Annotated in this window: 89 protein-coding genes and 2 pseudogenes (1 of these 91 running past the window's edge); 61 read left to right on the top strand and 30 right to left on the bottom strand. The window is 71.6% G+C overall.

Translation table 11 applies throughout. The features are described from left to right. The 4 genes in view from ACFC8N_RS04860 to ACFC8N_RS04845 are tightly spaced (at most 20 nt apart) and all read left to right on the top strand, a layout consistent with a single transcriptional unit that may run on beyond the window. A protein-coding gene (locus ACFC8N_RS04860) for a tetratricopeptide repeat protein (RefSeq protein WP_376286449.1) crosses the window boundary here: on the top strand, positions 1-310 show its end. 2,021 nt of this gene lie to the left of the window's left edge; only the last 310 of its 2,331 coding nucleotides appear in the window; its start codon lies beyond the left edge, outside the window; it ends in the stop codon at positions 308-310. A gap of 20 nt (positions 311-330) precedes the next feature. Further along, entirely contained in the window at positions 331-1,860 is a 1,530-nt protein-coding gene (locus ACFC8N_RS04855; RefSeq protein ID WP_362821212.1) for a VWA domain-containing protein, read from the top strand. Then, on the top strand, positions 1,857-2,822 hold the full coding sequence (locus tag ACFC8N_RS04850; RefSeq protein WP_376286445.1) for a hypothetical protein: 966 nt from the start codon (positions 1,857-1,859) through the stop codon (positions 2,820-2,822). Before ACFC8N_RS04855 ends, ACFC8N_RS04850 begins: the two co-directional genes overlap by 4 nt. Further along, positions 2,819-4,174 carry an extracellular solute-binding protein gene (locus ACFC8N_RS04845; protein ID WP_376286442.1) on the top strand — a complete coding sequence of 452 codons (1,356 nt, stop codon included), beginning with the start codon at positions 2,819-2,821 and terminating at the stop codon, positions 4,172-4,174. Before ACFC8N_RS04850 ends, ACFC8N_RS04845 begins: the two co-directional genes overlap by 4 nt. 192 nt (positions 4,175-4,366) lie before the next feature. Here the strand turns inward: ACFC8N_RS04845 and ACFC8N_RS04840 are convergent, their stop codons facing one another. The 3 genes from ACFC8N_RS04840 to ACFC8N_RS04830 form a co-directional block, all read right to left on the bottom strand. Beyond that, positions 4,367-5,158 (bottom strand): serine protease, encoded by a 792-nt coding sequence (locus ACFC8N_RS04840; protein ID WP_356035269.1) that lies wholly within the window; start codon positions 5,156-5,158, stop codon positions 4,367-4,369. Positions 5,159-5,359: 201 nt separating this feature from the next. Further along, a complete protein-coding gene (locus tag ACFC8N_RS04835) occupies positions 5,360-8,314 on the bottom strand; it encodes an AAA family ATPase (protein WP_376286439.1) in 2,955 nt (984 codons plus the stop codon). Positions 8,315-8,482: 168 nt separating this feature from the next. After that, entirely contained in the window at positions 8,483-9,313 is an 831-nt protein-coding gene (locus ACFC8N_RS04830) for a helix-turn-helix transcriptional regulator (protein WP_356035265.1), read from the bottom strand. A 117-nt stretch (positions 9,314-9,430) separates the two neighbouring features. Between ACFC8N_RS04830 and ACFC8N_RS04825 the strand changes: the two genes are divergently transcribed. Further along, positions 9,431-11,128 (top strand): AMP-binding protein, encoded by a 1,698-nt coding sequence (locus ACFC8N_RS04825; RefSeq protein WP_376286437.1) that lies wholly within the window; start codon positions 9,431-9,433, stop codon positions 11,126-11,128. After that, positions 11,125-12,744, top strand: coding sequence for an AMP-binding protein (locus ACFC8N_RS04820; protein ID WP_376286434.1), 1,620 nt, complete (start codon positions 11,125-11,127; stop codon positions 12,742-12,744). Before ACFC8N_RS04825 ends, ACFC8N_RS04820 begins: the two co-directional genes overlap by 4 nt. A gap of 17 nt (positions 12,745-12,761) precedes the next feature. On the opposite strand, the gene ACFC8N_RS04815 is transcribed toward ACFC8N_RS04820, so the two are convergent. After that, positions 12,762-13,418: a hypothetical protein gene (locus ACFC8N_RS04815; RefSeq protein ID WP_376287099.1), complete on the bottom strand. Its 657-nt coding sequence runs from the start codon at positions 13,416-13,418 to the stop codon at positions 12,762-12,764. A gap of 514 nt (positions 13,419-13,932) precedes the next feature. Between ACFC8N_RS04815 and ACFC8N_RS04810 the strand changes: the two genes are divergently transcribed. Then, positions 13,933-14,127, top strand: coding sequence for a hypothetical protein (locus ACFC8N_RS04810; protein WP_376286431.1), 195 nt, complete (start codon positions 13,933-13,935; stop codon positions 14,125-14,127). Between the two features lie 313 nt (positions 14,128-14,440). Next, the gene (gene gcl / locus ACFC8N_RS04805; protein WP_376286428.1) at positions 14,441-16,228 is read left to right on the top strand and encodes a glyoxylate carboligase; all 1,788 of its coding nucleotides are present in this window, start codon (positions 14,441-14,443) and stop codon (positions 16,226-16,228) included. A 91-nt stretch (positions 16,229-16,319) separates the two neighbouring features. Here gcl and ACFC8N_RS04800 read toward each other — a convergent pair whose 3' ends face one another. From ACFC8N_RS04800 to ACFC8N_RS04770, 7 genes are all read right to left on the bottom strand, one after another. Continuing rightward, positions 16,320-16,553, bottom strand: a complete 234-nt coding sequence (locus ACFC8N_RS04800) for a hypothetical protein (RefSeq protein ID WP_356035254.1) — start codon at positions 16,551-16,553, stop codon at positions 16,320-16,322. A 507-nt stretch (positions 16,554-17,060) separates the two neighbouring features. Continuing rightward, positions 17,061-18,539, bottom strand: a complete 1,479-nt coding sequence (locus ACFC8N_RS04795; RefSeq protein ID WP_362820707.1) for a catalase — start codon at positions 18,537-18,539, stop codon at positions 17,061-17,063. 184 nt (positions 18,540-18,723) lie between these two features. Continuing rightward, positions 18,724-19,641 (bottom strand): 2-hydroxy-3-oxopropionate reductase, encoded by a 918-nt coding sequence (locus ACFC8N_RS04790; RefSeq protein ID WP_356025137.1) that lies wholly within the window; start codon positions 19,639-19,641, stop codon positions 18,724-18,726. A gap of 43 nt (positions 19,642-19,684) precedes the next feature. Then, complete coding sequence (locus ACFC8N_RS04785) at positions 19,685-20,542, bottom strand: TIM barrel protein (protein ID WP_376286423.1); 858 nt, start codon at positions 20,540-20,542, stop codon at positions 19,685-19,687. A 197-nt stretch (positions 20,543-20,739) separates the two neighbouring features. Beyond that, complete coding sequence (locus ACFC8N_RS04780; protein WP_376286420.1) at positions 20,740-22,104, bottom strand: DHA2 family efflux MFS transporter permease subunit; 1,365 nt, start codon at positions 22,102-22,104, stop codon at positions 20,740-20,742. A gap of 16 nt (positions 22,105-22,120) precedes the next feature. Further along, positions 22,121-22,939, bottom strand: a complete 819-nt coding sequence (locus ACFC8N_RS04775) for an alpha/beta fold hydrolase (protein WP_376286417.1) — start codon at positions 22,937-22,939, stop codon at positions 22,121-22,123. Between the two features lie 59 nt (positions 22,940-22,998). Continuing rightward, a complete protein-coding gene (locus ACFC8N_RS04770) occupies positions 22,999-23,457 on the bottom strand; it encodes a cupin domain-containing protein (RefSeq protein WP_376286414.1) in 459 nt (152 codons plus the stop codon). Between the two features lie 156 nt (positions 23,458-23,613). Between ACFC8N_RS04770 and ACFC8N_RS04765 the strand changes: the two genes are divergently transcribed. The 9 genes from ACFC8N_RS04765 (at position 23,614) to ACFC8N_RS04725 (ending at position 31,650) form a co-directional block, all read left to right on the top strand. Further along, complete coding sequence (locus ACFC8N_RS04765; RefSeq protein WP_356025147.1) at positions 23,614-24,225, top strand: TetR/AcrR family transcriptional regulator; 612 nt, start codon at positions 23,614-23,616, stop codon at positions 24,223-24,225. A gap of 272 nt (positions 24,226-24,497) precedes the next feature. After that, entirely contained in the window at positions 24,498-24,761 is a 264-nt protein-coding gene (locus ACFC8N_RS04760) for a hypothetical protein (RefSeq protein WP_356025149.1), read from the top strand. Further along, the gene (locus tag ACFC8N_RS04755) at positions 24,758-25,120 is read left to right on the top strand and encodes a helix-turn-helix domain-containing protein (RefSeq protein ID WP_356025151.1); all 363 of its coding nucleotides are present in this window, start codon (positions 24,758-24,760) and stop codon (positions 25,118-25,120) included. The genes ACFC8N_RS04760 and ACFC8N_RS04755 overlap by 4 nt, the downstream gene beginning before the upstream one ends. Before the next feature lie 123 nt (positions 25,121-25,243). Then, positions 25,244-25,756 (top strand): 2-oxo-4-hydroxy-4-carboxy-5-ureidoimidazoline decarboxylase, encoded by a 513-nt coding sequence (uraD, locus tag ACFC8N_RS04750; RefSeq protein ID WP_356025153.1) that lies wholly within the window; start codon positions 25,244-25,246, stop codon positions 25,754-25,756. Positions 25,757-25,760: 4 nt separating this feature from the next. Further along, positions 25,761-26,168 carry a hydroxyisourate hydrolase gene (gene uraH, locus ACFC8N_RS04745; RefSeq protein ID WP_376286409.1) on the top strand — a complete coding sequence of 136 codons (408 nt, stop codon included), beginning with the start codon at positions 25,761-25,763 and terminating at the stop codon, positions 26,166-26,168. Between the two features lie 3 nt (positions 26,169-26,171). After that, positions 26,172-27,095: a factor-independent urate hydroxylase gene (gene pucL / locus ACFC8N_RS04740; protein ID WP_376286406.1), complete on the top strand. Its 924-nt coding sequence runs from the start codon at positions 26,172-26,174 to the stop codon at positions 27,093-27,095. 67 nt (positions 27,096-27,162) lie between these two features. Further along, the gene (locus tag ACFC8N_RS04735) at positions 27,163-28,575 is read left to right on the top strand and encodes a nucleobase:cation symporter-2 family protein (RefSeq protein WP_376286403.1); all 1,413 of its coding nucleotides are present in this window, start codon (positions 27,163-27,165) and stop codon (positions 28,573-28,575) included. Between the two features lie 78 nt (positions 28,576-28,653). Continuing rightward, positions 28,654-30,039 carry an 8-oxoguanine deaminase gene (locus tag ACFC8N_RS04730; RefSeq protein WP_362820714.1) on the top strand — a complete coding sequence of 462 codons (1,386 nt, stop codon included), beginning with the start codon at positions 28,654-28,656 and terminating at the stop codon, positions 30,037-30,039. 285 nt (positions 30,040-30,324) lie between these two features. Continuing rightward, the gene (locus ACFC8N_RS04725) at positions 30,325-31,650 is read left to right on the top strand and encodes a nucleobase:cation symporter-2 family protein (protein ID WP_376287096.1); all 1,326 of its coding nucleotides are present in this window, start codon (positions 30,325-30,327) and stop codon (positions 31,648-31,650) included. Positions 31,651-31,668: 18 nt separating this feature from the next. Here the strand turns inward: ACFC8N_RS04725 and ACFC8N_RS04720 are convergent, their stop codons facing one another. Beyond that, positions 31,669-32,466 (bottom strand): helix-turn-helix domain-containing protein, encoded by a 798-nt coding sequence (locus ACFC8N_RS04720; RefSeq protein ID WP_376286400.1) that lies wholly within the window; start codon positions 32,464-32,466, stop codon positions 31,669-31,671. A gap of 96 nt (positions 32,467-32,562) precedes the next feature. On the opposite strand from ACFC8N_RS04720, the gene ACFC8N_RS04715 reads away from it, so the two are divergent. After that, complete coding sequence (locus ACFC8N_RS04715) at positions 32,563-33,417, top strand: NAD(P)H-binding protein (protein WP_376286397.1); 855 nt, start codon at positions 32,563-32,565, stop codon at positions 33,415-33,417. An 18-nt stretch (positions 33,418-33,435) separates the two neighbouring features. Here ACFC8N_RS04715 and ACFC8N_RS04710 read toward each other — a convergent pair whose 3' ends face one another. From ACFC8N_RS04710 to ACFC8N_RS04690, 5 genes are all read right to left on the bottom strand, one after another. After that, entirely contained in the window at positions 33,436-33,858 is a 423-nt protein-coding gene (locus ACFC8N_RS04710) for an acyl-CoA thioesterase (protein WP_376286395.1), read from the bottom strand. Between the two features lie 53 nt (positions 33,859-33,911). Next, positions 33,912-34,562, bottom strand: coding sequence for a hypothetical protein (locus ACFC8N_RS04705; RefSeq protein ID WP_376286392.1), 651 nt, complete (start codon positions 34,560-34,562; stop codon positions 33,912-33,914). A 69-nt stretch (positions 34,563-34,631) separates the two neighbouring features. After that, complete coding sequence (locus ACFC8N_RS04700; protein WP_356025173.1) at positions 34,632-35,231, bottom strand: histidine phosphatase family protein; 600 nt, start codon at positions 35,229-35,231, stop codon at positions 34,632-34,634. Between the two features lie 90 nt (positions 35,232-35,321). After that, positions 35,322-37,136 carry an FG-GAP-like repeat-containing protein gene (locus tag ACFC8N_RS04695; protein WP_376286389.1) on the bottom strand — a complete coding sequence of 605 codons (1,815 nt, stop codon included), beginning with the start codon at positions 37,134-37,136 and terminating at the stop codon, positions 35,322-35,324. A gap of 196 nt (positions 37,137-37,332) precedes the next feature. Further along, positions 37,333-38,541 carry a pyridoxal phosphate-dependent aminotransferase gene (locus ACFC8N_RS04690; RefSeq protein WP_376286386.1) on the bottom strand — a complete coding sequence of 403 codons (1,209 nt, stop codon included), beginning with the start codon at positions 38,539-38,541 and terminating at the stop codon, positions 37,333-37,335. 81 nt (positions 38,542-38,622) lie between these two features. Here ACFC8N_RS04690 and ACFC8N_RS04685 point away from each other — a divergent pair, with 81 nt between their 5' ends. After that, on the top strand, positions 38,623-39,261 hold the full coding sequence (locus tag ACFC8N_RS04685; RefSeq protein WP_376286383.1) for a winged helix-turn-helix transcriptional regulator: 639 nt from the start codon (positions 38,623-38,625) through the stop codon (positions 39,259-39,261). Positions 39,262-39,319: 58 nt separating this feature from the next. Here the strand turns inward: ACFC8N_RS04685 and ACFC8N_RS04680 are convergent, their stop codons facing one another. From ACFC8N_RS04680 to ACFC8N_RS04670, 3 genes are read right to left on the bottom strand one after another with little or no spacing between them, the layout of a single operon-like run. After that, positions 39,320-40,126 carry a hypothetical protein gene (locus ACFC8N_RS04680; protein ID WP_376286380.1) on the bottom strand — a complete coding sequence of 269 codons (807 nt, stop codon included), beginning with the start codon at positions 40,124-40,126 and terminating at the stop codon, positions 39,320-39,322. After that, positions 40,126-41,388, bottom strand: a complete 1,263-nt coding sequence (locus tag ACFC8N_RS04675) for a VWA domain-containing protein (protein ID WP_356025181.1) — start codon at positions 41,386-41,388, stop codon at positions 40,126-40,128. The genes ACFC8N_RS04680 and ACFC8N_RS04675 overlap by 1 nt, the downstream gene beginning before the upstream one ends. 9 nt (positions 41,389-41,397) lie before the next feature. Next, entirely contained in the window at positions 41,398-42,915 is a 1,518-nt protein-coding gene (locus ACFC8N_RS04670) for an IucA/IucC family protein (protein WP_376286378.1), read from the bottom strand. Positions 42,916-43,113: 198 nt separating this feature from the next. On the opposite strand from ACFC8N_RS04670, the gene ACFC8N_RS04665 reads away from it, so the two are divergent. The 3 genes from ACFC8N_RS04665 (at position 43,114) to ACFC8N_RS04655 (ending at position 46,872) form a co-directional block, all read left to right on the top strand. Continuing rightward, positions 43,114-44,616 (top strand): IucA/IucC family protein, encoded by a 1,503-nt coding sequence (locus tag ACFC8N_RS04665; RefSeq protein WP_356025437.1) that lies wholly within the window; start codon positions 43,114-43,116, stop codon positions 44,614-44,616. A 232-nt stretch (positions 44,617-44,848) separates the two neighbouring features. Beyond that, entirely contained in the window at positions 44,849-45,892 is a 1,044-nt protein-coding gene (gene trpS / locus ACFC8N_RS04660) for a tryptophan--tRNA ligase (protein ID WP_376287093.1), read from the top strand. 65 nt (positions 45,893-45,957) lie between these two features. Then, positions 45,958-46,872, top strand: a complete 915-nt coding sequence (locus tag ACFC8N_RS04655; RefSeq protein WP_356025185.1) for a HipA family kinase — start codon at positions 45,958-45,960, stop codon at positions 46,870-46,872. Positions 46,873-46,927: 55 nt separating this feature from the next. On the opposite strand, the gene aceB is transcribed toward ACFC8N_RS04655, so the two are convergent. Both aceB and ACFC8N_RS04645 read right to left on the bottom strand, forming a co-directional pair. Next, a complete protein-coding gene (gene aceB / locus ACFC8N_RS04650) occupies positions 46,928-48,553 on the bottom strand; it encodes a malate synthase A (RefSeq protein WP_376286374.1) in 1,626 nt (541 codons plus the stop codon). A 184-nt stretch (positions 48,554-48,737) separates the two neighbouring features. Then, positions 48,738-49,349: a nucleotidyltransferase family protein gene (locus ACFC8N_RS04645; protein ID WP_356025189.1), complete on the bottom strand. Its 612-nt coding sequence runs from the start codon at positions 49,347-49,349 to the stop codon at positions 48,738-48,740. A gap of 129 nt (positions 49,350-49,478) precedes the next feature. On the opposite strand from ACFC8N_RS04645, the gene ACFC8N_RS04640 reads away from it, so the two are divergent. Continuing rightward, positions 49,479-49,796, top strand: a complete 318-nt coding sequence (locus tag ACFC8N_RS04640) for a DUF5955 family protein (protein ID WP_356025191.1) — start codon at positions 49,479-49,481, stop codon at positions 49,794-49,796. A 32-nt stretch (positions 49,797-49,828) separates the two neighbouring features. On the opposite strand, the gene ACFC8N_RS04635 is transcribed toward ACFC8N_RS04640, so the two are convergent. After that, positions 49,829-50,623, bottom strand: a complete 795-nt coding sequence (locus tag ACFC8N_RS04635; protein ID WP_356025193.1) for an IclR family transcriptional regulator — start codon at positions 50,621-50,623, stop codon at positions 49,829-49,831. Positions 50,624-50,897: 274 nt separating this feature from the next. On the opposite strand from ACFC8N_RS04635, the gene allB reads away from it, so the two are divergent. From allB to rsgA, 8 genes are all read left to right on the top strand, one after another. Further along, a complete protein-coding gene (gene allB / locus ACFC8N_RS04630; protein WP_362820727.1) occupies positions 50,898-52,235 on the top strand; it encodes an allantoinase AllB in 1,338 nt (445 codons plus the stop codon). 45 nt (positions 52,236-52,280) lie between these two features. Further along, entirely contained in the window at positions 52,281-53,396 is a 1,116-nt protein-coding gene (gene alc, locus ACFC8N_RS04625) for an allantoicase (RefSeq protein ID WP_376286369.1), read from the top strand. A 121-nt stretch (positions 53,397-53,517) separates the two neighbouring features. After that, positions 53,518-54,342, top strand: a complete 825-nt coding sequence (locus tag ACFC8N_RS04620) for an AIM24 family protein (RefSeq protein WP_376286366.1) — start codon at positions 53,518-53,520, stop codon at positions 54,340-54,342. Between the two features lie 74 nt (positions 54,343-54,416). After that, positions 54,417-55,043, top strand: coding sequence for a dihydrofolate reductase family protein (locus ACFC8N_RS04615; protein ID WP_362820730.1), 627 nt, complete (start codon positions 54,417-54,419; stop codon positions 55,041-55,043). Positions 55,044-55,167: 124 nt separating this feature from the next. Further along, complete coding sequence (locus ACFC8N_RS04610; protein ID WP_356025203.1) at positions 55,168-56,079, top strand: DMT family transporter; 912 nt, start codon at positions 55,168-55,170, stop codon at positions 56,077-56,079. 85 nt (positions 56,080-56,164) lie between these two features. Beyond that, positions 56,165-56,560: a ribonuclease gene (locus ACFC8N_RS04605; RefSeq protein ID WP_356025205.1), complete on the top strand. Its 396-nt coding sequence runs from the start codon at positions 56,165-56,167 to the stop codon at positions 56,558-56,560. A gap of 455 nt (positions 56,561-57,015) precedes the next feature. Further along, positions 57,016-57,612 (top strand): hypothetical protein, encoded by a 597-nt coding sequence (locus tag ACFC8N_RS04600; protein WP_376286362.1) that lies wholly within the window; start codon positions 57,016-57,018, stop codon positions 57,610-57,612. Positions 57,613-57,888: 276 nt separating this feature from the next. After that, positions 57,889-58,995: a ribosome small subunit-dependent GTPase A gene (rsgA, locus tag ACFC8N_RS04595; protein ID WP_376287089.1), complete on the top strand. Its 1,107-nt coding sequence runs from the start codon at positions 57,889-57,891 to the stop codon at positions 58,993-58,995. Between the two features lie 356 nt (positions 58,996-59,351). On the opposite strand, the gene gntD (ACFC8N_RS04590) is transcribed toward rsgA, so the two are convergent. Together gntD (ACFC8N_RS04590) and ACFC8N_RS04585 are read right to left on the bottom strand one after the other, a co-directional pair. Beyond that, positions 59,352-60,434: a guanitoxin biosynthesis L-enduracididine beta-hydroxylase GntD gene (gene gntD, locus ACFC8N_RS04590; RefSeq protein WP_362820733.1), complete on the bottom strand. Its 1,083-nt coding sequence runs from the start codon at positions 60,432-60,434 to the stop codon at positions 59,352-59,354. 12 nt (positions 60,435-60,446) lie between these two features. Continuing rightward, entirely contained in the window at positions 60,447-60,824 is a 378-nt protein-coding gene (locus tag ACFC8N_RS04585) for an ACT domain-containing protein (RefSeq protein ID WP_356025209.1), read from the bottom strand. Between the two features lie 566 nt (positions 60,825-61,390). Here ACFC8N_RS04585 and ACFC8N_RS04580 point away from each other — a divergent pair. Continuing rightward, positions 61,391-63,823 (top strand): amino acid adenylation domain-containing protein, encoded by a 2,433-nt coding sequence (locus ACFC8N_RS04580; protein ID WP_376286358.1) that lies wholly within the window; start codon positions 61,391-61,393, stop codon positions 63,821-63,823. Positions 63,824-63,892: 69 nt separating this feature from the next. Here the strand turns inward: ACFC8N_RS04580 and ACFC8N_RS04575 are convergent, their stop codons facing one another. The 4 genes from ACFC8N_RS04575 to ACFC8N_RS04560 form a co-directional block, all read right to left on the bottom strand. After that, the gene (locus ACFC8N_RS04575; protein ID WP_356025213.1) at positions 63,893-65,131 is read right to left on the bottom strand and encodes a cytochrome P450; all 1,239 of its coding nucleotides are present in this window, start codon (positions 65,129-65,131) and stop codon (positions 63,893-63,895) included. Next, positions 65,128-68,811 carry an amino acid adenylation domain-containing protein gene (locus ACFC8N_RS04570; protein ID WP_376286355.1) on the bottom strand — a complete coding sequence of 1,228 codons (3,684 nt, stop codon included), beginning with the start codon at positions 68,809-68,811 and terminating at the stop codon, positions 65,128-65,130. Before ACFC8N_RS04570 ends, ACFC8N_RS04575 begins: the two co-directional genes overlap by 4 nt. Positions 68,812-69,231: 420 nt before the next feature. Continuing rightward, positions 69,232-69,978: a thioesterase II family protein gene (locus ACFC8N_RS04565; protein ID WP_376286352.1), complete on the bottom strand. Its 747-nt coding sequence runs from the start codon at positions 69,976-69,978 to the stop codon at positions 69,232-69,234. Between the two features lie 115 nt (positions 69,979-70,093). After that, a complete protein-coding gene (locus tag ACFC8N_RS04560) occupies positions 70,094-71,485 on the bottom strand; it encodes an MFS transporter (RefSeq protein ID WP_356025219.1) in 1,392 nt (463 codons plus the stop codon). A gap of 420 nt (positions 71,486-71,905) precedes the next feature. On the opposite strand from ACFC8N_RS04560, the gene ACFC8N_RS04555 reads away from it, so the two are divergent. The 18 genes and pseudogenes from ACFC8N_RS04555 (at position 71,906) to ACFC8N_RS04470 (ending at position 98,533) form a co-directional block, all read left to right on the top strand. Continuing rightward, a complete protein-coding gene (locus tag ACFC8N_RS04555) occupies positions 71,906-75,721 on the top strand; it encodes an amino acid adenylation domain-containing protein (protein ID WP_376286349.1) in 3,816 nt (1,271 codons plus the stop codon). A gap of 175 nt (positions 75,722-75,896) precedes the next feature. Next, positions 75,897-76,676, top strand: coding sequence for a dimethylarginine dimethylaminohydrolase family protein (locus tag ACFC8N_RS04550; protein ID WP_376286346.1), 780 nt, complete (start codon positions 75,897-75,899; stop codon positions 76,674-76,676). 106 nt (positions 76,677-76,782) lie between these two features. Next, on the top strand, positions 76,783-77,817 hold the full coding sequence (gene gntD, locus ACFC8N_RS04545) for a guanitoxin biosynthesis L-enduracididine beta-hydroxylase GntD (RefSeq protein ID WP_376286343.1): 1,035 nt from the start codon (positions 76,783-76,785) through the stop codon (positions 77,815-77,817). 510 nt (positions 77,818-78,327) lie between these two features. Next, positions 78,328-79,902 (top strand): MBL fold metallo-hydrolase, encoded by a 1,575-nt coding sequence (locus tag ACFC8N_RS04540; RefSeq protein ID WP_376286340.1) that lies wholly within the window; start codon positions 78,328-78,330, stop codon positions 79,900-79,902. Positions 79,903-80,029: 127 nt separating this feature from the next. Continuing rightward, positions 80,030-80,788, top strand: a complete 759-nt coding sequence (locus ACFC8N_RS04535; protein WP_376286337.1) for a thioesterase II family protein — start codon at positions 80,030-80,032, stop codon at positions 80,786-80,788. 11 nt (positions 80,789-80,799) lie between these two features. Next, positions 80,800-84,537, top strand: a complete 3,738-nt coding sequence (locus tag ACFC8N_RS04530; protein ID WP_376286334.1) for an amino acid adenylation domain-containing protein — start codon at positions 80,800-80,802, stop codon at positions 84,535-84,537. 61 nt (positions 84,538-84,598) lie between these two features. Then, positions 84,599-86,410, top strand: a complete 1,812-nt coding sequence (locus ACFC8N_RS04525) for an amino acid adenylation domain-containing protein (RefSeq protein ID WP_376286331.1) — start codon at positions 84,599-84,601, stop codon at positions 86,408-86,410. Further along, positions 86,407-87,648 carry a cytochrome P450 gene (locus ACFC8N_RS04520; protein ID WP_376286328.1) on the top strand — a complete coding sequence of 414 codons (1,242 nt, stop codon included), beginning with the start codon at positions 86,407-86,409 and terminating at the stop codon, positions 87,646-87,648. The genes ACFC8N_RS04525 and ACFC8N_RS04520 overlap by 4 nt, the downstream gene beginning before the upstream one ends. Then, positions 87,645-88,442, top strand: coding sequence for a thioesterase II family protein (locus tag ACFC8N_RS04515; RefSeq protein ID WP_376286325.1), 798 nt, complete (start codon positions 87,645-87,647; stop codon positions 88,440-88,442). The genes ACFC8N_RS04520 and ACFC8N_RS04515 overlap by 4 nt, the downstream gene beginning before the upstream one ends. Beyond that, positions 88,439-89,722 carry a cation:proton antiporter gene (locus tag ACFC8N_RS04510; protein ID WP_376286322.1) on the top strand — a complete coding sequence of 428 codons (1,284 nt, stop codon included), beginning with the start codon at positions 88,439-88,441 and terminating at the stop codon, positions 89,720-89,722. The genes ACFC8N_RS04515 and ACFC8N_RS04510 overlap by 4 nt, the downstream gene beginning before the upstream one ends. Before the next feature lie 31 nt (positions 89,723-89,753). After that, complete coding sequence (locus tag ACFC8N_RS04505) at positions 89,754-90,578, top strand: thioesterase II family protein (protein ID WP_376286320.1); 825 nt, start codon at positions 89,754-89,756, stop codon at positions 90,576-90,578. Between the two features lie 101 nt (positions 90,579-90,679). Further along, a complete protein-coding gene (locus ACFC8N_RS04500; RefSeq protein WP_376286317.1) occupies positions 90,680-92,494 on the top strand; it encodes an amino acid adenylation domain-containing protein in 1,815 nt (604 codons plus the stop codon). 23 nt (positions 92,495-92,517) lie between these two features. Next, positions 92,518-94,245 carry an NAD(P)/FAD-dependent oxidoreductase gene (locus ACFC8N_RS04495; protein WP_376286314.1) on the top strand — a complete coding sequence of 576 codons (1,728 nt, stop codon included), beginning with the start codon at positions 92,518-92,520 and terminating at the stop codon, positions 94,243-94,245. A gap of 84 nt (positions 94,246-94,329) precedes the next feature. After that, a complete protein-coding gene (locus tag ACFC8N_RS04490; protein ID WP_376286311.1) occupies positions 94,330-94,662 on the top strand; it encodes a hypothetical protein in 333 nt (110 codons plus the stop codon). A gap of 213 nt (positions 94,663-94,875) precedes the next feature. Continuing rightward, positions 94,876-95,061 (top strand): annotated as a pseudogene (locus ACFC8N_RS04485) (ribonuclease domain-containing protein); the annotation flags it as partial. 203 nt (positions 95,062-95,264) lie between these two features. After that, a complete protein-coding gene (locus tag ACFC8N_RS04480) occupies positions 95,265-96,533 on the top strand; it encodes a histidine kinase (RefSeq protein WP_362820747.1) in 1,269 nt (422 codons plus the stop codon). 45 nt (positions 96,534-96,578) lie between these two features. After that, entirely contained in the window at positions 96,579-97,250 is a 672-nt protein-coding gene (locus ACFC8N_RS04475) for a response regulator (protein WP_376286308.1), read from the top strand. A gap of 98 nt (positions 97,251-97,348) precedes the next feature. Further along, a complete protein-coding gene (locus ACFC8N_RS04470; protein ID WP_362820749.1) occupies positions 97,349-98,533 on the top strand; it encodes a cytochrome P450 in 1,185 nt (394 codons plus the stop codon). Between the two features lie 80 nt (positions 98,534-98,613). On the opposite strand, the gene ACFC8N_RS04465 is transcribed toward ACFC8N_RS04470, so the two are convergent. Continuing rightward, the gene (locus tag ACFC8N_RS04465) at positions 98,614-99,636 is read right to left on the bottom strand and encodes a Gfo/Idh/MocA family oxidoreductase (RefSeq protein ID WP_356025252.1); all 1,023 of its coding nucleotides are present in this window, start codon (positions 99,634-99,636) and stop codon (positions 98,614-98,616) included. Positions 99,637-99,754: 118 nt separating this feature from the next. Here ACFC8N_RS04465 and ACFC8N_RS04460 point away from each other — a divergent pair, with 118 nt between their 5' ends. The 11 genes and pseudogenes from ACFC8N_RS04460 to ACFC8N_RS04410 all read left to right on the top strand — a co-directional run. Continuing rightward, positions 99,755-100,504 (top strand): GntR family transcriptional regulator, encoded by a 750-nt coding sequence (locus ACFC8N_RS04460; RefSeq protein WP_356025445.1) that lies wholly within the window; start codon positions 99,755-99,757, stop codon positions 100,502-100,504. Between the two features lie 166 nt (positions 100,505-100,670). Continuing rightward, positions 100,671-101,675: a sugar ABC transporter substrate-binding protein gene (locus tag ACFC8N_RS04455; RefSeq protein ID WP_376286304.1), complete on the top strand. Its 1,005-nt coding sequence runs from the start codon at positions 100,671-100,673 to the stop codon at positions 101,673-101,675. Then, positions 101,672-102,700: an ABC transporter permease gene (locus ACFC8N_RS04450; protein WP_356025256.1), complete on the top strand. Its 1,029-nt coding sequence runs from the start codon at positions 101,672-101,674 to the stop codon at positions 102,698-102,700. Before ACFC8N_RS04455 ends, ACFC8N_RS04450 begins: the two co-directional genes overlap by 4 nt. A gap of 20 nt (positions 102,701-102,720) precedes the next feature. Further along, on the top strand, positions 102,721-103,524 hold the full coding sequence (locus ACFC8N_RS04445) for an ATP-binding cassette domain-containing protein (RefSeq protein ID WP_376287085.1): 804 nt from the start codon (positions 102,721-102,723) through the stop codon (positions 103,522-103,524). Positions 103,525-103,667: 143 nt separating this feature from the next. Beyond that, positions 103,668-104,813 carry an ROK family glucokinase gene (locus ACFC8N_RS04440; protein WP_356025258.1) on the top strand — a complete coding sequence of 382 codons (1,146 nt, stop codon included), beginning with the start codon at positions 103,668-103,670 and terminating at the stop codon, positions 104,811-104,813. Then, positions 104,810-105,391 carry a sugar kinase gene (locus tag ACFC8N_RS04435; protein ID WP_376286301.1) on the top strand — a complete coding sequence of 194 codons (582 nt, stop codon included), beginning with the start codon at positions 104,810-104,812 and terminating at the stop codon, positions 105,389-105,391. The genes ACFC8N_RS04440 and ACFC8N_RS04435 overlap by 4 nt, the downstream gene beginning before the upstream one ends. 137 nt (positions 105,392-105,528) lie before the next feature. Continuing rightward, positions 105,529-108,381, top strand: a complete 2,853-nt coding sequence (locus ACFC8N_RS04430) for an SNF2-related protein (RefSeq protein ID WP_376286298.1) — start codon at positions 105,529-105,531, stop codon at positions 108,379-108,381. After that, positions 108,378-110,786, top strand: a complete 2,409-nt coding sequence (locus ACFC8N_RS04425) for an SWIM zinc finger family protein (RefSeq protein WP_376286295.1) — start codon at positions 108,378-108,380, stop codon at positions 110,784-110,786. The genes ACFC8N_RS04430 and ACFC8N_RS04425 overlap by 4 nt, the downstream gene beginning before the upstream one ends. Positions 110,787-111,039: 253 nt before the next feature. Further along, positions 111,040-111,579, top strand: coding sequence for a hypothetical protein (locus ACFC8N_RS04420; protein WP_376286292.1), 540 nt, complete (start codon positions 111,040-111,042; stop codon positions 111,577-111,579). Positions 111,580-111,867: 288 nt separating this feature from the next. Then, entirely contained in the window at positions 111,868-114,453 is a 2,586-nt protein-coding gene (locus ACFC8N_RS04415; protein WP_376286289.1) for an MFS transporter, read from the top strand. A gap of 430 nt (positions 114,454-114,883) precedes the next feature. Continuing rightward, a pseudogene (locus tag ACFC8N_RS04410) lies at positions 114,884-115,215 on the top strand (transposase); the annotation flags it as partial. Between the last annotated feature and the right edge of the window lie 128 nt (positions 115,216-115,343).

The following is a 115,343-nucleotide window of genomic DNA, read 5'->3' as shown; positions in this document are numbered from 1 at the left end:
GCCCTCACCGGCCGACCTGGCCGACGCCGCCCGGCGGCTGCCCGAGCTGCGCCTGGACGGCGGCGCCGCCGACGGCGAGTCCCGGGCCCGGCTGGCCGCCGAGGTCCGCGAGCACGCCCTGTACGGCCGGCCGGAGCCGGGCTGGGGCGAGACGTGCGCCGGGGACGTCCTCGGGCCCGGCGACGAGGACGGCCTGCGCGCCCTGCTGGAGCACTCCTTCCGGCAGCTGGCCGCGCAGGCCCGCACCGCCGCGCAGCACGGCCGGCTCCTCGACCTGGCCCACGCGGTCCGCCCGACGACCACCTTCTGACCACCACGTGGGGGACGACGATGACCGTGCCCGGACCGATCGAGGTGACGCTCGCGGTCGGCCAGCAGAAGGAACTGCCCGCTGCCCCGCCCACGGCCGGGAGCTCTGCCGGCCGGGAGATGCACGCGATCCTGGAGATCGGCGTCAGCAGCCACGGCGCGGCGGGGCTCGCCGCCGGCCCCGGGGCGGGGCCCGCGCTCGCCGAGGTGCTGATCGTCGACACCTCCCGCTCCATGCTCCACCCGGCCGCCAAGCTGCACGCCGCGAAGGACGCCACCGTCGCCGCGGTCCGGCTGCTGCCCGACGGCACGCCCTTCGCCGTGCTCTCCGGGCGGTTCCGGGCCGGGGTGGTCCATCCCGGGCCCGGCGGCCCGCCGATGGCGGTCGCCGGGCCCGCCGAACGCGACGCCGCCGAGCGGGCCGTACGGATCCTGGACGCGGACGGCGGCACCGCCATCGGCACCTGGCTCGACCTCGCCCGCCGGCTGCTGACGCGGCAGAGCGCCCCGGTCAAGCACGTCCTGCTGCTGACCGACGGGCGTAACGAGCACGACCACCGGGCCGCCATGACCCTGCAGACCGCGCTGGACGCGTGCGAGGGCCGGTTCGTCTGCGACGCCTGGGGCATCGGCGACGACTGGGACGCCGAGCTGCTGCTGCGCATCACCCGGCGGCTGCACGGCCGGGCCGGAGCGGTCCGCGACGCGTCCGAACTGACCGCGGCCTACGAGGAGTTGATGCGGGACCTGCTCGGCACGGCGGTACCCGAACTGCGCATCAGACTGACCCCCACCCCCGGCACGGTGATCCGCAGGGTCACCCAGGTGGTGCCGAACGAGCAGGAGCTGACCGCCGTCCCGGCCGCCGGCTCCGGCGGCCGCGGCACCGAGTACGTCACCCGGGCCTGGGGCGACGAAGTACGGCACTTCCAGGCCGTCCTGAGCGCCGACCCGACCGGCCGCGAGACCGGCGAGGACCTCCAGCTCGCCGCCGTGGAGGTCGTCGTGCCCGAGGCCGGGCGCCCGCTGCGGCTGCCCCCGCCGAGGCCCGTCCTGGTGCGCTGGACCGACAACCCGCTCGACGCCTCCCGGCAGCATCCCGGGGTGCGCCGGCGTGAGCTGTACCGGCAGGTGGAGGGCGCCGTGGCCGAGGCCTACCGGGCGTGGCTGCGCGGCAGCGAGGGCCGGGCGGCGGCGGACCGTGCGCTGGCGCGGGTGCTGGCGGTGGCCGGCGAGCTGGACGACGCCCAGCTGGTGGGCGCGCTGCGGCGCATCGAGGAGAGGGGAGAGGGCGGGGCCGGGCCGGGCACGGGCCGGGTCCGCAGTGGCCTGAAGGACGTGGACTGGCAGCACCTGATCCTCTCCAGCGCGCTGACGACCCCGCCCGAGCCGCACGCCCCCGGCCCGCCGCCCGGCGCCGGCCTCGCGCCGGAGGGCGGCCCCGGGCCCGGGGGCCTCGTCGAGTGCCCGGAGTGCGGGTGGCTCGGCCCGGCCGACTCCGCCTACTGCGGAGGCGACTGCGGCCGACCCCTGCGGGGATCCCCCTCATGACCCCGGCGTCCGTGCCCCTCACGCCCCCGCACGACACCGGCCGCCCCGGTGCGGCCGGCAGCGCCACGGCGCACGACCTCGCCGTACGCCATCGTCTGCTGCTGGCCCTGTCGGGACTGCTGACGCTGTGTCTGTTCCTGTCGTACGAAGGGGTGCACGGGGACGCGGATCCCCTGCGCACCGCCAGTGCGCCGGCCGTGCTGTCCCTCGACACGGCCCTGTACGCGCTCGACCAGGCCCAGCGGGACGCCGGTGCGGCGGCGCCGACCAGCGACTTCCAGAAGCAGATCTCGGTCGCCGCGCAGAGTCTCGCGGCCGCCGCCGGGGACGACGTCGGCGGGCCGGCGGGCCGGCAGGCCCTGCAGACCGTCGCCGGGCTGATCACCGTGTACGCAGTCAAGGTCCAGCAGGCCCAACTCCAGCCCGCCGACAGCGTGTTGCGCGAGGCCTACCTGAGCTACGCCACCAGCGTCCTGACGGACGAGGGCTCCGGCATCCGGGCCCGGCTGACGGCGCTGCGCGCCCAGCTGCGTGCCACGGTGCACCGCCAGACCGGCTTCGGGCCGCTGCTGTGGTGCGGCTGGACCATGACCCTGCTGCTGACCCTCGTGCTCGCCGCGGCCCTGCTGGAGACCCAGCTGTTCCTGCGCCGCCGCTTCCGCCGCCGGTTCAACCGCGGGCTCCTCGCGGCGGGCGGCCTGCTCGTGGCCTGGGTGGTCACCGCGCTGCTGTTCACCGCGTGGACGCACCGGGGCATGGCGCACACCCGCGCCCTGCTCGACCGCCCGCTGTCCGGACCGCTCATCACCGACGCGGGGCGGCACACCGCCTCGTACCTCGCCCACACCGGCTTCCGCGCGTCGGCGGCGGTGTGGATCCTGATCGGAGGCATCCTGCTCATGGCCCTCGCCGAGACGGGACTGCGGCGGCACATCGACGACTACCGGTTCAGGCCCCGGTGAGCGCCCCGCACACCGGCCCCGCGCCGGCCACCGCCCCCGCGCCCGCCGGCGCTCCCGGCGCCGCCCCGCGCCGCCGACGGGTGCGCACCCTCACCGTGCTGGCGGGCTGCCTCGTCCTGCTGGCGGCGGGCCTCGTCGCCGGCGTCCGCGCCCTCGGGCAGGAGCCGACCGTCACCCTGCTGGCGAACTGGACCGGCACGGACGAGCGCAACTTCCGCGAGACGGTCCTCGACCCGTTCGCGCGCACGCACCACATCCACGTCGACTACCAGGGCAGCTCCGCCGAGAGCCAGGTGCTCGGCGCCGACGTCGAGGCCGGCACCCCGCCCGACGTGGTGGTGCTGACCGGGCCCGGCGAACTGGCCGACTACGCCCGGCAGGGACAGCTGAAGCCGCTCGACGGCCTGCTGCCCCGGTCCGGCTTCGGCGCGTCCTGGACCACGCCGCTGGACGGGCACGTCTACTGGTTCCCGCTCAAGGCCGACCTGAAGAGCATCGTCTGGTATCCGGGCGGCCTGAGCGCGCAGCAACGCGCCGCGGCCGCGCGGCAGCCCGGGCAGTGGTGCCTCGGCATGGGCTCCGGGGCGACCAGCGGCTGGCCCGGCACCGACTGGATCGAGGACATCCTGCTCCAGCAGTACGGCCCGGACGCCTACCAGCGCTGGGCGCGCGGTGAACTGCCCTGGCGGTCCGCGCAGGTGCAGGGGGCCTGGACGGCCTGGGGCCGCCTCGTCGGCGCGGGCGGGGACCCGGCCCTGGTGCGCCGGGCGCTGAAGACGCCGTACCAGAACGCGGCCGGGCCGGTCACCCGCACCCCGCGCGGCTGCACGCTGGAGCACCAGGCGTCCTTCATCCGCAACCAGGACTTCTGGAACCGGGCCGACGGGCGGTACGAGCCCTCCGCCCGGCTGATCCCCGGGGCGCGGGCCGAGGACGCCTGGGAGGTCTCCGGCGACCTGGTCGCCCTGCTGCACGACACCTCACCGGCCCGCACCCTGATCGGCTACCTCGCCTCGGTCGACGCCCAACGCGCCTGGAACGCCCGGGAGTCGGGCTTCTCGGTCAGCCCCGACGCCCAGCCCGCCCCCGCAGCCCGGGGCGCCGACTGGCACCGGACCCTGGCCGCGACCCTCCTCGACGACCGTGCGGTGCACTGCTTCGACGCCTCCGACGCGATGCCGCCCTCGGTGCGCGACGCCTTCGCCGAGGCGACGATCGAGTACCTCGCCCACCCCGGCCACCTCGGCACCCTGCTGAAGGACCTGGACTCCCTGCGCCTGACCCACGGCCTGACCTGGCTCCAGTCGGTGTGCGACCACGCCGGTGCACCTGTCGGCCGGGAGACGCCCTGAAGACGGGCCGCGACCACTCGATCGAGGGATGTGTCCGGGATTCGGTTTACGGCCGTCGTACGGCGCTGAGCAGCCCCCCGGCGGCTCAACGCCGTACGGCAGTGGAGAGGGGGACGTTGCGGGCCGCTCGTGGTGGCTCGCAACGTCCCCCTGGCATCGACCTGAGGGAGGCTCAGGTGCCCGGTTTCCCGGTCACGAGGTGACCTGCGCGGTCACGAGGTCCGAGAAGGTGGCCAGCCGGGTGTAGACACCCGGGTAGCCGGCCTCCGCGCACCCCTCTCCCCAGGAAGTGATCCCTGCCAGGACGCCCCCGATGAGCAGGGGACCGCCGCTGTCGCCCTGGCAGGTGTCTGTGCCGCCGGACGCGTATCCGGCGCAAACCATGTCGGACTGGACGAAGTCCGAACCGTAGGAGCTCTTGCAGCTGGAGTCGGCCACGAGCGGGACGGTCGCGGTCCGCAGCTGGTTGGAGGAGCTGCCGTTCTCCGAGGTGGTGCCCCAGCCGAGGATGCGGGCCGAGGCACCGGCCCCGTACACCCCGGTGTCCGAGGCGGACACGTACTTCGCCGCGGTGTACGGCATCGACGTCGACAGGGTCAGCACGGACACGTCGTTGCCCTGCGTGGCGTCCGTGTAGTTCGGGTTGGTCCAGATCTTGCTGACGTTGCTGACCGTGCCGTCGGTGCCGTTCAGGAAGGTCCGGCCGCCGACCACCCGGACGCTGCTCGCCGACTCGCCGGCCATGCAGTGCGCGGCCGTGACGACCTTGTTGGCGGCCACCAGGGTGCCGCCGCAGAACTGGTTGCCGGAGGCGTCCGTGATCTGCATGACGAACGGGTACGCCGCCGTCGTGGTGGTCGTACCGCCGACGATGGGCTGCGGGGCCGCGCTCGCCGTGGGGGAGGCGAGCAGCGTGGTCGCCGCGGCGGCGGCACAGGCCACCGTGATCGCGGCGGTCTTTCTGGCACGTCTGAGCCCGAACATGAGTCTCCTCAGTGGGGGTTGCACCGGTGGGGGGTCGCACGGGCGGGGTGTACGGGGTTCGCGGGACCGGACCCCGTGTGCCCGGGCGAGCGGCACGCCCTTTACGCTAGGACCCGGATCCGTCGGCTCCCAATGAGGGAACCCCCTAGCGGGTGGGGTGAGGGAAAACCCTCGGTCGGCATCAGTTAACCGGCCACGCCGTCACTTCGCGCGGTGAGCCGCCGCCAATCGGACGATGTCGACCCGCGATCGGATCCCCAGTTTGCGGTAGACCCGGGTCAGGGTCGCCTCCACCGTCTTGACGCTGATGAACAGCCGGGCGGCGATCTCCCGGTTGGTGGCGCCCTCCATGACCAGCGCGGCGACCTGACGCTCCATCGCGGCCAGCACGCCGAGCGCGTCCAGGGCGTCCGCCGCGGCCGGCACCGGTTCCGGCTCGGGGGCGGTCATGGCCTCGTCCACCTGACGCAGCCAGGGCAGCGCCCGGCAGCGGCGGAACATCCGGGTGGCCTCGTCGAAGCCCGCCGGCTGGCGCCGCGCCGCGGCCCCCTCCGCGCCGCCGGCGCCCCCTGGGCCGCCCGTGCTCCGCGTCCCCGCCGGGCCGCCCGCCCCGCCCGCTCCCCGCGCCGTGCCTCCTGAGCCTCCTGTGGCGGCCGCGCCGCCCGCGGGGCGCCGCGGCCGCAGCCGGGCCAGGGCGAACGCGGCCCGCGCCTCCTCCAGTCCGTAGCCGAGCTTGCCGAGCCGGTCCTGAGCGGACGTCAGCTGGGCCGTCGCCGCCTCCAGGTCGCCCCGGGCGGCCCGCACCAGCGCCTCGGAGCGGTCCAGGACGGCGAGGACGCTCTCCCGGCCGAGCCTGAGGGCGTGCTCGCGGCTCACGTCGATGACGTCCTGCGCCTCCGCCGGCTCACCGGTTCGGACCAGTGCCTCGGCGAGGTCGCCCTGCCAGCGGCCGCGCGCCGGGTCGGTGATGCCGAGCCCCAGCTCCAGCCGGCGCACCCGGCGCAGCGAGCGCACCGTGCCGGCCGGGTCCCCGGCCACCAACTGGGCGTACCCGAGGGCGCCCAGCGCCCGGGAGAGATACATCTGGTCGCCGTCCTCCTCCGCGTGCTGCACCGCCTCCCGGGCGAGCGCGAGCGCCCGGTCCACGTCGCCGCCGGAGGCCTCCGCGAGCGAGGTCAGCATCGCCGAGGCGGTCTCGCCGATCCCGGAGTCCCGGGCCAGGCGCAGGCTGTCGCGGGCCAGCTCCAGGGCGCGCCCGCAGTGCCCGGCGCGCAGCTCGGTCTCGGCGAGGCCGCGCAGGAAGTGCACCTCGCTCTCCACCGAGCCGCGCCGGCGCACCTCGCGCAGCAGCGCGGTGACCGTCGCTCGCGCCTCCACCAGCTGGTCGCCCATGACCAGCCAGCGGAACCGGGCGCTGAGCGCCCCGTTGTGGTGCCAGGTCACCCGGGGGTCCTGCGGCTCCTTCAGGGCCCGCTGGATGGTGCGGGGGGCCTCCGGATGGCCCATCAGGGTCTCGGTCTGCGCCTGGAAGGCGAGCGCGAGCAGTTCGGTGCGCCGTTCCCGGCCGCGCGCGGCCAGCTCGGCGGCGTGCGCGGCGGCCTCGCGGGCCTCGGTGAAGTCGCCCGCCACGATCAGCGCCCGCCAGGCCAGCTGGTAGTGGACCAGGGCCAGCAGCCGGGGGTCGTCGCCGGCGTCGGCGAGGGCCTGCGGGAAGACGGCGTCCACCTCGGCCATGGTGTGCCCGGCGCTGTCGATGACGATCATCCAGGCCCGCACCCGGTCGGCGGGCACGGCCGCCCGGGCGAGCACCTCGCGGGCGATGTCCCGGGCCAGGTCGATCTCGCCCGCGGTGATGGCGTCCTCGGCGGCCTGGAGCCGGCGCTCCTCCTGGCGCGGCGCGCCGTCCGCCGGGGTGTGCCGGGCGGCGAGCAGTCCCAGCTGGGCCGCGACCGAGGGGGCGCCCCGGTCCCGGGCGAGGGCGGCGGCCTCGGCGAGCCGGGCGGCCACCTCCGGGTCGGCGCCCACGGTGGCCAGCGCCAGGTGCCGGGCCCGCTCGATCGGGTCGGAGGCGGCCGTGGACAGCGCCGCGTGCGCGGCGCGCCGCTCGGGGGCGGGCGCCTCGGCGTACAGCGCGGCGGAGATCAGCGGGTGTGCGAACCGTACGGCGGGGGCGTCGGGTTCGGTGGCCAGCAGCCCCAGCTCGGCGGCCTGGGCGCATTCGGCCTCGGCGTGGGGCCGGCCCGCCGCGTGCAGCAGGGCCGGGGTGGGTCTCGCACCGGCGCTGGCCACCAGCAGGGTGCGCCGGGCCTCCACGGAGAGCATGTCCAGGCGGCTGAGGACCAGGGCGCGCAGGCTGGTCGGCACCGGCAGCGGCTCGCCCGGCCGGGGCGGGGTGGGGCTCTCGGCGAGGGCGCGGCCGAGCTCCAGGGCGAACAGCGGGTTGCCGCCGGAGGTGCGGTGGATCTCGCGGACGGTGGAGCGGGGCAGGTGGCCGTGGCCCCGGTGGTCGAGCAGCTGGGCGACCTGGGCGCGGGTCAGCGCGCCCAGCCGGACGGCGAGGGTGTCCGGCGGGCAGGCCCGCAGATGCCGGTCGTACTCCTGGCTCCCGGTGCCCTCGGTGCGTACCGCGCACAGGAGTTGGACCGGGGTGCCCTCCAGGCGCCGCGCGGCGAAGCCGAGCAGTTCGGCGCTGGCCGGATCCAGCCACTGCAGGTCGTCGGCGACCACGAGGACCCCGCCGCGTGCGGCGAGCGCGCGCAGCGCGGAGAGCACGGCGAGGCGCAGGGCGAGGCCGTCGCGCTGGAGGCTGGACTCGCCGCGGCCGGTGAGGGCCGACTCCAGGGCGGTGCGCTGGGCGGCCGGCAGCCGCGGCGAGACGTCGTCGAGGACCAGCCCGAGGAGGTCGGCCAGGGCCAGGAAGGGAAGATGGGATTCGGACTCGGTGGCCGAGCAGCGCAGGACCGTGTGCGCGGTGGCGCCGTATTCCTCGACCAATGCCCGCAGGACGGTCGATTTCCCTATTCCCGCGGGACCGTGGAGCAGCACACTGCCGCCCGAGGCGAGCTGGTCCCGGGCGCCGGTGAACAGCTCCTCGCGGCCGATGACCAGGTCGGGACGGCACTTGGCAGGCTCCTGGAAGTCCCGTCGCACGGTCACCGCTCCCCTCGTGTGGCGTGTCCGGGCCAAATTCTAGGCAACGATCGCTGAAATTCGGCCGGAAGACGTCGTGAGGGAAATAACAGAAGGGCAAGCTCGGGGAAAATCAAGGCCGTTCCCATTGAATAGGAAGGTTTGTTTACTGCTGTCGCGGCCGCCCGTGCCGGGCTACGGCAGCAGCCCCGCCCTGCGGGCCGCGGTCACCGCCTCCCCTCGTGTGTGGGCGCCGAGCTTCCGCATCGCCGAACGCAGATAGCCCTTCACCGTCTCCGGACGCAGCCCCAGCCGCTCGGCCACGGCCGCGTTGGTGGCCCCCGCCGCCACCCAGGACAGCACGTCGAGTTCGCGCGGCGCCAGAGTCGCGCCGCCGGCCGGGCGCGATGCCGTCAACAGCCCGCAGGCGTCCAGCAGTTCCGCCCGCAGCCCGGGGTCCGGGATCCGGGGCGCGAGCGCGCGCAGCGCCGCGTGCGCCTCGCGCACCTGCTCCCAGGCCGCGCCCCGGCCGGCCACGGCCGGCTCCGCGCGTGCCGCCGCCAGCAGCTCCCGCGCCTCGTCCCGCACCACCAGCGCCTGCTCCACGTCCCGGGCGGCGGCCATGGCCGCGCCCAGCGTGCGGTCACCGAGCGGCTGGACCGAGCGCAGCGCGCCGTACAGCACCCCGCGCACCCGGCGCCGTACCACCACCGGCACGGCGACGACCGAGCGGATGCCCTCGGCGGCGACCTGGACGTCGTACTCGTGGCTGATCTGCCGGGAGCTGGAGTAGTCCGTCACCGCGCACGGCCGGGCCAGCGCCACCGCCTTGCCGCCGAGCCCGTTGCCGGACGTCACCGCGAGCGCGCGCAGGGCCGCCGTGTGCGTACCGCTCAGCTCGCTGATCCGGATCTGCGGCCGCCCCGACTCCAGCAGCCCGCCGAAGGCCACCGGGAGCCCCGTCGTCCGGCGCAGCCGGGCCAGCGCGCCACCGATCTCCACTGCCCCCGCCGCGTCCGCCGTCACCTGGTCCGTCCTTCCGGCCGTCCACACCCCCGTTCGGGGGTGGTGAGACCTGCATCACGGATTAGACGATGCCAGAGAGCCGCCCGGCAATGGTCCGGAACAGCAAGGAGTTATGTGATGAGCACGGTGACTGAGGTGTTCCGCGACGCCCGGGACTTCCTTCTGGCGCACCGCGAGGACTATGCCACCGCCTGCGAGGGCTTCGCCTGGCCGCGGCCCGCGCACTTCAACTGGGCGCTGGACTGGTTCGACGTGATCGCCGCCGGCAACGACCGGACCGCGCTGCACATCGTCGAGGAGGACGGCGGCGAGACGGAACTGTCCTTCGCCGAGATGGCCGAGCGCTCGAACCGGGTCGCGAACCACCTGCGCGCGCGGGGCGTCGCCGCCGAGGACCGCATCCTGGTCATGCTCGGCAACCAGGCCGAGCTGTGGGAGACGGCGCTGGCCGCGATGAAGCTGCGCGCGGTCGTCATCCCGGCCACCCCGCTGCTCGGCCCGGCCGACCTGCGTGACCGCGTGGACCGGGGCCGGGTCAGGCACGTGATCGCGCGGGCCGAGGACGCCGCCAAGTTCGCCGAGGTGCCCGGCGGTTACACGCGGATCGCGGTCGGCGGAGCCGTCGGGGAAACGGCCGGGGCGGACCGGGCGGCGGACTGGGCGGCGTACGAGGACGCGTACGACGCGCCCGCCGCGTTCGAGCCCGACGGCCCGACCCTGGCCGACGACCCGCTGATGCTGTACTTCACCTCCGGTACGACCGCCCGCCCCAAGCTGGTCGAGCACACCCACACCTCGTACCCGATCGGGCACCTGGCGACCATGTACTGGATCGGCCTGAAACCCGGTGACGTGCACCTGAACATCTCCTCGCCCGGCTGGGCCAAGCACGCCTGGTCCAACCTGTTCGCGCCGTGGAACGCCGAGGCGACCGTGTTCATCCACAACTACACGCGCTTCGACGCGACCCGGCTGATGGCCGAGATGGACCGGCACGGGGTGACCTCCTTCTGCGCCCCGCCGACGGTGTGGCGGATGCTGATCCAGGCCGACCTCGGCCGGCTGCGTACCCCGCCCCGCGAGGTGGTGGCCGCCGGGGAGCCGCTGAACCCCGAGGTGATCGAGCAGGTCCGGCGGGCCTGGGGCGTCACCGTCCGGGACGGCTTCGGGCAGACCGAGACCGCCGTGCAGGTCTCCAACAGCCCCGGACAGGCCCTCAAGACCGGCTCCATGGGCCGCCCGAGCCCCGGATACCGCGTCGAACTGCTCGACCCGGTCTCGGGCGCCCCCGGCGCCGCCGAGGGCGAGATCGCCCTCGACCTGTCCGAGCGCCCCGTCGGCCTGATGACCGGCTACCACGGCGACCCGGACCGTACGGCCGAGGCGATGGCGGGCGGCTACTACCGCACCGGCGACATCGCCGCCCGCGACGCGGACGGCTACCTCACCTACGTCGGCCGCGCGGACGACGTCTTCAAGGCCTCCGACTACAAGATCAGCCCGTTCGAGCTGGAGAGCGCGCTGCTGGAGCACGAGGCGGTGGCCGAGGCGGCCGTCGTGCCCGCCCCGGACGAGCTGCGGCTCGCCGTGCCGAAGGCGTACGTCGTCCTCGCCGAGGGCTACGAGGCGGGCCCGGACACCGCGAAGGTCGTCTTCGAGCACTCCCGCCAGGTGCTCGCCCCCTACAAGCGCATCCGCAGGCTGGAGTTCGGCGCCCTGCCCAAGACGGTCTCCGGCAAGATCCGCCGCATCGAGCTGCGCGAGGCGACGGCCGAGGGCTCCGCGAACGAGTACCGCGAGGAGGACTTCCGGTGACCGCCCAGCCGTCCCAGCCACCTCAGCCGTCTGCGCAGTCGTACACGCACGGCACGGGCACCACCGCCCTGCTCGGCGACACCGTCGGCGCCAACCTCGACCGGGCCGTGGCCGCCTGGCCGGACCGCGAGGCGCTGGTCGACGTGCCCTCGGGGCGGCGCTGGACGTACGCCCGGTTCGGCGCGGCCGTCGAGGAGCTGGCGCAGGCGCTGGTGGCCGCCGGGGTCGTCAAGGGCGACCGGGTGGGCATCTGGGCGGTCAACTGCCCGGAGTGGGTCCTGGTGCAGTACGCCACCGCCCGCATCGGCGCGGTCATGGTGAACATCAACCCGGCCTACCGCACCCACGAGGTCGAGTACGTCCTGCGCCAGGCCGGGGTCTGCCTGCTCTTCGCCTCCCTCGGCCACAAGACCAGCGACTACCGGGCGATGGTGGAGGAGGTCCGGGGCCGGTGCCCCGAGCTGCGCGAGACCGTGTACATCGGCGACCCGAGCTGGGAGGCGCTGCTCGCGCGGGGCACCGGCGACGCCCCGTACGCGGAGCTGTCCTGCGACGACCCCATCAACATCCAGTACACCTCGGGCACGACCGGCTTCCCGAAGGGCGCCACCCTCTCCCACCACAACATCCTCAACAACGGCTATTTCGTGGGCGAGTCGATCTCCTACACCGAGCAGGACCGGATCTGCATCCCCGTGCCCTTCTACCACTGCTTCGGCATGGTCATGGGCAACCTCGCGGCCACCTCGCACGGCGCCTGCATCGTCATCCCGGCGCCGTCCTTCGAACCGGGGGCCACGCTGGCGGCGGTGCAGCGGGAGCGCTGCACGTCCCTGTACGGCGTGCCGACCATGTTCATCGCGGAACTGAACCTCCCGAACTTCGCGTCGTACGACCTCTCCACCCTCCGCACCGGCATCATGGCGGGCTCGCCGTGCCCGGTGGAGGTGATGAAGCGGGTCGTCGCCGAGATGCACATGGCCGAGGTCTCCATCTGCTACGGCATGACCGAGACCTCTCCCGTCTCGCTCCAGACCCGCGTCGAGGACGACCTCGAACACCGCACCGCCACCGTCGGACGCGTCCTGCCCCACCTGGAGGTGAAGATCGTCGACCCGGCCACGGGGGTCACTCAACCCCGGGGCACGGCCGGTGAGCTGTGCACCCGCGGCTACAGCGTGATGCTCGGCTACTGGAACGAGCCCGAGAAGACCGCCGAGGCCGTCGACGCGGGCCGCTGGATGCACACCGGGGACCTGGCGACGATGCGCGAGGACGGGTACGTCGAGATCGTCGGCCGCATCAAGGACATGATCATCCGGGGCGGCGAGAACATCTACCCGCGCGAGATCGAGGAGTTCCTTTACGCCCATCCGCGGATCAAGGACGTCCAGGTCGTCGGGGTGCCGCACGCGAAGTACGGCGAGGAGGTGCTCGCCTGCGTCATCCCGCAGGACCCCGCGGACCCGCTCACCCTGGCGGACCTGCGCGCCTTCTGCGAGGGCCGGCTCGCCCACTACAAGGTCCCGAGCCGGCTCCGGCTCCTCGACTCCTTCCCGATGACGGTGTCCGGGAAGGTGCGCAAGATCGAACTGCGGGAGACCTACGGCGGCTGAGCCGGGGCCGGCCGGCCTCAGGTCCGTCCGTCCCGCGCCCGCGTCCCCCGCTCCGGTGCGCCCTCGGTGTGCAGGGCCTGCGCCGCGTCGTTCATCGGCTGGGGGACGCCCGCGAGGTCCAGCACGAACAGGGGGACGGCCAGGGCGGCCGCGCGCAGCCGGGCGTCGTCCGTGTAGCCGGCCAGCGAGAAGTACACGCAGCCCGCGTCCTCCGTCATCGCCGTCAGCCACAGGCACTCCACGTCCCGCGGCGCCGCCGGGCGGACGGTCGGATCCACCTGGGCGAGGAGCCCGTGGGCGGCGAGCCCGATGCCGCTCGGCGGCCGCTGGTCGGCCCGCCGGATGTCCCGGTAGCCGAGCCAGCGCAGATACAGGGCGGCGGTGGTCACGGCGTCCCGGGCGGTACGGATGACACGCGGCCGAAAGGCAGGCCGGGAACCGTCCTCCCCTCCCACGCCGCCCGCCCCCGGCATCACCCCTGGCGCCCCTCCGCTTCCGGCCACGGGCACCCCGCTTCCGGCCACGGTCACCTCGTCTCCGGCCGGCGTTCCGTGTTCGGCCGGCGTCCTGCTTCCGGCCGGTGCCTGGCCTTCCGTCGGTGCCTCGTCTCTGGCTGCGGTCTGGCGTTTCGCGGGCGGCCTGCCTTCGGTCGGTGGTTCGCCTCCGGTCGGCATCTCGCCCTTCGCCGGTTCCTCGCCTTCCGTGGGCAGCCCGCCTTCCACCGGTTCGCCTCCGGCCGCGGCCTCGCCCGCCTCTGCCACCGAACCTGCCTCCGGCGCCGAGTCCCTCCGCGGCTCCGGACCCGCCTCCTGTACCGGGCCTGTATCCGGTGCCGAGCCTGTCTTCGGCGTCGGGCCCGCCTCCGCCACCGAGCCTCCCTTCTGCACCGAACCTCCCTCCGGTGTCGTCTCCGAGGCCGATGGCGCGCCCGGGTCGGCTGCGAGTGGCGATGGCATGTCCGGTTGTGCTGCCTCTGTCCCGGCCTCCGGTGCTGTTTCCGGGCGTGCCCCCGGTTCCGGTGCGGGCCCGGCTGCCGGCGTCGGTCCGGCCGTGGTCGGCGGTGTCGTACCGCGCTCCGCTGCGGGCGCCGGAGCCGCGCCCGGCTGTGGCCCGGTCCCGGTGTCCGCCCCGGCTTCCCGCTCCGGCTGCTCCGCCGTGGGCCGTGGCCCGGAGGGGCCGGGGACCGGGATGCGCAGGACCGTGCCGCAGGAGCAGCCCAGTTCCGGGTGGGGCCAGTGGTTCCGGCGGCCGCAGGCGGTGCACGGCACCGCGAGCCACTCGTCGTCCCAGGCGCGGTGGACCGTCACGACCGGCTCGGCGGCCGGGTCGAGGCGCGGGGCGGTGGGGGCGCCGCACACGCACGGATACACCGGCGCGGTGTAGACGTACTCGCGCCGACAGGCCGGACAGCGCACCGGCACGCTCTCGGGCATGGCCCACTCCCAGGCGTCGCGTCGGGACAGCGCTGCCCATGGTCCTCCTCTCCTGCCCCGCTTGTCCGGCGCTTGCCGGGTCTTCGCCGATTCGCGGCCCTCTCCGGTGTCTCTTGACGGCTTTCGCCCACCCCCCTACATTGCTTCCAGATAGTAGAAATTAAATTCCGCGATACGGAAACCAACGAACATCACGGACGTAGCTGTGCTCACCGCGGGGCGCGACGGGAGTACGCATCCGACAGCCGAAGCAGGAGTACTCGATGGCTCGTATGACCGCTGCCCGCGCGGCAGTTGAGATCCTCAAGCGCGAGGGCGTCAGCGACGCCTTCGGTGTGCCGGGAGCGGCGATCAACCCCTTCTACAAGGCGCTCAAGGAGGGCGGCGGCATCCACCACACCCTCGCCCGCCACGTCGAGGGCGCCTCGCACATGGCCGAGGGCTACACCCGTACCAGGCCGGGCAACATCGGCGTCTGCATCGGTACCTCCGGCCCGGCCGGCACCGACATGATCACGGGCCTGTACTCCGCCATCGGTGACTCGATCCCGATCCTGTGCATCACGGGCCAGGCGCCCACCAGCGTGATCCACAAGGAGGACTTCCAGGCCGTCGACATCGCCTCGATCGCCAAGCCGGTCACGAAAATGGCGGTCACCGTCCTGGAGGCCGCCCAGGTCCCCGGCGTCTTCCAGCAGGCCTTCCACCTGATGCGCTCCGGCCGCCCCGGCCCGGTCCTGATCGACCTGCCGATCGACGTCCAGCAGACCGAGATCGAGTTCGACCCGGACACGTACGAGCCGCTGCCGGTCTACAAGCCCGCCGCGACCCGCGCCCAGATCGAGAAGGCCCTCTCCTTCCTGCTCGCCGCCGAGCGCCCGGTCATCGTCGCCGGCGGCGGTGTCCTCGGCGCCGACGCCGCCGACCTGCTGGTCGAGTTCGCCGAGCTGACCCAGACCCCGGTCGTCCCGACCCTGATGGGCTGGGGCGCGCTGCCCGACGACCACGAGCTGAACGCCGGCATGGTCGGCGTCCAGACCTCGCACCGCTACGGCAACGCCAACTTCCTGGAGTCCGACGCCGTCCTCGGCATCGGCAACCGCTGGGCCAACCGCCACACGGGCTACAAGCTGGACGTCTACCGCGGCGACCGTACGTTCGTCCACGTCGACATCGAGCCCACCCAGATCGGCAAGATCTTCCCGCCGGACTACGGGGTCGTCTCCGACGCCAAGGCCGCGCTGGAGCTGTTCATCGAGGTCGCGAAGGAACTGAAGGCCGAGGGCAGGCTCCCCGACCGCTCCGCGTGGGTGGCCTCCACCCAGGAGCGCAAGGCGACCCTCCTGCGCCGTACGCACTTCGACAACGTGCCGATGAAACCGCAGCGCGTGTACGAGGAGATGAACAAGGCCTTCGGCCCGGACACCCGCTACGTCACCACGATCGGCCTCTCCCAGATCGCCGGCGCGCAGATGCTGCACGTCTACAAGCCGCGGCACTGGATCAACTGCGGCCAGGCCGGCCCGCTCGGCTGGACCATCCCGGCCGCGATCGGCGTCGCCAAGGCCGACCCCGAGTCCCCGGTCGTCGCCCTGTCCGGCGACTACGACTTCCAGTTCCTGATCGAGGAGCTGGCCGTCGCCGCCCAGCACCGGATCCCGTACGTCCACGTCCTGGTGAACAACGCCTACCTCGGCCTGATCCGCCAGGCCCAGATCGGCCTGGACATCAACTTCCAGGTCAACCTGGAGTTCGAGAACATCAACGCGCCCGAGCTCGGCGTCTACGGCGTGGACCACGTCAAGGTGGCCGAGGGCCTCGGCTGCAAGGCGATCCGGGTCACCGAGCCGGACCAGCTGGGCGCGGCCTTCGAGCAGGCGAAGAAGCTGGCCGCCGAGTACCGGGTGCCGGTCGTCGTCGAGGCGATCCTGGAGCGGATCACCAACATCTCGATGAGCCGCACCATGGACATCAGCGACATCTCCGAGTTCGAGGACCTGGCCACCGAGCCGGGCCACGCGCCGACCTCGATCAAGCCGCTGAAGGTCTGACGGCCGAAACGCAGTAACGCCGACACGCCGAGGGCGGCCCGTCCGGGAGGACGGGCCGCCCTTCGGTGTTCCCGTACGTCCGGTACGTCTGTCACACCTCGTGTTCCGACAGCCCGGGCCAGTCGTCCGGGCCGCCGCCCTGCCACTCGATCAGGTCGCTCTCCTCCACCTCGATGCGGTCCAGGTCCGCCAGCCGCAGGATCTCCACGACATCGTCCAGATGGGAGGCGATCCCCAGCGTCACCTCGCCCTCGGTGACCCGCCGGGAGCCGTCCAGGGCGGGGGAGTGGACCACGATGTGCGGGTGCTGCGTCGGATTGCCCATGCCCTCAGCGTGCTGCGGATGCGCCCGGCGCGCACGCCGGGGCCGCGACGTGCCCCGACAGCGGGTGCGGGTGCGGAAAGACAGTCGTATGTAGGTGTCCGAGGACGAGCCCGCGCACTCGCTCCATGTGCCGAGACGGCAGCGCCCCCGGACCGGCCGGTCCGGGGGCGCTGCTTCGGTGTGCTGATAGCCGTCCGACGGCGCGAGGCTGGGCGCGACAGGTCGTTCGCGCCGCCGGACGGGGCCGGTGGGGACCCCGTGAGCGGGGTCCGGGTGGGACCGCGGCGGGTGCGACGGAACCGGGGCCCCCATTCCCTCTGGTCGAGAAGGGGGACACGACTCCTTCACCACCGCACTGGCTCGCACGCCGCCGCGGTCCTCGCCCTGCCCGCGCCCGCCGCCCGCCGGCCACCCCTCATCCGGGCCGCCGGGCGTCCTGCGCGGGCCGCGTACGGAGTTGCTGACCTCCCGTCAGACTCCGTACGCCGCTCGGGTGTTGCCGTGCTCTCAGTCCTCGCGCAGGGCGCGGACCGCCTCCTCCACGCGCTTGCCGTACTCCGGGTCGGCGGCGTGGAAGTGGGCCAGGTTCTTCTCGATCACGTCGTCGCGCGAGACCTGCGACAGGCTGCCGGCGATGTTCGCGACCAGGCGGGACTTCTCCTCCGCCGACATGAGGCGGTACAGCTCGCCCGCCTGGAAGAAGTCGTCGTCCTTGGTGTGCAGGGGCGCCTCGTGGGTGCCCGTGTGGCCGGAGACGGCCAGCGGGGCGGACAGCGGGCGGCCGGTCTCGACGGGGCCGTCGTAGGAGTTCGGCTCGTAGTTCCTGGCGCCGCGGCCCTGGCCGTTGACCGCCATGAGGCCGTCGCGGCCGTAGTTCTGCGCGCCGCCCTCGACCGCCTTCGGGGCGTTCACGGCGAGCTGGGTGTGGTTGACGCCCAGGCGGTAGCGGTGCGCGTCCGCGTAGGCGAACAGGCGGCCCTGCAGCATCTTGTCGGGGGAGGGGCCGATGCCCGGAACGAAGTTGTTCGGGGAGAACGCGGCCTGCTCGACCTCGGCGAAGACGTTGTCCGGGTTGCGGTCGAGGACCAGGCGGCCCACGCGCTGCAGCGGGTAGTCCTTGTGCGGCCAGATCTTGGTCAGGTCGAACGGGTTGAAGCGGTAGTCCGCCGCCTCGGCCGCCGGCATGAGCTGGACGTACAGGGTCCAGGACGGGTGCACCCCGCGCTCGATGGCCTGGAGCAGGTCCGTCTGGTGCGAGGTGGCGTCCTTGCCCGCGAGCTCCGCGGCCTGCTCGCTGCTGAGCGAGCGGATGCCCTGGTTGGTCTTGAAGTGGTACTTGACGAAGAAGGCCTCGCCCCGGGCGTTCGTCCACTGGTAGGTGTGCGAGCCGTAGCCGTTCATGTGGCGGTACGACGCCGGGATGCCGCGGTCGCCCATCAGCCAGGTCACCTGGTGCGTGGCCTCCGGGGCGTGCGCCCAGAAGTCCCAGACGTTGTCCGGCTCCTGCCGGCCCGTGAACGGGTCGCGCTTCTGCGAGTGGATGAAGTCGGGGAACTTGATCGGGTCCTTGATGAAGAACACCGGGGTGTTGTTGCCGACGAGGTCGTAGTTGCCCTCTTCGGTGTAGAACTTCAGGGCGAAGCCGCGCGGGTCACGGACGGCGTCGGCGCCGCCGAGGGAGTCGGCGACCGTCGAGAAGCGCGCGAACACCTCGGTGCGCTTGCCGATCTCGCTCAGGAAGTCGGCGTGGGTGAAGCCGGTGACGTCGTCGGTCACCTCGAAGTGGCCGTACGCGCCGGAGCCGCGGGCGTGCACCACGCGCTCCGGGATGCGCTCGCGGTTGAAGCGCGCGAGCTTCTCCAGGAGGTGCTGGTCCTGGAGCAGGAGCGGGCCGCCGACGCCGGCGGAGGTGGAGTTCTGGTTGTCTGCGACCGGGGCGCCGGACTCCGTGGTGAGAGTTCGCGCCGTGAGCACGCGCTTCGACATCGGGGACCTTCCGTACGAGTGGCAGCGGAAAACTGTTTCCGCTTTGTGGAGCCTAAGTTCGGGCCCTCCGGGCGTCAACAGTTTGTTGAAGCTTGGGGCTGTGGAATGTGTTCCGGGCCGCGGCGGCGCCTGGGCGCGACAGGACAGGTGTCGGCGCCGCCGCGGCCCGGAAGTCTCGGGAGCGTCAGACCTGGGCGCCGGAGAGGCGCTCCACGGCCCGCAGCAGGGCCGAGTGGTCCAGCCCGCCGTCGCCCTGGGCGCGCAGCGAGGCGACCAGCTGGGCGACCACGGCGCCGACCGGCAGGGCGGCACCGACGTTGCGGGCGGCGTCGGTGACGATGCCCATGTCCTTGTGGTGCAGGTCGATGCGGAAGCCCGGCTTGAAGTCGCGGTTCAGGAAGTTGTCCTTCTTGCGCGTCAGCACGGTCGAGCCGGCGAGGCCCCCGTTGAGGACGTCCAGGGCGGCCGCGAGGTCCACGCCCGACTTCTCCAGGAAGACCACGGCCTCGGCGCACGCCTGGATGTTGACGGCGACGATCAGCTGGTTGGCCGCCTTCACGGTCTGGCCGGAGCCGTGCGGGCCGCACAGCACGATGGTCCTGCCCAGCGCGTCGAAGATCGGCTTGGCCTGGTCGAAGTCCGCCTGCTCACCGCCGACCATGATCGACAGCACGGCCTCGACGGCGCCGGCCTCACCGCCGGACACCGGGGCGTCGAGCACCCGGATGCCCTTGTCCTTGGCCGCGGCGGCCAGGTCGACGGAGGTCTGCGGGGTGATCGAGGACATGTCGATCAGCAGGGCGCCCTGCCTGGCGTTCTCCAGGATGCCGTCGGGGCCGTAGGAGATGGCCTCGACCTGCGGGGACGCGGGCACCATCGTGATCACCACGTCGGCGTCGCGCACGGCCTCGGCGATCGAGCCGGCCACGGTGCCGCCGGCGGCGGCCAGGCGGTCCAGCTTGTCCTGCTCCAGCGTGAAGCCGGTGACGTCGTAACCCGCCTTGATCAGGTTCTCGGACATGGGGGAGCCCATGATGCCGAGGCCGATCCACGCGATCGCAGGGCGGGCCGGGCGGGAGGAATCAGTAAGGTTGCTGCTCATGATTGGGGGTGCCTCTCTCAACTGCCTTGCAAAGTCAGGGGGTTCAGCGGGCGGCACGCGCCTCGCGCGGGAGCCAGTCGAAGGACTCCGCGCTCGGGCGGTCGCCGGCCTTGTACTCCAGGCCGACCCAGCCGTCGTAACCGGCCTTCCTCAGCTGGTCGAGCAGGTCCTCCAGCGGGAGCGAGCCGGTGCCGGGGGCGCCGCGGCCGGGGTTGTCCGCGATCTGGACGTGACCGGTCTTCGCCGCGTACCGCTCGATCACCGAGGGCAGGTCCTCGCCGTTCATGGACAGGTGGTACAGGTCCATCAGGAACGTCGCGTTCCCGAGGCCCGTCGCCTCGTTGACCTTGTCCACGATCTCGATCGCCCGGGGCGCGCTCACGATCGGGCACTTCGGCGACTCGGGCCGGTTGAGGGCCTCGATCAGGATCGTCCCGCCGACCCGGCCGACGGCCCGGGCCGCGAGCACCAGGTTCTCCAGGGCGAGCGCGTCCTGCTCGGCCGGGTCCACGCCGTCGACGCGGTTGCCGTACAGGGCGTTGAACGTCGTGCAGCCCAGGGACTGGCCGAAGGCGATGGCCACGTCGATGTTGGCGCGGAACCTGTCCGACTCCGCACCCGGGATCGACAGGGCGCCGCGGTCCGGGCCCGGCAGTTGTCCGGCGTAGAAGTTCAGGCCCGTGAGCTGGACGCCCGCCTCCTCGATCGCCTTCTTCAGGGCGTCGAGCTCGGCCTGCTCGGGGGTGGGGGAGTCGACCCAGGGCCACCACAGCTCGACCGCCGTGAAGCCCGCCGCGGCGGCCGCCGCGGGGCGCTCCAGGAGCGGGAGTTCCGTGAAGAGGATCGACAGGTTGACGTTGAAGCGCTGGTCTGCGGCTGTGCTCCATCCAGAACCTGGCATCGGGGGCCGCGCTCCCTTCCGTGATCGACGTCGCCGACTTCCGTATTCCGTATTATGGAAGTTCGTTTCTGCGTAATGGAAGATTGCCGTCGGGTGTCGGCGCTTGTCAAGGGGGGGCCGGTCACCGGGCATGCGAAAAGCCCGGCAGGGCGCGTCCTGCCGGGCTCGTGGTCCGGGGGGTTCCGACGATCGCGGTGTTATGGCACGGCGGCGGCTGCCGAGCGCCCGGATGCGAGTGTGCCAAGGGCGAGGATGGCCGCACCGCAGCCGGCGATGATCCACCAGGCGGCCGGACCCGAGCCGGCGGCGACCGCGGCGCCGATCACCGCGATGCCGAGGGAGGAGCCGATCTGACGGCTGGTCGCCGCGATGGCGGCGGCGACCCCGGCCCGGTCGCGCGGCAGGCCGGACACCGCCGTGTAGGTGATCGGCGCGTTGACGAAGCCGAACCCGAGGCCGAACAGCGTGTACGTGAGATACAGCAGGATGTCCGAGGGGCGGGCGGAGCGGGTGGCGGCGACGGCCAGCACACCGCTCGCGGTGATGCCGGCCCCCGCGACGAGCAGGGGAGTGCGCGGGCCGCGGCTGCCCACGATCCGCCCGGACAGCGGCGGGCACACCAGGGACAGCGCGGCCATCGGCAGCAGGTGCAGCCCGGCGTCCAGGGCGCTCAGCCCCAACTGCCGTTGCAGATAGAGGGTGTTGGTGAACAGGAAACCGCCGAGCGCGGCGAAGGCGAGGACCGCCGTCGCGGTGGCTCCGCCGAAGGACGCGCTGCGGAAGAGCCGCGGCTCGATCAGCGGTTCGGCGCGCCGGTTCTCGTACGGTACGAAGACGGCGAGCGCGCACCCCGCGGCGATCAGGCAAGCCACGATCGGCGGCGCGGTCCAGCCCTCGCCGGGCGCCTCGATGACGGCGTACGTCAGTGTGCCGAGCAGGACGATCAGCAGGAGCTGCCCCACCGGGTCGGCCCGCCGGGTGCGCGGTGCGCGGGACTCCGGCACGAACAGCGCGGCCAGCGCGCACGCGGCCGGCCCGATCGGCACGTTCAGCCAGAACACCGATCGCCACCCGAACGATTCCACCAGTACGCCGCCGAGGACCGGTCCGGCCGCCATGCTGAGGCCGACGATCCCGCCCCAGACGCCGATGGCCCGTGCGCGCTCGCGGGGCTCGGTGAACGTGTTGGTGAGGATGGCCATGGCGACGGGGGTGAGCATGCTGCCGCCCGCCGCCTGCACCGTGCGGAAGGCCACCAGCCAGCCGGTCGTGGGTGCCAGGCCGCACAGGGCCGACCCGGCGGTGAACAGCACGAGGCCGAGCTGGAAGACCCGTCGGCGTCCTACCCGGTCGGCGGTGGCACCGGCCAGGGTCAGCAGCGAGGCCAGGACGAGGGTGTAGGCGTCGAGTGTCCACTGCAGGCCGGAGACCGAGGAGTCCAGGTCGCGCTGTATCGACGGCAGCGCGACGTTGAGGACGGTGACGTCGAGACTGACCAGCAGCACGCTCAGGCAGCAGACGGCCAGGACCGGCACGCGCCGCCCGTGTCGGGGGACGGGCATGTGGCTCCCCTCGTGCTCAGTTGCCGGGCCGGTCGGTGGCGTGGGCGTCGGCGAAGTCCCATACCGTCGCGAGGAGTTGCTCAGGGGTTTCGATCTGGGGCATGTGGCCGGTGCGGAGGAGGAGCTGGAACCGGGCGCCGGGGACGGCGTCGGCGTACGCCCGTCCGTAGTCGGTGTCGACGACCTGGTCGCTCTCGCCCCATGCGACGAGGACCGGGTGCGTGACCTTGGCCAGGCGCTCGCGCAGGGTGGGGTCGGCCATGGCGTGCGGGCCCGAATAGACCTGCAGCGCGGCGCGGTTGGCGACGGCCGCCGCGCGCTGCTCGTCGGAGAACGTGGCGGGGTCGATGCGGAACTTCTCGACGTCGTGGAAGGAGAGAGCGGACAGCTCGGCGGGCGTCAGGGTGAAGGGGTCGGCGACCGGGTGGCCGGGGACGTGGATGCCGGCGGCGTTGACGAGGACGACACTGCCGATCCGGTCGCTGCCGAGCAGGGCCATCTCGGCGGCGATCCAGCCGCCTATGGAGTTGCCGACGACGGTGACGTCCTCCAGGCCGAGCTCGTCCAGCAGCCGTACGTAGACCCGGGCGAGGGTGGGCACGTCGGTCAGCCATTCGGGCCTGGCGGTGCCGCCGAAGCCGGGGTGGACCGGGGTGATGACCCGGGCCGGCCGCTGCTCGGCGAGGAGCCCGGCGAAGGCGGCGACGGTCTGCGGGCCGCCGCCGCCGTGCAGGAGCAGGAAGGGATGGCCCTTGCCCCGCTCGTCGACGGTGAAGCGCAGGTCGGCGTCGCCGGAGTCGAGGGTGAGGGTGATCGTGCGGGCGGTGCTGGTCATGGGAGTCTCCGAGTCGGTTTTTGCTGTCGGGGGTTGTCGGGGGTCACTGACGCGGGCCGTCACGCGTGGTCGGTGGCCGGAACGGTGGCGTACCGGCTCATCACCTCGACCGTGGCCTGCGGGGTGAGTTCCTGGCCGCCGGCGATCATGTCCCGCAGGTCGCGGAAGTACTGCACGTACAGGTCGGGCGTGAAGGTGTTGAGCATCACCGCCGGCTCGTCGCCGTGGTTGGCGAAGGTGTGCGGCGCGCCGGGCGGGATCATCGCGAGCGTCCCGGCCGGCGCGACGTGCGTGGTCTCGCCGACGGTGAAGTGCACGGTGCCGGAGACGACGTAGAAGCCCTCGTCGTGCTGGGCGTGGCGGTGTTGTGGCGGCCCTTCGGTGTGCGGGGCGAGGGTGATCTCGCCGATCCCGATCCGGTGACCGGTGGTGCTGCCGTCTTCCAGGATGCGGATCTGTGCCGGTCCCAGGCGGATCGTCTCGCCGTCGTCCGGACCGACCACGGAAGCCTGTGTCATTGCGGTCTCCTTCGTGAGAGCCAACTCTCGTGAAGGAGAGTAGAGGGTCGACTCTCCTTGTGCAAGTGGACTCTCATGAAGAGGGTCGGCAGTGATAAAGTGGCCGTGAACGGGACGGGCGGGAACGCCGGACGAGCAGGGAGGGAGGCGGCACCGATGCCGACGCCGATCGACACCGGCCGCAGCAATCAGAAGCGGCGCACGCGTGCTGCGATCGTCGAGGCCGCGAGCGGTCTCATCGCCGCGGGCGGCGAGGTGAGCATGCCGGCGGTCGCGCGCGCGGCCATGGTCTCCGAGCCCACCGCCTACCGGTACTTCCCCGACCTCCCGTCGCTGATCGGCGAGGCCCTGGCCGGCGCCTGGCCGCCCCCCGCCGAGGCCCTCGCCCCGGTCGCGGACTCCACCGACCCCGTCGAACGGGTCGCCTTCGCCTGCGCGTTCCTGCTCCGCGGCATACTCCGCCGCCAGGGGGCGGTGCGCGCGATGATCGCGGCCACCGTCGCCCGGCCCGCGGCGGCGGCCGAACGGCCCGGGATCCGGTTCGGGCTGATCGACCACGCGCTCGCCCCTCTCGAAGGGACGCTGGCCACCACGGACCCGGAAGCCTTCGCCCAGCTGAAGCGGGACCTCGCCGTGGTCGTCAGCGCCGAAGCCCTCTTCACCCTCACCGACCTGTGCGGCCTCGCCCCGGACGACGCCGTCGCGAGCGCGGTGCGGACGGCGACCACGCTCACCGAAGCCGCGGTGCGCACGGCCGCGCAGGGATGAGCCGGGGCGTCCACGGACGGCCCCGGCCGTCTCCTGTGGCTCCGCGGGCCCGTGGCTCCGCGGGAATCGGCTCCGCGCACCCGGCGCACCGCAGCCCCGGTCGGCTAGGGTCGCCTCGTGGCGGACGGACCGGCGCCGTCGCGTGAAACGGATCGGCCTGCGGTGGATCGCGACCGTGGCGCAGTCGGTCGCTGTGCCCTCGGCGCGCCCGATGTGCCCACTCGGTGGGTGATTCGGTAAAAGCGCAGGTCAGAAGGGTGTTTAGGGGTACTGTGCGATTGAGAGTGGAGTTCACGACCGAACCCTTCGACCTGGACGAGGCGCCCGCGCACGCCCTGGCGGCGCGGGAGGTCATCGAGACGGCCGAGCTGGACGCCGTCGACGTCGGCCCGTTCGGCAACACGGCGGAGGGCGGAGCGGACCGCGTCCTGACGGCCGTGGACGCGCTGCTGCGCAGGAGCCTGAAGGCCGGTGCCACCCGGGTCTCGCTCCAGGTCAACGTGATCGACGACGGGTTCGGGGAGGGCGATAGATGAGTGGCGACGAGCCCTTCATCGCCGCGGTGAAGCCGCTGGTGGACGCGATGGGCGGGGAGATCCTGCCGCCGGACGAGGCGAGGGAGGAGGACGTCGTCCTCGCCTGGGAGGGCGTCGACGTCGTCGCCGTACGCCTGCCCCAGCTCGCCGACTCCCTCGACCACATCCTGGCGGCCATGGAGCGCCGGCGGGGGCGGCCGCTGGCCGAGCTGGACCGCAAGGCCAAGCAGGAGGTCGTACGGACCCTGGAGGCGCGCGGCGCGTTCGCCGTCCGGCACGGGGTGGAAACGGTCGCCGGCGCGCTCGGCGTCAGCAGGTTCACGGTGTACAACTACCTCAACCGGGACAAAGGTGCGTAGTGCCCTGAAGCGGCGCGCCTGTTACGCGGAATTTTCAACAAAGTGTTGACGTGACGTTCCCGGGGGCGTTCACTATCGGCAGCCCGTTCAGCACGAAGGCCGTTTCCGGCCACGGAGGCTCCCGTGACGACGACTCCCACGCCCCCGGGTCTGGCCCGGTTCAACGACCTGGAGGAACGCGAGGCCCTCGCCGCCCTCCACGAGGCGTGCGCCTCCGCCGAGTGGGGCCGGCGCGTCAGCGCCGCCCGCCCGTACGCCACCACCGACGACCTGTACGCCGCCAGCGACGCCGCCATGGCCGGGCTGAGCGGCGACGACCTCGCGGAGGCGATGGCGGGACACCCGCCGATCGGGCGCCCCAGGCCGGGCGATCCGACCTCCGCCCGCGAGCAGCGCGGCATGGCCGGCGCCTCCGAGGACCTCAAGGCCGAGATGCTCGACCTCAACCTGGCCTACCAGGAGAAGTTCGGCCACGTCTTCCTGATCTGCGCCACCGGCCGGACCGGCGAGCAGATGCGCGACGCGGTCAAGGAGCGCATCGGGAACGCGCCGGAGCAGGAACGGGAGATCGTCCGCACCGAGCTGGGCAAGATCAACCGTATCCGCCTGGCCCGACTCGTCGAAGAGGACGCCTGACACCATGAGCACCAGCACCACCGCCTCCGTGTCCACGCACATCCTGGACACCTCGGTCGGCCGCCCCGCCGAGGGCGTCGCCGTCCAGCTCTTCGCCCGCACCGGCAGGAGCGCGGACTGGCAGGCGCTCGGCGGCTCCGCGACCGACGCGGACGGGCGGTGCAAGGACCTGCCGGCCCTGCCGGAGGGAACCACCCACGTACGGCTCGACTTCGCCGTCGAACCGTACTTCGAAGACAAGACTGCGAACCAGCAAGCCGATGCGCAGCAGGACGCCCCCGCGAATCGGGACAGCGGACGCGGCGTGTTCTTCCCGGAGGTGGCGATCACGTTCGCCGTCGTGCCGGGCGAGCATTACCACGTGCCGCTGCTGCTCAACCCGTTCGGCTACTCCGTTTACCGAGGGAGCTAGCGAATGCCCACCATCCTGGGACAGAACCAGTACGGCAAGGCCGAGAACCGAGTCGTCAAGATCACGCGGGACGGCGCCACCCATCACATCAAGGACCTCAACGTCTCCGTCGCGCTGAGCGGCGACATGGAGGAGGTCCACTACTCCGGCTCCAACGCCAACGTCCTGCCGACCGACACCACCAAGAACACGGTGTACGCGTTCGCCAAGGAGTACGGGATCGAGTCCGCCGAGCAGTTCGGCATCCACCTCGCCCGCCACTTCGTCACCTCGCAGGAGCCGATCAGGACCGCGCGGATCCGGATCGAGGAGTACGCCTGGGAGCGGATCGAGACCTCCGACGCCAACTCGAAGTTCATCGGCGCGGACGACGTCAAGCACTCCTTCGTCCGCAAGGGCCAGGAGACCCGCGTCACCCAGATCACCTACGACGGTGCGCGCTGGGAGGTCATCTCCGGCCTGAAGGACCTGGTCGTGATGAACTCGACCAACTCCGAGTTCTGGGGCTACGTCAAGGACAAGTACACCACCCTCCAGGAGGCGTACGACCGGATCCTCGCCACCCAGGTCTCCGGCCGCTGGCGGTTCAACTGGACCGACGACGAGCAGAAGATGCCCCACTGGGAGAAGTCCTACGAGCAGGTCAAGAAGCACATGCTCCAGGCCTTCGCCGAGACGTACTCGCTCTCCCTGCAGCAGACGCTGTACCAGATGGGCTCGCGCATCATCAACAACCGCAGCGAGATCGACGAGGTCCGCTTCTCGCTGCCGAACAAGCACCACTTCCTCGTCGATCTGGAGCCGTTCGGGCTCAAGAACGACAACGAGGTCTACTTCGCCGCCGACCGTCCCTACGGCCTCATCGAGGCCACCATCCTGCGGGACGGCTGTGAGGCCCGTATCCCGGTCGACATGACCAACCTCTGACGCGGGACGCGGACCCCCGGCCCCGCCGCCCGCGCGGCCGGGGGCCCGCCACACCGGAGGGAACGAAATGGCTCAGCCTGCGAAGGGGCCCGACACAGCCCCGTGTTCCACCCCGCCGGCGCACACCGAGGGCGCCGTCACGTCCGTGCACCCGGTGGACGAGAAGCTCCACCCCACGCGGCTCGCCCCCGCCGCGCTCCAGCACATCGCCGCCATGTACGCGGGCGTGGTCACTCCTCCGCTCATCATCGGCCAGGCCTGCGGGCTCGACCTCGCGGCCCGCACCCGGCTGATCGCCGCGAGCCTGCTCGTCGCGGGCGTCGCGACCCTCCTGCAGACCCTCGGTGTCAAGGGCTTCGTCGGCAACCGGCTGCCCTTCGTCAACGCCGCCTCCTCGGCCGGCATCGCCCCGATCCTCGCGATCGCCGAGACCAACGCCAAGGGGCACCAACTCCCCGCCGTCTACGGCGCGGTGATGGTCGCCGGTGTCTTCTGCCTCGCCGTCGGCCCGTTCTTCGGACGGCTGCTGCGCTTCTTCCCGCCGCTCGTCACCGGCGTCGTCATCACCCTGATCGGCGTCACCCTGATGCCCGTCCCGGTGAGCTGGGCGCAGGGCGGCGACAGGACCGCCCCCGACTTCGGCGCCATGAGCCACCTCGCGCTGGCCGGGTTCACCCTCGCGGTCATCCTGCTGATCCAGCGCTTCGGCCGCGGCTTCGTCCAGCAGGTCGCCCTGCTCCTCGGACTGCTCATCGGCACGCTGGCGGCGATCCCGTTCGGCATGGCCGACTTCAGCGCCCTGAAGTCCGCGCCCCTCGCCGCGCTGCCGGCACCGTTCGCCTTCGGCGCCCCCGAGTTCCAGCCCGCGGCGATCCTGTCGCTGTGCATCGTCATGCTGGTCCTGATGACCGAGTCCAGCGCCGGCATGCTGGCCCTCGGCGAGATCTGCGACCGCCGCACCGACGCGCGGACCATCACCCGCGGCCTGCGCACCGACGGCATCGCCACCCTGCTCGGCCCCGTCTTCGGCGGCTTCCCCACCTCCGCCTTCGCACAGAACGTCGGCGTGGTCTCGCTGACCCGGGTGCGCAGCCGCTACGTCGTCGCCGTCGCCGGCGGCGCCCTGCTGGTCCTCGGCGCCTTCCCGGTGCTCGGCGCGGTCGTCTCCCTGGTGCCGATGCCGGTCCTCGGCGGCGCGGGCATCGTCCTGTTCGGCTCGATCGCGGTCAGCGGCATCCGTACCCTGTCGGAGGCGGGCCTCGACGACAGCTCCAACATCATCCTGGTCGCCGTCGCGCTCGGCGCGGGCATCATCCCGCTGGCCGCGCCGACCTTCTACGCGGACTTCCCGGCCTGGGCGCAGACCGTGCTCGGCTCCGGCATCAGCGCGGGCGCCGTGGTCGCCGTCCTGCTCAATCTGTTCTTCCACCATCTCGGCACCCGGAGCGGCGGCCCCGCCCCGGCACTCAAATCCTCCTAGGGTCCTGCCGTGCCCTCCCCGCGGACACTCCCTCCCCGCCCTGTTCGCGGATCCGCCACTGAAAGACAAGGAAGCACCATGGCACCATCGGCAGCCCAGCGCATCGTCATCGAGAACTGCGCCATCGCGACCGTGGATGCGGGCGACACCGAGTACGCCTCCGGGTACCTGGTCCTCGCCGGCAACCGCATCGAGTCGCTCGGCGCGGGCCAGGCCCCCGAAGGCCTCGACAACGTGGTGCGCCGGATCGACGCGAGCGGCCATCTGGCCACGCCCGGTCTGGTCAACACCCACCACCACTTCTACCAGTGGATCACCCGGGGCCTGGCCACCGACCACAACCTGTTCAACTGGCTCGTCGCGCTCTACCCCACCTGGGCGCGCATCGACGAGCGGATGACGTACGCGGCCGCGCAGGGCTCCCTCGCCATGATGGCCCGCGGCGGTGTCACCACCGCCATGGACCACCACTACGTCTTCCCGCACGGCTCCGGCGACCTGTCCGGGTCGATCATCCGGGCCGCCGCCGAGACGGGCGTGCGCTTCACGCTGGCCCGCGGCTCGATGGACCGCAGCGAGAAGGACGGCGGCCTGCCGCCGGACTTCGCCGTCGAGACCCTGGAGGGCGCGCTCGCGGCGACCGAGGAGACCGTCAAGAAGCACCACGACTCCTCCTTCGACGCCATGACCCAGGTGGCCGTGGCCCCCTGCTCGCCGTTCTCCGTCTCCACCGAACTCCTCAGGCAGGGCGCCGAGCTGGCCCGCCGCCTCGGCGTACGGCTGCACACCCACGGCTCGGAGACCGTGGAGGAGGAGAAGTTCTGCCACGAGCTGTTCGGCATGGGCCCGACCGACTACTTCGAGTCCACCGGCTGGCTCGGCGAGGACGTGTGGATGGCGCACTGCGTCCACATGAACGACTCCGACATCGCCGCCTTCGCCCGCACGAGGACCGGCGTCGCCCACTGCCCGTCCTCCAACGCCCGCCTCGCGGCCGGGATCGCACGGGTCCCGGACATGCTCGCGGCCGGCGTCCCGGTCGGCCTCGGTGTCGACGGCACGGCGTCCAACGAGTCGGGCGAGCTGCACACCGAACTGCGCAACGCCCTGCTGATCAACCGCCTCGGCAGCCACCGCGAGGCCGCGCTGAACGCCCGCCAGGCGCTGCGGCTCGGCACCCACGGCGGCGCCCGGGTGCTCGGCCGCGGCGACCAGATCGGCTCGCTGGAGCCGGGCAAGCTGGCCGACGTGGTGCTGTGGAAGATGGACACCCTCGCCCACGCCTCCATCGCCGACCCGGTCACCGCGCTGGTCTTCGGCGCGGCGGCCCCGGTCACCGCGTCCTTCGTCAACGGCGAGCAGATCGTGGAGAACGGCCGCCTGCTCACCGTCGACGAGGACACCATCGCCCGCTCCACCCGCGAGGAGGCCCAGCGCCTCGCCCGGATCGCCGCCCAGGGCTGATCCCCTTCGGACTCCGGCCGAGAGGGACGGCTCCCGGCCGGGCCCGTGAACCCGAGCGGGGTTCACGGGAGCCGTTCCGGGGCAGGTGCGCACGCACCCGCCCCGGAACGGTCACCCACCCCCCACTGTTCACCCCCGTCACGGTCCCGCACGACCACACGCACCACCTCCCTGAAACCCACGTCGACGACGACGTGTCAACCGCCCGGAGGAGCCGCCGTGGCCGCCCAGCCTGTCGCCCGACCCGTCGCCCATCCCGTCGACGAGAAACTCCCCGCCCTGAAAATGGCGACCAGCGGCCTGCAGCATGTGGCCGCCATGTACGCGGGGGTCGTCGCACCTCCCCTGATCGTCGGCGCGGCCGTAGGCCTGTCCGGCACCGACCTCACCTTCCTCACCGGGGCCTGCCTGTTCACGGCGGGGCTCGCCACCTTCCTCCAGACCCTCGGCTTCTGGAAGATCGGCGCCCGGCTGCCCTTCGTCAACGGCGTCACCTTCGCCGGAGTCGCCCCGATGACCGCCATCGTCGCCTCCGCCAAGGACAAGTCCGACGCCCTGCCGATGATCTTCGGCGCGGTCATCGTCGCCGGTCTCCTCGGCTTCCTCGCCGCCCCCTTCTTCAGCAAGGCCGTCCGCTTCTTCCCGCCCGTCGTCACCGGCTCGGTCATCACCCTGATCGGCGTCTCCCTGCTGCCCGTCGCCTTCGGCTGGGCCCAGGGCCCGAACCCCGCCGCGCACGACTACGGCTCGACGACCTACCTCACCCTCGCCGGCATCACCCTGCTGCTCGTCCTGCTGCTGCGCCGCTTCACCCGGGGCTTCGTCAAACAGATCGCCGTCCTGCTCGGCCTGGTCCTCGGCACGCTCATCGCGATACCGTTCGGCGTCACCGACTTCACCCCCGTCACCAAGGCGGCCGTCGTCGGCTTCCCGACCCCGTTCCACTTCGGCGCCCCCACCTTCCACCTCGCGGCCATCCTGTCGATGTGCGTGGTGATGGTCGTCTCCATGACCGAGTCCACCGCCGACATGCTCGCCCTCGGCGAGATCGTCGAGCGCCCCTCGGACGAGAAGGTCATCGCGGCCGGCCTGCGTGCCGACACCCTCGGCTCCGCGCTCAGCCCGTTCTTCAACGGCTTCATGTGCAGCGCGTTCGCGCAGAACATCGGCCTCGTCGCGATGACGCGGATCCGCAGCCGCTTCGTGGTCGCCGCGGGCGGCGGCTTCCTGGTCCTCATGGGCCTGTGCCCGATGGCCGCGTCGCTGATCGCCGTCGTACCCCGCCCCGTCCTCGGCGGCGCCGGCGTCGTCCTGTTCGGCTCGGTCGCCGCGAGCGGCATCCAGACCCTGGTCCGGGCCGGCCTGGAGAAGGACAACAACGTCCTGATCGTCGCCGTCTCCCTGGCCGTCGGGATCATCCCGATCACCGCGCCCGGCTTCTACCACGCCTTCCCCGGGACCGCGAAGATCGTCCTGGACTCGGGCATCTCCACCGGGTGCGTGACGGCGGTGATCCTCAACCTCCTCTTCAACCACCTCGGCAAGGGCCGGGAGGCCGAGGACGTCACCCACCCGATGGAGGCGGGAGCGGAACTCACCCCCGCGCACTGACCGCCGCCGCGCTCGTCCTCACCCCCGCGCCTGGCAGGGCGTCAGGGACGGCAGCCGGCCGGTGAGGTACGAGCGCGGCGGAACGCCCATCAGGGCACGGAAGTCGGACGTCATGTGCGCCTGGTCGAAGTACCCGGTGACGGCGGCGAGTTGGGACCACGGGGCGTCACCGGCCCGGGTGACGAGCGTGCGCACGCGGTCGATGCGGGTGTAGTGCTTGGGGGAGACCCCGACCCCCTCGGCGAACAGCTTGCGCAACTGCCGTTCGCTGACCGCGAGTTCCCGGGCCGCCTCACGCACCTGGGCCGGCGTCCGGTCCGGCCGGACCGACAGCGCGTCGACCCCCGCCCGCAGCAGTGCCGTACGGGCGGGGTCCACGGCGTCCGACAGCGGTCCGGGCAGCGTCCCGGCGAGCCGCGGCAGCGGATCGCCCGGATCCAGCCGGCGCAGCGCGGCCGCGAGCAGCTCGGGCATCGCTCCCGGCAGCGCCTCCAACGGCACGGCCCGGCCGGCCAGTTCGGCGGCGGCGACCCCGAGCAGCGGGCGGGTCATGCCCGGCGTGAGACGCAGCTCGACACACCGCAGACGGGCCTTGCCCTCGTGGTACGAGGCCCGCACCCGCGGCCCGACCGCGAGCACGTCGCGCCGCCCGTCCGCGGCCACCCGCAGCACCACCTTGGTGACCGCGGTGGGCAGCCGCACGAAGGGCTCCTCGGTGTGCTCGGCGTCGGACAGGGACAGCGTGCGCACCCCGGCGATCCAGGGGCGCAGCACCTCGGGCACGGTCAGGACCCGCGCGGCGACGGTGTTCGGCATCACTCCACCGTACGCGCGCCGCACCCGCTTCCGGGCGGGCGAACCGTGCCGGAATTTCCAAGAGAACGGCGCCCCGCGCGGCCCATCGTGGACCGCATGATTCTGGTGACGGGTGCCACGGGCACCACCGGCAGCGAGGTCGTACGACAGCTCACCGCGCGCGGCGAGAAGGTCCGCGCCCTGACCCGCGACCCGGGACGGGCCCAGCTGCCCGCCGGGGTGGAGACGGTCCGCGGGGACTACGCCGACCCCGGCTCCCTCGCGGCGGCGATGGCTGGGGTGCGGGCCGCGTACCTGGTGTGCCCGCCCGGTCCCGGTGCACGCCACGACACGGCGCTGGTGGCGGCGGCCCGGGCGGCGGGGGTGCGGCGGCTGGTGAAGCTCTCCGCCATCGGCACCGACGACTCCGCGGCCGGCCCTTCCGCCGCCTGGCACGGCGAGGGGGAGCGGGCGGTCCGGGAGAGCGGTGCCGAATGGACGGTCCTGCGGCCGTCGTCGTTCGCCTCGAACACGCTGGCCTGGGCGCAGGCCGCCCGGCGGGGCGAGCCGGTGCCGAACATGACCGCCGACGGGGCGTCCGGCGTGATCGACCCGCGCGACATCGCCGAGGTGGCGGTGCGGGCCCTGCTGGAGGACGCGCACGACGGGCGGACGTACACCCTGACCGGACCGGCGGCGATCAGCGTCCCGGACCAGGCCGCCGCCCTCACCGCGGTCCTCGGCCGCCCGGTCGCCACCCGCGACCTGACGCCCGACGAGACGGCCGAATTCCTGCGCACCACGTGGGGGATCGACGAGACGCGGATGGCGGGCGTGCTGACCGGTGTCGCGTATATGCGCGACGGCCGCAACGCCCTCGTCACCGACGACGTGCCCGAGGTGCTGGGCCGCCCGGCCCGCACCTTCCGCGAGTGGGCCGAGGACCACAGGGCAGCCTTCGGCACGGCCTGAGCGGGTACGGCCCGGCGGCTACAGGCCGAACAGGGCGAGGTCCGTCGTCAGCTCTTCGAACACCGTGCGCGGGTCGGCGACCAGCTTGCGCTCCTGGAGATCCAGCAGCCCGCCGACCGCGCTGACCTCGGCCGCCAGGGTGCCGTCGGTCTTGCGGACCTCCTGCACGATCCGGAACGTCTTGCCGCCGCTCCACTCGAACGCGCAGGTCACGTCGACCTCGTCGCCGGCGAGCAGCTCGCGCCGGAAGCGGATGGTCGTCTCCAGCGCCACCGGGCCCACCCCCCGGCCCACGAGCCGGGCCTGGCTTATTCCGGCCGCCTGGAGCAGCGACCAGCGGGCGTGCTCCGCGTAGTTGAGGTACACGGACTGGTTGAGATGCCCCTGTGTGTCGGTCTCGTAGCCACGGACGGTCACACGGACGGAAAACGGTTCGGCCACTGCCTGCCCTTCCTCGCGTTCACAGTTGCGGTCGGTCGATCCTGGCACGCAGCTCACACCCGGCGCGGCGAGGCCAGCAGATACCGGGTCCCGGTCCGCGGCTCGGTGTACTCGCCCGGCTGCCAGCCCGCGCGCTCCAGCGTGGCCGCGCAGTCCGCCAGGGCCTGGGCGTCCGGCGCGTACACGGCGACGGCCTCCGGCTGCGGGGTCGCCCGCACCCGGTAGCCGTCCGCCCGCCCGTCCGCCGGACGGTGCCCGGCCGCCTCCAGCGCGAGCGCCGCGGCCCGCACGAGATGTGCCCGCTCCCAGCCGCACGGGCGGTCCGCCGCGCCGTCGGCGTTGGTCATCCGGCGCAGCTCCAGCAGCCCCTGCCACGCGCTGTGCACCTCCCGCGCCCGCGCCGGCCCCGCCCCGGCGGCCTCGTCCGCGCCGCCGGCCCGCGCCGCGAACACCCCCGCCCCGGCCGCCGGATCCGCCACCGGCCCGTCCGCCGGTGCGGCGTCTGCCGGTGCGGCGTCCGCCGCCTCGCGTATCCGATGCCCCGCCGGGGTCAGGAAGTACGCGTGCGGCGGCCGCGGATGGCGGAACACCAGCCCGCGCCTCAGCAGCGCCGCGAGCTGTGCCTCCGTCCCCCGCACCCGCCCGGTGACCGGGTCGGCCCCGTCGATCACCCGCCGCTGCGCGGCACTCGGCGCTCGGGTCACAGCCGTACTCCTTCCCTGCCTGTGCAGCGTACGGCGCGGCTCTGACAACGGGCCCCGCCCGGCCGCCCGCTACTCCCGCGGCCGGATGTTCCACCCCGCCACCACCGGCCGGCCGTGCTCCGTGCCCAGCCGGCACAGCGCGCCCGTCGCCAGCTGGAAGAGGGCGCCCTGCTGGGGCGGCAGGCCCAGGCGGCGGGCGGTGAGGACGCGCAGGAAGTGGCCGTGGGCGATGAGGACGACGACCCCCTCGGTGTTGCAGAGCGCGGCGTCGGCCTTGGCCAGCATCCGGTCGGCGCGCTCGCCCACCTGTTCCGGGGTCTCGCCCGGGTGCTCCGGCGGTCCCGGCGCGACCCCGTCCGTGAACAGGAACCAGCCGGGCCGGGTCCGCTGGATCTCCACGGTGGTCACGCCCTCGTAGCCGCCGTAGTCCCACTCGCGCAGGTCGGTGTCCACCCGGGCGTCGGGGACGCCGATGAGTTCGGCGGTCTCCCGGGCCCGTTGGAGGGGGCTGACGAAGGCCGCGCCGATCCGGTGCGAGCGGACCAGCGGAACCAGCCGGCGTGCCTCCTCCCGGCCGTGCTCGGTGAGGGGTACGTCGGTCCAGCCGGTGTGCCGTCCGGAGCGCGACCACTCGGTCTCGCCGTGCCGGACGAGAAAGAGGTCACCCACGCGCGCGCCCTTCCCGCTCTCCTGCCAGCACGGTGGCACAGGAAGCCCGCCGCGCGCAGGACGGACTGCGCCAGACGGCCGGTCCCCGTGTCAGCCGCCGGAGCGGACCAGGGTGTTCTCCTTGCCGAGGGCCTTGGCGGTGGTGTCGGCGTACAGCGTGGTCTCGCCGTCGGACCAGCGCACGAGCAGGTCGTCGGCCCTGTGGTCGGCCGTGACGTCCCCGGTGGTCATGACCTGTGCGTGGGTCCAGGTGCCGTTCGCGCCGAGCACCCGGGACCGGGTGCCGGGCCCGGCGGCCGAGGTGCCCGTGTAGGCGTCCAGCGAGCCGTCCGTCCAGCGCACCAGGAAGCCGCCGCTGTCGCCGAAGCTCCCGCCGGTCAGCAGGGCGGCCCTGGTCCAGGTGCCGTTCGCCTTGAGCAGTTGCCGGGCGGGGCCGAAGGTGCCGGCGGCGACCCCGGTGTAGAGGGTCAGCCGGCCGTCGGACCAGCGCACCAGCAGGTCGCTGGCGCCCTTGCCGCCGTCGAACTGCCCGGACGTGATCTGTACGGCGTTCTGCCAGGCGGAGCGGGGCGCCGCCATCCGCACCTCCCGGCCCAGGCCGGCGCCGCCCACGGCCGGATAGAGCGTGGCCTCGCCGTCGGACCAGCGCACCAGGAGGTCGGCGCGGCCGTCGCCGGTGAAGTCCCCGCCCGTGACGGTGCGGGCGTGCGTCCAGGTGGAGTTGGCCTTCAGCAGCCGCTGCTCGGACCCGAACCCGCCCTTGCCGTCCCCGGGATGCAGGGTGATCCCGCCGTCGGACCACACGGTGAGCAGATCGCCCCGGCGGTCGCCGGTGTAGTCGGCGGAGGCCAGCAGCGTGGCCCTGCGCCAGCGCGCGCCGCCGCCCGGCAGCGGGTCCTGGAGCCCCTGGTACGGCGGCAGGTCGGTGCGCAGGTCCTGGTTCGCGACCGCGGCGCCGAGCAGGCGGGCGGCGTCGTCGCCGAACGCCGGGGCGTAGCTGATGTAGTCGACGTTCGCGTCGTTGCCGCCGCCGTTGTAGCCGCCGAGGTCGCCGATGACGTGCCCGGTGCGCGCGTTGTCGTCGTAGTCGGTGATCCACGGGCTGCCGGACACCCCGCCGTAGTAGCCGCCGCAGGTCATCGACATCTGCCGGTAGCCGGGCAACTGGGTGGTCGGCACGGTGCACTTGACGGCCTGTCCGGCGCTGTTGTGTCCGTAGGAGGGGTAGCCGACCACGGTCACGTTCCGGTTGGTGTACCCGGGCGCCGGGGTGAAGGTCAGTCCGCCGCCGACGGCGTCCTGGAGGCTCTGGCCGCGCTGGTTGGCCGAGACCCGGGCGAACGCGGTGTCCAGGTCGGAGACGGGCTTCTTGGTGGTCGTCGACCCCTGGTCGGGCACGTACCGCGGGTCGGTGAACAGGTGCTGGATGTGGAAGATGCCGTACGGCTGCTGGTCGGGGCCCGCGCCCTTCACGAACTTCGGGACGAAGAGGTAGTCGCCGCGCATGCTCAGTCCGCAGTGGGCCGCGGTGAGGACGATGCTGCGCGCCGCGGTGTCCATCACGCTGCCGGTGCAGTGCCAGGTGGTACCGCTGGGCCCGTCGGACCCGAAGAACGTCCCGACCAGGGGCGATCCCGGGAACAGGGTGCCCTGCGGCCGGCCCGCCGCCGCGGCCGCCGCCCCCGGCCCGGTCGGGGCCGTGCGCGCGTCGTCCAGCGGCGGGGCGTCGGCCATGCGCCGCGCGGTCCAGAACCGGGCGGCGTCCCGGGCCTCGCGCCCGGCGGAGGGTGCGGGCGCGGGCGGCGGTGGTGTGGCGCTGTCGGCCTGCGCCGCGGGGGCCGGGCCCCAGACGGCCGCGAGGCATACGACGGCGACGGCCGCCCGGCGTGCGCGGTACGAGAACAACGGTGCTTCCCCTCGGCCCTACGGCCTGTTCGGTCCGGACCGGGGAGAGCGCGGTGCGGCGCTGGTCGGGCGCGCGGGAACCCCCCGGGTCATGCCGGGTGATCTTCCCATGGAGCCCCCTGGTCTCGCACGGACGTACGGCACGGCCGCGTCGCGGCGCCCGTCGCGCCGGTGCCGGCGCCGGTACGCGCCGCGGCTACTGCCGGTACCCGCCGAGGAACCGCCCGATGCGTCCGATCGCCGCCTCCAGGTCCTCCGCGTGGGGCAGGGTGAGGATGCGGAAGTGGTCGGGGGAGGGCCAGTTGAAGCCGGTGCCCTGGACCACCTGGATCTTCTCGCGCAGCAGCAGGTCGAGGACGAACTTCTCGTCGTCGTGGATCTTGTGCACCGCGGGGTCGAGGCGGGCGAAGGCGTACAGCGCGCCCTTCGGCTTCACGCAGGACACGCCGGGGATCTCGTTGAGCTTCTCCCAGGCCACGTTCCGCTGCTCGTACAGCCGCCCGCCGGGCCGGGTCAGTTCGTGGACGGACTGGCGGCCGCCGAGCGCGGCCTGGATGGCGTACTGCGCGGGCGCGTTGGCGCACAGCCGCATGGAGGCCAGCATCGTCAGGCCCTCCAGGTAGTCCTTCGCGTGCTGCCGGGGGCCGGTGACGACCAGCCAGCCCGAGCGGAAGCCCGCCACCCGGTAGGTCTTGGACAGGCCGCAGAAGGTGAGGACGACCAGGTCGGGGGCGAGGGCCGCGGCCGAGTGGTGGACGGCGTCGTCGTACAGGATCTGGTCGTAGATCTCGTCGGCGAACACCATCAGGCCGTGCCGGCGGGCGAGGTCGAGGATGCCCTCGACGACCTCCTTGGGGTAGACCGCGCCGGTCGGGTTGTTCGGGTTGATGATCACGACGGCCTTGGTGCGGTCCGTGATCTTGGCGGCCATGTCGGCCAGGTCCGGGTTCCAGTCGGCCTGTTCGTCGCACAGGTAGTGGACCGCCTTGCCGCCGGCCAGGGTCGTGACGGCCGTCCACAGCGGGAAGTCCGGGGCGGGGATGAGGATCTCGTCCCCGTCCTCGACCAGTGCGGTCACGGCCATGGAGACCAGCTCCGAGACGCCGTTGCCGAGGAAGACGTCGTCGACGCCCACATCCAGGCCCAGGTTCTGGTAGCGCTGGGCGACCGCGCGGCGGGCGGAGAGGACGCCGCGCGAGTCGGTGTAGCCGTGCGCCTGCGGCAGCATCCGGATCATGTCCTGGACGATCTCCTCGGGCGCCTCGAACCCGAAGGCCGCGGGGTTGCCGGTGTTCAGGCGCAGCACGCTGTGGCCCGCCTCCTCCAGCGCGTTGGCGTGTTCGATCACCGGGCCGCGGATCTCGTAACAGACCTCGCTGAGCTTGTTCGACTGCCGGAACTCCATGCGCCCCTCCGGAAACTCGTGATGCTTGGTTTTACCAAGTAGGAGCTTGGAAAGTCCAACATCTTGTCTAGACTGCGCCGCATGTCACCTCGCCGAAGCTACGACCAGTACTGTTCCGCAGCCCGTGCGCTCGACCTCGTCGGCGACCGCTGGACCCTGCTGATCGTCCGGGAGCTGCTGGCCGGCCCCCGCCGCTACACGGACCTGCACGCGGACCTGCCCGGCGTGAGCACGGACGTCCTCGCCTCCCGGCTGAAGGACATGGAGCAGGGCGGCCTCGCCACCCGCCGCCGGCTGCCCCCGCCCGGCGCGGCCTCGGTGTACGAACTCACCGAGCGGGGGCGGGAGTTGCTGCCGGTGCTCCAGGCGTTGAGTACGTGGGGCGCGGCCGAGCTGGGGGAGCGGCGCCCGACGGACGCGGTGCGCGCGCACTGGTTCGCCCTGCCGCTGCTGCGAGCCCTCCGGGAGGGGAGCGCCGGTGAGGCGATCGTCGAAGTCGGCCTGGAGGAGGGCGAGTTCCATCTGCGGGTGGGTGCGCAGGAGGGGCCGGTGTACGGCGACGGTCCCGCCCCCGCCGGGGCGGACGCGCGCCTGGTGATGGACGCGGCGACCTGCGAGGCCGTGGCGCGCGGGGAGTCGACCCTGCCGGACGCGGTGCGGGCGGGGCGGGTGACGGTGACGGGCGAGGGCACGCTCGCGAAGGCGCTGCGGGAGGGGTGAGACGCGGGGGAGGCCTGCCGGACCGGCAGGCCTCCCAGGGGGATTCGGACGCTGCGGCTCAGACGCCCGGCGGCACCCGGGAGGGCCGGCCCGAACCCCGGGTCAGGGCGTAGCCGCCGATGCCGGCCAGAGCCGCGAGCACGGCCCCGATCCCGGTCCACACCCAGCGGTCGGACCACCAGCCGGAGGACCAGCCGTCGGTCCTCCCGAAGCTGGAGAGCACCGCGGTCTTCGCACCGGCCGTCTTCTCCCCGGACGTGACGGCGATCCCCGGCACCAGCGGCTTGCCCAGCGAGCCGTCCACGGCCCCGGCGCCGCCGATGTCCTTGGAGTCGACGCGCACCTCGGCGCTCACCGGCTGGCCGAGGTCGGAGGCGCCCAGGTCCACCACGGTCAGCCGGACGTAGTACGTGCCCGGCAGCGGGTCGTTCGCCGACGGCTCGGCCCAGCCGCGCACCGTGCGCAGCACGCAGGCCAGTTCGACCTGGGAGGCGTCCTGCGCGACGGTGCGGGGGTCGGCGCCGTACTGGCACGCCTGCCGGCGCCGCAGCCCGTCGTACACGTCGAGCTGCCAGGTCTGCGCACCGTGCGCCTGCGGCAGCTTCACGGTCGCCTTCACGGTGGGCCGTTGGCCGACGTCCGCCGGGAACGACCAGTACAGGTAGTCACCGGTCGAACCGGACGCGGTGGCCGGCTGGCCCTGCTTCATCTCCGTCGCCGTACGGAACGAGGTGCCCGCCTGCGTGGGGGCCGAGCCGTCGGACGACGCGCTCGGCGAGGGGCTCGGCGAGGAGTCGGCGGCGGCCGGTCCGGCGGCCAGCCCCAGCGCCAGCAGCGCGGCGCTCAACACACGTGTAGCACGCATCAGTTCGTCCTCCAGACCGCGACCCGCCAGCGCGACAGCCAGCCCCACAGCAGACCGGCCACGAAGCCGATCACCACGAGCGTGCCGAGCAGCCACCAGCCGCGCCCGAGGCCGAAGGAGGCCACGTCGTGATGGCCGGACGGCCCGTCCACGACGTCGACGGTCAGCTCCAGCGGCAGACCGGGGGTCGTCCTGACGCCCGCGGCGGCCGAGAAGGAGTGGCTGACCTGGAGACACACGGTCTCCGCGGGCGCGTTGTCGTCGTCGCTCGCCGGCTTCGGATAGCGCAGCCCGGTGGAGACGGCGTCCGTACGGCCGGTCCCTGCGGCCTCGCCGCGCACGATCTCCCGGCCGCTCTGTGTCACCGCCCGCAGCAGCACCCCGTAACCGGGGTTCACGGCGCGGTCGTCGGCCACGCTGACCGAGGCGCGCAGCTCCTGGCCGGGCTCGACGGAGACCTTGTACCAGCGCTGCTGCCCGAACCCGGCGCGGTCCGTGTACAGCCCGGACTTCAGCTGCGGCGCGTCCGTGCACTGTGCGGCGCCCTCGGTGGCCACCGGTGTCACCACCGGATCGGCCGCCCGGTGGACCAACTGCCCGACCCGGCTGCTCAGTTCCTCCTTGTGCCGTACGTCGGTGTAGGTGCCGCCGGTCGCGTCCGCGATGCAGCTGAGCTGGTCGCGGGTCCTGGCGTCCGGCACCAGGCCGAGGGTGTCGATGGTCATGCCGACGCCCTTGGCCGCTATCTCGCGGGCCACCTCGCACGGGTCGAGCGGCTGGCAGGTGTCCTCGCCGTCGGTGATCAGGACGATGCGGCGCGTTCCGCTGCCGCCGTTCAGGTCGTCCGCCGCCTTCAGCAGCGCGGGCCCGATCGGCGTCCAGCCGGTCGGCTGGAGCGTGGCCACCGCGGTCTTCGCGTCGGTCCGGTTCAGCGTCCCGACCGGGTAGAGCTGCGCGGTGTCCTTGCAGCCCTCCTGGCGGTCGTTGCCGCGGTAGTTGGCGCCCAGGGTGCGGATGCCGAGCTGGACCTCCTGCGGGGTGGCGTCCAGCACCTCGTCGAACGCCTGCTTCGCGGCGGCCATCCGGGAGCCGCCGTCGATGTCCCGCGTCCGCATCGAACCGCTGACGTCCAGCACGAGTTCGACCTTCGGCGCACTCGCCTGTGTCCCGTCGGCGACAGCCCCGCCGGGAAACGCGATCCCGGCCGCCAGGGCGGCGAGGAGAGCGCAGACTCCCGCCGCCAGCCGTTGTCTTCTGATCATCGCAGGATCCTATGGAGCGGACGTGCCGGGCTCCAAAACGAGCGGGTTGGGCAGCGCCGTCCACTGGTCGCCCGGGGTCCGCGGGGACAGCCGCATCAGCGTCAACGCCTTGGCGGGTACGGGGCCTTCGCGCAGCGCGGACAGGTCGTCACCGGCGGGGAGGGAGGGCAGCGCGGTGGTCAGGGCCGCCGCCAGAGGCGCGGCCGAGCCCGCCGTGGCGGCCAGCGCGCCCGCCACCAGGGAGCCGAACAGCTTGCGGCGCAGGGCGGTTTCGTCGTCCGTGACGAGGCGTCCGGTGAGCGGGGGCGGGGTGAGGCCGTGGGCGGTGAGGCGGGCGGGGCTGATCCGGATGTCGGCCAGGTCGCGGTAGACCAGCCGCCGGGGGGTGGCGTCGGGCCCGAGGACCACCAGCAGGTTCTGGCCGTGCGCCTCCAGGGCCACCCCGAGGCCGAGCACGCGCAGGCCCACCGTGAGCGCCAGGCGGGCGAACGCGGCCAGCCAGCCGGGGGAGTCCGGCAGACCGGTCGCGGGCAGGGCGGCCACCGGGACGACCCGCTCACCGGGGCCCGCGTACGCCTCGGGCGACTCCCGCAGCAGTGCCGCGAGGTCGGGGGAGCCGGCCGTGACCGCGCCCAGCGTGCGGGTGATGTGCAGCAGGCCACCGGTGTGCGCCGTCAGCTGGTCGGCGAGGTCGCCCAGCGGCGCGGCGCAGCGGACCGAGTAGGCCGAGATGTCCCGCACCGAGGAGGTGAGCCGGGCGCTGAGCGCGGTCTTCACGTGCGGACCGCCGCCGGGCAGGGCGAGGGTGCGCAGGGAGAGCAGGGGACGGGCCGGCCGCCAGGGCACGTGCGCACGGCCGAGGACGTGTTCCGACTGCCAGGGGTGCACGGGCAGCAGCAGCCGCTCGCCGTCCCGGAGCTCCTGCGGCCACGCGCCGCTCTGCTCGCACGCGTCCGCCGGCACCGCCACCGTGCCCAGCTCCACCACCGGCCGGTGCTCCGGTCCGTACGCCAGCTGCTCCGCGACCGAGAACCCCGGCCGGGAACGGCAGTTGGGGTGGTACGGATGCCCGTCGGTCACCCGCTGCTCCCACTCCCAGTCGTGTTCCGGCCACTCCTCCGGGTGATCCGCGTCGGCCCGGGACAGCGCCAACGAGGCGGTGCTGTACGCCAGTTCGGCCGCGAAGGCGTCGGCGTGCGGCACCCCGAGCGCGGTCATCAGGCCCGCCGGACCGGCGTGCCGGTCCTGGCCGAGGCGGACCTCGCCGACGTAGGCGCTCGTGGCGTACGGATCCGCGTGCGGCCCATGCAGCGTCCGGCCGTCGGCGAGCCGCAGGGCGAGGCTGTGCGCCCCGCGCACCCGGCCCGTGATCCACGGCAGCGGCTCATGGGCCAGCGCCCGCCACAGCCGGGTCAGCACGGCGGCGCGGGCACCCGGCAGTTCCGCCCGGTACCGGGGCAGCAGGGCGGGCCGTACGGCGGCCAGCTCCTCGGCGATCTCGGCCTCGGCGGCGGGGGTTCGGTGCACGGTCGGCTCCTCGGGGAGACGGGAACGCGGGACGCGCGTCGCGGGCTCGGGCTCGGGGCACGATTGTGCGGGACGACGGGACGGACATGGCGTACCGGTCCCGCCGCCCGCCGGACAATGGACGGACGGTCGCGGTGTCCGGTCCCGGTCTTCCGGCCCCCGGACCGGGAATCGACCGCCCCCTCGGACATGGAACGAATGGATCGCGTGGACCTCACACCCCCCTCCGGTGCCGTCGGCCCCCTCGCCGACGCGTACGCGGCCGCGCCCCTGCTCAACTGCCTGCTGCGCGAGGTCGCCGAGCCGCTCCCGCCCCCGGATCCCGGTGCGCGGCGGGTGTACCGGCTGCCGAGCGGTCGGCTGTTGCGCGTGCGCGCCGGGCGGCGCCCCGCCGGGCCCGAGGTGCGGACCGACGGCGGCTGGCGTTCCGTCGGGCACACCGAGCTGGTCAAGCTGGTCGCCGAGGAGCTGCGCCGGCACACCGGGCTGACCGGCGGTGACCTGCCCGCCGAGATGGTCGACAGCCGGGACGCGGTCGCCGCGATCCTCGCCGCCCGCGCCCTCGCGACCCCGCCCGCCGACCTCTATCTGCGCTCCGAGCAGTCCCTGATCACCGGCCACCCCTACCACCCGGCCCCCAAGGCACGCGGCGGCGGCCCGGTCACGTCCTGGCTGCCGTACGCCCCCGAGGCGCACGCCCGCTTCCCGCTCGTGCTGCTCGGCGTCCGCGAGGACCAGGTGGCCGAGGAGGGCGACACCCGCGCCCTGGACGCCCTCGCCGCCGCCCCGCCCGGCTACCGGCTGCTGCCCGCCCATCCCTGGCAGCTCGACCTCGTCGCCCGCGACCTCGCCCCGGCCTTCGCCGACGGCCGCCTGCTCCGGCTCGGCACCACCGCCTTCGACGCCTGGCCGACGGCGGCGGTCCGCACGCTCTACGAGCCCCACCGCGATCTGTTCCTGAAGTTCTCCCTGGACGTCCGCATCACCAACGACATACGCCGGCTGTGGCGCCACGACCTGCGCAGGACGTGCCGAACGGACACGGCCGCCCGGCGCGCGTTCGCGGCCGTGGGCCGGCCCGCGGCCTGGCTGAGCGACCGCGGCTACCGCACCGCCGCCTTCGCCTTCGAGGAGCTGGCGGTCCTCGTCCGCGACGGGCTGCGCGGCCACCTTCCGCACGGCGCCACCCCGTTGCTCGCGGCCGGGCTCGCGGAGGGCTTCGACGGCAGCCCGCTGGCCGCCGCGGCCGACCCGGCCGCCTGGTGGGAGGCGTATCTGCGCCAGGTCGTGCCGCCCGTCCTCACCGCCTTCGACGCGCACGGCGTCGTCGTCGAGGCCCACCTCCAGAACACCCTCGTCGCCGTGGACGCGGCCGGGCTCCCCGTGGCCGCGCTGTTCCGGGACGCCGAGGGCGTCAAGCTGCTGCCCGACGTGACCCGGGCCGCGGGCTGGGAACGGCTGGTGTACTGCCTGGTGGTGAACCACCTCACCGAGATCGCCGCGGCCCTCGCCGAGCACCACCGGGGCCTCGACCCCTGGCCCGCCGTCCGCCGCGAGCTCGCCCGGCACGGCCTGCCGGAGATCCCCGCCCTGCTCGCCTCGCCCACCCTGCCCGGCAAGACCAACCTGCTGCTGCGCTGGACCGGCGCCGACGGCGCCGACGCCCGCTACCGTCCCCTGCCGAACCCGCTGGCCCGCTGATCCCGGCACGGGAGGGCTATGCTGTGCGCATGCATCTGTCGTCATGCCTGAGCTGGTGGCGCTCCTCGTAGGAGCGGCCACCTCGTACGCATGACCGGGCCGTTCGGAAGAACGGCCCTTTTTCCTGTCCCCTGGACCCGGGCCGGTTTGCTTTCGACGGCGCCCCCGACCCCCAGGAGACGCTGTGAACGCCACGCCCCAGACCGCCGTAGCCCCCGCCGACTCCCTCGGCATGTCCGCCGCGCAGGCCCGCAGCGCCGAGCTGGAGAGACTGATCGCCGAGGACCCAGGGCGGTTCCGCATGCTGACCGGCGACCGCCCCACCGGCCGGCTGCACCTGGGGCACTACTTCGGCACGCTGCACAACCGCGTCCGCCTCCAGGACCTCGGCGTGGAGACGTACGTGATCATCGCGGACTACCAGGTCCTGACCGACCGCGACGTCGCCGACAGCCTGACCGAGCACGTCGAGGACCTCGTTCTGGACTACCTCGCCATCGGCGTGGACCCGCAGCGCAGCACGATCTTCACGCACAGCGCGATCCCCGCCCTCAACCAGCTGATGCTGCCCTTCCTCAGCCTCGTGTCCGTCGCCGAGCTGAACCGCAACCCCACGGTCAAGGACGAGATCGCCCACTCGCGCCAGTCCGCCGTCAGCGGCCTGATGTTCACCTACCCCGTCCACCAGGCCGCCGACATCCTCTTCTGCAAGGGCAACCTGGTGCCGGTCGGCCAGGACCAGCTCCCGCACCTGGAGGTCACCCGCACCATCGCCCGCCGCTTCAACGACCGCTACGGCAACGGCACTCCGGTCTTCCCGCAGCCCGACGCCCTGCTCTCCGGCGCCCCGCTGCTGCTCGGCACCGACGGCACCAAGATGAGCAAGAGCCGCCGTAACGCCATCACGCTGGCAGCCGGCGCCGACGAGACCGCGCGCCTGCTCAAGGGGGCGAGGACGGACTCCGAGCGGCACATCGCCTACGACCCGGTGAACCGCCCCGAGGTGTCCTCCCTGCTGCTGCTGGCGGCCCTGTGCCGGCACCGGACGCCCGAGGAGGTGGCCGAGGAGATCGGCACGGCGGGCGCCGCCGCGCTGAAGAGGACCGTGACCGAGGCGGTCAACGAGTACCTGGCGCCGATCCGGGCCCGCCGCAGCGAGTACGCGCAGGACCGCGCCTTCCTGCGGCGGACACTGCGCGAGGGCAACGAACGCGCCCGCGCGGTGGCCGACGCCACGCTCGCCGAGGTGCGCGCCGCGATGAACAGCCACTACTGACCTGGCCGTCCCCCCGGCCGCGTACGCCCGAAGGCCGCAGCGGCGGAGCGCTTACGCTGGGCGGTGTGCTGCGCGACGTGACTGCTGTTCGATACGTGACCCCCCTCCGGTCCGGCGGCTCCGTGCCCGCCGTCGTCGAGGCCGACGACCTCGGCACGTACGTCGTCAAGTTCACCGGCTCCGCGCAGGGGCACAAGGCGCTGGTCGCCGAGGTGATCGTCGGTGAACTCGCCCGCGCGCTGGGCCTGCGCTTCCCGGAGCTGGTGCTCGTCCACTTCGATCCGGCGATCGCCGCGGACGAGCCCCACCAGGAGGTCCGGGAGCTGCACGGCGCGAGCGCGGGGGTGAACCTCGGCATGGACCATCTGCCGGGCGCCGTCGACTTCACCCCCGAGATCGCGGAGGTCTTCCCGGTGGACCCGCTGGAGGCGGGCCGGATCGTCTGGCTGGACGCGCTCACGGTCAACGTGGACCGTACGGTGCACAGCTCCAACCTGATGGTCTGGCCCACGCTCGGCACCGCGGCGCCGCACCTGTGGCTGATCGACCACGGCGCCGCCCTCGTCTTCCACCACCGCTGGGACACCACGGACCCGGGCAGGACGTACGACTTCCGCCATCACGCGCTCGGCCACTACGGTCCCGACGTCCGGGCCGCCGACGCCGAACTGGCCCCGAGGGTGACCGGGGAACTGCTGCGCGGCATCGTGGCCGAGGTCCCGGACGCCTGGCTGGCCGAGGACGCGGGCTTCGCGACCCCCGACGACGTCCGTGCCGCCTATGTCGACTACCTCCTGGCCCGGGTGCGGCTGTCGGGCACGTGGCTGCCCACCGACTTCCCGAGCCGGGAGCAGCTCGCCGCCGAGGAGGCGCTGCGCGCGGCGAAGAGCCAGGCCGGACGGCCCGCCTGGCTCAAGCAGGTCCCCGACCTGCACGGCAAGCCGGCCGCGGCACAGGACTGGTCGGTCCACCTGGGGTGAACACGCGCGAGCGGCCCCGGGAAGGCTCCCGGGACCGCTCGGCCGTCCGCGATGCTCAGCCCCGGAGCTGCTCGTACGCCGGCAGGGTGAGGAAGTCGGCGTAGTCCTCGTCCAGGGAGACCTTGAGCAGCAGGTCGTGGGCCTCCTGCCAGTGCCCGGCGGCGAAGGCCTCCTCGCCGATCTCCTGGCGGATGGCGGACAGTTCCTCGGCGGCGACCTTGCGGGCCAGCTCCGGCGTGGCCGTGTCGCCGTTCTCGAACTCGACGCCCGCGTTGATCCACTGCCAGATCTGCGAGCGGGAGATCTCGGCGGTGGCCGCGTCCTCCATCAGGTTGAAGATGGCGACCGCGCCGAGGCCGCGCAGCCAGGCCTCGATGTAACGGATGCCCACCTGGACGGCGTTGACCAGACCGGCGTACGTCGGCTTCGCGGCCAGCGAGTCGATCGCGATCAGGTCGGCCGCCTCGACGTGGACGTCCTCGCGCAGCCGGTCCTTCTGGTTCGGCCTGTCACCGAGCACCTTGTCGAAGGACTCCATGGCGATCGGCACGAGGTCGGGGTGGGCGACCCAGGAGCCGTCGAAACCGTCGTTCGCCTCGCGGTCCTTGTCGGCGCGGACCTTCTCGAAGGCCACCTTGTTGACCTCGGCGTCGCGCCGGGACGGGATGAACGCGGCCATGCCGCCGATCGCGTGCGCGCCGCGCTTGTGGCAGGTGCGCACCAGGAGTTCGGTGTACGCGCGCATGAACGGGGCCGTCATCGTCACGGCGTTGCGGTCCGGCAGGACGAACTTCGCGCCGCCGTCACGGAAGTTCTTGACGATGGAGAACAGGTAGTCCCAGCGGCCGGCGTTCAGCCCCGAGGCGTGGTCGCGCAGTTCGTAGAGGATCTCCTCCATCTCGTACGCGGCCGTGATGGTCTCGATCAGGACGGTCGCGCGGACGGTGCCCTGCGGGATGCCGACGTAGTCCTGGGCGAAGACGAAGACGTCGTTCCAGAGGCGGGCCTCCAGGTGCGACTCGGTCTTCGGCAGGTAGAAGTACGGGCCCCTGCCGAGGTCCAGCAGGCGCTGGGCGTTGTGGAAGAAGTACAGGCCGAAGTCGACGAGGGCGCCCGGGACCGGCGTGCCGTCGGCGTCGGTCAGATGACGCTCGTTCAGGTGCCAGCCGCGCGGGCGCATGACGACGGTCGCCAGTTCCTCGGCCGGGCGCAGCGCGTACGACTTGCCCGACGCCGGGTCGGTGAAGTCGATGTTCCGGGTGTAGGCGTCGGACAGGTTGAGCTGACCGAGGACGACGTTCTCCCAGGTGGGCGCGGAGGCGTCCTCGAAGTCGGCGAGCCAGACCCGTGCGCCCGAGTTGAGGGCGTTGATGGTCATCTTGCGGTCGGTCGGGCCGGTGATCTCGACGCGCCGGTCGTTCAGCGCGGCCGGGGCCGGGGCGACCCTCCAGGAGTCGTCCGCGCGGATCGCGGCCGTCTCCGGGAGGAAGTCGAGCGTGCAGGTGCGGGCGATCTCGGCGCGGCGCTCGGCCCGGCGGGCCAGGAGTTCGTCACGGCGCGGGGTGAACCGCCGGTGCAGCTCCGCCACGAAGGCGAGCGCCGCGTCCGTGAGGACCTCTTCCTGCCGGGGCAGGGGCTCGGCGTCGACGATGGCCAGCGGGGACGGCGCTGGTGCGGACATGAGCTGTCACTTCCTTCAGCGGTGGCACCGGGTGCCTAGTGGCACGAATAGGGCGAACAGCGCCCGCTGTGCGGTCAGGCGCTTCTGAGCAGTGGATACTAGTTTCCTCATCGTGGAACTTCAATGGTTTGTTGACGTCGAGATTCTCCGGGTCGAGGAAAGGTGGCGCTCGGTGCCACCGTGCTCACTCAAGGTGGCGCAGGTCGGCCTCCGTGTCGATGTCGTACGGCTCGGCCACGTCCGCGCACTCCACCAGCCGGAGCTCGCTCTCGTGTTCCTTCAGATAGGCGCGGGCCCCGCGGTCGCCGGTGGCGGTCCGCGCGATGCCCGCCCAGTGGGCCGACCCGAACAGCACGGGATGCCCGCGCACCCCCGCGTAGGCGGCCGAGACCAGCGATTTCTCGTCCTCGTGGGCGTCGAGCACCCGGGCCGCCGCGGCCGCCCCGATGCCCGGCTGGTCGACGAGGCTCACCAGCGCCGCGCGCGCCCCCGTGCCGCCGAGCGAGTCCAGCCCGGCCCGCAGCGAGGAGCCCATGCCCTCGGCCCAGCCGGGGTTGTCCACGAGGACGCAGCCGCTCAGCTCGGCCCGCGCCCGCACCTCGTCGGCCCGGGCGCCCAGGACCACGTGGATCCGCCGGCATCCGGCGGCACGCAGCACCCCCACCGCGTGCTCGACCAGCGGCCGCCCCCGGTGCTCCAGCAGCGCCTTCGGCCGCCCGCCGAGCCGTCGCCCGCCGCCTGCGGCGAGCACCAGCCCGGCGACCTCCGCGTGCTCCTCGTGATGCGTGTCCGTCATGCGTCCTGCATACCTGACGCGGGCGGCGACGGCGCGTTTCCTTGGGCTGAATTTCGGTCGGCGCGGTGGCGCTCCCGGACGGGGTGGCGTTTACTGACCCGCGCACGACGGCGTGCGAGGGGGAGGGCTGTGTTGCGGAGCTTGGGGCAGAGGCCAGTGATCGGCAGCGACGAGGACCCGAGAGTGACGGAACTGCGGACCGCGGTGTCCCGGTTGCGGCGCGAACTCGCCATACTGCCCTCCGAGTTCCCCGACCGGGCCATAGCGGAGGACGAACTGGCGGCCCTGGCGGCGATGGCCTCCGGCGGCACACCGGAGATCCCGCGCCTGCGCAGTTCCCTGTTACTGATCGCGGGCGCGATCGGCTCGGTGAGCGCCCTGGCGAGGGGCCTCAGGGGCGTACGGGAGGCGGTCGATCTGTTCGGGGAGCCGACGCAGCGGGGCTAGTCGGGGTTCCCCCGGGGGCGGGGCCGTATCCGCTACGCGCCCGAACTCGCCAGCGCCTGGGACAGCTCCAGCGCGATCCCCTGCAGCACCGGCACGATCTTCTCGGTCGCGGCCTCGGTCACCCGGCCGGCCGGGCCCGAGATGGAGATCGCCGCGGCCGTCGGAGACTCCGGCACGGACACCGCGAGGCAGCGCACGCCGATCTCCTGCTCGTTGTCGTCGACCGCGTACCCCAGCTGCCGTACCTCGTCCAGCGCCGCCAGGAACCCGTCGGGCGTGGTGATCGTCTTCTCGGTCGCGGCCGGCATCCCGGTCCGGGCGAGCAGCGCCCGCACCTCGTCGTCCGCCACCCCGGCGAGCAGCGCCTTGCCGACGCCGGTGGAGTGGGGGAGCACCCGCCGGCCCACCTCGGTGAACATCCGCATCGAGTGCTTCGACGGCACCTGCGCCACGTACACGATCTCGTCGCCGTCCAGCAGCGCCATGTTCGCCGTCTCGCCGGTCTCCTCCACCAGCCGCGCCAGATACGGCCGCGCCCAGGTGCCGAGCAGCCGGGACGCCGACTCGCCGAGCCGGATCAGGCGGGGGCCGAGGGCGTAGCGCCGGTTCGGCTGCTGGCGGACGTAGCCGCAGGCGACCAGGGTGCGCATCAGCCGGTGGATGGTCGGCAGCGGCAGCCCGCTGGTCGCGGACAGCTCGCTGAGGCCCACCTCGCCGCCCGCGTCCGCCATCCGCTCCAGCAGATCGAAGGCGCGCTCAAGGGACTGGACACCGCCGCCGGCGGAGGACTTGGCGGAGTCGGTGGTGCTGGCGCTGGACGTCGGCACGGCGCGTTCCTTTCGGGACTGGCGGGAGGGAAGAAGCCTACCCGGCAGTCGGTTGACTCCCCGCTTGTACGTAGCTACGTTCTGCTTGCTGGAATTCTAATTCCGCTTTGTGGAAACGTCCAGAGTGGGTGCGTGTGGTGTGCTGCCCAGAAGTGTGCCCCCTTGACGGCGCGGAAGCGGGAGTGAAGACTCCTTCAACAGAACGTTGAATTCCGTTACGTAGGTGTACATCCCGTTTCCTGGGCGTAAAACGGCGGTACAGAGAGGGGTTCGGGTGTCCGACGCTGAACTGGTCCTGCGCTCGACGCGCGTCATCACTCCGGAGGGGACGCGGGCCGCCACGGTCACCGTGTCCGCCGGGAGGATCACGGCCGTCCTGCCGTACGACGCCGAGGTCCCCGCCGGCGCCCGGCTGGAGGACGTCGGCGACCACGTCCTGCTGCCCGGCCTGGTCGACACCCACGTGCACGTCAACGACCCGGGCCGCACCGAGTGGGAGGGCTTCTGGACCGCCACGCGCGCGGCGGCGGCCGGCGGCATCACCACGCTGATCGACATGCCCCTCAACTCCCTCCCGCCCACCACGACCGTGGACCACCTGCGGGTGAAACAGGACGTGGCCCGCGACAAGGCGCACATCGACGTCGGCTTCTGGGGCGGCGCCCTGCCCGACAACGTCAAGGACCTGCGCCCGCTGCACGACGCCGGCGTCTTCGGCTTCAAGGCGTTCCTGTCCCCGTCCGGCGTGGACGAGTTCCCGCACCTCGACCAGGACCGGCTGGCCCGGTCCCTGGCGGAGATCGCCGGCTTCGACGGGCTGCTGATCGTGCACGCCGAGGACCCCCACCACCTCGCCGCCGCCCCGCAGCACGGCGGCCCGAAGTACACCGACTTCCTCGCCTCCCGCCCGCGCGACGCCGAGGACACCGCCATCGCGACCCTCGTCGCGCAGGCGAAACGGCTCCACGCGCGCGTGCACGTCCTGCACCTGTCCTCCAGCGACGCGCTGCCGCTGATCCGCGCCGCCCGCGCCGAGGGCGTCCGCATCACCGTGGAGACCTGTCCGCACTACCTCACCCTCACGGCCGAGGAAGTCCCGGACGGCGCCAGCGAGTTCAAGTGCTGCCCGCCCATCCGCGAGGCCGCCAACCAGGACCTGCTCTGGGAGGCGCTGGCCGACGGCACCATCGACTGCGTCGTCACCGACCACTCGCCCTCCACCGCCGACCTCAAGACCGCCGACTTCGCCACCGCCTGGGGCGGCATCTCCGGCCTCCAGCTCAGCCTGTCCGCCGTGTGGACGGCGGCACGCGCGCGGGGACACGGCCTGGAGGACGTCGTGCGCTGGATGTCCACGCGGACCGCCGCACTGGCGGGCCTCGGCCAGAAGGGTGCCATCGAGGCCGGCCGCGACGCCGACTTCGCCGTCCTCGCCCCGGACGAGACCTTCACCGTTGACCCGGCCGCCCTCCAGCACCGCAACCGCGTCACCGCGTACGCCGGCAAGACCCTGTACGGCGTCGTGAAGTCCACCTGGCTGCGCGGCGAACGCATCGCCCACGACGGCGAGTTCACCGAACCGAAGGGCACGCTGCTCGCCCGCCCCCAGTAACGCACCCCGCCCCCGCCCACTCCCGGAAAGGAACCCCTGATCACCGTGACGGCGACCTCCAGCTTCACCGGCGACGCGAACCCCTACGCGGGCGGCGACCCGTACGCCGACTACCGCACCGCCGACTTCCCCTTCACCCAGTACGCCAACCTCGCCGACCGGCAGCTCGGCGCGGGCGTGGTCGCCGCCAACGACGAGTTCTTCGCCCAGCGCGAGAACCTGCTGGTGCCCGAGCGGGCCGAGTTCGACCCCGAGCACTTCGGCCACAAGGGCAAGGTCATGGACGGCTGGGAGACCCGCCGCCGGCGCGGAGTCTCCGCGGAGCACCCGTGGCCGACCGCCGAGGACCACGACTGGGCGCTGGTCCGCCTCGGCGCGCCCGGCGTGATCCGCGGCATCGTCGTCGACACCGCCCACTTCCGCGGCAACTACCCGCAGGCCGTCTCCGTCGAGGCCGCGTCCGTCCCCGGCTCGCCCTCTGCCGAGGAACTGCTCGGCGACGACGTGAAGTGGACGACGATCGTCCCGCGCACCGCGGTCGGCGGCCACGCGGCGAACGGCTTCGCCGTATCCGTCGAACAGCGCTTCACACACCTGCGCGTCAACCAGCACCCCGACGGCGGCATCGCGCGGCTGCGCGTGTACGGCGAGGTCGTCCCCGACCCCGCGTGGCTGTCGGTGCTGGGCACCTTCGACGTGGTCGCGCTGGAGAACGGCGGCCGGGTCGAGGACGCCTCCAACCTCTTCTACTCCCCGGCCACCAACACCATCCAGCCGGGCCGCTCCCGCAAGATGGACGACGGCTGGGAGACCCGCCGCCGCCGTGACCAGGGCAACGACTGGATCCGCTACCAACTGGTCGCCCAGTCCCGGATCCGCGCGATCGAGATCGACACCGCCTATCTGAAGGGCAACAGCGCCGGCTGGGCGTCGGTCTCCGTGCGGGACGGCGAGGACGGCGACTGGACGGAGATCGTCCCCCGCACCCGCCTCCAGCCCGACACCAACCACCGCTTCGTGCTGCCCGCCCCGGCCGTCGGCACGCACGCGCGCGTGGACATCTTCCCCGACGGCGGCATCTCCCGCCTGCGGCTGTTCGGCTCCCTGACCGAGGACGGCGCGGCCCGGCTCGCCGCCCGCCACCAGGAACTGGGCGGCTGACCCACCCCGCGCGCGTGGGGCGCCCCGGCCTGGACAGCACCGGGCGCCCCGCGTGTCACCCGTACGGACCCGATTGCGGCCGCCCGGAACTTACGGGCCCGTGTCCGGCGTTCTTCCCCACGTGACCCTTCAGCAAGAGATCGTCGGCAACGCCATGCAGATGGCGGTCGTCAGCCTGCAACCCGGCCAGACCGTGTACTGCGAGGCCGGGAAGTTCCTCTTCAAGACGACGAACGTGACCATGGAGACGCGGCTGTCCGGTCCGTCCGGAAACGGCGGCGGCGGCCAGCAGGGACAGGGCGGCGCGGGCGGCGGGATGGGCGGCCTGCTGCGCCAGGCCATGGGCACCGCCATGCAGGTGGGCCAGCGCGTGCTCGCGGGCGAGTCGCTGGCGTTCCAGTACTTCACCTCCCAGGGCGGCGAGGGCACGGTCGGCTTCGCGGGCGTCCTCCCGGGCGAGATGCGCGCGCTGGAACTCGACGGCACGCGCGCGTGGTTCGCCGAGAAGGACGCCTTCGTGGCCGCCGAGTCCACCGTCGACTTCGGCATCGCCTTCGCCGGCGGCCGCACCGGCATGAGCGGCGGCGAGGGCTTCGTCCTGGAGAAGTTCACCGGGTACGGCACGGTGATCATCGCCGGCGCGGGCAACTTCATCGACCTCAACCCGGCCGACTTCGGCGGCCGCATCGAGGTCGACACCGGCTGCGTGGTCGCCTTCGAGGAGGGCATCCAGTACGGCGTCCAGCGCATCGGCGGCCTCAACCGCCAGGGACTCATGAACGCCGTCTTCGGCGGCGAGGGCCTGTCCCTGGCCACCCTGGAGGGCAACGGCCGGGTGATCCTGCAGTCCCTCACCATCGAGAGCCTCGCCAACGCCCTGAAGAAGGCCCAGGGCGGCGACAAGCAGGGCCCGACCGGCGGACTGTTCTCCACGCACGCGGGCTGAACCGATGAGTTCCGGGGGCCGGCGGGGTCCGATGTGGTGACAGCAGACCCCGCACCCGGAAGAAGGCACCCCTCATGGGCAAGCTCGTCTCCACCCTCTTCGTCACCCTCGACGGCGTCTACCAGGGGCCGGGCGGCCCCCGCGAGGACACCCGGGACGGCTTCACGCAAGGCGGCTGGAGCTTCCCGCTCGCCGACGACGACTCCGGCCGCTTCGTCACCGAGGTCTTCGAGCGCGCCGGCGCCTTCCTGCTCGGCCGCCGTACGTACGACATCTTCGCCGCCTACTGGCCGCGGGTGACCGACCCGGCCAACCCCTTCGCCTCCCGTCTCAACACCCTGCCCAAGTACGTCGTCTCCACCACCCTCCAGGATCCCGGGTGGTCCGGCACCACGGTGCTCGGCGGCGACCTCGCCAAGGAGGTCCAGGCCCTCAAGGAGCGCACCGACGGCGAACTCCAGGTGCACGGCAGCGGCGCCCTCGTCCGCTCCCTGATCGGCCTGCGCCTCCTCGACACCCTGCACCTGCTGACCTTCCCGGTCGTCCTCGGCTCCGGCCGCCGGCTGTTCCCGGACGGCACGGCCCCCACCCGCTTCCGGCACACCGGCGGCCGCGTCACCGGATCGGGCGTCTCCCTCCAGACGTACGACCTGGCGGGCGACCCGGAGTACGGCTCGTACGACCTCCCCGAGGACGCCTGAGGCCGGCCCCGACCCCCGGCCGGCAAATCCCTGGCCGAAGATCGTCGCCGCCGGTACGGTGAGCCCGCCCCGTGCGAGCCGCCGATGTCTCCGCACCCCACCGGAGACCGGGAGAGCCGCCCGCATGTCCTCGATCGCCGTACCGGGCGCCGCCGCCGCGCCCCGCCGTGCCTGGCACACCGATCTGCCCGTCCTGCTCGTCGCGGTCTGCTGGGGCGCCAGCTATCTCGCCGCGAAGGACATCGTCACCGCCCGTACGGTGCTCGCCGTCCTCGTCCTGCGCTTCGCGCTCGCCGTGCCCGCCCTGGCCGTCGCCGGCCGCCGTGCCCTGCGCTCGCTCACCGGCGCCCAGTGGCGCGGCGCGGCCCTGCTCGGGCTGATCCTCAGCGGGATCTTCCTGCTGGAGACCTACGGCGTCGTCCACACCTCGGCGACCAACGCCGGCCTGATCATCAGCCTCACCATGATCTTCACCCCGCTCGCCGAGGCCGCCGTCACCCGCACCCGGCCCACCCCGGCCTTCCTCGGCGCGGCGCTGCTGTCGGTCCTCGGCGTCGTCCTGCTCACCCAGGGCGGCGGCTTCACCCGGCCCTCGTCCGGCGACCTGCTGATGCTGCTCGCCGCGCTCGCCCGCACCGTGCACGTCCTCGCGATGTCCCGCATCAGGGCCGTACAGGGAGCGGACGCGCTGCCGCTCACCACGGTCCAACTCGGCGCGTCCGTGGCCGTCTTCGCCCTGCTGTCGGCCCTCTCCGGCACCCCGGCGCCCTGGACGGTCGCGGCGGACCTCGGCGCCCGGGACTGGGCCGGGCTGCTGTTCCTGGCCGTGCTGTGCACGGTGTTCGCGTTCTTCGTGCAGATGTGGGCGGTGCGCCGTACGTCCCCCTCGCGGGTCGGGCTGCTGCTCGGCACCGAACCGCTGTGGGCGGCCGCGACCGGCATCGCGCTCGGCGGCGAACGGCTCGGCGCGCTCGGTCTGGCAGGGGGCGCGCTGGTGCTCGCGGGGACCGCGTGGGGGCGCAGGGCGGCAGGTTAACTTTCTGAAAACTCGGCGGACTTGAAGGGAAAATCTTCAACCTTGTCGTTGACATGCCAACGTCTACGCGCGTCATCATGGGGGCATGAGATTCCCCCCACGTGCCACTCGCATCGGCGCCGCCGCCGCGCTCCTGTCCGCCCTCGTCGTCGGCGGCACCGTCTCCGCCACCTCGGCGAACGCCGCGGCCGACTCGGTCGGCAGCATCTGCTACAGCGCCCTGCCGTCGCAGGCTCACGACACCCTGGACCTGATCGCCCAGGGCGGCCCGTACCCGTACTCGCAGGACGGCGTCGTCTTCTCCAACCGCGAAGGCGTCCTGCCCAGCCAGTCGTCCGGGTACTACCACGAGTACACCGTGATCACGCCCGGTTCGCCCACGCGCGGCGCCCGGCGCATCGTCACCGGTGAGCAGTCCCAGGAGGACTACTACACCTCCGACCACTACGCGACGTTCAACCTGGTCGACTTCGGCTGCTGAGCCGGCCGACGGAACCCGGAAGAACAACGCGACATAGCTGAACCGTACGTCTCGCCCCGCGGCTCCCCCCACGATGGGTCGCGGGGCGAGCTGCGTCCAGTCCCGCGCTGACCCCGACGCCCGAGAGTCCCTTCACGCCGGCGTGTTGCCCTCCATCGTCATCCGGAAGCACCCGCGGTAGACCAGGGATACGCAATGGTGTCCTTGTTCAGCGTCTGCGCGAGTGCTCCATCGGTAGCGTCATGGCGTGCCCTCCCTCCATGCCCTGGGCGTGCCGTCGCCAACGGCCACGGTGGGCCTGTCCCTGCTCGGTCCCGTGTGACACATGGCCTTCGCCGGAGGAGTCGGATCACGAGGGTGCCGCTCTTCGGGCACTGTGCGCTGAACTCTCTGCGCGGGGCCACGAAGCGACGATCATCACCCGTCCGGACGCGGATCCTCAGCACCCACTCACAGTGGACGCGCTGTTCGCCATCGACGGTGAGGAGTGGGCAGTCGACCACTGTCTCCTGCCCCGCCCGCCCTTGCTGACTCCCGCTGTGAATACGGCGGACAAGGCCCTGAAGGACAAGCTCGCCGCTCTTGCCCGTGCTCATGGCCGTCCGATCTCGGTCGCCGCCCGACTGTGCTCCCCGGTCCTCGCCTGCACCCTGCTGCACGGCGTCGTGCCCGACCTCACCACCGTGACCTGGGCCGACGGCGGCCCCGCGGTACGCCTCGCCCACCTTTCGGGCCGCCCCGTCGCCGACCTCCCGTCGACCGTCGGCGCGGTGTACGCACAGCTCACCGGGCCGCTGGCCGCCGTGGAACGCGCCCTGCCCGCCAAGGTCGCCCCGCGCCCCCTCGACGGCAATCTCGCCTCCGCGCTCGTCGGCTCGGCAGGCGTCCTGCTGCGGGCCAGGCCCGGTCTGCGGGCCCCGCTCACCGAACTGACCACCGCGCTCCTCGACACCGGGCGGCTGCGCGGCACCGGCCGGATCAGTCGTCTTGATGGCCACAACCCTGTTCGTGCAAGCCCCCGTTGGTCACACTTTCGGCGATGTGATCGCTGATGACGCCATGCAGGTCTGATCGCTGCACCACTCACCCTCGGGACGAGATTCCGCTGGTCGACCGACCGGAAAAAACCTGTTGCGGATCAAGGAGCGACAGACATAGTGTCATTTCGCGTGGAGAGTGTCGTGGCAAGAGTGTGATCTTGCGTTCGTCGCGTCTCAGCAGTTGCCGCGACCCGGCAGGGACGCGTGGCTCTCCTTGTCCGTACCAGCGGTCGGCCTCCTCGACACGTGCAGAGGTAACGGTGGCGGCTGGAAACCTCTGAAGGGCTCATCGCTTTGCCACCTGCATCGTCACGGCCGATCGACCCGACTGCTCATCGGCCCCTGTACGCCTACGGCTGGTCCGCTGAACTCCACGACAGTTTCGAGGCGTTGGCGGGTGCGGGGCACGTCCCCGGCCGGGTTGTCCGCGTCGACCGTGGCCGCTGCGACGTCGTGGTGGCCGAGGGCGAGTCCGTCGTCACCGTGCACGCTGACTTTGGTGCGTCGGCCGACGAGGATGCCGGGCAGCCATGTACCGGGGACTGGGCCGTGATCTCCCACGGCGCCGCCGGTACGTATGTTCAGGCCCTGCTGCCGCGCCGCACTGCGGTCGTCCGCTCCAGCGCATCGCAGCGCTCCGAGGGCCAGGTGCTTGCGACGAATGTCGACACGGTCGTGATTGCCGTGTCCCTCACCACGGAACCGGACTTCGGGCGCATCGAGCGCTTCCTTGCTCTGGCGTGGGAGAGCGGCGCGCAGCCACTCGTAGTGCTGACCAAGGGTGATCTCGCTTCGGACGCGGACCAGGTGCGCTTGTCCGTCGAGAACGTCACGCCAGGCGTCGACGTGCTCGTCGTCAGTTCCGTGACCGGCGAGGGGATGGACATCCTCACCTCCTACCTGTCTGGGACGACCGTGCTGCTCGGCCAGTCGGGCGCGGGCAAGTCCACTCTCGCGAACGCCCTGTTGGGCCAGAGCGTCATGGAAGTGCAGCAGACCAGGGGCGACGGCAAGGGACGACACACGACCACGACGCGTGAACTGCTCGCACTGCCCGGCGGGGGAGTGCTCATCGACACTCCGGGGCTGCGCGGTGTCGGCATGTACGACGCGTCCGACGGTCTGCAGCAGGTGTTCTCGGAGATCGAGGCGCTGGCCGATGCCTGCCGGTTCCGTGACTGTGGCCATGAAGCGGAGCCGGGCTGCGCGGTGCAGGAGGCCATCGAGGACGGCGTGCTGCCTCAGCGGCGCCTGGACAGCTACCGCAAGCTGCTCCGGGAGAATGAACACATCGCCGCCCGCAGTGATGCCAGGCTGCGCCAGGAGCAAGTGAAGAAGCTGAAGGCGCAAGGCCAGGAGGGCATGGCGAACATGATGGCCAAGCGCGGCGGCTGACCGATCGGAATGCAGGCAGCGGAGCGCGTATCTGGGCCCGACCCGGGTGCGCGCCGCTCGCCGATGCCTCCGGCGGCGAAGGCTGTGGGAGAACTCCTCAGCGAGCAATGCCGCTCAAGCTCATGAGCCGCCATCACTCTGTGCTCGGCCACGTACGGCTGGTCAAGGAGTACGTGGCCGAGGCTCGACGTCAGTCTGTCCTGCGCGCAGTGCCGATGGTCGAGTACACGTGCGTCGCCGCGTGGTACGGCCTCACACGGCAACTGCCGCGCCGACTCCATACCTATGTGGTGGGAGACAACCTCTCAGCAGGTCCGTTCAGGGATCGACGGACCTGCTGAGGAGGGAACGGGTGGTCACACCAGGGCGCGACCGTGGTCGGTGTACCGACGGCCCTCTGCCCGGCGCAGGTCCGCGAGGACGTTGATCCGCCGCAGCCAGCGGTCGGTGCCGTCGTACCGTGCGGTGAAGGGCCGACGGCCGTGCACCGCACGCATGTTGTCCACGATGAGCAGATCCCCGGGGCAGAGGATCACATTGCGGATCTTCGCGTCGAAGGCGGCGATCACCGTCTTGAGCGCCGCCGCCGCCTCGTCGTCCAGATCCCTGGGCATGAAGGCCGGATCGATCCGGAGGAATGGGGCGTCCTTGTCGCCGTACAGGATCGCCGTGCGCCGCGGGCTCTCGTTCATCTCGGCGATCTTCTGGAAGGCGTCATCGATCCAGGCGGCCTTGTCCATGCCGGTGGTGTCGTTGTTGAAGGCTGCCGTGTGCGACTCGTCCGGCAGGATGACGAAGCGCTCCTCGAACAGCAACTCCCGTGTCCTGTCGTCCAGTTCAAGGTCCTGGAGCGGGGCGAACGTCGTGGGAACCTGATCGTGGTTGCGGAGTCCGGCAAGCATGATCCAGTCGGCGCGCAGCGGGTGGAACGCGTCCTCGTTGTGCCACTCCAGATCAACAGTGGAGCTGGAGCCGAGCTGCTGGTGCTCGTGGCCCTTGATCGGAAAGACGTCCAGGGCCATGCGCCCGCGCTGCTGGGTGAGGTAGGAGACAGGATCGCCCAGCAGTGAACCGAGCAGCAGCAACAGTGCCGTGGCCCGGTCCGCCTCTCGGCTCTTCGGCTCGCTGCCGTAGCTGGTCGGGGTGGGGCCGACGAGGGACTCGTCGATCGGCAGATTGGACAGCACCAGCCCGCCGTAGGGCCGTCCGGTCAACCGGAAGTCGATCAACTGGGCCCGGATCCCCACCGGCACCTCATGAGCGGCGAGTGCTATCTGGTCGAGTCTCTTCTCGAGCGGAACGTCCCCAGGGTGGTCGAGCAGGCTGTCCGCGAGCTCCTTGATCGCTGAGTGCTCCTCGGCGGTCAGCTCCAGACACGGCGTGCCGTCCAGCGGGCGCAGCGGAAGCTCGCCGGCGACTCGGGGGGTCGAGAGGTCCATCGAAGTGCTCTCCTAGTTGCTTCGGGTGGGTGATCGATGCTGCGCCCCAGCCTCGGTGACCTGGTGTCCGGCGGCGCGTAGCAGCCGGACGGCCTGGTCCAGCCGGCTGTCCGGGACCAGAATCAGGTCGGCGTCGTGGGTGGAGGCGACGAAGACGGGTACGCCGCCCGCCGCCAGCGGAGTGAGGAGAGCGGCGAGCATGCCTGGTACGTCCTGGCCGTGCGCGGTGCCACCGCTGTAGAGCGGCACCCATGTCTCCTGGGCGGACCCTGTCGTGTCGGCGGCTCGGTGCGGGTCTGCCGGATGCACCACGGTCAGGCCCTCTGGGCTGTGGACCGCGAAGAGCCAGTCTCCGGTGGGCTGTTCGTTCTCCGGGCGGAGGGTGATCACGTATCGTCCGGGGAGCGCACGAACACTCTGGGGGAGCACGATGATGTGACCTGCCCTTCGAGGGTGCGTTCAGCCGGAATCGGATGGAGCGGACGCGAGCGGGTACTGCGACCACGATCTGCTGGATGGCGAGTATTCGGAGTGGGTTCCGCGCGGTGCGCGATGTTCGCAACCCATACCGCAAGCCCCGTGTGGGCATGTCGACGGATATCGGTTCTCTCACCCCGCCCGTCGGCCCAACTGTCGTTACATGGTGCCAGAGTGGCGATTGATCAGCAAGACAGTACAGAAAAGAAATTGGGCAGTCCGGAAACAGGGAGAAAGGTTCAGTGGGGACCCCGATAAGCTCTTGACATACGTGATCATCTTTGAGCTATCGTGCGAATGGCGAGTGCCAGATGGCTCTGCCCACTGTGTTCCTGCTATTGCCCATGCTTTTTCTGCGGTGCGATAGGGAATTTGCTGTCAAAATCGGCCGCCGACCGGTCCTCGGCCGTACGCCTCCATTGAGCTGAAGCGGGCGGTGTTGCTGCTTTGACGCATTGTCAGCTCTGGAGGAGCATCACATGATTCGCGAAGACGTACTCCCCACGGACGCCGGGGCGGCGCGGGAGCCGACTCCGCTCCGGGCTCGCCTGACCGGGCCCGGAATCACCGGGTGGGCGAAGGAGTCCCTGCCTCTCACCGATGCCGCGTGCCGCGCACTCGACCGGATCGCGGGCGGCCGGGCCGTGGAGGAACTGGTGGTCGTGGTGGCCGCGGCTGCGGTCGTACTGGCCGCGGCGGAGGCGCAGGACCAGGTCAGCGTCAACGTGCTCGACCCGCGCGGACCGTTCGTCTGCACCGTGGACGTCGCGGCCGCGCAGTCCCCGCGCGATCTCGTGCTGGCGATCGACACGGAACTGCGGGCGGCACGTGCCGCGGATTCGGCACCGTCCGAAGCCGCCTTCGCCCTGTCCGTCGGTACGGAACGACGGCCGGCGAAGGACGTCGCGAGCGCCGCGCTCCAGCTGACCCTGACCGGCGCTCCGGGCGGGCCGCGCACGCTGACCGCAGGCTTCTCCACCTCGTTGCTGGAGCAATGGTGGGCCGAGGTCGTGTTGCGCTCTCTGAGCACCGTCCTTGAGGGCTTCAACGAGCCTGGCCGGAGCCTGGCGAACATCGAACTGATGGCCCTTCAGGACAGGGCGGCCGTCCACGACCAGGGCTGTGGTCACATCCAGGACGCGCACGCGGCAGGCACACTGCTGAGCCCCTTCCTGCGACAAGTGGCCGAGAACCCCGACGCCGTCGCCGTGGTCGACGGTGACCACGAGATCAGCTACGGCATGCTGGCGCAGCGGATGGATCTCGTCGCGGGGCGGCTGCGAGAGCGGGGCATAGCCCGCGGCGCCCGGGTCGCCACCGTGCTGGGCAAGAGCGCGGACGCGGTGGCCGTGATCCTCGGCATCCTGCGGGCGGGAGCGGCGTACGTTCCGCTGCCCGCTGATCTGCCGAAGGACCGGATCGCCTTCATCCTGACGGACGCGGAGTGCGTCCTGGCGGTGACCGAGGACCCCACCGTCCTGGACGGCACGAGTGTCCCGGCCGTGCCGCCCACCGAACTCACTGCCCCGGGCACGGTGCCGGCAGCCGTGGACGAGCCCGCCACCGACGACCTCGCGTACGTCATCTACACCTCCGGATCGACCGGCCGGCCCAAGGGCGTGCTGATCCGGCACGGAGCGATCGACAGCTATCTGGCCTGGAAGCGGCGCTATCACGACCTGGGCCCCGACACTCGACTCCTTCAGGTCCCGTCGTTCGCCTTCGACAGTTCCGTCTCCGATCTGTTCTCGGTCCTGGGAAGCGGCGGACGGCTGATCCTGCTGAGCGAAGCGGACCGGCTCCAGACGCAACGGGTGCGTGCGTTGGTGGAGCGGACCCGGGCGACGCACATCACCCTGGTCCCGTCCCTCTACGCGGTGCTGATCGACGCGTTGGCCGCGCCCGGGTCTCTGCGGCTGGTCACGGTGGCCGGCGAGGCCACGCCGGCCGAACTTGTCGAGCGGCACCACCGGCTGCTGCCCGGTACGCGCCTCGTCAACGAGTACGGGCCGACCGAGAACTCGGTCGGGGCCACCGCCTTCGACTACGACGACCGTCCGCAGCACGGGTTCCCCATCGGCCGGCCGATCGACAACACCGCGGTGTACGTGCTGGACGAGAAGGGACGCATACTGCCGCCCGGCTTCCCGGGCGAGATCCAGCTGGCGGGGCACGGCCTGGCCGCCGGCTATCTCAACCGGCCGGAGTTGACCGCCGAGGTCTTCGTCACGGCGGCCCAGGAGCCCGGCGGACGCAGGTACCGGACCGGGGACCGCGGATGGTGGACGCCGAACGGCCTGGAGTTCCTCGGCCGCGGCGACTCCCAGGTCAAGATCCACGGCAATCGCGTCGAGATCGGTGATGTCGAGGCAGGGCTCTGCGCCCTGCCGGGTGTGCACAGCGCCGTCGTGCTGCCCGTCACCGGGCCGGACGGCGCCCTGACCCTGGTCGGATTCCTCACGGGCACCGTGGACGCGGGCACGGTGCGCGCGGCCGCACGGTCCGTGCTGCCGAGCTCCATGGTCCCGGGGCGCATGGAGGTCCTCGACGGGCTGCCCCTCACGCGTAACGGAAAGGTGGACCGGGCCGCGCTCGCGGACCGGGCGGCGGAGGAACTGTCCGCGCCGGCCCGTCGGCAGCCCGCACGCGCCGCGGCGCAGGAACCGGCCGCGGCGCAGGGAGCCGCCGTGGAGAGCCTGCAGAACACGGTGTCGCTGGTCTTCGCCGAGGTCCTCGCGCTCGCCGAGGTCGGTCTCGACGACGACTTCTTCGACCTCGGTGGGCACAGCCTGATGGCCGTGATGCTCCTGACAGAGCTGGAGAGCCGGACAGGGATGCAGGTGGACCTGGACGACTTCTTCGACGAGCCCACCGTGGCCGGTGTGTGCCGGGCGATGGACAGCGTCGCGTAGGGACACCGTACGGAAGGGGCCGACGGGAGAGATCCCGTCGGCCCCTTCGGCGTGCGACCCGTCACGGGATCAGCGATGCAGCTCCACCGGGAGACTGCTGACGCCGCTGAGGAAGTTGGAGTAGAAGCGCCCCACCGGGCCGGTGAGCTCCGCCCTTGCGACCGAGTCCCGCAGCGCCTCGAACAAGGCACTCAGTTCGATCCGCCCCAGCTGGGCGCCCACGCAGAAGTGAGGGCCGAAACCGAAGCTGACATGGCGGTTCGGCCGGCGGCCGCCGTCGAAGATCTCCGGGTCGGTGAAGACGCGCTCGTCCCAGTTGGCAGAGGTGTTCCACAGGGTGACCACGTCCCCCTTCGCGATCTGCTGCCCGCCGAGCTCGGTGTCGCGCAGTGCCGTCCGGCCCACGTGGATGGCCGGAGTGGTCCACCGCATGACCTCCTCCACCAGCGACTCGACCGCGATCTCACCGCTCTTGAACCTGGCCCACTGCTCCGGGTGTTCCATCAGAGCCAGCAGCCCGCCGACCATGGCCAGACGGGTGGTCTCGTCGCCGCCGAGGACCAGGCTGTAGCAGTTGAAGACGATCACGTCGTCGCGTAGCGGGCTGCCGTCCAGTTCGCTGGTCGTCAGCATGCTCAGCAGGTCGTCGCGGGGATCGGCCCGCAGTCTGCGGACGTGCTGCGAGAAGTAGACGAGGATCTCGCTCTGGGCCAACTGCGCTTCGCGCGCGGTCTGTCCGGGGACGTCCGAGCCCAGGGCCGAGTTGGCCAGCTTCATGATGTATTCACTGTCGGAGTCGGCCACGCCGAGCAGCTCGCAGATCGCGGCGATCGGGATGTGGGCCGCGACGTCCTTCATGAAGTCGCAGCGGCCACGCTCCACCGCCCGAACCACGAGCTTGTGCGTCGCCGCGCGGGTCGATGCCCCGAGCCGGTCCAGGAGTTCGGGGGAGAACCCGCGCTGCACCAGTCGGCGCACTCCGCGATGCTGCTCGCCGTCCGAGACCGCGAGCATCCGCCCGGACGACGAGTCTCCACCATGCAGCAGGGTGTCCATGACATTCCCGGACGCCGATCCGAAGTCCTGGGGCCGCCGGTAGGCGTCCATCACGTCGGAGTGCCGGGAGACCACCCAGAACCCGCCCTGGCCCGGGACGTGGTCGTGGCGGGCGACGGGGTTCTCCTCGCGCCTGCGGCGCCACCATTCGGTGAGATCGAACTCCGCATGCACCGAGGGGTCGGCCAGGTTCACGTCCGTCCACTCGGCCGGCCGGGGACGCTGCTGTGCGGTGGTGTGCGGGGCGCTCATCCGTTGCCGCCCTCACCGGTCGCGGTGTCGAACCGGAAGCCGCCGAAGCCCGCCACCGCGGGGCCCTGCGGAGCGCTCGGCGTACCGAGGCCAGGTCGGGACCAAGGCGCATCGGGTTCGGTGGCCAGGGTGGTGAGGGCGAGTCGCCACCGGTCCAGGAACAGCAGAGCGGTGTCCTCGTGGTAGAGGCCACTGTCGTACTGAAGGATCAGGGTGAGCCCGTCACGGTGCTCGCAGCCCTGGAACGACAGATCGCACAGGCCGGAATCCAGCGGGACCACCTGTCCCGAGAGGGTGAGTCCCGGGGCCGTACCCGCCTCGCTCCGGCGGTAGCACGTCACGAACACGTCGAACAGTGCGTTGCGCAAGGGGCTGATCGGCATCGCCAGACGGTCCACCACGTGGGGGAAGGGGACCCGCGCGTAGTCGATCGCCGTGTGCATCTGCTCCGCGACGTCGGCGAGCAGCCCCGCGAGGGAGGCGGTCCCCATCCGCAGGCGCAGGACCGTGGAGTTGGCTCCGTTGGTGAGGTGCTCGGACAGGCCGAGCTGACCCCGCAGATTGACCGGCGTGCCGAGACAGATGTCCTGGCGGCCGGTGGAGCGGCTGAGTACGACGGCGACGGCGGCCGCGAGCGGAGCGGCGAGGCCGGTACGAGCCTGCCGGGCGACCTCGCGCAGAGAGTCGGTCAGCTCGGCGCCGAGCTCGACCTCGACGGCCGTCGTCCGCGCGCCGGCGGGGCGGACGCGGGGGTTGTCCACGGGCAGCGGGAGCGCGGCCGGCGGGGGTGTGAGCACCTCACGCCAGTGGTCGAGCTGCTCGTCGAAGGCCCCCTTCGCCAGCAGCTGGGACTCGGCTCGGCCGACCGCCAGCGGATCACGTGTCAGGGGCGGCAGGGCGTCCGCCGCGCCCTCGTAGGCGGCTACCAGGTCACGGGCGAGGATGTCGATGCCCGGGCCGTCGCTGACGATGTGGTGACAGACCGTGAGCAGGCGGTGGTGGCCGCCCGGCAGGCGGAACAGAGTGGCGCGCAGAGCGGGACCGGCGGCCAGGTCGAACGGCAGGTTGGCGCGCCGGCGGACGGCCTCGGCACATTCCGCCTCCGGGTCGGCCGCCGCACTCAGGTCGACCACCTCAAGTGCCGGCTCAGGGCTGTCCAACGAGACCTGAGGAGCACCATTGACCTCGCGCACGGTCGCTTGCAGCATCGGATGCCGCAGACGGAGAGCCTTCAGTGCCGCTTGCAGACGCTCGGTGTCGACCGCGCCGCCACAGACGAAGAGCGTCGGCACGTTGTAGGCGGCGTCGTCCTCCGGCCGCGCCTGCCGCATCAGCCACTGCCAGGACTGCACCGGCAGCAGGCCGAGTCCGCCCTCGTCGGAGGCCGGTTCCGCGGTCGCTCCCTCGGCGGTGGTGAGGAGTTGGGCGATGCGGTCGGTGAGGGCTGCGGGGGTGGGGTGTTCGAAGAGGTCGCGTGCGCGGATGTCCGTCTGGTAGCGGTCGTTGAGGCGTGCGGCGATCTCGGCGACGCCGAGGCTGTGGCCTCCAGCGGCGAAGAAGTCCTGGTCGGGGGCGATTTCGGGGACGCCGAGAACGAGGGCGAAGGCGGCGCTGACCTCGGCGAGGATCTCAGGGTTCGCGTTGGGGGCGGAGCCGGTCCCGGGCTCGGAGGGCTCCGACAGCGGCCTGCCGGCCAGTACCGTACGGTCGATCTTGCCGTTGGGGGTGTACGGGACATCGGTGAGCGCCACGAAGGCGCTGGGAATCATGTAGTACGGCAGCAGATCGGCCAGTTGCTCCCGCAGGTGTGCGGGGGACGGCAGCTCGGTGCCCGGAGCCGGGATCAGGTGGGCGACCAGAAGCCGCTCCGCATCGGTCTCATGGACCACGGAGATCGCCGTGTCGATGCCCGGCAGGGCGGCGAGCACCGTCTCCACCTCGCCGAGTTCGACCCGGAAACCGCGGAGCTTGACCTGGTTGTCCTTGCGGCCACGGAAGTCGATGGCCCCGTCGGGGCGGAAGCTCGCGAGGTCGCCGGTGCGGTACAGCGTGCTGTCGCCGTCGAGTTCGGGGCGTACGACGAACTTGGCCGCCGTGGCCTCCGGCAGTCCTGCGTAGCCTGCCCCGACTCCCAGGCCACCGATGTACAGCTCGCCCACGGCGCCGGGCGCGGCAAGTCCGCCCCAGGGATCCACCAGCCACATACGCAGATTGGTCATCGGCCGCCCGATGGAGGGAGCCGGCTCGGGGGAGCCTGCGTGACAGTAGTGCCAGGACTGCAGGGCGGTGGCCTCGGTGGGACCGAAGGCGTAGATCATGTCGCGGCCCGGCTGCCAGCGGTCGACGAGGTCCTGGCTGAACAGCTCGCCGGCGGTGATGACGGTCCGGATGCCGGGGAAGTCCGCGGGATCGAGCCTGATGAGCAGCGGTGAGAACGGGAAGAACGTGTCGGCTTCGTTCGCCCGGACACATTCGGCCAGGCCCTTCGCCGAGATCAGCTCGTCGTCGAAGGGCACTACCGCGGCACCGGCGTACAGCGGGGCGAGCAGTTCCCACACGTTGGCGTCGAAGCCGGGGCTCGCCAGGCTCAACGAGCGCCGTCCCGGGCCGAGACCGAACTGCCTGGCGGAGGCGTGCATGAGGTTGCGCAAACCGATCTCACGGATCGCGACGCCCTTCGGGACACCGGTCGAACCGGAGGTGTGCATGACGTAGACCACCGACTCCGGCGCGGCCGCCACCGGCCACTCGTGGTCCGGGGAGGGAGCGTCGGTCGGCAGATCCAGCACCACGGGGATGCGCCGTGCGTGGGGGATCAGTTCGTTGGTCGAGGGCACCGTCAGGACGGTCGGGGACTCGCCCTGGACGATCTGCTGGATCCGGGCCTGTGGGTAGGCGGGGTCGACCGGGATGCATACGATGCCGGCGCTCAGGGCCGCCGTCCAGGCGACCACGAGTTCGGCGGAGCGGGGGAGACAGACGTAGACCGAGTCGCCCCGCCGGATCCCTGCCTGCGCCAGCTGCTCCGCCACCGTACGCGCCAGATCCTGTAGTTCCTGGCGGCTCAGCGTGCGGTCACGGGTGATGACCGCAGGGGCGTCCGGGTCCTCGGCGGCGAGATCGGCGATGGCCTCGGCGACCGTACGCGGCGGGACTTCGGCGGTGGTGTCGTTGAGTTCGACCACCAGGCGGCTGCGCTCGTCGGTGGTCAGGAACGGCAGCCGGGACAACGAAGCATCGGCGGTGGCCGGATCGGCGAGATGGTCGGCGACGCGCTGGATGAGCCCGCTGAGCCGCTCGGCAGTCGCGGTGCGTGCCCAGGCCGGGCCGGTGGCCACGTGCACGGTCCGCTGGGCGGCGTCGAGGCGGACGAACAGGTCGAGGTCGGCCGACGCGGGACAGTTCCCGGTGAGGTCGACGAGCCGTCCGGCGTCGACGGACGAGGCCGACTCGGCGTCCAGCAGTCCCGACCTCGTGGCGTCGAGCAGAGTGGCGGACACGGCGGTGGCGTCGGTGGACACACGGACCGTACGCGCGGAGTTGTTCTGCCACACCGTCAGCGTCTGGTCCGCGTCGCCGTCGAAGTGGCCCAGTACGGCGACGGTCGCGGCGAGCAGGACGTCGGGCCCCGGAACGGGGCGGAGTGTTGGAGCGTGTGTCGTCGGCTCGGCAGACGTCATGGCGGGGTCCTTTCGGTGTGCTGGTGGTGCGATGGGCTGCCGGAACCGGTGGCTGCTGGGGGACCCGCTGCGTGTGGGCCTCAGCCGATCAGAGGTGCAGTCGCGGGGGCGGCGCAGGTCGGCAGACTCGCGTACGGCGTACGGGTTCCGCAGCGCAGCGAGCACGAGGCAGTCGGCCCGGTCGGGGTGGAAGACGTCCTCGATGTGCAGGGTGAGGGCCTTCCTGCTGTCCGTGCCGGGCCCGCGTGCAGCACCGGACGCGTTCGGACAGCCGCACGCTGAACAGCGGTGCCTCCTGGAGCAGTTCCCGGTCGTCCTGGGTCGGGTACCAACCGGCCACCTCCAGAGCCGCTTCGGCGGAACGGCACGCCTCGTCGGGTGTCAGGACGAGCCCGGTTCGCGTCGGGACGTGCGTGGTGGTCACGGTGCCTCCGCGTCGACCGGGCAACTGTCTGTGGAGTGAGGTCCCTGGGCGGGCCCGCCTGGTGGCCGTGTCCCGGTGACGATGCGGTGGAGCTCGTCGACGACGGAACGCGGATCGGTCAGGTGGTAGAGGTGACCGCCGGGGAATGTGCGGAACGTCGTGCCCGCGGAGGAGTGGCGGCTCCACCGCTGGACGCCGTCCTGGGACACCCCGGGGTCGTCCGCCCCGCGCCAGACGTCGAGCGGGCAGGGAAGGGGACTCCCGGCGTGGGGGACGTAGGCGTCGCACATGGCGAGGTCGCCGCGCAGCGGCCTGGTCACGAGCCGGACCAGACGGTCGTTGCGGGCGATGTCGGCCGGTACCGCGCCCTGCTCGATCAGTTCGGCGACCAGTGCTGCATCGTCCAGGCTGTCGATGCCGCTGAACGGCAACGGTTCGTCGGGCGGCAGCGCGGCCGAGGCGATGAAGTGCTCGGGCCAGCGGTCGTGCCGGGTTCCGAGGGCCTGGGCCAGCTGATAGCCCAGGAGTGCACCCATGCTGTGTCCGACGACGACGTAGGGCAGTTCGAGGCGGCTGAGCAACTCCGGTATCAGTGCGTGCAGTACGTCTGCCATGTGGGTGGCCGGCGGCTCGCGCCACCTGTTCTCCCGCCCGGGCAACTGTACGGCGATCAGGGATACTTCAGGGCCGAGCAACCGCTGCCAGGTACGGAACTGGTAGGCGCCGGAGCCTGCATGCGGCACACACACGAGGTGGACGCGTGCAGTCCGGGGTGGGTCCCAGGCGATCAGCCCGCCGGCGTCACCGGTCAACGGAGGCACTTCCCAGCGGACGGACCGGCCGGGCACACGGCGGCCGTCATACGGGGGACGAAGGAGCCGCGTCCTGCTCCAGGTCGTCGCCCTCGGCCGGCTCCTTGCCTTGATCGGCGTCGCGGTGGCGCAGACCGGGCAGACAGAGCAACGTCACAGCCATCAGACCGACACCGGCGACGGTGAGGGAGGTCCGGGGCGCCAGCGCGCTGGCGACGAATCCGCCGACGGCGTAGGCCAGAGCGCTGCCCGCGAAGGCGGCGGAGGAGAGCGCGCCACCCACGCGCCCCAGCATGTCGGCCGGTACGCCCTTCTGCAGCAGGGTGTCTTCGCCGATCATCGCGACGCTGTTGCCCACACCCATCAGGGCCTGGGTCGCAATGGCCACCGCCAGGACCGGGGCCACACCGGTGAGCGCGATGCCCAGACCGGCGACGAGCCATCCTCCGGCCAGCAGGGTCACGGCCGAGAGCTTGGTCGTGGACCGGGTCAGCCAGAGTGACGCGAGGACCATCGCCGCCCCTGAACCGGTTCCGAGCAGACCGAAGCCGAACGAACCGGAGTCGAGGACGTCGCGGGCAAGGAAGACCAGGACGACATTGTCCAACGAGGCGAACATGATGCCGAAGAGCAGCAGGAGGAAAATGGCCCGAGCCGTCCGGTGCCGCCAGGTGAAGGCAATACCTGCGCCGACCCCCGCGAGGAATCCGGGCGACTTGGTGTCCGAGGAGCCGGCGACGGGCTCCATGCGGGGCAGGCCGAGCAGCAGAGCGGCACCGATGAAGAAGGTGACCGCATTGACCAGCAGTGCGCCGCTGGGTTCGATCAGCGCGGCGGCCGTGCCGCCCAGGACCGGGCCGAGTGCCGCCTGGAGATTGAACGCGGTACCCATCCAGGCGTTGGCAGGCATCAGTTGGTCGGTGTCGACCAGCCGGGGCATGACCGTACGGCCGGCGGCATTGAAGATCGTGGACAGCGACGACGCGAGGGCGACGAGGGGAACCAGGAGAATCGTGTGCGACGGCACCAGGGCGATGGCGATGAAGACGACGCCCTGCCCGACTTCTGCCAACAGAAGAAGGCGCTTCACTTCGAAACGGTCGGGGAGCGCGCCCGCAATGGGGCCGAAGAATCTGGGTACCGCCTGAGCCAGCAACAGCGCCGCGACACCGGTGGGGCTCGCCCCGCTGCCGGTAATGAGAAGCAACAGCGCGACGGTGGCGATGCCGTCTCCCACCAAGGAAACCGATCTGGCGGACCAGTACCGCCTGAACGCCGGGTTCGCACGGAAGATGCGGAATGAACTCACACGGTTCCTTTTTTCAGGGAGGAGTGCATCAAGGCGTGGGCTTGTGCCGCCGGCCGGCGCTGATTGTTGATCCCCCGAAGTATCTTTGGCAAGAGCCTCGACCGTAAGTCGGTCGCAAGAAACGACCACAACTTAGCCGCTCGTGATCACGCCCCCCAAACGAATTATTTGTGATGCAGATCACGTTGACTCCTGGTGGCCCATGTGGGGGCAAGTCGCGCCAAGTGAACCGATGCTGACGAAGTGTCTGATACGCCTCGGCGGCTCGACTGCGGAAGCGCATGAGGCGTGGCTATTACCACTGGCCGAACGCTGGAATCATTCCTAAAATGCTGTGATGTACGTCACATTGACGATGAGTGACCCTCCTGGTTGGATCCCGTTTTCGACCGTCCAATGCGAACGGGAAAGCGCCCTCGGAAATATTGTGTGGCCGGAAACGAATAACTCGTATACAACTGATCTCTCGCCACCCAGAGCTTTTCCAGGGAGAAATCGTTGTTGGAAGCCGCAGCTATCCGAGCGCACTGGGCCACCGCACTTCGGGGCATGAGCAGGGAAGATCTCCTTCCGGCGGGTGGCGCCACCGTGACCGCCCCTGGTGCTGTGGTGGTTCCGCCGGCGCGTGCGGCTGTGCTGCGGCACCTCGCCGGTGACGATCCGACCGGTCTCCATCTGCTGCTCGTCGCTGCCGCCCGCCTCGTCATGGCCCGGTTCGGGGCCGCCGAGGACCTCGCGGTCCTCTGCGTGGCGCCCGGCATGAGCAGCGGCGAGGTGTTGCTGCGCACCGCGCTCGGTCCGGACACCAAGGTGAGCGACTTCCTCCAGGAGCTGCACCAGGATCTGGCCGAGGCGTCCGCGTCACCATGGCAGGACCGGGCCGCGCTGGTCGCTCGGCTCGAAGCGGTGGGTGAGGCCGACGGCTCCGCTGTCGCCCAACTCGCCGTCGTCTGGGGCGAGTCACAGCTCACCGCCCCCGCCGACATGCTCGTGCGCGGCCGACTGACGGCCGACGGCGGTATCCGGCTGGAGGCGGTCGGATCCGACGGCAAGGTTCCCGCCGTCGGAGCGGACCTGCCGCGCTGCCTCGCCGCCACTCTCGACGCGATAGCCGCCGATCCGTATCGGACCGCCTCCGATGTCGACCCGCTGAGCCCCGAGCACCGCGCCGAGCTGGAGGCGTGGAGCGGCCTGCCGCTGCCCGCAGCTTTCTCGCCCCGGACACTGACGGACCTCGCCGACGCCTCGGCCGACCGCTTCCCTGACAGGACAGCAGTCGTCGAATCCGGCCTCTCCTGGACGCACGGGGAGCTCGCCGCACGCTCCCGACGCGCGGCCGGATACTTGACCGACAAGTACGGCATCCGGCCCGGTGACCGGGTCGCGGTCGTCGTGCCACGCGGTGGCGATCTCATCCTGGCCATCCTTGCCGTGCTCCGGGCCGGCGCCGTGTACGTCCCGATCGACCCGCGGCACCCGGCCGCGCGTGTTCAGCACCTCATCGACCGCAGCGCCGCATGCCTGGCCATCGGCGACGTCATCGTGGGTGACGGCGGTCTGCCGGTGCTGTCGGCCGGTGAACTGCGCGCCGCTTCCGAGGCCGCCGGGGAGCCCGCCGACGCGTCGCCCTTGCCCGGGCCCCGGCCGCAGGACGACGCGGTCGTCTTCTTCACCTCGGGCTCGACCGGCCTGCCCAAGCCCGTTGTGTTGAGGCATGACCAGATCGCCCACCACGTGGTCATGTCGGTCGATCTGCTCGGCGTTGACGAGAGCCTGCGCTGTGCGCTGCTGTCCGCGATCTCCGCCGACCCCACCGCCTTCCAGATCTTCGTCGCCGTCGCCGCGGGCGGCGCTGTGGTCGCGGTCGGCGCGCCGGACGAGCTGGATCCGGTGGCCTTCTGGGACCTGATACGCGAGTACGAGGTCACCATGGTGAACTGCGTGCCCAGTCTGCTCTCCACCATGCTGGAGGTGCTCCCGCCGGACGCCGGGGTCGAACTGCCCTATGTCGTGATGGGCAGCGACACGATTCCCCGTGGCCTGCTCGCCCGCACCCGGGGGCGGCTGAGGATCGGCACCTTCGCCAATGTCTACGGGCCGACCGAGACCACCATGTCCTGCACGACGTTCCACTGCTCGGGCAGCGACGCGGTCTCCCTGTCAGCGGTCCCCATCGGCCGTCCGAACCCCGGCTTCGGGGTGCTGGTACTGACGCCGGGCGGCGACCTCGCGCCAGTGGGTGTACCGGGCGAGATATACGTCGTAGGCCCTGCGGTGGCCGCCGGGGGCTACCTCTGCGCGCCGGAGGCCACCGCCGCGCGTTTCGTCGACTGCCCGCTACCGGGCGTCGGCCGGGCCTTCCGCACCGGCGACCTGGCACGCTGGAACGCGGACGGGACGCTGGACTTTCTCGGTCGCAACGACAACCAGGTCAAGGTGCACGGCAACCGAGTCGAGCCCGGTGAAGTCGAACAGACGCTGATCGGAATCGACGGCGTCCGCGAGGCGGTCGTCCTGCCCCGGCCGACCGGTGCGAACAGTGTGGTCCTGGGCGCCTGGTACACCGCCGACGGCGTCATCGAGCCCGAGATCGTCCGCGCCGCCCTGGCCGAACTGCTTCCGGCGCACATGGTGCCCGGGCTGCTGCAGCAAGTGGCCGAGCTGCCGAGGACCGTGCACGGCAAGATCGACCGGCTCGCGCTGGCGACCGAGGCCGTGCCCCAGGGGGATGGCACGTGGACCCCCGTCGACGAGGCCGACCACGCGGTGGCCGCCGCCTGGGAGAAGGTGTTCGGCCACCCACCGCAGTCGGCGGACGAGGACTTCTTCGAGGCCGGCGGACACAGTCTTTCCGCTGCCCAGCTGGTCGGTGCACTCTGCACCGGCCCGGCGGCCCAAGGCCTGTCGATCCGCCAGGTGTTCACCTCCCGTTCTCCCCGCGCCCTCGCCGAGGCGCTGCGCGAGATGCCCGCCCGCCCCCCCGAGGCCGACGCCACCGGCACACCGGCCTCGGTGACCGGCAGGCCGTCCCGGCTGCCCGCGACCAACGCCCAGGCCCGCCTCTGGCTGCTGGAGTCCCTCGACGACGAGGAAGTCCGCACCTACAACATGGTCGAGGCCTACCAGCTGACCCGGGCACTGGATCCGGCCGCGCTGGAGGCCGCTGTCGGATACCTGATGGACCGGCACGAGGCGCTGCGCACCGTGTTCCAGATGTCCGCCGAGCAGGGGTCGAGCGAGCTCTGGCAGGTGGTCCGGCCCGCCGGTCGGCTCAGAGTCCGGCCACGACTCCAGCGTGTCTCGCCGGACGCCTTCGACGAGGCCCTGGCCAAGGCCCGGGCGGAGGAGGCACGGTGGCGCTTCGACCTGGCTGCGGGCCCACTGTTCCGGCTGCGCTGCCTCACCACCACCGGCCGGCCGCCGGTGCTGCTCCTCAACGTCCACCACGCGGTCAACGACGCCTGGTCGTACGGCGTCCTGATGCACGACCTCCTGGCCGCGGCCCGGGCCTTCGAGCGCGGCGAGCGGCCGCGTCTGCCGGAGGTGGCCGGTTACCTGGCCCATGCCGCTGCGCTGGACGCCCGGCTTTCCGGTGTCCAGGGCGAGGAGCATGCCCGGTACTGGCGGGCGGTGCTGGCCGACCCGCCTTCGGCGCCTGCGCTCCCCGGCGACCTGGTCCCGGGCCCGCGCCGCACCAACGCGGGCGGCTTCGCCCGCGTGGTCCTGGACGAGCGGACGACCGACGGCGTCCGGGCCTTGGCGGTGCGCAGCGGCGCCACCCCGTTCGTGGTCTGCACCGCTGCCGTCAGGGCTTTGCTGTACCGGCTCACCGGTACCGCCGACATGGTGCTGGGTACCGTCTCCGCCGGGCGCCCGACGCCCGATCTCGCGTACGAGGCGGGCCTGTTCGTCAATACCGTCGTGCTGCGTACCGTGCTCGACGCGTCCGCCGGCTTCGGCCGGCTCGTCGAGGACTGCGTGCGCACGTCACTGGACGCCCAGGAACACGAGGAGTACCCCTTCGACCGACTGGTCCGGGACCTTGGCCTGCCGCGGGACCAGGGCCGCAACCCGCTCTTCGACGTACTCGTGGAGAGCGTCGTCTCGGGGACTGCCGGGATGGCGCCTTCCGACGGCGGAGAGACCGTGCACCATCTCCGGGCGGAGGACCAGGTCTCGGACTTCGACCTGTCGTTCAGCTTCCTGATCCCGGAGCTGGGTTCGTCCGAGTGTGCCGAGGTGTGGGTCGGCCACCGCCGGGACCTGTTCACCTGGGAACGCGCCACGCAGCTAGGTGAGCAGCTGCGGGCGCTGCTGACCGAGCTTCTGGCTGCCCCGGCCGCGCCGTTGACCGCCGCGCCGTGATCGTCGGCCGGGCCGATGCCGCCGTGCGGCGGCGGCACGCCACAACCAAGACGCACACTCAACGAGAGAAAGCAGCTCAGTCCTGATGCAGAACGCCGAAAAAAGTACCTCCGTCGCAGCGGATTCCGTGCCGGCGCGGGCCGGGTCCGGGCGAAGGTTCTTGCTCTGCCGACCCGTGCACTTCGATGTGACCTTCGAAATCAATCCATGGATGAACCGGGAGAACCGGCCGGACCGCGAGCGCAGCTTTACGGAGTGGGAAGGCCTTCGCCAGGCCTTGGAAGGCTGCGGCGCCGAGACTTTTGCGGTGGATTCGGTCGAGGGCCTGAGCGACATGGTGTTCCCGGCGGACATCGCCGTGGTCAGGGGCGGCCAGTTCCTGCGGGCGAAGTTCCGTCATGAGGAACGGCGCGCCGAGGCGGCATACGGCGCCGCTTGGTTGACCGCGAACGGGTTCACCGAGCTCGAACCGCTGGCGGACGACGAGACATTCCTTGAGGGCGGTGATGTGCTTGCCTTCGCCGATGCCCTTGTGGCGGGCCATGGCTTCCGGACCACGCGATCCGCTCACGAGCACATGGCCGCGGTCTTCCGGAGCGAGGTCGTGAGTGTCCAGCTGCGGGACCCGAGGCTGTACCACCTGGACATGTCGTTCTGCCCTCTCGACTCCCGCACCGCGATCATGGCTCCTTCGGCATGGGACGAGGAGAGCAGGAAGCGGGTGCTCGACCTGGTCCCGGAGCCGGTGATCGTGAGCGAGGAGGAGGCCATGAGCTTCAGCGCCAACTCCGTTGTCATCGGGAAGACCGTCGTGATGTCCGCCTGCTCCGACGGCCTGGCCGCCGCACTGAACGACCGTGGTTACACGGTGGTGGTGAGTGCGATCAACGAGTTCCTGAAGGCGGGCGGCGGCATCCGCTGTATGACGCTCGACCTGAATCTTGGTTCCCGATAGCCAGACGGGCACTGGTAGCGGTAGACATCGCAAAGTCTCCGGTCCGATTTCTCTATTGGTTCCCCGCTGGGTCTGATCAGCGATCCCGCTATCCCCTCAACGAGAAATGAAGATATCAGTGAGTCACTATCACGGAACCCTGAACTATGAGCTCTCGGCCGAAGAAGTTAGCTCCTTGGAGCAGCTGCTGACCGACCCGGATGTTGAGTACAGCGATCCCGGGGAGCCGGCGTTCCATGACAACGTCTGGGAGCTGGTGCCGCGTGTGCCGATAAGATTGCGTAGATTCTTGGAAGAATTTCGATGCAATGACTCGGCTGCCGCCTTCCTCTTGCACGGTTTCGACGTCGACGACAGCTCTGTCGGCCCGACGCCCCGCGACTGGGCCGAGGCTGCGGCCGCCGGACGTACCCGCCGCGAAGAGCTGTTTCTCTCACTGATCAGCAAGTGTCTCGGCGAAGTTTTCAGCTGGCCGACACTGCAATCCGGCCGCATGATCCAGAACGTGCTGCCCATCGCCGGCGAAGAGGGACAGCAGAGTGGCCACGGCAGTGAAGTGCTGCTGGAATGGCATACCGAGGATGCTTTCCATCCCTATCGCTGCGACTACCTCGCCCTGTTCGGTATTCGCAATCACGACCGGGTGCCGACGACCCTGGCATCCGTCCGTGACGTGCACTTGTCGGCACTCGCCCGCCGGGTGCTGTCCGAGCCGCGCTTCTATATTCTGCCCGACGACGAGCACCTGCGTCAGCTCACCGTTGAGCGGCCCAATGACCCCGGATTGCTGCGGATGCGTGCGATGAGGGAGGACCCCGAACCGGTCGCAGTGCTCTTCGGTGCCACGGACTCACCGTATCTGCGCATAGACCCCTTCTTCATGCGCTGCGTCGATGACGATGCCGAGGCGGAGCTGGCGCTCAAGGAACTGGTGACGGAACTGGAACGGGTGCAACAGGATGTGGTGGTCGACGCGGGCGCGCTGCTGGTCGTCGACAACTACCTTGCAGTCCATGGGCGTCGCGCTTTCACAGCACGCTACGACGGCACCGACCGTTGGCTGCAGAAGACGGTAATCACCCGTGATCTCCGGAAGTCGCGGGATGTGCGGGATTCCGCCGCGGGTCGCATTGTGGTGTGACCCGCTGGAGCGTCACGAAACGCAAGGAATCCCCGGTTGACGAGGGTGACATCTCAAGTCGCTCTTCGGAACCGGAGCTTCGATGCCATCGGAAGCAGGGATTTCGTGCCAACTGTGTGCAGCAGCGAACGGAGTCGCTGGCGACAGAGCTCCAGCTGCATACGCCCACGCGGCAGTCAAGCACGACGCCGCTTCGGCATTCCATGTGATTCACGTCGCAACTCAACTCCCTTGACATGGGGCGGAGATGGAAGCGCTTCGTGTCGGTGGGGCGATCGCGGCATCGATTCAAAAATTCGTCGAGACCAGCGGACTCACCATGTGGTAGACATGGGATTTCTTGCAGCTGGAGAGGTGGTGTGACGCCTCTCTCGGGGCCATCGATCCGGAAGGCGTGGTCCCGCTTTCTTGCTGTCTGTCCAAGTTCATGTTGAGCATGCGCAATGCCGCCAACTGGCGTGCCCGCATCGATCCAGACTTCATGGGGGAATCGTGTCGGCCAACCGGAGAATGTATCTCCGTCCGTCTGTCGTGGCTCAGCCGCTCCTTCACCGCTGGTACGCCTGGCCGTATCTGCTGGCGCCGCACACAGGCGCACTGAACCTGAGGGATCGTCTTCTGCCGATTGTTCAGACATATCTGAAGGCTCCTCACATGCATGAGTCTGTCCTGTCCGACCCTTCGCGGTACGGAGGTCCCTTCCTGAATCCGGAAGGCTCCGGTGTCGAGCAGGTTCAGGAACTCCTCGATGCCATGCTCAGCGGAGTCAGCGCGAAGCTGCGGTTGGCGGAGGACATCGACCAACTGCGGGCGCTCCTCAAGGAGAAGGCGGTCGGCGGTTCGATGGAGCCGCTGTACGCCCAGGTACCCGAGTCGCTCCGCGGCCGCGTGGAGCTGGTGTACGACACCGCGCACCGCCCCTCCTTCCGCTTCTTCGAATCGCTGATGTACCGCTCGCCCGCGTTCGAGCGGGAGGCCCAGACCGTGTCGCTGAGCGCGGCGCCCACCGCCCAGCCCTTCGTGTACGGGAGCCCGGTCCTTCCCAGCCCGCACCGCCTCGACGTGCCGGTGCCCTTCGACTCCCCGCTGTGGGACGAGCTCTTCGCGGCCCGCCTGACCCCGGTGGACGTCGACGCGGTCGCCGAGCGCCTCGGCGTCACCGACCTGGACGCGTTCACCGCACTCTTCCAGGAGGCCGCGCCGCAGCCGTACGAGAAGACCGCACCCGACACGGTCCGGGTCCGCTACTTCAACCACGCGACCGTGCTCATCGAGACCGAGAACACGGCGGTGCTGCTGGATCCGCTGATCGGCTACGACGGCGACGGTCACGAGCACTTCACCATCGCCGATCTGCCCCCCTTCATCGACGCGGTCGTCATCAGTCACTTCCACTCCGACCACTTCTCCCTGGAGACGCTGCTCCAACTGCGGTCGCGGGTGGGCGTCATTCTCGTGCCGAGGGCCTCCGGCGGTTCGCTGCCCGACCCGAGCCTGAAGACGATGCTCCAGGCCCTCGGGTTCGAACGGGTGCAGGAGCTGGGCGAGTTGGAGAGCCATCGCGTCGCGGAGCATGTCGAGGTGACGGCGCTGCCCTTCATCGGGGAACACGCCGACCTGGACATCCGCACCAAGGTCGTGCCGATGGTCCGGGCACTCGGCCGCTCCTTCATGTTCGCCACCGACATCACCCCGGTGGAGCCGGCGCTGTACGACAACATCTCCGACGTCGTCGGCCGGGTCGACGCGCTCTTCATCGGACTCGAGTGCGTCGGCGCCCCGCTCAAGTGGCTGTACGGGCCGCTGCTCGACGAGCCGTTGTCACGCCAGCACAACGCGGAACGCCGGCTCAAGGGAAGCGATGCCGCGATGGCCGACCGGCTGGCCGAGCAACTCGGCGCCGAGCATGTGTACGCGTACGCGATGGGTCTTGAGCCCTGGCTCAAGCACCTCACCGGATCCGAGTACGAGGCAGACGCCGAACCCGTGCAGCAGGCGGCGGTGCTCGCCGAGCTGACGGCCCGGCGCGGAGTGACCTCCGAGCTTCTGTACCGCCAGGCCGAGCGGATCTGGCCTGCGGCCTGACACCGCTCCGACCGCCGTCGTACCCGTACCGGCCGTATCCCGGAGGACCTCCGGTACCGGCACCCCCGGGGCTGGGCACTCACCAGTGCCTCGGCCCGGCAACCGCACAGATGAAGTGGCTGACACCATGAGCATGCAGGAATCCGCGAGGCCGGGAAGCCCCTGGCTGATGCGAGGCGAGCAGCGCCCGGACGCACGCCTTGCCCTCTACTGCCTGCCCCACGCGGGCGGCGGTGCCTCGGCCTACCGGGACTGGGCACGCAACCTGCCCGCCTGGATCGATGTGATCGCAGTGCAGCTCCCCGGTCGTGAGAACCGGATCCGGGAGCAGCTGGGCATCGATCTCGACGCGATGGCGGAGGCTGTCGACGCCGACCATCAGGGCCTGCCGTACGCCCTGTTCGGTCACAGCAACGGCGCGCTTCTCGCCTTCGAACTGGCGCACAGGCTCGGTGCCACCGGAGCAGGGCCGGTGCACCTGTCGGTCTCGGGCTCGCCGCCGCCCGCGCTCGCCACCCCGAGCAGAGCGGTGTCACGGTTCGACGACGCCGGCCTGTTGGAGTGGATGGTCGAACAGGGCGGGATATCCGAGCAGTTGCTGGCCCTGCCGGACCTGCTGGAGTTGGTGATCCCCGCAGTTCGGTGCGATCTCTCCTGGTTGGAGGCGTACCGCCCCGCAGTGCGACAGGCGCTCGACTGTCCTGTGTCGGCGTTCGCCGGCGAGACGGACCCGCGGGTTCCGGGTGACGTGCTCAGCGGGTGGTCCAAGGAGACCACCGCCGGCTTCAGCGCCCACCGATACCCCGGTGGGCACTTCTATCTGATCGACGGACTCCCTGCCCTCCTCGGTGACCTGACCGAGCAACTGTCCGACCTCCGACTGTGAAAGGTTCTGATGTGGACGAGGAGCAGCTGACCGGCGTCGACGCCTCCGCGGACCTGCGGGTCACCGTGGAGCGGGCGGTCGCCGAGCGGCTCGGCGCGCTCGGCGGAGAGTCCGGCGGCTCGACGCTCGCCGTGACATCCGCAGTCGTGCGTGTCCTGCTCGCACGGCTGAGCGGACAGGCGGACGTGACGCTCGGCCTGATGGCCGGGGAACCGGCCTCCCTCCTGGTGCTGCGCAGTACGGTCGACGGCGACCGGACCCTGCGCGAACTGGTGCACGCCGAGTGGTCCGCCCTCGCCGCCGCCGACGGTCCGGCCGCGGGCCAGGGCGCCGACCACCACTTCGTCCTGGACGTCGCGGTGCGGCAGGATCCCGCCGGTGTCCGTGCCGCCCCGGTGGGGGACCTGGCCATCGCCGTGGGGCGGCCCCGGCCCGACGGGACCCTGGAGATCTCGGCCTCCTCCCGTGGCGACGTGCTGGAGGAGCGGGCCGTCCGGCGCATCCTCGATCACCTCTGCCTGCTGCTCGGATGCCTGACGGCAGACCCGGACCAGCCGGTACGGGAGTGCTGGTCCCTGCCGCCGGAACAGCACGCGGAACTGCTCGCACTCGGCTCCGGCGGGGACAGCGGCTTCGTCGTCGACGGGAATCTGCTCGCACTGGTCGAGGCCCAGGTCGCCCGGCACCCGCAGGCGCCCGCGGTGCGCTGCGGCGAACGGACCTTGACCTTCACCGAACTCGACGCCGGAGCCGAGGAACTGGCCCGCCGTATCGCAGCGGCCGGACCCATCGGCCCGGACCGCGTGGTGGCCTTCGCGTGCGTCCGCTCCGAACTGATGGTGGTGACCCTCCTCGCCATCCTGAAGACCGGATCCGCCTTCCTGCCCCTGGACCCCGAGCAGCCCGCACACCGGCTGGCCGGTCTGATCCGGGACAGCGGTGCCGTCGCCGTGGTGACGGACGGCATATCGGGCGGAGCGACGGCCGGGTGCGGCGTCCCCGTGGTCGCGGCCCGGACCTCCTCGGCCGCCGCCCGTGGCGACGCGCCGGTCTTCCCCGCGGCCGGCCCGGACGACCTCGCCTACGTGGTCTACACCTCGGGCTCCACCGGCACCCCCAAGGGCGTCATGGTGGAACACCGTGGGATCCTCAACACCGTTCTGTTCAGGATCGGTTACTACGGACTGGGGCCCGACTCCCGCGTACTCCAGGTCGATCCCGTCCATGCCGATGCCGGTATCTCCGACGTCTTCACCGCTCTGGCGTCCGGGGCCCCGCTCGTCGTCATCACCCGTGACCAGTTGCTCGACCCCGATGAGGTCGCGGCGGTCATCCAGCGGGAGGGGATCACGCATGCCCAGATGGTGCCGAGCCTCTATCAACTCCTGCTCGACTACTCCGGATCCGCTCTGCACTCCGTACGACAGGTCGTGCTCGGCGGAGAACGGATCACCGAGGCGCTGGCGGCCCGACATGCCCGGCTGCTGCCCGGTTCCGATCTCTTCAACGAGTACGGGCCCAGCGAGGACAGCGTCCTGTCGACCCTGCACCGGCTCGTCCCCGGCGAGGAGGTGGTCCCCATCGGACGACCGCTGCCGGACCGGTGGACCGACGTTCTCGACGAGAACGGCCGTCTCGTCCCCTTCGGCGCACCCGGCGAACTGTGCGTCGGCGGCGTGGGCCTGGCCCGCGGTTACCTCGGATCCCCGGAACTGACCGCCCAGCGGTTCGTCGTGCACCCCGAACGGGACGGCGAACGCATGTATCGCACGGGTGACCTCGCACGCTGGCTGCCCGAGGGCACACTCTGCTACCTGGGCCGGATCGACGACCAGGTCAAGATCCGTGGCAACCGGGTCGAGCCGGGCGAGACCGCCGCCGTCCTGGAACTCGCCCCCGAGGTCCGCTCTTGCGCCGTCGTCGCGGCTCCCGGCGCGTCGGGCGAACTGCGGTTGGTGGCCTACGTGGTGGGCGGCGCGGCGCACTCCGATCTGCGCGCGTTCCTGGCCGAGCGGCTGCCCGCGTTCATGGTGCCCGAGGCCTTCGTCACGGTGGACGCGCTGCCGCTCTCGCCGAGCGGCAAGCTGGACCGGCGCGCCCTGCCCGACGCCCCGGTGTCCGATGCCCCGGCCGCGGATGCGACCTGGACCGAGACGGAACAGCGTGTGGCGCGGCTCTGGTCCGAGCTGCTGGGGACGCCGGTCACCGATCTCGACGCCGACCTGTTCTCCCTGGGGGGACACAGCCTGGTCGCTGCCCGGATCGCTCAGGAACTCGGGGTGGCCGTGAAGACGGTCTTCGCCCGGCCGACTGTCCGGGCCGTGGCCCGGGCAGTCACGGACGATGCGATGCGCACCCCGCGGCGGCCGTCCGAGCCGGCCGGTCCTGCGGGGGAGGGGGGCGGTCCCGCAGTCGCCGGACCCGCAGTCGCCGCGGCGGGCCCGCTGTCGCGTGCGCAGCGCCGGGTCTGGCTGACCTCGCGCCGGCAGACGCCGGGCGCGTTCATCATCTCCGACCTGATCCACACCGGCCGCGGCATCGACGCGGACGCGCTGCGCACGGCCCTGGACGCCGTCGTGGCCAGGCAGTCGATGCTGCGTGCCTGCGTCCGCTCCCAAGGGGCGTCGGGCGAGCTGGTCGTGCTGGACCACCTTCCGGACGGCCCACCGCTGTCGGTCGTCGCCCTGCCCGACGCGGACCCCGGTGGGACCGAGGTGATGGACGCGCTCCGCGAGGCCCGGCAGGTCTCCTTCGACCTGGGCCGGCCCGCGCTCCTGGAGATCCGGCTGTTCCAGGGCACGCGTGGCGGCGACCTGCTGACCGTCACGGCGCACCACCTGGTGTACGACGGTGCCAGTGTCGAGGTGCTTCTCACCGATCTGTTCACCGCCTACGACCAAGTGGTCGCGGGGGAGTCGGCGGAACTTCCGCCGCTCTCGTACGACTACCGGGACTGGATCGCGGAGGAACACGCCTGGCTCGACAGCGAAGAGGCCCGCGAGCAGGAGGAATTCTGGCGCAAGCGGCTGGCCGGTGTGGAGCAGTACGGCGATCTGGTGGACGCCACCCGGCGTGGCACCCGGCGCGGACAGGCCGGCGTGGCCCGGCGCACCGTACCCGCCACTGTCCTGGACGGGGCCATGGGTACCGCGTTCGCCGTGGCCGTCACCGCGTTCACGACGCTTGTCCACCGGGCCACCGGATGCCGCGACCTGGTCGTCGGATTCCCGGCCAGCCTGCGTCAGCATGCGGACGCCGATCCGCTGATCGGCTATCTGGCCAACGCCGTGCCGCTGCGCCTTGAGTTCGGGCCGGGGACCGATCTGGCCGGTCTGCTGGAGCACGTCCAGGACCGTGTCTTCGAGGCGTACGAGCAGTCGCGGCTGCCGTTCGACGTCCTTGCCGAGCGCATTCCGCTCCCTGGCGGCCCGGGTCGCAGTCTGCTGCTGGACCTGGGTGTCAGCTGGGAGAACGCGAGCATCCGTGCCGAGACCTATGTGGTCGAGGACGTACTGCCCGACCAGTTGCCCGCAAACAGTGACCTGTGGCTGTATGCGAGCCGCCGCGGTGACCTTCTGCGCTTGGACCTCACCTACGACGACAGTCTGGTGACGGCTGAAGAGGCGGAGGATTTCGCCGACCAGCTGGTCCAGTTGCTGGGTGAGGTGACCACGAGTCCGGCGACTCCCGTCTCCAGCGAACGAGCCAGTGAGGAACCGGGCTTGGGCGCGACGCACTACGACTTCTGAATCCTCCGCCCACCATGCCGCACCGTCACCTCGGTGCCCTCGAGTCAGAAATTCAGGAGCAGTGGAACACAACACTTCCCTCCCCGGCGAGCCGGTGTCCGGGGCGACCTTGAACGGACTGTTCCGGGAAACCGTTCTGCGACACGGCGACCGGCCCGCTGTCCGGGACGACCGGACGAACCTGAGCTACCGGGAGCTCGACCGGGCCTCCGACGCGCTCGCTGCGCGACTGCGCGGTGCCGGTGTGCAGCGCGGCGATCGCGTGGCCTACCACCTCGAGCGCGGTGTCCAGGTGTTCGTCACCCTGCTCGCGATCCTCAAGGCCGGCGCGGCCTACGTGCCCGTCGACACCCGGTACCCCGATGCCCGTCGTGACGTGATGATCACCCGGAGCAGGCCGGCACTCGTGGTGACCGACGCGCCCGACAGCGGACACCTGGCCGGACTCGGCGTCAAGTCGATCCACCTCGAAGGTCTCCCGGACGTCGCGGCGGGAACGGAACCGTCGTCGGGCCCGCAGGAGCCCGTCGGCGCAGCCCACCCGGCCGCGCTGCTCTTCACATCGGGCTCGTCCGGTACCCCGAAGGCCGTGGTCCTGACCCACGGGAATCTGCACCAGTTCGCGCACGACGACAGCTTGCCCCGGCTCGGTCCGGAGGACCGGGTGGGCCATGTGTCGAGCCTTTCCTTCGACGCCTTCCACTACGAGACCTGGTGCGCTTTCGCGGGCGGTGCCGAGATCGTGGTCCTGCCGACCATGCCCGACCTGGTGGGTCGCGACATCCAGCGGGAACTCCGGCGTCACCGCATCAGCGCGATGCTGGTGCCCACCATGGCCTTCAACCACGTGGTGCGCGAGGACCGGGACGCGTTCTCGCCCCTGCGCATCCTGTGCACGGGCGGGGACGTCATCCTGCCGCAGGCCTGTCGTGATCTGCTGGCCGGCTCGTTCTCCGGACGCCTGTTCAACCTGTACGGCCCCACCGAGGCGACCACGGCATGCGCGGCGTACGAGGTACGGGAGTTGGCACCGGACGCGGGTTCCGTCCCGATCGGCAGGCCACTGAGCGGTGCCACCGTCCGGGTGCTCGACCCCTCCTCCCGCGCCGAGGTGGGACCGGGAGAATCCGGTGAACTGTACGTGGCCGGCTCCGGCGTCGCGCTCGGCTACCTCGACCAGCCCGAGCTCACCGACGAGCGGTTCCCGCGCGACCCGTTCGCCGCCGACGGCAGCCGGATGTACGCGACCGGCGATCTCGTCCGCCTCGACGCGCAAGGCCAACTGCACTATCTGGGGCGGACCGACGACCAGGTCAAGATCCGGGGATACCGGGTCGAACCCCGTGAGGTCGAGCGGACGCTGGCCCGGCACGGTGACGTACGCGAGGTGGCGGTCCTCCCCGTGGGAGACGGGGAGGACCGCCACCTGGTGGGACTGGTCGTCGCCGACGGTCCTGTCTCGCTGAGCGCACTGCGCGAGTACGCCGAGGCGGCACTGCCCGACTTCATGGTTCCCAGCGCCCTGATCAGGGTCCCGGAGATCCCCGCCACCGCCCACGGCAAACGTGATCTGGACCAGCTGCGGCACGTCGTCGCGGAGCACCAGAGGCGCGATGCCGCGTACATCACCCCGCGTGATGAGGAGGAGCGCTACCTGGCCGGCATCTGGCAGGAGCTCCTGGCGGTCGAACGGGCCGGTGCCACCGACGACTTCTTCGAGCTGGGTGGCAACTCGCTGCTGTCCTTCAGGCTCCTGCGGCGGGTCTCCAAGGAACTGGGGGTCACGCTCAGCTCCCGGGAGGTACTGACCACCAGCAGGCTGGAGTCTCTCGCCGCTCTCATTCGTGACCGGAAGGAGGCGGTGCGCCCGTGACTCGGCCCGTCGTGGACCTGACCGATCCCGATCGGTTCGTCCGTCAGGAACACCACGCGATGCTGGCGTGGCTGCGTGAGAACGACCCGGTCCACTGGCACGAGACCGGTCAGGACGGTGGCTTCTGGGCGCTGACCGGGTACGAAGACATCTCTCAGGTGTATCTCGATCACACCGACTTCAGCTCCGAGAGCGGGCCCATGCTCGGCGGCTCGTTCCGCAGCGAGAAGGACCCCTCTGCCGGGCTCATGATGGTCGCCACGGATCTGCCCCGGCACCGGATGATTCGCCAGCAACTGCACTGGGCGTTCGGCCAGGACATGCTCCGCAAGGTCATGGAGCAGGTCACCCGGCTGGTCACGGCGGCCCTGGAGCGTGCGCTGGCCGACGGTGGCTGTGACTTCGCCACGGACGTCGCGCCCGAGCTTCCCGCAGGCGCGGTGATGGCCATCACCGGGGTCTCGTACGAGGACGCCCACGAACTGATCGGTATGACGCGCCGCATGATCGGCTTCCGGGACCCGCACTTCGCGGACCCGGCGGAGGACGAGCGCCTGGTCCTTGCCATGACGCAGGCCGACATCTTCGAGTTCTTCGCGGAGGTCCTGCGCGCACGCCGCAAGAACCCGGGCCCTGATCTGATCAGCCGCCTGCTCAAGGCGGAGATGAACGGCCGCGCCTGGACCGAGGACGAGATCCTCTACAACTGCATGAACATCGCCGTCGGCGGTAACGAGACCTCGTCGTACACGGCGTGTTCCGGACTTGAGGCACTCATCGGCCACCCGGAGCAGTACGCGGAACTGCGGCACAAGCCCGGCCTGTTGGACAGCGCCGTCAATGAAATACTCCGCTGGAGCTCCACCAATCTCTATGTTCGGCGCGGTGCACTGCGGGACGTGGAGGTCGGCGGGCGAACGATCCGTAGCGGCGATGTCGTCACTCTGTGGAACGCATCGGCGAACCGTGACGCCAAGCAGTTCACCGACCCCGAGACCTTCGATCTCGCCCGTACCCCCAACCGCCACCTCTCCTACGGCGCCGGCCTGCATCGGTGCATCGGGGCGATGCTCGCGCAGACCGAACTCTCGGTGGTCTTCCGCGCGATCGCCGACCTTCCGGTGACGGCCGCCCTGTCGGGGCCGGTCCAGCGGCTCCGGTCGAACTTCATCAACGGGACCACCAGCCTGCCGGTCACCTTCCACGACCGAAACGGAACGGGGGGACGACCGGAATGACCGCCGCATTCCTGCGCGTCGGGCCGACGGAGGCCCTTACCCGGCTGCTCGCCTTCCACCACGCCGGCGGCTCGGCAACCGCCTATCTGCCGTTCGTCCGGGGCCTGCGGGCCGAGACCGAGTCGCTGCTCTTCGGACTCCCCGGCCGCGACGAGGGCGAGGAGGCCCTCAGGCCCACGGACTTCGAGGACGCGGTGGACCGTCTCGCCCCGGACTTCCGCGCCGCGGTGGACCGGCCGTGCGTGGTCTTCGGCCACAGCCTCGGCGGCCTTCTCGCGCACCGGTTGGTCGGCACACTTCCCGACGACCGGCGAGCGCTGGTGCGCACCGTCGTGGTGTCGGCCTCCGCGTCACCGCGCCACGCCGCGGCCGCCGCCACCATGCCCGCGGCCCCGTTCGTCAGCCGCACCCGTGCGTCGGTTCTGGAGGACCTGCGCCGTTTCGGCGGCTGTCCGCCCGAACTGTTCGAGGATCCCGAGCTCGTCGCGCACTTCGTCGACGTACTCGGCCACGACCTCCACCTCGCCGACACCTACACGCCGGGTGGGGGTGACCACCGGGGCGTTCCCTACCAAGTCTGGTACGGCACCGAGGACGAGACGTCGGCGACGGACGCCCTGAGCGACTGGGCGGACTGTGGTCCGGACCCGGTCGTCGTGCGAGGTTTCCCCGGCGGTCACTTCTACCTGTTCGAACGCCCCGACGCCGGATCCGCCTTGCAGGAACTGCTGCACAAGGCGGCTGCTCCACGCCCCGCCGCGAGTGCGGTACCAGCCAGTGAAGGAGAACTGTGAGCACGGATCTGGCCATCACACATCTCATAGGTGCGACGGCGGTCATCCTGCTGATCGCCAACGGAGCGGGTGTTCTGGCGCGCAAGCTCGGACAGCCGTCCATCGTCGGCCAGTTGATCGCGGGAATCGCCCTCGGCCCGAGCCTGCTCGGTCAGCTTCCCCCCTCCGTGGGGAAGACACTCTTCCCCGCAGAGATCACGCCGATGATGACCGGGCTGAGCCAGGTCTCCCTGGTGCTGTTCCTCTACTTCATCGGCTATGAGCTCGATCTGAACGTGCTGCGCGGGCGGTCACGGGTCACGTTGTCCGTCGCCGTCGCCGCCCTTGTGGTCCCCATGCTGGTGGGCGCGGGCGCCGCGATGCTCTTCCACGGAACGCTGGAGAAGCTGGGCCTGCCGCGCGATATGTCGGCCAGCTCGATCCTCTTCCTGGCCGTGGCGCTGTCGATCACGGCGGTCCCGGTGCTGATCGTCGTGGTCCGGGAGAGCGGACTCGCCGGCACGGTGTCCGGAGTGGTGGCCGTCTCGGCGGCCGGGCTGATCGACGTCGCGGGCTGGATGGTCCTGGTCGCCACCCTGATGGGCAGCGGTGGCAAGCCCGGTCTGCCCATCCCGGTGCGGATCGCACTGCTCCTCCTCGCGGTGGCCGTGATGGCCTGGCCGGTGCGCCTGCTGTTGCGTCGGGTGATGCGACGCCCCGCCGTGTCCACGCATGCACGTCTCGCGGTGCTCATCGGGTTCGCCTTCGCCGCCGCATGGGTGACCAGCGCCCTTGGCCTGCACGTCATCTTCGGTGCGCTCCTGGCCGGAGTGGTCACCCCGAGGGAACCGGACGGCACGCTCGATCCGGATCTCGTCCGCAGCCTGGACGCGATCGGCTCCTTGTTCCTGCCGTTCTTCTTCGTGGTGTCGGGCCGCAGTGTCTCCGTCAGCTCGATGGACGGCACCGCGGTCGCCGTCCTGATCGGTGTCACGGTGCTGGCGGTCGTGGCCAAGGTGGGATCCGGCGCACTGGCGGCCCGAGTCAGTGGGCTCGACGGGCGCACGTCGGTGACGATCGGGGTGTTGCTGAGCACGCGCGGACTCACCGAGTTGATCGCGCTCAACGCGGGTTTCCAGGCAGGCCTGTTGAGCCAGTCCCTGTACACCGTCCTCGTACTGATGGCGATCATCACCACACTGCTCACCCAGCCGCTGCTGGTACTCACCCGCCGCGACAAGGCGAAGGGCGCCGGTGAAGCCGAAGCGACGGGTCTGCCGGAGACCGCGGACGCGCATTGACGGGGCTCAGGAACACCAACCAGGGAGAGGGATGACCACGTCCGGTACACGCGATGCTGCGCGAGACGGCCATGCCATGGCACCCGCGGTCGCGCTGGGCGCACGACCGCACGGGACCGGAGCCCTTCGACGTCTCGGCCCACCGGCCGCCTCCTCCCGGGAGGAAGGCCGTGTCTCGCTCGTCTGCTTCACCTATGCGGGAGGTGGTGCCACGGCGTACACCGCGTGGCGTCGCCGACTGCCGGAAGCGCTGACGCTGCACGCCCATGTTCCGCCCGGTCGGGAGGAGCGAGGCAGGGAACCCTCGCTGGGTTCGGTGGACGAGCTGGTCGACGACGTGCTGCCGGACGTTCTGGCGGTCCCCGGGCCTCTGGTCCTCGTCGGGCACAGTTTCGGTGCGTTTCTGGCTCATGAGACGGCGCACCGGCTCGCCCAGGCGGGCCGGCCGCCGGAACATCTCTTCGTGCTCGGGGCCGGGGCCCCTGGCCTGACACCGCTGCAGCCCGTCGGGAACGACGAGGAGATCGAGCGGTTGTGGCGTCTCCTCGGCGCGAACCCCGCCGGACTCGAACGCCCTGAGTTCCGTGCGAGCTTCTTCCCGGCTCTGCGCGCGGACCTGAGGGCGCACGCCGCCTTCCTGCCGCCGGCCGACAGGCCGGCGCTGACCGTTCCGGTCACCGCGGTGTACGGGAACGAGGACCCGGTCGCCACGGCGCAGGCCGTCTCGACCTGGCGGCACCTGTGCTCCGGACCTTTCCGGACGGTGGAGATAGCAGGTGGGCATTTCTTTCCGCAGACCCGCGTTCCGGACACAATCGATGCGCTCGTCCGCCACCTCGACATCGCGGCGATGTGATCCGATTCGGATTCCATATGCACGCTCTCAAGGGTGTGGAAATTTCCTCTTGATCACTCGATCAGAAGAGGATACGGTACGGCAGGAAGAAAGCTGAAGGCATGCTGCAGGGGGATTTTCAGGTGGCCGATACGGGCAACTCGTGGACTGTGCAACAACTTTTCGAAGAGAGTGTCCGGAATGCCCCCGACAGTATCGCTCTGGAGTATGAGGGTGAATTCCTCAGCTATGGTGAGCTGAACCGCAGGGCCAACAAGCTCGCCCACCATTTCCGTCATGTGTGCGGAGTCCGCCCCGATGACACGGTGGCGATCCTGGTACGGCATCCCCCGAGTGTGATCGTCGCCGTACTCGCGACGTTGAAGGCGGGTGGTGCCTATGTGCCGCTCGATCCGGACAATCCGCCGGCGGTGACCCACCGGATCGTGGAGCACGTCGGGCCCCGGGTGATGGTGGTCGAGTCCTCGACCGCCGTCGGCGCGACGTTCTTCAGCGGTGAGTTGTTCGTCATCGACGTCATGAGCGGACTCCTCGGCACCCCGGACTCGGATCCCGAGCCGATCTCGGGCCCCGCTGACCTGGCGTATGTGATCTACACCTCGGGGACGACCGGGACGCCCAAGGGCATAGCCGTCGAGCACCGATCCATCGTGAATACGATCACCTGGCGGAATTCCTATTACGGATTCACGCCGGATGATGTGACGCTAGCGATACCGCGTCCCTCTTTCGACAGCTCCGTCGAGGACATTTTCTGCGCTCTCGCATCCGGTGCGCAGCTGATCCTGCCGCAGCCCGACAGAATTGCCGACCGGCAGTATCTGCTCGATATCATGACGCGCCGGGACGTGTCTCATTTTCTGATTACACCCGGCCTTTATCAGCGCCTCCTCGTCGGCATGGAAGCTGGTTCGGTAAAGGCGCTACGAAGCGTCACCGTCGCGGGAGAATGGTTTACAACCGATCTGGTCAGAGAGCACTATGCGCGCCTACCCGACGTTGCTCTCGTGAATGAGTACGGGCCTTCAGAGAATTCTGTCTGCTCCACGGTGCACCGGCTGGCGCCGACGGACTCCACGGTGCTGATCGGAAAACCGATCGACCGCACCGACGCGTATGTCCTCGATGCGTCCGGAAACGCGGTGCAGCCAGGTGGCCTCGGCGAACTCCACCTGGCCGGTGCGGGACTTGCCCGAGGTTACGTGGGAGATGCCGCACTGACCGCAGAGCGCTTCGTCACCCCGTCGTCGGGCCCGTTCGCCGGACGGCGCGCCTACAAGTCGGGGGACATCGTCCGGGTGCACGAGGACGGCGCTCTGGAGTTCGTGGAGCGCCGGGATCAGCAGGTGAAGGTCCGCGGTCGGCGGGTCGAACTGGGCAGCGTGGCCGAGGTCCTGGCGCGGGACCGCACCGTGGAACACGTCGCTCTGCACTGGAGCGGCGCCGACACCGTGACGCCGCGCCTGGTGGCCTTCGTCGTGGGCCCCACGGCGCAGGACATCGAGCGGCTGACTGCTGCGGCGCGGGACAACCTGCCGGAGTACATGGTGCCTTCGGCGGTCGTTCCCCTCGACGCCGTGCCGCTCACCCGGCACGGCAAGGTCGACGCGGCGGCCCTGGCCGCGCGCTACGAGGAGTCCCTCGGGAGGCCCGGCGCAGCTCCCGAGCCGGCCACTCATGCCGAAGCCGTACTGCTGGACATCTGGCGGAAGATCTTCGCTCCGCTGGTCGTGGGGCTGGACGAGGACTTCTTCGACCTCGGGGGCGACTCACTCAGCGTGATGGACCTGGTGGCCGAGGTGGAGAAGCGGATGGGGGTCCAACTGGACAACTCCGACCCGTACCTGGGCCGGACCATCCAGAGCCTGGCCCGCATCATCGAGAACCTTCAGAACACCGAGACGGAAATATCTTGAGCAGGCAAGGCGGTACTCAATCCATGTTCACGGATGTCGACTACGACGTGGTCATCGCAGGTGGGGGACTGGCCGGTCTCTGTCTCGCCAAGCAGTTGAGGGACGCGCACCCCGAACTCAGCGTGCTTGTCGCCGAACGCGAGCGTTCACCGATCCCGCTGTCCGCCTTCAAGGTGGGCGAGTCGTCGGTCGAAGTGGGTGCCCACTACTTCGCCTCGGTGGTCGGAGTGCGGGACTACCTGGAGGAGCACCAGCTCGAGAAGCTCGGGCTCCGCTACTTCTACGGAAACGGTGAAGGGCTGCACCAGGAGTCCGAGTTCGGGGTCAACAGGTTCCTGCCGGCGAAGTCCTACCAGCTCAACCGTGGCTCCTTCGAGGAACATCTGCGCGTGGTCGCGGTCGAGGCGGGTGCCCTTCTCGAACAAGGCGTCCGGGTTCTGGACATCGAGATCGGTGAGCAGGAGGCGCCGCACCGGGTGACCTATCAGCCCGACGGCGACGGCGAGCAGGAGCCCGTCGCTGTCACGTGTCGCTGGGTGGTCGACGCGACCGGTCGCCACCGACTGCTCCAGCGCAAGCTCGAGCTGACCAAGCGCTACCCCAAGCCGCACAACTCGGTCTGGTTCCGCCTCGAAGGGCGCCTCGACACCGACAACGCGGTGGATGCCGAGCAGACGGTCTGGCACGACCGGGCACAGGAGTCCCGCTGGAACTCGACCAACCACTTCATGTTCGAGGGCGGTTGGGTATGGGCGATACCGCTGGCGCCCGACCACACCAGCGTCGGCATCGTGGTGTCCGACGAGTTGCACCCCGTGACGAAGTTCAACCGGCTGGAGAAGGCCATCGACTTCGTGGTCGACCGCGTCCCCGGCTTCGCCCCCGCCATCCGTGAATTCCCGGTCCTGGACTTCCGCGTCCTGAAGAACTACAGCCACTCCTCGCACCAGGTGTTCTCGCAGGACCGCTGGGCGTGCGTCGGCGACGCCGCGGTTTTTGCCGACCCCTATTACTCGGTCGGTTCCAACCTGATCGGCTATGCCAACGGATTTGTGACCGAGATGATCGGCCGCGACAAGCAAGACACCTTCGACGAGCAATTTGTGCGGTACGCCAACCGCTGGTTCCTCTCGCTGGCCGAGGGCCTGACCCAGAACATCCAGGGGTCCTACGCGTTCCATGACAACGCGGTCATCATGTCTTTGAAGACCATCTGGGACTACTACGTGGGTTGGTCGTTCTCCGACCCGCAGTTCTACAACAACACGTATCTGGACGAGCCCACCAGCACCACGATCAGTGCGCTGGGGGCACATGCGGTGGCCACCCAGGGCACCATCATGAACCTGTTCAAGGAGTGGGCGCGCTCCTACCGGGGAGCATTCGAGTTCGACTACATCGACTACTACGACGACGTGCCGACGCTCGCCCGTCTGTTCGTCCAGAACCTCCCCACTGCCGATGCGCCCGATTTCGGCTCCGTGCTCACCAGCATCCGCGACGGACTCGACCGCATCGAGGAACTGGCCCACGTCATCTTCTACCTGGCGCTGGAAGACGCACTTCCGGAGCACCTCGACGCCGTACGGGCCCGAGGCTGGCTCAACGTCACGGCGCTGAGTCTGAACCCGGAGCGCTGGGAACAGGACGGTCTCTTCGCGCCGAAGAGCCGGCCGCGCCCGGACGAGGTGAAGGCGCTGGAAGCGGAAATGCGCGCGCTCTACCGAGCCCCGTCGACTGCCGGGAGCTGACAGCACCTCGGGTCGCCGCACCGTCGGACCGCGCCCCTGCCCGGGGCAAGGTCCGATGCGATCGCGAAGAGCGGCGAGGTCCTCGTGAGCATCCTGCCGGGACTCAACGGGCGCGGTGTTGCTGACGGTTGTACGAGCGCTGTCCCAGACCCGGCGGACGTACCCGATGGCGCGTGCCTGCCCGCTGCGCAGCGCGATCAACTGATCAACGGTGCCGCCGGCACGGGCAACGTGACAGGCGATGGCCGCAGTGACCCGGTGGCCATGCTCGGCAACCCCTTGCCGATCGTCGCGCCGGACGACTTGCCCCCGGCGGTCGAGCTCGGTGTAGCTGCCTACCGCGGAGCGGCCGCTGAGGTCTCCGAGAAGGACCAGATCAGTGGCGGTCCAGGGCAGGCGAGCAAGGCCCTGCGGTGAGGTTTGGGTGTCTGTGACTGTCTCTGGTTGGGAATTTGCCGACCGCGCAGGCTTCTGCGGGTAGTGACGCCACCCTGGCCCGCCAAAACCACGGGTGGTGTCCGGAACCGACCTCCAATCGGTGCCGGCGAAGCCTCCAGGATTGCCGTCCTGGAGGCTTTCGTATGCCTGGCTCCGGTGGAGGCAGGCGTCCCCGTCACGAATGACCCAGGCCGAAACAGAGAGCCGTTGAGGTCGCCGCCTGTGACTGCCACGGCCAATTACCACGAGTACACCGTGATCACGCCCGGTTCGCCCACGCGCGGCGCCCGGCGCATCGTCACCGGTGAGCAGTCCCAGGAGGACTACTGCACCTCCGACCACTACGCGACGTTCAACCTGGTCGACTTCGGCTGCTGAGCCGGCCGACGGAACCCGGAAGAACAACGCGACATAGCTGAACCGTACGTCTCGCCCCGCGGCTCCCCCCACGATGGGCCGCGGGGCGAGCGGCGTCCGGGCCGATGCCCGCGGCGCGGAGCCGTACGAAAGTCGGCGATCTCGCGACTTTGGTAGCCGATCCCGCGCGCGGGGCGGCGGGCAGGGGTGGGCTCTGCGTAGATTTGTCGACCGTGACTGAAGACCGACCCCAGCCGGTGCCCGTCCCCGGGAACGGGCTGCGCCGCTGGATGCTCCCGTCGGCCGTGGTGCGGGAACTGGACCCGGACGCGGTCCCCGAGGGCCGCCGGCCACGGCGCACGGCCCGGGACTGGGCCGTCGACACCTGCTGCTTCCTGATGGTCGTCCTGCTGTACCTGGTGACCGCGCTGTCCCTGGTGCAGCACCCCGACGTGCCCAGGGGGCTCGTCGCCGCCGACGTGGTGCTGGGCGGCCTCGCCTGCCTCGCGGTCTGGGTGCGCCGCCGCTGGCCGGTCGGGCTCGCCGTCGCGATGATCGCCGTCGGCTTCGTCTCCTCGACCGCGGGCTGGGCCGAACTGGCCTCCCTGTTCACCGTCGCCGTGCACCGGCCCTTCCGGTACGTCGCCTGGACCGCCGGCGCCACCCTCGCCCTCGCCCCCCTCTACTACTGGCTGCGCCCCGAGAGCGGGCTGCCGTACCTCGCCTCCCTGGTCTTCGCGCTGCTGCTCACCGTCTGCGTCGTCGGCTGGGGCATGTTCGTGCGCTCCAAGCGGCTGCTGATGCTGAGCCTCCGGGACCGGGCCCACCGGGCGGAGACCGAGGCGCGGCTGCGCGCCGAGCAGGCGCAGCGCCTCGCCCGCGAGGACATCGCCCGCGAGATGCACGACGTGCTCGCCCACCGGCTGACCCTGCTGAGCGTGCACGCCGGAGCCCTGGAGTTCCGGCCGGACGCGCCGCGGGAGGAGATCGTGCGGGCCGCCGGTGTCATCCGGGAGAGCTCCCACGAGGCCCTCCAGGACCTGCGGGAGATCATCGGGGTGCTGCGCACCGGCGGCTCGGACGACACGGCGGGCGGCCGCCCGCAGCCCACGCTCGCCGCGCTCGAACCGCTCGTCGCCGAGTGCCGCGAGGCCGGTATGAAGATCACGCTCGACCATCGCGTCGCCGACCCCGGCGCCGTACCCGCCTCCGTCGGCCGCACCGCGTACCGCATCGCGCAGGAGGCCCTGACCAACGCCCGCAAGCACGCCCCCGGCGCCGAGGTCACCCTCCGTCTCACCGGCGCCGGCGGCGACGGCCTCGCGATCACCGTCACCAACCCGCCGCCCGAGTCCGAGGCCCCGCCCGTCCCCGGCTCCGGCCAGGGCCTGATCGGCCTCACCGAACGCGCGACCCTGGCCGGCGGCCGCCTGCAGCACGGCACCACACCCGACGGCGGCTTCGAGATCCGGGCCTGGCTGCCCTGGGGGTGAACGGACGGGGCCACGGGCCGCGCGAACCGTGATTACGTTGGGCCCATGACGCCGATCAGACTCCTCCTCGTGGACGACGACCCCTTGGTGCGCGCCGGACTCGCGCTGATGATGGGCGGGGCCGAGGACATCGAGATCGTCGGGGAGGCCGCCGACGGCGCCGAGGTCGAGGAACTCGTCGGGCGCACCCGGCCCGACGTCGTCCTGATGGACATCCGTATGCCGTCGGTGGACGGGCTCACCGCGACCCGGCTGCTGCGCGCGCGTGCGGACGCCCCGCAGGTCGTGGTGCTCACCACCTTCCACGCGGACGACCAGGTGCTGCACGCCCTGCGTGCGGGCGCCGCCGGGTTCGTCCTGAAGGACACCGCGCCCGCCGAGATCGTCGACGCCGTGCGCAGGGTCGCCGCCGGGGAGCCGGTGCTGTCGCCCGCCGTCACCCGCCAGCTGATGCGGCACGCGGCGGGCACCGCCGCCGACTCCCGCCGGACACGCGCGCGTGAGCGGCTCGCCGCACTCAACGACCGTGAGCGGGAGGTCGCCGTCTTCGTCGGCGGGGGCCTGGCCAACGCCCAGATCGCCGCCGAGCTCTTCATGAGCGTGGCCACCGTCAAGACCCACGTCTCGCGCATCCTCGCCAAGCTCGGCCTCAACAACCGGGTCCAGATCGCCCTGCTCGCCTACGACGCGGGACTGCTCGACGAGGACGGGCACTGAAGACGGGCGCCGGGGACGGGCACTTACGTCGTGTGCCGTGCGTTGTCCCGGTACCGGCGGACGTCCGGTGGGCCTCGGGGGAGTCCGGAAGGGGAGCTGTGGACAGGCAACAGACGGTCGATCTGGGGGAGTTCGAGCAAGCGCTGCACGAGGACCCGCACCCGGTGTACGCCCGGCTGCGCGGGCAGGGCCCCGTGCACCGTGTCCGGCTGCCCGGCTGGGGCGAGGACGCCTGGCTGGTCGTCGGGTACGAGGAGGCGCGGGCGGCCCTCGCCGACCCCCGGCTGGCCAAGGACACCAGCAAGATCGGCGTGACCGTCATGGAGCGGGAGATGGTCGGCGATCACCTGCTGGCCACCGATCCGCCCCAGCACACCCGGCTGCGCGCTCTCGTCACGCGTGCGTTCACGATGCGCCGGGTGGAGCAACTGCGCCCGCGGATCCAGCAGATCACCGACGAGCTGCTGGACGAGATGCTCCCGGCGGGCCGCGCCGACCTCATCGGCTCCCTCGCCTACCCGCTGCCCATCACGGTCATCTGCGAACTGCTCGGCGTCCCGCACATGGACCGCGCGGAGTTCCGCAAGACGTCCACCGCGGTGGTCGCGCCGGCCGACGGGGAGGCCGAGCAGGACGCGGTGGTCCGCCTCGGCGAGTACCTCACCGAGCTGATCGAGGACAAGCGCAGCTCGGCCCCCACCGACGACCTGCTGAGCGACCTGATCCGCACCACCGCCGAGGACGGCGACCGGCTCTCCGCACAGGAACTGCGCGGCATGGCCTTCCTGTTGCTGATCGCCGGCCACGAGACCACCGTCAACCTCATCGGCAACGGCGTCCACGCCCTCCTCACCCACCCCGGCCAACTCGCCGCCCTGCGGGCCGACATGAGCCTCCTGGACGGCGCAGTGGAGGAGATGCTGCGCTACGAGGGCCCGGTGCACAGCGCCACGTACCGCTTCGCCGCCGAGCCCCTGGAGATCGCCGGCACACCGATCGGCAAGGGCGAGCACGTGGTGGTCGGCCTCACCGCCGCCCAGCGCGACGACGCCCGCTACGACGACCCCGACCGCTTCGACATCCGCCGCGACACCCGGGGCCACCTCGCCTTCGGCCACGGCATCCACTACTGCCTCGGCGCACCCCTGGCCCGCCTGGAGGGCCGCATCGCCATCGGCACCCTCCTGCGTCGCGCCCCGGGCCTCGCGCTCGACGGCACCCCGGGCGAGTGGCTGCCGGGCCTGCTGATGAGGGGAATGCGCAGCCTCCCGGTGCGCTGGTGACCGGCCGCTGACGGCCGAAGGCTGGGGGAGCGAGTCGAGCGAGGCGCACGACAGGCCCCCGGCCCCGCGCCGATCCGCCCTCAGCCGTACGACGGCTGCGCCCGGTCCGGGACCTCCGCGAGGGCCACCGGGCGCCGCTCGCGCCGGGAGATCTCGCAGGCCTCGGCGATCCGCAGCGCCTGGAGGGCCTCACGGCCGTCGCAGGGGTTCGGCCGCTCGCCGCGCACCACGTCGACGAAGGCGTTCAGCTCGGCCTCGTAGGCGGGCCCGAACCGCTCCAGGAAGCCCGTCCACGGCTTGTCCGCGGGCGGTGGCCCGGTCGGCTCGGTCGAGGCGAGCGGCGTACGGTCGTCCAGGCCCACCACGGCCGTGTCCCGCTCTCCGGCGAGTTCCATGCGCACGTCGTAGCCGGCGCCGTTCAGCCGGGTCGCGCTCACCGTGGCCAGCGTGCCGTCGTCCAGGGTGAGCAGGGCCGCGCCGGTGGCCACGTCACCGGCCTCGCGGAACATCGCGGGCCCGGCGTCCGACCCGGCGGCGTACACGTCCACCACCTCATGGCCGGTCACCCAGCGCAGCACGTCGGCGTCGTGGATCAGCGTGTCCCGGAACAGTCCGCCGGACAGTCGCAGCCAGTCGGCCGGGGGAGGGGCCGGGTCGCAGGTCAGCGCCCGTACGGTGTGCAGCCGTCCGAGCCGTCCCGAGCGCACCGCCTCCCGGGCACCGGCGTACCCCGCGTCGAAGCGCCGCTGGAACCCCATCTGAAGGATCGTTCCGGCGCTCTCCACCTCGGTGAGCGCGTGCAGGGTGCCGGGCAGGTCGAGCGCGATCGGCTTCTCGCAGAAGACCGGCAGGCCGGAGCGCGCCGCCCGGCCGATCAGTGCGGCGTGCGCCGCCGTCGCCGTGGTGATCACCACCGCGTCCACGCCCCAGGTGTAGATCTCGTCCACCCCCGGGGCCGCCGTCTCGCCCAGCCGGTGCGCCAGTTCCTGGGCCCGCGCGGGATCCGCGTCCGTCAGGATCAGCGAGCCGACCTCGCGGTGGCGGCTGAGCGTTCTCGCGTGAAGGGTGCCGATGCGGCCCGTACCGATGACCCCGATGCGCATGGAAACAAAGTGAGGGCGGACCCCGCGCGCTGTCAATGCATATGTCCGGACAATCGGACTACACAACTTCCCGTCAACCCATCACGCGGCTACGCTCAGCCCCGTGCCGAAACCAGATGTGGACCCGACCGTCGCGCTCGACCTCCGTGTGGACCGTAGTTCGCCGGTGCCCCTGTACTTCCAGCTCTCCCAGCAGCTGGAGGCCGCGATCGAGCACGGAAGCCTCACCCCGGGCAGTCTGCTGGGCAACGAGATCGAGCTGGCCGCGCGGCTCGGCCTGTCCCGGCCGACCGTCCGGCAGGCGATCCAGTCCCTGGTCGACAAGGGACTGCTCGTGCGCCGCAGAGGCGTCGGCACCCAGGTCGTGCACAGCCAGGTCAAGCGCCCGCTGGAGCTGAGCAGCCTCTACGACGACCTGGAGGCGGCCGGCCAGCGCCCCGCGACCAAGGTGCTGGTCAACACCGTCGTACCGGCCTCCGCCGCGGTCGCCGCCGCGCTCGGTGTCGCCGAGGGCGACGACGTGCACCGCATCGAGCGGCTGCGGCTCGCGCACGGCGAACCGATGGCGTACCTGGTCAACCACCTGCCGACCGGCCTGCTCGACCTGGACACCGGGCAGCTGGAGGCCACCGGCCTGTACCGGCTGATGCGCGCCGCCGGGATCACCCTGCACAGCGCCCGCCAGTCCATCGGGGCCCGCGGCGCCACGGCCGCCGAGGCCGAGCGGCTCGCCGAGGCCGAGGGTGCCCCGCTGCTCACCATGCAGCGCACCACCTTCGACGACACCGGCCGGGCGGTCGAGTTCGGCGACCACACCTACCGCCCGAGCCGCTACTCCTTCGAGTTCCAGCTGCTCGTACGGCCGTGACCCGAGCCCTCGAACTCCTCACAATGTCCGGACAATAGGTCCGCGGCCGCACCCCCTGCCCTGTCACGAGTGTTCATGGTGTTCGATACTGGATTATTTGGGGCCGCTGAGGACTGATCGTCGGCCCCTTCCGCACGTATGAACACGGCAAGAAGGGCACGGCCTCGTGGCACGGTTTCGGACCTGGGCAGTCATCGCACTGACGGGGGCAGTTTCGCTGTCCCTGGGGGCGTGCAGCAGCACCGGCGGCAAACGGGCCGAGGACGCCCGCAAGGCCGCGGCCGCCCAGGGCAGGGCGGCGGTGAACACCCCGCGCTGGACCTTCGCGATGATCACCCACTCCGGAGACGGCGACACCTTCTGGGACATCGTGCAGAACGGCGCCCGGCAGGCCGCCGTCAAGGACAACATCAACTTCCTGTACTCCCACGACGACCAGGCCCAGCAGCAGGCGCAGCTGGTGGACGCGGCCGTGGACAAGAAGGTCGACGGGATCATCGTCACCCTCGCCAAGCCGGACGCGATGAAGGCGGCCGTGGCCCGCGCCGAGAAGGCCGGCATCCCGGTGATCACGGTGAACTCCGGCTCCGAGGAGTCCAAGGCCTTCGGCGCCCTCACGCACATCGGCCAGGACGAGTCCGTCGCGGGCGAGGCCGTCGGCGACGAGCTGAACGCGCGCGGGAAGAAGAAGGCCCTGTGCGTGCTGCACGAGCAGGGCAACGTCGGCCACGAGCAGCGCTGCGACGGCGTGGCCAAGACCTTCCACGGCACGCTCCAGAAGCTCTACGTCAACGGCACGAACATGCCCGACGTGCAGTCCGCGATCGAGGCCAAGCTCCAGGCCGACACATCCATCGACTCGGTCGTCACCCTCGGCGCGCCGTACGCCGACACCGCCGTGAAGGCGAAGGGCGACGCGGGCAGCAAGGCCGAGATCGACACCTTCGACCTCAACGCCCAGGTCGCCGCCGAACTGAAGAACGGCACCCTCGGCTTCGCCGTGGACCAGCAGCCGTACCTCCAGGGCTACGAGGCGGTCGACCTGCTGTGGGCCTACAAGTACAACGGCGACGTCCTCGGCGGCGGCAGGCCCGTGCTGACCGGCCCGCAGATCGTCACCAAGGACCAGGCGTCCGCGCTGGCCGCGTACACCGAGCGGGGCACCCGATGAGCACCTCCGTCGATGAAAGGATTCTGCGGACGTCTCCGCTGAAGAAGCTCCTCGCCCGGCCGGAACTGGGCTCGGTCGTCGGCGCGCTCGCCGTCCTCGTCTTCTTCGCCGTCACCGCCGACGGCTTCCTCGACGCCGGCAGCCTCAGCACGGTCCTGTACGCCTCCTCGACCATCGGGATCATGGCCGTACCGGTGGCGCTGCTGATGATCGGCGGCGAGTTCGACCTGTCGGCCGGTGTCCTGGTGACGTCCTCGGCGCTGATCTCCTCGATGTTCAGCTACCAGATGACGGCCAACACCTGGGTCGGCGTCGGCGTGTCCCTCCTCGTGACGCTGGCCGTCGGCGCCTTCAACGGCTTCATGCTCACCCGCACCAAGCTGCCCAGCTTCATCGTCACGCTGGGCACCTTCCTGATGCTGACCGGCCTGAACCTCGGCTTCACCAAGCTGATCGACGGCACCGTGTCCACCAAGACCATCGGGGACATGGAGGGCTTCCCCGCCGCCCACGCCGTCTTCGCCTCGACGCTCACCATCGGCGGGGTCGACGTCAAGGTCACCATCCTGTGGTGGCTCGCCCTGGTGGCCGTGGCCTCCTGGATCCTGCTGCGCACCCGCGCCGGCAACTGGATCTTCGCCGTCGGCGGCAACCAGGACGCTGCCCGTGCGGTCGGCGTCCCGGTCACGGCGACCAAGATCGGCCTGTACATGGGCGTCGCGTTCGGCGCCTGGATCTCCGGCCAGCACCTGCTCTTCTCCTTCGACGCCGTCCAGTCCGGCGAGGGCGTCGGCAACGAGCTGATCTACATCATCGCGGCCGTCATCGGCGGCTGCCTGATCACCGGCGGCTACGGCAGCGCGATCGGCTCGGCCGTGGGCGCCCTCCTCTTCGGCATGACCAGCAAGGGCATCGTCTTCGCCGAGTGGAACCCGGACTGGTTCAAGTTCTTCCTCGGAGCGATGCTGCTCCTCGCGACCCTGCTCAACCACTGGGTCCGAGGGCGCGCGGAGGCGACGGCATGACCGACGACGTGACGGACGACATGAGCGGCGGCACGGCCGGGGACACCGGGCGCACGCCGCTGGTCGAGCTGACCGACGTGGCCAAGCAGTACGGCAACGTACGCGCGCTGGAGGGCGTCTCGCTGGAGGTCCACGCGGGCGAGATCACCTGCGTCCTCGGCGACAACGGCGCCGGCAAGTCGACCCTGATCAAGATGATCGCCGGCCTGCACGGCCACGACGCCGGAACCCTGCGCATCGAGGGCGAGGAGACCCGCCTGACCTCCCCGCGCGACGCCCTGGACCGGGGCATCGCCACGGTCTACCAGGACCTCGCCGTCGTCCCGCTGATGCCGGTCTGGCGCAACTTCTTCCTGGGCTCCGAGCCCCGCAAGGGCGCCGGCCCCTTCAAGCGCCTGGACACCGCCCTCATGCGCCGCACCACCCGCGAGGCCCTGCTCCGCATGGGCATCGACCTGCGCGACGTCGACCAGCCCATCGGCACCCTGTCCGGCGGCGAACGCCAGTGCGTGGCGATCGCCCGCGCGGTCCACTTCGGTGCGAAGGTCCTGGTCCTGGACGAACCGACGGCGGCACTGGGCGTGAAGCAGTCCGGTGTGGTCCTGAAATATGTGGCCGCGGCACGTGACGAGGGCCTGGGCGTCGTTCTGATCACCCACAACCCGCATCACGCGTACCTGGTGGGGGACAGGTTCGTCCTGCTGCGCCGGGGCACGATGGTGGGCAATCACACACGGGACGGGATATCGCTGGACGAGCTGACCCAGCAGATGGCGGGAGGCTCCGACCTGGACGCCCTGGTCCACGAACTGCGGCGAACCTGAGCGAGCCCACCGGGGCGCGGGGCCGCATCGATGTGCGGCTCCGCGGCCGGGCGCACCGAGCCACGACGCACCCGCGCCCGGCCACCCCCCCGCCCCCTTCCCGTACAGCACCCATACCTGCGGTGAGGCAGAATCGACGAACGATGAGCACCTATCGCGACCTCACCGCTCCCATCGGCTCCCGCCGAGCCCCCGTCCTGCGCACCGTGGGCACCAGGGAACGCCGCTCCCACCTGACCGCACCCCGGGTTCCCACGGTCGGCATCGACATCGGCGGCACCAAGGTCATGGCGGGCGTCGTGGACGCCGACGGCAACATCCTGGAGAAGCTCCGCACGGAGACCCCGGACAAGTCCAAGAGCCCCAAGGTCGTCGAGGACACCATCGTCGAACTGGTCCTGGACCTGTCCGACCGGCACGACGTGCACGCGGTCGGCATCGGCGCCGCCGGCTGGGTCGACGCCGACCGCAACCGCGTCCTGTTCGCCCCGCACCTGTCCTGGCGCAACGAGCCCCTGCGCGACCGCCTGAGCGGCCGGCTCTCCGTGCCGGTCCTGGTCGACAACGACGCCAACACCGCCGCCTGGGCGGAGTGGCGCTTCGGCGCCGGGCGCGGCGAGGACCACCTCGTCATGATCACGCTCGGCACCGGCATCGGCGGCGCCATCCTGGAGGACGGCCAGGTCAAGCGGGGCAAGTTCGGCGTCGCGGGCGAGTTCGGCCATATGCAGGTCGTGCCCGGCGGCCACCGCTGCCCGTGCGGCAACCGCGGCTGCTGGGAGCAGTACAGCTCCGGCAACGCCCTCGTCCGCGAGGCCCGGGAGCTGGCCGCCGCCGACTCCCCGGTGGCGTACGGGATCATCGAGCGCGTCAAGGGCAACATCGGCGACATCACCGGCCCGCTGATCACCGAGCTGGCCCGCGAGGGCGACGCGATGTGCATCGAGCTGCTCCAGGACATCGGCCAGTGGCTCGGCGTCGGCATCGCCAACCTCGCCGCCGCCCTCGACCCCTCCTGCTTCGTGATCGGCGGCGGTGTCTCGGCCGCCGACGACCTGCTCATCGGCCCGGCCCGGGACGCCTTCAAGCGCCACCTCACCGGCCGCGGCTACCGCCCCGAGGCCCGCATCACCCGCGCCCAGCTCGGCCCCGAGGCCGGCATGGTCGGAGCAGCCGACCTCGCCCGGCTCGTCGCCCGCCGGTTCCGCCGCGCCAAGCGCCGCCGCGTGGAGCGCTACGAGCGGTACGAGCGCTATACCCAGGCCCGTCGCGACCGGGACACCGCATGACCGCGGCACTGCCCCGACAGGCGGTCCCGCCGGACGAGCCGCGCCGCCCCGCCGAGAACCCCGGGCACAAGGCCAGACGGCGCGCACTCACCCTGCTCATCATCGGCCTGCTGATCGGCATCCCGGCCGGCTATCTGGTGATCTCCGCCAACCAGAGCCGCAACAGCGGCAAGGACAAGGAGGCGAAGTACGCGGCGACCGGCCTCACCCCCGGCCTGCCGTCGAGGGTGCAGAGCCGCCTCTACCAGGTGACGGCTCCGCACCCGGCCGACTCCCCCGCCTCCTACGAGACGAACAACTGGAAGACCAGCCGCCTCTACGTGCAGTTCCGCACCAACGACGCCGGCCTCGACGCCTTCCTGGAGTCCATGGGCACGCGCCGGGCCGAGCTGAGGAAGGGCGACATCGCCATCGGTGCCCGCGACCAGAAGGTCAGCGGCTGGCGCTTCACCGGCACCGGCCCCTGGTGGGGCCTCACCCACGCGCAGAAGAACCCGGCCCCCACCCAGGACGTGGTCGTGAACATGTACGACCCGAAGAACCCGGTGGTGTACGTCGTCTCGCGCACGGTGCCGTAGCGCCGGGCCCCGGCCGGTGCCGACCGGTGTCCGGGGCCCGTTGTCAGAGCCCGCCCGTAGAGTCGAAGGCGTCCGACGACGTCCGATGACGTCCGACGACGTCTGATCCGGTACGCGGGCGGGAGGTGGCAGGACATATGAGCACGGGCACGGGTACGGCTGTGGAGGCGGGACGCACGGACGGTTCCGGGCGGGCCGAGGACCTGGTCCCGGTGCGCCTGGCGTCGGTCTATCTGCCCGCGCCCCTGCCGCGCCAGGGCCGCATCGCCTTCTGGGACCCCGACGGCGACCCCCTGCCCGGCCCGGGCGACGTCGAGGAGCTCACCGTCGTACGACGGCACGGTGCCGGTGTGCGCCGCCGGCAGGTCCCCGCGCTGACCCTCCCGCTCGCCGAGGCCCTGCCGCTGCTGGTACGGGCCCGCCGGGACCCGGCCGCCCACCCGGCGACGGCCTGCTGGGGCGCCGCCGCGCTGCACGCGCTGCGGCTGGTCGCCCGCGGCCGGCTGCTGCCGGGCCTGACCGCCGGCGGCCACGACGCCTGGCGGGCCGGCCCGCTGGAGCCCGACGACATCGCCCATCTGCGCGCGGTGGCCGCGGCCCTGCCCCCGGAGGGCCACGCCGTGCCGCTCACCGGCACCGGCCCGCTGCGGCTGCCCGAGCCCGAGGCCCTCGTCCGCTCCTTCCTGGACGCGGTCGCCGACACCCTGCCGCGCACCCCGGCCGCCCCGCACACCGCCGGCCGGCCCTTCGCCGCCCGCGAACCCGTGGCCCTGCCCCACGCTCACGCCTGGGCGGCCGAGGTCGCCGCCGGCATGGACGCGGGGGTACGGATCTCGCTGCGCCTGGACCTGTCCGCGTACGACGTCTTCGACGCCGGCGCCAGTACCGGCGCGCGGGCCGCCGGAGCGGCGATCGTGCAGGTCCACAGCCTCGCCGACCCCACCCTGGTGGCCGACGCGGCGGCCCTGTGGGCGGGGGAGGCCGACGCGGCCTTCGGCCCCCGCGCGCGCGTGGACGCCGCCCTCGCGCTGCGGCGCGCGGCCCGCGTGTGGGCGCCCCTGGACCGGTTCGCCGAGCAGGACGTGCCCGACGTGCTCGCCCTGTCCGAGGAGGAACTGGGCGAGCTGCTGGGCGTCGCCGCCTCCCGGCTGGCCGCCGCCGGGGTCGCCGTGCACTGGCCCCGGGACCTCGCCCGCGACCTCACGGCCGCCGCCGAGGTCCGCCCGGCACCCGGCTCGGCGACCGACGGCACCGGCTTCTTCGAGAGCGAGGACCTCCTCCGGTTCCGCTGGCAGCTGGCGCTCGGCGGCGACCCGCTCAGCGAGGCCGAGATGGACGCCCTCGCCGAGGCCCACCGCCCCGTCGTGCGCCTGCGCGACCGCTGGGTCCTGGTCGACCCGGCACTGGTCCGCAAGGCCCGCAAGCGCGAACTGGGCCTGCTCGACCCGGTCGACGCCCTGTCCGTGGCGCTCACCGGAACCGCCGAGGTCGACGGCGAGACCGTCGAAGCCGTGCCGACCGGCGCCCTGGCGGCCCTCCGCGACCGTCTCACGGCGGGCCTCCACCCCGCCGACCCCCCTCCGGGGCTCGCCGCCACCCTCCGCGACTACCAACTGCGCGGCCTGGCCTGGCTCGACCTCATGACCTCCCTCGGCCTCGGCGGCTGCCTCGCCGACGACATGGGCCTCGGCAAGACCGTCACCCTCATCGCCCTGCACCTGAAGCGGGCCCGCACCGAGCCGACCCTCGTCGTCTGCCCGGCCTCCCTGCTCGGCAACTGGCAGCGGGAGATCACCCGGTTCGCCCCCGGCGTGCCCGTCCGCCGCTTCCACGGCCAGGACCGCACCCTGGACGGCCTGACGGGCGGCTTCCTCCTCACCACGTACGGCACGATGCGCTCGGCGGCCGAGCAGCTCGCCGACCACCCCTGGGGCATGGTCGTCGCCGACGAGGCCCAGCACGTGAAGAACCCCTACTCGGCCACGGCCAAGGCGCTGCGCACGATCCCGGCCCCCGCGCGCGTGGCCCTCACCGGCACCCCGGTGGAGAACAACCTCTCCGAACTGTGGGCCCTGCTCGACTGGACCACCCCCGGCCTCCTCGGCCCCCTGAAGTCCTTCCGCGCCCGCCACGCCCGCGCGGTGGAGAACGGCGAGGACCAGGAGGCCGTGGACCGCCTCGCCCGTCTGGTCCGCCCCTTCCTGCTGCGCCGCAAGAAGTCCGACCCGGGCATCGTCCCCGAGCTGCCGCCCAAGACCGAGACGGACCACCCGGTGCCCCTCACCCGCGAGCAGGCCGCGCTCTACGAGGCGGTGGTGCGCGAGTCGCTGCTCGCCATCGAGACCGCCGAGGGCATCGCCCGCAGGGGCCTGGTCCTGAAGCTGCTGGGCGCCCTGAAGCAGATCTGCGACCACCCCGCGCTCTACCTGAAAGAGGAGGCGGGCGGGGGTCGCCTGGCGCACCGCTCCGGCAAACTCGCCCTGCTGGACGAGCTGTTGGACACCCTGCTCGCCGAGGACGGCTCGGCGCTGGTCTTCACCCAGTACGTCGGCATGGCCCGCCTCATCACCGCGCACCTGTCCGCCCGCGCGATCCCGGTGGACCTGCTGCACGGCGGCACCCCGGTCCCGGAACGCGAGCGCATGGTCGACCGCTTCCAAGCCGGCGAGACCCCGGTCCTGGTGCTGTCCCTGAAGGCGGCGGGCACCGGCCTGAACCTCACCCGCGCGGGCCATGTCGTCCACTTCGACCGCTGGTGGAACCCGGCGGTGGAGGAGCAGGCCACCGACCGCGCCTACCGGATCGGCCAGACCCAGCCCGTCCAGGTCCACCGCCTGGTCACCGAGGGCACGGTCGAGGACCGCATCGCCGAGATGCTCAGCGCCAAGCGTGCCCTCGCCGACGCCGTCCTGGGCTCCGGCGAGGCGGCCCTGACCGAGCTGACCGACCGCGAACTGTCCGACCTCGTCTCCCTCCGGAGGACCCCATGAGCCTCCCCCCGGAGGACCCCACCACCTCCCCCGCCCCCCGCCCCGCCGACGCGGCCCGCCAGGCCCTGCGGGCAGCCCGGCAACGGGCCGACGCCGAGCGCGGGCAGGCACGGGACGGGGAGGAGCCGACCCCCGCCGGCGCGGCCGTTCGTGAGCCGGGGCCGGCTCGGCAGGGGGCCGGGGCCGGGTGCGAGCAGGTACGGGAGGGGGACGAGGAGACTCCTGCCGGCCTGGCCCACCGCGTGCTCAAGGAGGCACGGAAACGGTCGCAGGCAGGGCGGGCGCCACAGTCCGCGACGGCGGGGGAGGACTCCGCCGGCGTCACGGGGGCACCGGTGGGGCAGGACGGCGGTGAGTCGTGGCCGGAGGATGCGGCCGCCCCTCGCCCGGCCACGGCTCCGGCCGACGCCACTACTTCGGTCCGGGACGAGAGCCCCGTGTCCCGGGCCCGTCCTGTCTCCCCCGCCGGAGGTCGGCCCGCCGACATCGCCAGGGAAGCGCTGCGAGCCGGGGCACCGGTGGGACAGGGCGGCGGTGAACCGTGGCCGGAGGATGCGGCCGCCCCTCGCCCGGCCACGGCTCCGGCCGACGCCATCACCCCGGTCCGGGACGAGAGCCCCGTGTCCCGGGCCCGTCCCGTCACCCCCGCCGGAGCTCGGCCCGGCGACATTGCCAGGGAAGCGCTGCGAGCCGCCCGGCGGGAGGCAGTCCGGGCCGAGGCCGAGGCGGACGCGGAGGCGGCGGAACGACGTGCCGCGCGGGGCGGGCGGACGGCGCAGCCCCGTACCCGACGCGGGGCGCCCGCGCCCGGCCGCTCCGTCGCGTCGGCGTCCCGCGCCGCGTCCGGGCCGGATTCCCGGGCGACCCGGATCAAGGCCACCCAGGACATGCGGCACTACCCGGCCAACGCCTTCCGGATGCCGACCTGGTCCGACACCCCGGACGAGGAGCCCCGGCCCTCGGACCCCAGCGCCGACGCCGGACACCCCGCCCACCCGGAGCCACCGTCCACTGCCTCCACGCCCACCGCCGAGTCCCGCCCGGACCGCTCGCCGACCGCCCCCGTGCCCACGGCCGACGATTCCCACCAGTCACCCCCCGATGCTGCCCCCGCGCACCCGTACCTGCCCGCCACCATGGCCACCCCCCACCGGGACACCGAACTGCGGCGCACGTTCCCGGCGTTCGCGGTGCGCGCGGCGGCCGAGGAGGGTGTGCGGTTCGCCGGGACCTGGTGGGGCAACGCGTGGGCCGACGCGCTGGAGCAGGGGGCGCTGGACGCCAAGCGGCTGGCGCGGGGGCGGGGTTATGCCGACCAGGGGCACGTCGACGCGATCACCGTGACACCGGGGCTCGTGCTGGCGTACGTACGCGGGAGCCGGCCGCGGCCGTACCGCGTGCAGGTGCGGCTCCGCACGCTGGAGGACCAGGACTGGGAGCGCTTCCTGGACGCGGCCGCCGACCGGCCCGGGCACATCGCCGCGCTGCTCGACAAGGAGCTGCCCCAGTCCCTCGCCGACTGCGGTGTGCCGCTGCTGCCCGGGCCCGGCGACCTCGCCCCGCAGTGCAGCTGTCCCGACTCCGGCCACCCCTGCAAGCACGCCGCCGCGCTCTGCTACCAGACGGCCCGGCTCCTCGACGCCGACCCGTTCGTGCTGCTCCTGCTGCGCGGCCGGGGCGAGAAGGACCTGCTCGACGCGCTGTCCCGGCGCAGCGCGGCCCGCGCGGCCCGCGCCGCCCAGGAGCGGCAGGCCGACTCCCTGCCCGGCGTGCGCGCCACCGACGCCCTCGCGCCCCGCCGACTGCCGCCGCTGCCCCCGCCGTTGCCGGTGCCGCCGCATTCCGGGCAGCCACCGGTCTATCCCGCGGCCCCCGGCGGCCCGGACCCCTTCGCCCTGGACCAGCTTGCGACCGACGCCGCCGCCCGCGCGCACGCGCTGCTCGACACCGGCCGCGACCCGGTGGGGGAGCTGACCCTGTGGCAGGACGCGGTGCGCCTCGCCGCCGCCCGCCCGGGCTCCGGCCTCACCGCCGCCACCCGCACGCTGTACGCCACGCTCGCCACGGCCGTCGGCCGCACCCCGTCCGACCTCGCGCGGGCCGTCGCCGCCTGGCGGCAGGGCGCGTCCGCCGGGCTGGCCGCCCTGGAGGAGCCGTGGGATCCGCCGGCCGGCCGCTTCGACCGGGCCCGCCCGCTGCTGCTCGCCGCCGACCTCCCGGCGTTCCGCCCCTGGCGCAACCGCCTCACCCACCCGCACGGCCACGCCCAGCTCCGCCTCGGCCGCGACGGCCTGTGGTACGCCTACGAGTCCGAGCCCGGCCGCGACGACTGGTGGCCCCGCGGCACCCCGGACCTCGACCCGGTGGGCGCCCTGACCGGCCTCGGCACCCCGGACGACCTGTAGTCCGAGGCCGCACAGGGCCGGCTCGGCGCCCCCGCCCGCCCGCATCGCCCGCGGCACGTGTGCAGAGCGCCGCAGGAACTGTGGGGGTCCGGTGTGGTGGGCCGGGGTGGTGCGTGGGGGACCACAGGGCCGGTGGCATCATGACCGGCCGGATCGGCATCGGGCAGGCGGGGGAGACGTGACACCGGTGAGGGCGGGAAGAGTTCGGGCGGGGACCCGGAGCGAGCCGAGGACCAGGCTGGGCCGGATCGGGATGGTGCTGTTCGGGGTGTTCGCCGGGGTGCTGTTCAGCGGCCTCGGTATCGGCGGCGCCGTGGGTCTCGCCGACGGCATGAAGTACTCCACGCGGATGTCCGGCACGCCGGGGCTGCTGCGGATCGAATACTGCGAGACCTCCGGCACCGGCAAGCAGCGGCACACCGACTGCTACGGCGTCTTCCGCTCCGACGATCATCGGGTCACGGACCCGTACGCCTCCATCGGCGAGTCGTTCAAGGGGGAGACGGTCCTTCCGGTCCAGCGGGACGCGAGCGGCCATTGCTACCTTGTCGGAGTCGCCCCGACGGCCGGGCGGCTGGCCGGGATCTGTGTCGCCGTGGTGGCAGGCGTCGGCGGCCTGACCCTGCTGTGCGGCGCGTTCTCCACCGCGATGCCCCGGCTGGGCGGGCGGATCGGCGCGGCGTTGTGGTCCCCCGGGGCCGGCCGGCTGCTGAGAGGGCTGATGCGGGCATGCGGCATCGGTTTCGCCCTCTTCGGCGTGGTCGGCGTGATCGGATGGCTGGCCATGCCCTGACGCGCGGACATCCGATGACCGGACGGTCGTTGATCGCACATACGGGTGATCGGACCTATGTGATAGAGCCTGGCCCGGCCAGGATCTACACTCAGTTGGTAGCCGCAAGCAACGGTACGTGAGTGATGATCGGCACGGGCCGTCGGAAGGCCGTGAGTGAGCCGAGCGCTCGCACGTCGATCGGGGATCGGTGCAGCGCCCCCACGGCGACCCGGCGGACCACAGGAACACGAGCCTCGGAGCCGGGAAGAGCCCGGGGGGCGAGGCGAGGCAAGGAGATTCGTACGCATGACCATGTCAGCGTCCCCGGCCCGCGGGGGAACCGCAGAGATATCCGCGTCACCACCGGCCGGCAGAATGACGCACCGGCAGATCATGACGATCCTCAGCGGCCTGATGCTGGGGATGTTCCTCGCGGCGCTCGACCAGACCATCGTCAGCACCTCGATCCGCACGATCGCCGACGATCTGCACGGGCTCAGCTCGCAGGCGTGGGTCACGACCGCGTATCTGATCACCTCCACCATCAGTACGCCGCTGTACGGCAAGCTGTCCGACATCTACGGCCGCAAACCGTTCTTCCTCGCGGCCATCTCGATCTTCATCGTCGGCTCGGCGGCCTGTTCGTTCGCCACCTCGATGACGGAGCTGGCGGCCTTCCGGGCCTTCCAGGGCATCGGCGCGGGCGGCCTGATGGCGCTGGCGCTGGCGATCATCGGTGACATCGTCCCGCCCCGCGAGCGGGCCCGCTACCAGGGCTACATGCTCGCGGTGTTCGGCTCCTCCAGTGTGCTCGGCCCGCTGATCGGCGGATTCCTCGCGGGCCGCGGCAGCATCCTCGCCATCACGGGCTGGCGCTGGGTCTTCCTGGTCAACGTGCCGGTCGGCATCATCGCGCTGTTCGTCGTCGCCAAGGTGCTGAACCTCCCGCACACCCGCCGCGAGCACCGCATCGACTGGTGGGGCGCGCTCACCATCGCCATCGGTGTCGTACCGCTGCTGCTCGTCGCCGAGCAGGGCCAGGACTGGGGCTGGGGCTCCACCAAGTCCCTCGTCTGCTACGGCGTCGGCGCGGTCGGCCTGATCGTGTGGGTCCTGGTCGAACGGGCGATGGGCGAGGAGGCCCTGATCCCGATGCGGCTGTTCCGCAGTGCCGTGTTCAGCAAGATGAGCCTGCTGTCCGTGCTCGTCGGCATGGGCATGTTCGGCGGCATGATGATGGTCCCGCTCTACCTCCAGATCGTGAAGGGGGTCAGCCCCACCAAGTCCGGCCTGCTGATGCTGCCGCTGATGGTCGGCATGATCGCCGGCACCATCGTGGTCGGCCGCATCATCCAGCAGACCGGCAAGTACAAGATCTTCCCCGTGATCGGCACCCTGCTGATCATCGCCGCGCTGCTGCTGTTCCACTACCGGGTGGAGTGGAACACCGCCCTGCCCGAGACCATGGCCTACATGGCGCTGTTCGGCATCGGTCTCGCCGGCTGCATGCAGATCCTGACCCTGGCCGTGCAGAACGCCGTCGAGCCCAAGGACATGGGCGTGGCGACCGCGTCGGCCACCTTCTTCCGGCAGATGGGCGGCACCGCCGGTACCGCGATCTTCCTCTCCGTGCTGTTCAGCACCGTCGGCGACAAGATCGGATCCGCCTTCCGGTCCGCCGCGCGGACGCCCGCGTTCCAGGCCGCGCTGCACGACCCGGCCGTCCGCGCCAACCCGGCCAACGCGCCCGTGCTGGACATGCTCAAGCACCCCGCGGCGAGCGGCAGCAGCGGTTCGGGCGTGCTGAACGACTCCTCGTTCATCCAGCGGCTCGACCCGCGCCTGGCCGAGCCGTTCAAGGTCGGCTTCACCAGCTCGATGCAGCTCGTGTTCCTCATCGCCGCCGGCGTGATGGTCCTGGGCTTCCTGGTCGCCGTGTGGACCAAGGAGGTCCCGCTGCGCAAGGTCTCCGGACTGGAGGCGCAGGCCGCCGAGGAGAACGGTGCCCCGGCCGCCGAGCAGGCTGTCGAGCAGACCGCCGCGCCGGTCGCCGCCGAGCCCGTCGCCGACGAGACCGCCGCCGCGTCGCCCGCCGACCGGTTCGCGCCCGTGCCGGGCGGCCCGTCGTACGCCGTCCGCGGCCATGTGCTCGACGGCGCCAACGCGCCGGTGGCGCAGGCCGTGATCACCGTGATCGACGTCGACGGACGGCAGCTCGGCCGTGCCGTCACCGGTCCCGACGGCGGCTACGCGGTGTCCGTCACCGGCCCCGGCACCTATGTGCTGATCGCCGCCGCCGGTTCCCGCCAGCCGCAGGCCGTCACCGTGCTCGTCGGCGACGAGCCGGTCGTCTGCGACCTCGCGCTCAGCGGCACCGTCGCCCTGTCCGGGGTCGTCCGCGACGCCGTCGACGCCCGCCCGGTGCCCTCGGCGCTGCTGGTCGCCACCGACGTACGCGGCGAGGTCGTGTCCTCCGGGACCACGGCCGAGGACGGCTCCTTCACGCTCGCCGAACTGGTCCCCGGCAGCTACACGCTGGTCGTGAACGCGCCCGGACACCGCCCGGCCGCGCTTCCCGTCGAGGTCACCGCGGGCGCCGGGGAGGTCCACGAGATCCGCCTGGAGGCGAGCGCCCGGCTGGGCGGCGTCGTCAGCACCCCCGCCGGAACGCCGCTCGACGACGCCAAGGTCACCCTGCTGGACTCGGCCGGGAACGTGGTCGGCACCGCGGTCACCGGCACCGACGGGGCCTACGGGTTCACCGACCTGGACGGCGGCGAGTACACCGTCGTCGCCAGCGGCTACGCCCCGGTCGCCACGTCCGTACGCCTGGACGGCAGCGGTGTGACCGACTTCGACCTGGAGCTGTCCCACCAGGACGAGGCCCGGTAGCGGCCGACGGCCACGCACAGCGGGAGGGCCGGCCGTGCGACCGACGAGGTCGCCCGCCCGGCCCTCCCGTCTGCGCAGGTGGAGGATCTTCGCGCAGTCCTCACAACCGGGGACGCCGTGTACGGGGCTCGGACCCAGGCGCGTAGGAAATGGTCAGATGTGAGACCGTGCAGGGCGTGAGTGAGACGGGGCTTCCAGAGATCATTTGCGGGACAGCTTAGGCGGTGTCACCCGTCCCAGATTCGTACATCGCAGGGAAGAGGCCCGTCTGCGTGGGCTCGGCATCAACCCTTGGCCGGACGCTTGAACCTCACCCGCAACCAGGCGCAGCCTCGTTCCCAGGAAGCGGGCGCACGGCTGGTGTCTGGCGCTTCACCGGCCAACTGCCAGGCTTGCTCGCGCACTTCGGTGCGGGCGCCGGGCGGGGCTCAAAAGCGGTCCCAGCCCGGTCGACCGCGCACGGTCGGGCAGCAAGCACCACATCCTCACCGACGGACAGGGCATCCCGCTCGCGGTGTCGCTGACAGGCAGCAACCGCAACGACGTCACCCAGCTGCTGCCGCCGCTGGACAAGGTGCCGGCCGTGCCGGTGTCGTCGGCCGGCCCAGAGGCTGGCCTGACATGCTGTTCGCAGCCCGCGGCTACGACCACGACAAGTACCGACGACCGCGCTGGCAGCGGGGTATCCGTCCCGTCATCGCCGAACGCGGCCGACAGCACGGCACGGGCCTGGGCACCTTCCGCGGGGTCGTCGAGCGGACCATGTGCGCCACGAGGCGCTCTGTTTGTATCCCCGGTTCAGCCGGGAGGAACTCGGAAGGAGGTTCCTGGGCCCGATGACTTACCTGGATCCGAAAGGCGAAGGGGACAAAAGCATGTCAGAAAACCAG

This window comes from Streptomyces sp. NPDC055966, from assembly GCF_042269865.1.
Classification (GTDB): domain Bacteria; phylum Actinomycetota; class Actinomycetes; order Streptomycetales; family Streptomycetaceae; genus Streptomyces.
This window is presented reverse-complemented; position numbering and strand designations above follow the sequence as displayed.

Bases quoted from the DNA above. Each gene is read 5' to 3' on its own strand.
- ACFC8N_RS04855 (WP_362821212.1), top strand. From the start codon at position 331: ATGACCGTGCCCGGACCGATCGAGGTGACGCTCGCGGTCGGCCAGCAG.
- ACFC8N_RS04850 (WP_376286445.1), top strand. From the start codon at position 1,857: ATGACCCCGGCGTCCGTGCCCCTCACGCCCCCGCACGACACCGGCCGC.
- ACFC8N_RS04840 (WP_356035269.1), bottom strand. From the start codon at position 5,158: ATGTTCGGGCTCAGACGTGCCAGAAAGACCGCCGCGATCACGGTGGCC.
- ACFC8N_RS04825 (WP_376286437.1), top strand. From the start codon at position 9,431: ATGAGCACGGTGACTGAGGTGTTCCGCGACGCCCGGGACTTCCTTCTG.
- ACFC8N_RS04815 (WP_376287099.1), bottom strand. From the start codon at position 13,418: ATGCCGACCGGAGGCGAACCACCGACCGAAGGCAGGCCGCCCGCGAAA.
- ACFC8N_RS04810 (WP_376286431.1), top strand. From the start codon at position 13,933: ATGCGCAGGACCGTGCCGCAGGAGCAGCCCAGTTCCGGGTGGGGCCAG.
- gcl (WP_376286428.1), top strand. From the start codon at position 14,441: ATGGCTCGTATGACCGCTGCCCGCGCGGCAGTTGAGATCCTCAAGCGC.
- ACFC8N_RS04800 (WP_356035254.1), bottom strand. From the start codon at position 16,553: ATGGGCAATCCGACGCAGCACCCGCACATCGTGGTCCACTCCCCCGCC.
- ACFC8N_RS04795 (WP_362820707.1), bottom strand. From the start codon at position 18,539: ATGTCGAAGCGCGTGCTCACGGCGCGAACTCTCACCACGGAGTCCGGC.
- ACFC8N_RS04790 (WP_356025137.1), bottom strand. From the start codon at position 19,641: ATGAGCAGCAACCTTACTGATTCCTCCCGCCCGGCCCGCCCTGCGATC.
- ACFC8N_RS04785 (WP_376286423.1), bottom strand. From the start codon at position 20,542: ATGCCAGGTTCTGGATGGAGCACAGCCGCAGACCAGCGCTTCAACGTC.
- ACFC8N_RS04780 (WP_376286420.1), bottom strand. From the start codon at position 22,104: ATGCCCGTCCCCCGACACGGGCGGCGCGTGCCGGTCCTGGCCGTCTGC.
- ACFC8N_RS04775 (WP_376286417.1), bottom strand. From the start codon at position 22,939: ATGACCAGCACCGCCCGCACGATCACCCTCACCCTCGACTCCGGCGAC.
- ACFC8N_RS04770 (WP_376286414.1), bottom strand. From the start codon at position 23,457: ATGACACAGGCTTCCGTGGTCGGTCCGGACGACGGCGAGACGATCCGC.
- ACFC8N_RS04765 (WP_356025147.1), top strand. From the start codon at position 23,614: ATGCCGACGCCGATCGACACCGGCCGCAGCAATCAGAAGCGGCGCACG.
- ACFC8N_RS04755 (WP_356025151.1), top strand. From the start codon at position 24,758: ATGAGTGGCGACGAGCCCTTCATCGCCGCGGTGAAGCCGCTGGTGGAC.
- uraH (WP_376286409.1), top strand. From the start codon at position 25,761: ATGAGCACCAGCACCACCGCCTCCGTGTCCACGCACATCCTGGACACC.
- pucL (WP_376286406.1), top strand. From the start codon at position 26,172: ATGCCCACCATCCTGGGACAGAACCAGTACGGCAAGGCCGAGAACCGA.
- ACFC8N_RS04735 (WP_376286403.1), top strand. From the start codon at position 27,163: ATGGCTCAGCCTGCGAAGGGGCCCGACACAGCCCCGTGTTCCACCCCG.
- ACFC8N_RS04730 (WP_362820714.1), top strand. From the start codon at position 28,654: ATGGCACCATCGGCAGCCCAGCGCATCGTCATCGAGAACTGCGCCATC.
- ACFC8N_RS04725 (WP_376287096.1), top strand. From the start codon at position 30,325: ATGGCGACCAGCGGCCTGCAGCATGTGGCCGCCATGTACGCGGGGGTC.
- ACFC8N_RS04720 (WP_376286400.1), bottom strand. From the start codon at position 32,466: ATGCCGAACACCGTCGCCGCGCGGGTCCTGACCGTGCCCGAGGTGCTG.
- ACFC8N_RS04715 (WP_376286397.1), top strand. From the start codon at position 32,563: ATGATTCTGGTGACGGGTGCCACGGGCACCACCGGCAGCGAGGTCGTA.
- ACFC8N_RS04690 (WP_376286386.1), bottom strand. From the start codon at position 38,541: ATGGAGTTCCGGCAGTCGAACAAGCTCAGCGAGGTCTGTTACGAGATC.
- ACFC8N_RS04685 (WP_376286383.1), top strand. From the start codon at position 38,623: ATGTCACCTCGCCGAAGCTACGACCAGTACTGTTCCGCAGCCCGTGCG.
- ACFC8N_RS04680 (WP_376286380.1), bottom strand. From the start codon at position 40,126: ATGCGTGCTACACGTGTGTTGAGCGCCGCGCTGCTGGCGCTGGGGCTG.
- ACFC8N_RS04675 (WP_356025181.1), bottom strand. From the start codon at position 41,388: ATGATCAGAAGACAACGGCTGGCGGCGGGAGTCTGCGCTCTCCTCGCC.
- ACFC8N_RS04665 (WP_356025437.1), top strand. From the start codon at position 43,114: ATGGATCGCGTGGACCTCACACCCCCCTCCGGTGCCGTCGGCCCCCTC.
- trpS (WP_376287093.1), top strand. From the start codon at position 44,849: ATGTCCGCCGCGCAGGCCCGCAGCGCCGAGCTGGAGAGACTGATCGCC.
- aceB (WP_376286374.1), bottom strand. From the start codon at position 48,553: ATGTCCGCACCAGCGCCGTCCCCGCTGGCCATCGTCGACGCCGAGCCC.
- ACFC8N_RS04645 (WP_356025189.1), bottom strand. From the start codon at position 49,349: ATGACGGACACGCATCACGAGGAGCACGCGGAGGTCGCCGGGCTGGTG.
- ACFC8N_RS04615 (WP_362820730.1), top strand. From the start codon at position 54,417: ATGGGCAAGCTCGTCTCCACCCTCTTCGTCACCCTCGACGGCGTCTAC.
- ACFC8N_RS04610 (WP_356025203.1), top strand. From the start codon at position 55,168: ATGTCCTCGATCGCCGTACCGGGCGCCGCCGCCGCGCCCCGCCGTGCC.
- ACFC8N_RS04605 (WP_356025205.1), top strand. From the start codon at position 56,165: ATGAGATTCCCCCCACGTGCCACTCGCATCGGCGCCGCCGCCGCGCTC.
- gntD (WP_362820733.1), bottom strand. From the start codon at position 60,434: ATGGACCTCTCGACCCCCCGAGTCGCCGGCGAGCTTCCGCTGCGCCCG.
- ACFC8N_RS04580 (WP_376286358.1), top strand. From the start codon at position 61,391: ATGATTCGCGAAGACGTACTCCCCACGGACGCCGGGGCGGCGCGGGAG.
- ACFC8N_RS04575 (WP_356025213.1), bottom strand. From the start codon at position 65,131: ATGAGCGCCCCGCACACCACCGCACAGCAGCGTCCCCGGCCGGCCGAG.
- ACFC8N_RS04570 (WP_376286355.1), bottom strand. From the start codon at position 68,811: ATGACGTCTGCCGAGCCGACGACACACGCTCCAACACTCCGCCCCGTT.
- ACFC8N_RS04555 (WP_376286349.1), top strand. From the start codon at position 71,906: ATGAGCAGGGAAGATCTCCTTCCGGCGGGTGGCGCCACCGTGACCGCC.
- gntD (WP_376286343.1), top strand. From the start codon at position 76,783: ATGAAGATATCAGTGAGTCACTATCACGGAACCCTGAACTATGAGCTC.
- ACFC8N_RS04540 (WP_376286340.1), top strand. From the start codon at position 78,328: ATGTATCTCCGTCCGTCTGTCGTGGCTCAGCCGCTCCTTCACCGCTGG.
- ACFC8N_RS04535 (WP_376286337.1), top strand. From the start codon at position 80,030: ATGAGCATGCAGGAATCCGCGAGGCCGGGAAGCCCCTGGCTGATGCGA.
- ACFC8N_RS04515 (WP_376286325.1), top strand. From the start codon at position 87,645: ATGACCGCCGCATTCCTGCGCGTCGGGCCGACGGAGGCCCTTACCCGG.
- ACFC8N_RS04505 (WP_376286320.1), top strand. From the start codon at position 89,754: ATGACCACGTCCGGTACACGCGATGCTGCGCGAGACGGCCATGCCATG.
- ACFC8N_RS04500 (WP_376286317.1), top strand. From the start codon at position 90,680: ATGCTGCAGGGGGATTTTCAGGTGGCCGATACGGGCAACTCGTGGACT.
- ACFC8N_RS04495 (WP_376286314.1), top strand. From the start codon at position 92,518: ATGTTCACGGATGTCGACTACGACGTGGTCATCGCAGGTGGGGGACTG.
- ACFC8N_RS04475 (WP_376286308.1), top strand. From the start codon at position 96,579: ATGACGCCGATCAGACTCCTCCTCGTGGACGACGACCCCTTGGTGCGC.
- ACFC8N_RS04465 (WP_356025252.1), bottom strand. From the start codon at position 99,636: ATGCGCATCGGGGTCATCGGTACGGGCCGCATCGGCACCCTTCACGCG.
- ACFC8N_RS04450 (WP_356025256.1), top strand. From the start codon at position 101,672: ATGAGCACCTCCGTCGATGAAAGGATTCTGCGGACGTCTCCGCTGAAG.
- ACFC8N_RS04445 (WP_376287085.1), top strand. From the start codon at position 102,721: ATGAGCGGCGGCACGGCCGGGGACACCGGGCGCACGCCGCTGGTCGAG.
- ACFC8N_RS04440 (WP_356025258.1), top strand. From the start codon at position 103,668: ATGAGCACCTATCGCGACCTCACCGCTCCCATCGGCTCCCGCCGAGCC.
- ACFC8N_RS04435 (WP_376286301.1), top strand. From the start codon at position 104,810: ATGACCGCGGCACTGCCCCGACAGGCGGTCCCGCCGGACGAGCCGCGC.
- ACFC8N_RS04430 (WP_376286298.1), top strand. From the start codon at position 105,529: ATGAGCACGGGCACGGGTACGGCTGTGGAGGCGGGACGCACGGACGGT.
- ACFC8N_RS04425 (WP_376286295.1), top strand. From the start codon at position 108,378: ATGAGCCTCCCCCCGGAGGACCCCACCACCTCCCCCGCCCCCCGCCCC.
- ACFC8N_RS04420 (WP_376286292.1), top strand. From the start codon at position 111,040: ATGGTGCTGTTCGGGGTGTTCGCCGGGGTGCTGTTCAGCGGCCTCGGT.
- ACFC8N_RS04415 (WP_376286289.1), top strand. From the start codon at position 111,868: ATGACCATGTCAGCGTCCCCGGCCCGCGGGGGAACCGCAGAGATATCC.